Annotated in this window: 103 protein-coding genes, 1 tRNA gene and 2 pseudogenes (1 of these 106 running past the window's edge); 36 read left to right on the forward strand and 70 right to left on the reverse strand. The window is 70.6% G+C overall.

Annotated elements, in window-relative coordinates:
• From BLQ73_RS09980 to BLQ73_RS09990, 3 genes are all read right to left on the reverse strand, one after another.
• On the reverse strand, positions 1-1,116 hold a 1,116-nt coding region (locus BLQ73_RS09980), incomplete at its 3' end, for a serine hydrolase domain-containing protein (RefSeq protein ID WP_093170318.1).
• Positions 1,117-1,161: 45 nt separating this feature from the next.
• Positions 1,162-1,539, reverse strand: coding sequence for a hypothetical protein (locus BLQ73_RS09985; protein WP_093170120.1), 378 nt, complete (start codon positions 1,537-1,539; stop codon positions 1,162-1,164).
• 577 nt (positions 1,540-2,116) lie between these two features.
• A complete protein-coding gene (locus BLQ73_RS09990) occupies positions 2,117-2,956 on the reverse strand; it encodes an SDR family NAD(P)-dependent oxidoreductase (RefSeq protein WP_093170121.1) in 840 nt (279 codons plus the stop codon).
• 194 nt (positions 2,957-3,150) lie between these two features.
• Between BLQ73_RS09990 and BLQ73_RS09995 the strand changes: the two genes are divergently transcribed.
• Positions 3,151-4,092 (forward strand): helix-turn-helix transcriptional regulator, encoded by a 942-nt coding sequence (locus tag BLQ73_RS09995; protein ID WP_093170122.1) that lies wholly within the window; start codon positions 3,151-3,153, stop codon positions 4,090-4,092.
• Positions 4,093-4,281: 189 nt separating this feature from the next.
• On the opposite strand, the gene prcB (BLQ73_RS10000) is transcribed toward BLQ73_RS09995, so the two are convergent.
• The 5 genes and pseudogenes from prcB (BLQ73_RS10000) to BLQ73_RS33955 form a co-directional block, all read right to left on the reverse strand.
• Positions 4,282-5,031, reverse strand: a complete 750-nt coding sequence (prcB, locus tag BLQ73_RS10000) for a proteasome subunit beta (protein ID WP_093170319.1) — start codon at positions 5,029-5,031, stop codon at positions 4,282-4,284.
• A 302-nt stretch (positions 5,032-5,333) separates the two neighbouring features.
• Positions 5,334-5,750 (reverse strand): nuclear transport factor 2 family protein, encoded by a 417-nt coding sequence (locus BLQ73_RS10005; protein WP_093170123.1) that lies wholly within the window; start codon positions 5,748-5,750, stop codon positions 5,334-5,336.
• Positions 5,751-5,847: 97 nt separating this feature from the next.
• Positions 5,848-6,684 carry a proteasome subunit beta gene (prcB, locus tag BLQ73_RS10010; RefSeq protein WP_093170124.1) on the reverse strand — a complete coding sequence of 279 codons (837 nt, stop codon included), beginning with the start codon at positions 6,682-6,684 and terminating at the stop codon, positions 5,848-5,850.
• A 306-nt stretch (positions 6,685-6,990) separates the two neighbouring features.
• On the reverse strand, positions 6,991-7,119 hold the full coding sequence (locus BLQ73_RS34555) for a hypothetical protein (protein WP_275936284.1): 129 nt from the start codon (positions 7,117-7,119) through the stop codon (positions 6,991-6,993).
• A gap of 119 nt (positions 7,120-7,238) precedes the next feature.
• Positions 7,239-7,374 (reverse strand): annotated as a pseudogene (locus BLQ73_RS33955) (IS607 family transposase); the annotation flags it as partial.
• Between the two features lie 236 nt (positions 7,375-7,610).
• Between BLQ73_RS33955 and BLQ73_RS10025 the strand changes: the two are divergent.
• The 3 genes from BLQ73_RS10025 to BLQ73_RS10035 all read left to right on the forward strand — a co-directional run bounded on the left by BLQ73_RS10025 (position 7,611) and on the right by BLQ73_RS10035 (position 10,134).
• Positions 7,611-8,060: a DNA-binding protein gene (locus BLQ73_RS10025; protein ID WP_093170125.1), complete on the forward strand. Its 450-nt coding sequence runs from the start codon at positions 7,611-7,613 to the stop codon at positions 8,058-8,060.
• 226 nt (positions 8,061-8,286) lie between these two features.
• Positions 8,287-8,592 carry a hypothetical protein gene (locus BLQ73_RS10030; RefSeq protein WP_245690960.1) on the forward strand — a complete coding sequence of 102 codons (306 nt, stop codon included), beginning with the start codon at positions 8,287-8,289 and terminating at the stop codon, positions 8,590-8,592.
• 408 nt (positions 8,593-9,000) lie between these two features.
• Complete coding sequence (locus tag BLQ73_RS10035) at positions 9,001-10,134, forward strand: DUF6745 domain-containing protein (RefSeq protein ID WP_093170127.1); 1,134 nt, start codon at positions 9,001-9,003, stop codon at positions 10,132-10,134.
• Between the two features lie 349 nt (positions 10,135-10,483).
• Here the strand turns inward: BLQ73_RS10035 and BLQ73_RS10040 are convergent, their stop codons facing one another.
• The 9 genes from BLQ73_RS10040 to BLQ73_RS10080 all read right to left on the reverse strand — a co-directional run bounded on the left by BLQ73_RS10040 (position 10,484) and on the right by BLQ73_RS10080 (position 20,920).
• Positions 10,484-11,377 (reverse strand): STM4011 family radical SAM protein, encoded by an 894-nt coding sequence (locus BLQ73_RS10040; protein ID WP_093170128.1) that lies wholly within the window; start codon positions 11,375-11,377, stop codon positions 10,484-10,486.
• A gap of 39 nt (positions 11,378-11,416) precedes the next feature.
• Positions 11,417-12,730 carry an STM4012 family radical SAM protein gene (locus BLQ73_RS10045; RefSeq protein ID WP_093170129.1) on the reverse strand — a complete coding sequence of 438 codons (1,314 nt, stop codon included), beginning with the start codon at positions 12,728-12,730 and terminating at the stop codon, positions 11,417-11,419.
• Positions 12,727-13,554 (reverse strand): STM4013/SEN3800 family hydrolase, encoded by an 828-nt coding sequence (locus BLQ73_RS10050; RefSeq protein WP_245690961.1) that lies wholly within the window; start codon positions 13,552-13,554, stop codon positions 12,727-12,729. Before BLQ73_RS10050 ends, BLQ73_RS10045 begins: the two co-directional genes overlap by 4 nt.
• A gap of 73 nt (positions 13,555-13,627) precedes the next feature.
• Positions 13,628-14,590 (reverse strand): STM4015 family protein, encoded by a 963-nt coding sequence (locus tag BLQ73_RS10055; protein WP_093170130.1) that lies wholly within the window; start codon positions 14,588-14,590, stop codon positions 13,628-13,630.
• Positions 14,591-14,766: 176 nt separating this feature from the next.
• Entirely contained in the window at positions 14,767-15,324 is a 558-nt protein-coding gene (locus BLQ73_RS10060; protein WP_093170131.1) for a hypothetical protein, read from the reverse strand.
• A gap of 3 nt (positions 15,325-15,327) precedes the next feature.
• A complete protein-coding gene (locus tag BLQ73_RS34560; RefSeq protein WP_093170132.1) occupies positions 15,328-16,587 on the reverse strand; it encodes a hypothetical protein in 1,260 nt (419 codons plus the stop codon).
• Positions 16,588-16,603: 16 nt separating this feature from the next.
• Positions 16,604-18,712, reverse strand: a complete 2,109-nt coding sequence (locus BLQ73_RS10070) for a hypothetical protein (protein ID WP_093170133.1) — start codon at positions 18,710-18,712, stop codon at positions 16,604-16,606.
• Position 18,713: 1 nt separating this feature from the next.
• Complete coding sequence (locus BLQ73_RS10075; RefSeq protein ID WP_093170134.1) at positions 18,714-19,784, reverse strand: hypothetical protein; 1,071 nt, start codon at positions 19,782-19,784, stop codon at positions 18,714-18,716.
• Positions 19,781-20,920, reverse strand: a complete 1,140-nt coding sequence (locus BLQ73_RS10080; protein ID WP_143020198.1) for a protein kinase domain-containing protein — start codon at positions 20,918-20,920, stop codon at positions 19,781-19,783. The genes BLQ73_RS10075 and BLQ73_RS10080 overlap by 4 nt, the downstream gene beginning before the upstream one ends.
• Positions 20,921-21,159: 239 nt before the next feature.
• Between BLQ73_RS10080 and BLQ73_RS10085 the strand changes: the two genes are divergently transcribed.
• The 13 genes from BLQ73_RS10085 to BLQ73_RS10140 all read left to right on the forward strand — a co-directional run bounded on the left by BLQ73_RS10085 (position 21,160) and on the right by BLQ73_RS10140 (position 36,731).
• Positions 21,160-22,041 carry an effector-associated domain EAD1-containing protein gene (locus tag BLQ73_RS10085; RefSeq protein ID WP_176955354.1) on the forward strand — a complete coding sequence of 294 codons (882 nt, stop codon included), beginning with the start codon at positions 21,160-21,162 and terminating at the stop codon, positions 22,039-22,041.
• Between the two features lie 67 nt (positions 22,042-22,108).
• Positions 22,109-22,732: a hypothetical protein gene (locus BLQ73_RS32200; protein ID WP_176955355.1), complete on the forward strand. Its 624-nt coding sequence runs from the start codon at positions 22,109-22,111 to the stop codon at positions 22,730-22,732.
• Positions 22,732-23,733 carry a HesA/MoeB/ThiF family protein gene (locus BLQ73_RS10090; RefSeq protein ID WP_176955356.1) on the forward strand — a complete coding sequence of 334 codons (1,002 nt, stop codon included), beginning with the start codon at positions 22,732-22,734 and terminating at the stop codon, positions 23,731-23,733. Before BLQ73_RS32200 ends, BLQ73_RS10090 begins: the two co-directional genes overlap by 1 nt.
• Positions 23,730-25,292, forward strand: coding sequence for an effector-associated domain EAD1-containing protein (locus BLQ73_RS10095; protein WP_093170138.1), 1,563 nt, complete (start codon positions 23,730-23,732; stop codon positions 25,290-25,292). The genes BLQ73_RS10090 and BLQ73_RS10095 overlap by 4 nt, the downstream gene beginning before the upstream one ends.
• A gap of 4 nt (positions 25,293-25,296) precedes the next feature.
• A complete protein-coding gene (locus BLQ73_RS10100) occupies positions 25,297-26,409 on the forward strand; it encodes a JAB N-terminal domain-containing protein (protein WP_093170139.1) in 1,113 nt (370 codons plus the stop codon).
• Positions 26,324-27,226 carry a hypothetical protein gene (locus tag BLQ73_RS10105; protein WP_143020199.1) on the forward strand — a complete coding sequence of 301 codons (903 nt, stop codon included), beginning with the start codon at positions 26,324-26,326 and terminating at the stop codon, positions 27,224-27,226. Before BLQ73_RS10100 ends, BLQ73_RS10105 begins: the two co-directional genes overlap by 86 nt.
• Positions 27,223-29,073 (forward strand): ATP-binding protein, encoded by a 1,851-nt coding sequence (locus tag BLQ73_RS10110; protein WP_093170141.1) that lies wholly within the window; start codon positions 27,223-27,225, stop codon positions 29,071-29,073. Before BLQ73_RS10105 ends, BLQ73_RS10110 begins: the two co-directional genes overlap by 4 nt.
• On the forward strand, positions 29,073-30,236 hold the full coding sequence (locus BLQ73_RS10115; protein ID WP_093170142.1) for an AAA family ATPase: 1,164 nt from the start codon (positions 29,073-29,075) through the stop codon (positions 30,234-30,236). The genes BLQ73_RS10110 and BLQ73_RS10115 overlap by 1 nt, the downstream gene beginning before the upstream one ends.
• Before the next feature lie 19 nt (positions 30,237-30,255).
• Positions 30,256-31,047: a hypothetical protein gene (locus tag BLQ73_RS10120; protein ID WP_093170143.1), complete on the forward strand. Its 792-nt coding sequence runs from the start codon at positions 30,256-30,258 to the stop codon at positions 31,045-31,047.
• 5 nt (positions 31,048-31,052) lie between these two features.
• Entirely contained in the window at positions 31,053-31,316 is a 264-nt protein-coding gene (locus tag BLQ73_RS10125; protein ID WP_143020200.1) for a hypothetical protein, read from the forward strand.
• Between the two features lie 137 nt (positions 31,317-31,453).
• A complete protein-coding gene (locus BLQ73_RS10130) occupies positions 31,454-31,954 on the forward strand; it encodes a hypothetical protein (protein ID WP_093170145.1) in 501 nt (166 codons plus the stop codon).
• Positions 31,954-33,582, forward strand: a complete 1,629-nt coding sequence (locus BLQ73_RS10135) for a hypothetical protein (protein ID WP_093170146.1) — start codon at positions 31,954-31,956, stop codon at positions 33,580-33,582. The genes BLQ73_RS10130 and BLQ73_RS10135 overlap by 1 nt, the downstream gene beginning before the upstream one ends.
• Entirely contained in the window at positions 33,579-36,731 is a 3,153-nt protein-coding gene (locus BLQ73_RS10140; protein ID WP_093170147.1) for a WD40 repeat domain-containing protein, read from the forward strand. The genes BLQ73_RS10135 and BLQ73_RS10140 overlap by 4 nt, the downstream gene beginning before the upstream one ends.
• 95 nt (positions 36,732-36,826) lie before the next feature.
• On the opposite strand, the gene BLQ73_RS10145 is transcribed toward BLQ73_RS10140, so the two are convergent.
• Positions 36,827-37,078 carry a radical SAM-modified peptide, FtsH ternary system-associated gene (locus tag BLQ73_RS10145; protein ID WP_093170148.1) on the reverse strand — a complete coding sequence of 84 codons (252 nt, stop codon included), beginning with the start codon at positions 37,076-37,078 and terminating at the stop codon, positions 36,827-36,829.
• Here BLQ73_RS10145 and BLQ73_RS10150 point away from each other — a divergent pair.
• Entirely contained in the window at positions 37,077-38,192 is a 1,116-nt protein-coding gene (locus tag BLQ73_RS10150; protein WP_093170149.1) for a macro domain-containing protein, read from the forward strand. The genes BLQ73_RS10145 and BLQ73_RS10150 overlap by 2 nt on opposite strands.
• On the opposite strand, the gene BLQ73_RS10155 is transcribed toward BLQ73_RS10150, so the two are convergent.
• Both BLQ73_RS10155 and BLQ73_RS10160 read right to left on the reverse strand, forming a co-directional pair.
• Positions 38,184-39,449 (reverse strand): hypothetical protein, encoded by a 1,266-nt coding sequence (locus BLQ73_RS10155; RefSeq protein WP_143020201.1) that lies wholly within the window; start codon positions 39,447-39,449, stop codon positions 38,184-38,186. The two genes, BLQ73_RS10150 and BLQ73_RS10155, sit on opposite strands and share 9 nt — an antisense overlap.
• Positions 39,446-40,189, reverse strand: a complete 744-nt coding sequence (locus BLQ73_RS10160; protein ID WP_093170151.1) for a TauD/TfdA family dioxygenase — start codon at positions 40,187-40,189, stop codon at positions 39,446-39,448. Before BLQ73_RS10160 ends, BLQ73_RS10155 begins: the two co-directional genes overlap by 4 nt.
• Before the next feature lie 219 nt (positions 40,190-40,408).
• Between BLQ73_RS10160 and BLQ73_RS10165 the strand changes: the two genes are divergently transcribed.
• The 3 genes from BLQ73_RS10165 (at position 40,409) to BLQ73_RS32205 (ending at position 43,868) form a co-directional block, all read left to right on the forward strand.
• Positions 40,409-42,565: a hypothetical protein gene (locus tag BLQ73_RS10165; protein WP_093170152.1), complete on the forward strand. Its 2,157-nt coding sequence runs from the start codon at positions 40,409-40,411 to the stop codon at positions 42,563-42,565.
• A gap of 62 nt (positions 42,566-42,627) precedes the next feature.
• Positions 42,628-43,131: a hypothetical protein gene (locus BLQ73_RS10170; RefSeq protein WP_093170153.1), complete on the forward strand. Its 504-nt coding sequence runs from the start codon at positions 42,628-42,630 to the stop codon at positions 43,129-43,131.
• Positions 43,132-43,214: 83 nt separating this feature from the next.
• Positions 43,215-43,868, forward strand: coding sequence for a hypothetical protein (locus BLQ73_RS32205; protein WP_176955357.1), 654 nt, complete (start codon positions 43,215-43,217; stop codon positions 43,866-43,868).
• Positions 43,869-44,061: 193 nt separating this feature from the next.
• Here BLQ73_RS32205 and BLQ73_RS10180 read toward each other — a convergent pair whose 3' ends face one another.
• The 14 genes from BLQ73_RS10180 to polA form a co-directional block, all read right to left on the reverse strand.
• The gene (locus BLQ73_RS10180; protein ID WP_093170154.1) at positions 44,062-44,751 is read right to left on the reverse strand and encodes an ABC transporter ATP-binding protein; all 690 of its coding nucleotides are present in this window, start codon (positions 44,749-44,751) and stop codon (positions 44,062-44,064) included.
• On the reverse strand, positions 44,748-46,601 hold the full coding sequence (locus BLQ73_RS10185; RefSeq protein ID WP_093170155.1) for a dipeptide/oligopeptide/nickel ABC transporter permease/ATP-binding protein: 1,854 nt from the start codon (positions 46,599-46,601) through the stop codon (positions 44,748-44,750). Before BLQ73_RS10185 ends, BLQ73_RS10180 begins: the two co-directional genes overlap by 4 nt.
• Positions 46,601-47,524 (reverse strand): ABC transporter permease, encoded by a 924-nt coding sequence (locus BLQ73_RS10190; RefSeq protein ID WP_245690962.1) that lies wholly within the window; start codon positions 47,522-47,524, stop codon positions 46,601-46,603. Before BLQ73_RS10190 ends, BLQ73_RS10185 begins: the two co-directional genes overlap by 1 nt.
• Before the next feature lie 9 nt (positions 47,525-47,533).
• Positions 47,534-49,120, reverse strand: a complete 1,587-nt coding sequence (locus tag BLQ73_RS10195; RefSeq protein WP_093170156.1) for an ABC transporter substrate-binding protein — start codon at positions 49,118-49,120, stop codon at positions 47,534-47,536.
• Between the two features lie 154 nt (positions 49,121-49,274).
• Complete coding sequence (locus BLQ73_RS10200; protein WP_093170157.1) at positions 49,275-50,867, reverse strand: ABC transporter substrate-binding protein; 1,593 nt, start codon at positions 50,865-50,867, stop codon at positions 49,275-49,277.
• A 92-nt stretch (positions 50,868-50,959) separates the two neighbouring features.
• Positions 50,960-52,549, reverse strand: coding sequence for a PucR family transcriptional regulator (locus BLQ73_RS10205; RefSeq protein WP_093170158.1), 1,590 nt, complete (start codon positions 52,547-52,549; stop codon positions 50,960-50,962).
• Positions 52,550-52,584: 35 nt separating this feature from the next.
• Positions 52,585-53,463 (reverse strand): serine hydrolase, encoded by an 879-nt coding sequence (locus tag BLQ73_RS10210; RefSeq protein WP_093170159.1) that lies wholly within the window; start codon positions 53,461-53,463, stop codon positions 52,585-52,587.
• An 80-nt stretch (positions 53,464-53,543) separates the two neighbouring features.
• The gene (locus BLQ73_RS33370; RefSeq protein WP_245690963.1) at positions 53,544-54,872 is read right to left on the reverse strand and encodes a serine hydrolase domain-containing protein; all 1,329 of its coding nucleotides are present in this window, start codon (positions 54,870-54,872) and stop codon (positions 53,544-53,546) included.
• Entirely contained in the window at positions 54,821-55,159 is a 339-nt protein-coding gene (locus BLQ73_RS33375) for an alpha/beta hydrolase family protein (protein WP_218125724.1), read from the reverse strand. The genes BLQ73_RS33370 and BLQ73_RS33375 overlap by 52 nt, the downstream gene beginning before the upstream one ends.
• Positions 55,081-55,758: a TolB family protein gene (locus tag BLQ73_RS33380; protein ID WP_218125727.1), complete on the reverse strand. Its 678-nt coding sequence runs from the start codon at positions 55,756-55,758 to the stop codon at positions 55,081-55,083. The genes BLQ73_RS33375 and BLQ73_RS33380 overlap by 79 nt, the downstream gene beginning before the upstream one ends.
• Before the next feature lie 90 nt (positions 55,759-55,848).
• Complete coding sequence (locus BLQ73_RS10220; protein WP_093170322.1) at positions 55,849-56,352, reverse strand: GNAT family N-acetyltransferase; 504 nt, start codon at positions 56,350-56,352, stop codon at positions 55,849-55,851.
• Positions 56,353-56,607: 255 nt separating this feature from the next.
• Positions 56,608-58,089, reverse strand: coding sequence for a 30S ribosomal protein S1 (gene rpsA / locus BLQ73_RS10225; protein WP_093170160.1), 1,482 nt, complete (start codon positions 58,087-58,089; stop codon positions 56,608-56,610).
• Positions 58,090-58,309: 220 nt separating this feature from the next.
• Positions 58,310-59,386 carry a polysaccharide deacetylase family protein gene (locus BLQ73_RS10230; protein WP_245690964.1) on the reverse strand — a complete coding sequence of 359 codons (1,077 nt, stop codon included), beginning with the start codon at positions 59,384-59,386 and terminating at the stop codon, positions 58,310-58,312.
• A gap of 1,345 nt (positions 59,387-60,731) precedes the next feature.
• A complete protein-coding gene (gene polA, locus BLQ73_RS10235; protein ID WP_093170161.1) occupies positions 60,732-63,446 on the reverse strand; it encodes a DNA polymerase I in 2,715 nt (904 codons plus the stop codon).
• 68 nt (positions 63,447-63,514) lie between these two features.
• Between polA and BLQ73_RS10240 the strand changes: the two genes are divergently transcribed.
• Positions 63,515-63,931 carry a PaaI family thioesterase gene (locus BLQ73_RS10240; protein WP_093170162.1) on the forward strand — a complete coding sequence of 139 codons (417 nt, stop codon included), beginning with the start codon at positions 63,515-63,517 and terminating at the stop codon, positions 63,929-63,931.
• A 258-nt stretch (positions 63,932-64,189) separates the two neighbouring features.
• Here BLQ73_RS10240 and BLQ73_RS32210 read toward each other — a convergent pair whose 3' ends face one another.
• Positions 64,190-64,525 (reverse strand): hypothetical protein, encoded by a 336-nt coding sequence (locus BLQ73_RS32210; protein WP_176955358.1) that lies wholly within the window; start codon positions 64,523-64,525, stop codon positions 64,190-64,192.
• On the opposite strand from BLQ73_RS32210, the gene BLQ73_RS10250 reads away from it, so the two are divergent.
• The 5 genes from BLQ73_RS10250 to BLQ73_RS10270 all read left to right on the forward strand — a co-directional run bounded on the left by BLQ73_RS10250 (position 64,512) and on the right by BLQ73_RS10270 (position 69,054).
• Complete coding sequence (locus BLQ73_RS10250) at positions 64,512-64,658, forward strand: hypothetical protein (protein ID WP_176955359.1); 147 nt, start codon at positions 64,512-64,514, stop codon at positions 64,656-64,658. The two genes, BLQ73_RS32210 and BLQ73_RS10250, sit on opposite strands and share 14 nt — an antisense overlap.
• Before the next feature lie 599 nt (positions 64,659-65,257).
• A complete protein-coding gene (locus BLQ73_RS10255; protein WP_245690965.1) occupies positions 65,258-66,223 on the forward strand; it encodes a branched-chain amino acid ABC transporter permease in 966 nt (321 codons plus the stop codon).
• Positions 66,224-66,235: 12 nt separating this feature from the next.
• Positions 66,236-67,228: a branched-chain amino acid ABC transporter permease gene (locus tag BLQ73_RS10260; protein ID WP_093170165.1), complete on the forward strand. Its 993-nt coding sequence runs from the start codon at positions 66,236-66,238 to the stop codon at positions 67,226-67,228.
• The gene (locus BLQ73_RS10265; protein WP_093170166.1) at positions 67,218-68,192 is read left to right on the forward strand and encodes an ABC transporter ATP-binding protein; all 975 of its coding nucleotides are present in this window, start codon (positions 67,218-67,220) and stop codon (positions 68,190-68,192) included. Before BLQ73_RS10260 ends, BLQ73_RS10265 begins: the two co-directional genes overlap by 11 nt.
• Complete coding sequence (locus BLQ73_RS10270; RefSeq protein ID WP_093170167.1) at positions 68,179-69,054, forward strand: ABC transporter ATP-binding protein; 876 nt, start codon at positions 68,179-68,181, stop codon at positions 69,052-69,054. Before BLQ73_RS10265 ends, BLQ73_RS10270 begins: the two co-directional genes overlap by 14 nt.
• A gap of 267 nt (positions 69,055-69,321) precedes the next feature.
• Here the strand turns inward: BLQ73_RS10270 and BLQ73_RS10275 are convergent, their stop codons facing one another.
• A complete protein-coding gene (locus BLQ73_RS10275; RefSeq protein WP_093170168.1) occupies positions 69,322-70,608 on the reverse strand; it encodes an ABC transporter substrate-binding protein in 1,287 nt (428 codons plus the stop codon).
• Positions 70,609-71,149: 541 nt separating this feature from the next.
• Positions 71,150-71,692: pseudogene (locus BLQ73_RS10280) on the reverse strand (ANTAR domain-containing response regulator); the annotation flags it as partial.
• Positions 71,693-71,821: 129 nt separating this feature from the next.
• Here BLQ73_RS10280 and BLQ73_RS10285 point away from each other — a divergent pair.
• Positions 71,822-71,899: transfer RNA gene (locus BLQ73_RS10285), tRNA-Leu, on the forward strand.
• A gap of 194 nt (positions 71,900-72,093) precedes the next feature.
• Here BLQ73_RS10285 and BLQ73_RS10290 read toward each other — a convergent pair.
• Positions 72,094-72,861, reverse strand: a complete 768-nt coding sequence (locus BLQ73_RS10290) for an SDR family NAD(P)-dependent oxidoreductase (RefSeq protein WP_093170169.1) — start codon at positions 72,859-72,861, stop codon at positions 72,094-72,096.
• Between the two features lie 192 nt (positions 72,862-73,053).
• Here BLQ73_RS10290 and BLQ73_RS10295 point away from each other — a divergent pair, with 192 nt between their 5' ends.
• Entirely contained in the window at positions 73,054-74,262 is a 1,209-nt protein-coding gene (locus tag BLQ73_RS10295; RefSeq protein ID WP_176955360.1) for a GNAT family N-acetyltransferase, read from the forward strand.
• Between the two features lie 50 nt (positions 74,263-74,312).
• Here the strand turns inward: BLQ73_RS10295 and BLQ73_RS10300 are convergent, their stop codons facing one another.
• The 7 genes from BLQ73_RS10300 to gltB all read right to left on the reverse strand — a co-directional run bounded on the left by BLQ73_RS10300 (position 74,313) and on the right by gltB (position 85,131).
• Positions 74,313-74,717 (reverse strand): type II toxin-antitoxin system VapC family toxin, encoded by a 405-nt coding sequence (locus tag BLQ73_RS10300; protein ID WP_093170170.1) that lies wholly within the window; start codon positions 74,715-74,717, stop codon positions 74,313-74,315.
• Entirely contained in the window at positions 74,714-75,001 is a 288-nt protein-coding gene (locus BLQ73_RS10305) for a type II toxin-antitoxin system Phd/YefM family antitoxin (protein ID WP_093170171.1), read from the reverse strand. Before BLQ73_RS10305 ends, BLQ73_RS10300 begins: the two co-directional genes overlap by 4 nt.
• A gap of 77 nt (positions 75,002-75,078) precedes the next feature.
• The gene (gene pyk / locus BLQ73_RS10310; protein ID WP_093170172.1) at positions 75,079-76,509 is read right to left on the reverse strand and encodes a pyruvate kinase; all 1,431 of its coding nucleotides are present in this window, start codon (positions 76,507-76,509) and stop codon (positions 75,079-75,081) included.
• 93 nt (positions 76,510-76,602) lie between these two features.
• Entirely contained in the window at positions 76,603-77,046 is a 444-nt protein-coding gene (locus tag BLQ73_RS10315; RefSeq protein WP_093170173.1) for a DUF2784 domain-containing protein, read from the reverse strand.
• Between the two features lie 31 nt (positions 77,047-77,077).
• Positions 77,078-78,784 (reverse strand): S8 family peptidase, encoded by a 1,707-nt coding sequence (locus BLQ73_RS10320; RefSeq protein ID WP_093170174.1) that lies wholly within the window; start codon positions 78,782-78,784, stop codon positions 77,078-77,080.
• Positions 78,785-79,118: 334 nt separating this feature from the next.
• Positions 79,119-80,603, reverse strand: a complete 1,485-nt coding sequence (locus BLQ73_RS10325) for a glutamate synthase subunit beta (RefSeq protein ID WP_093170175.1) — start codon at positions 80,601-80,603, stop codon at positions 79,119-79,121.
• Between the two features lie 13 nt (positions 80,604-80,616).
• The gene (gene gltB, locus BLQ73_RS10330) at positions 80,617-85,131 is read right to left on the reverse strand and encodes a glutamate synthase large subunit (RefSeq protein WP_093170176.1); all 4,515 of its coding nucleotides are present in this window, start codon (positions 85,129-85,131) and stop codon (positions 80,617-80,619) included.
• A gap of 403 nt (positions 85,132-85,534) precedes the next feature.
• On the opposite strand from gltB, the gene BLQ73_RS34565 reads away from it, so the two are divergent.
• Positions 85,535-87,241, forward strand: a complete 1,707-nt coding sequence (locus BLQ73_RS34565) for a bis-aminopropyl spermidine synthase family protein (RefSeq protein WP_093170177.1) — start codon at positions 85,535-85,537, stop codon at positions 87,239-87,241.
• Between the two features lie 28 nt (positions 87,242-87,269).
• Here the strand turns inward: BLQ73_RS34565 and BLQ73_RS10340 are convergent, their stop codons facing one another.
• The 15 genes from BLQ73_RS10340 to BLQ73_RS10410 all read right to left on the reverse strand — a co-directional run bounded on the left by BLQ73_RS10340 (position 87,270) and on the right by BLQ73_RS10410 (position 101,298).
• Positions 87,270-87,923: a hypothetical protein gene (locus BLQ73_RS10340; protein ID WP_093170178.1), complete on the reverse strand. Its 654-nt coding sequence runs from the start codon at positions 87,921-87,923 to the stop codon at positions 87,270-87,272.
• A 209-nt stretch (positions 87,924-88,132) separates the two neighbouring features.
• The gene (locus BLQ73_RS10345) at positions 88,133-88,987 is read right to left on the reverse strand and encodes a hypothetical protein (RefSeq protein ID WP_093170179.1); all 855 of its coding nucleotides are present in this window, start codon (positions 88,985-88,987) and stop codon (positions 88,133-88,135) included.
• Entirely contained in the window at positions 88,984-89,694 is a 711-nt protein-coding gene (locus BLQ73_RS10350) for a VIT1/CCC1 transporter family protein (RefSeq protein WP_245690966.1), read from the reverse strand. Before BLQ73_RS10350 ends, BLQ73_RS10345 begins: the two co-directional genes overlap by 4 nt.
• 94 nt (positions 89,695-89,788) lie before the next feature.
• Positions 89,789-90,955: a prolipoprotein diacylglyceryl transferase gene (gene lgt / locus BLQ73_RS10355; RefSeq protein ID WP_093170180.1), complete on the reverse strand. Its 1,167-nt coding sequence runs from the start codon at positions 90,953-90,955 to the stop codon at positions 89,789-89,791.
• Between the two features lie 314 nt (positions 90,956-91,269).
• Entirely contained in the window at positions 91,270-92,022 is a 753-nt protein-coding gene (locus BLQ73_RS10360) for a DsbA family protein (RefSeq protein ID WP_093170181.1), read from the reverse strand.
• Complete coding sequence (locus BLQ73_RS10365; RefSeq protein ID WP_245690967.1) at positions 92,022-92,573, reverse strand: DoxX family protein; 552 nt, start codon at positions 92,571-92,573, stop codon at positions 92,022-92,024. The genes BLQ73_RS10360 and BLQ73_RS10365 overlap by 1 nt, the downstream gene beginning before the upstream one ends.
• A 363-nt stretch (positions 92,574-92,936) precedes the next feature.
• Positions 92,937-93,734 (reverse strand): tryptophan synthase subunit alpha, encoded by a 798-nt coding sequence (gene trpA, locus BLQ73_RS10370; protein WP_093170183.1) that lies wholly within the window; start codon positions 93,732-93,734, stop codon positions 92,937-92,939.
• 14 nt (positions 93,735-93,748) lie between these two features.
• Positions 93,749-94,951 (reverse strand): tryptophan synthase subunit beta, encoded by a 1,203-nt coding sequence (gene trpB, locus BLQ73_RS10375; protein ID WP_245690994.1) that lies wholly within the window; start codon positions 94,949-94,951, stop codon positions 93,749-93,751.
• A gap of 35 nt (positions 94,952-94,986) precedes the next feature.
• Positions 94,987-95,811, reverse strand: coding sequence for an indole-3-glycerol phosphate synthase TrpC (trpC, locus tag BLQ73_RS10380; protein WP_093170185.1), 825 nt, complete (start codon positions 95,809-95,811; stop codon positions 94,987-94,989).
• Positions 95,812-95,923: 112 nt separating this feature from the next.
• On the reverse strand, positions 95,924-96,346 hold the full coding sequence (locus tag BLQ73_RS10385) for a DUF2752 domain-containing protein (RefSeq protein WP_245690968.1): 423 nt from the start codon (positions 96,344-96,346) through the stop codon (positions 95,924-95,926).
• Positions 96,347-96,418: 72 nt separating this feature from the next.
• Complete coding sequence (locus BLQ73_RS10390; RefSeq protein WP_176955361.1) at positions 96,419-97,192, reverse strand: Trp biosynthesis-associated membrane protein; 774 nt, start codon at positions 97,190-97,192, stop codon at positions 96,419-96,421.
• Positions 97,189-97,545 (reverse strand): phosphoribosyl-AMP cyclohydrolase, encoded by a 357-nt coding sequence (hisI, locus tag BLQ73_RS10395; protein ID WP_093170188.1) that lies wholly within the window; start codon positions 97,543-97,545, stop codon positions 97,189-97,191. The genes BLQ73_RS10390 and hisI overlap by 4 nt, the downstream gene beginning before the upstream one ends.
• Positions 97,546-97,559: 14 nt before the next feature.
• Entirely contained in the window at positions 97,560-97,748 is a 189-nt protein-coding gene (locus BLQ73_RS34570) for a hypothetical protein (protein WP_093170189.1), read from the reverse strand.
• On the reverse strand, positions 97,745-99,523 hold the full coding sequence (locus tag BLQ73_RS10405; protein ID WP_093170190.1) for an ABC transporter ATP-binding protein: 1,779 nt from the start codon (positions 99,521-99,523) through the stop codon (positions 97,745-97,747). The genes BLQ73_RS34570 and BLQ73_RS10405 overlap by 4 nt, the downstream gene beginning before the upstream one ends.
• Entirely contained in the window at positions 99,520-101,298 is a 1,779-nt protein-coding gene (locus BLQ73_RS10410) for an ABC transporter ATP-binding protein (protein WP_093170326.1), read from the reverse strand. Before BLQ73_RS10410 ends, BLQ73_RS10405 begins: the two co-directional genes overlap by 4 nt.
• A gap of 159 nt (positions 101,299-101,457) precedes the next feature.
• On the opposite strand from BLQ73_RS10410, the gene BLQ73_RS10415 reads away from it, so the two are divergent.
• Together BLQ73_RS10415 and BLQ73_RS32215 are read left to right on the forward strand one after the other, a co-directional pair.
• Positions 101,458-102,105: a TIGR03085 family metal-binding protein gene (locus BLQ73_RS10415; protein ID WP_093170327.1), complete on the forward strand. Its 648-nt coding sequence runs from the start codon at positions 101,458-101,460 to the stop codon at positions 102,103-102,105.
• Between the two features lie 386 nt (positions 102,106-102,491).
• A complete protein-coding gene (locus BLQ73_RS32215) occupies positions 102,492-102,653 on the forward strand; it encodes a hypothetical protein (protein WP_176955362.1) in 162 nt (53 codons plus the stop codon).
• A gap of 320 nt (positions 102,654-102,973) precedes the next feature.
• Here BLQ73_RS32215 and hisF read toward each other — a convergent pair whose 3' ends face one another.
• The 9 genes from hisF to hisD are packed head-to-tail and all read right to left on the reverse strand — an operon-like array spanning position 102,974 to position 109,085.
• On the reverse strand, positions 102,974-103,744 hold the full coding sequence (gene hisF, locus BLQ73_RS10425; RefSeq protein ID WP_093170192.1) for an imidazole glycerol phosphate synthase subunit HisF: 771 nt from the start codon (positions 103,742-103,744) through the stop codon (positions 102,974-102,976).
• Positions 103,741-104,154 carry a RidA family protein gene (locus tag BLQ73_RS10430; RefSeq protein ID WP_093170193.1) on the reverse strand — a complete coding sequence of 138 codons (414 nt, stop codon included), beginning with the start codon at positions 104,152-104,154 and terminating at the stop codon, positions 103,741-103,743. The genes hisF and BLQ73_RS10430 overlap by 4 nt, the downstream gene beginning before the upstream one ends.
• 46 nt (positions 104,155-104,200) lie before the next feature.
• Positions 104,201-104,923, reverse strand: a complete 723-nt coding sequence (gene priA, locus BLQ73_RS10435; protein ID WP_093170194.1) for a bifunctional 1-(5-phosphoribosyl)-5-((5-phosphoribosylamino)methylideneamino)imidazole-4-carboxamide isomerase/phosphoribosylanthranilate isomerase PriA — start codon at positions 104,921-104,923, stop codon at positions 104,201-104,203.
• Positions 104,924-104,927: 4 nt separating this feature from the next.
• A complete protein-coding gene (locus BLQ73_RS10440; RefSeq protein WP_093170195.1) occupies positions 104,928-105,266 on the reverse strand; it encodes a hypothetical protein in 339 nt (112 codons plus the stop codon).
• Positions 105,267-105,315: 49 nt separating this feature from the next.
• Positions 105,316-105,951, reverse strand: coding sequence for an imidazole glycerol phosphate synthase subunit HisH (hisH, locus tag BLQ73_RS10445; RefSeq protein WP_176955374.1), 636 nt, complete (start codon positions 105,949-105,951; stop codon positions 105,316-105,318).
• Positions 105,942-106,100, reverse strand: coding sequence for a hypothetical protein (locus tag BLQ73_RS32220; RefSeq protein WP_176955375.1), 159 nt, complete (start codon positions 106,098-106,100; stop codon positions 105,942-105,944). Before BLQ73_RS32220 ends, hisH begins: the two co-directional genes overlap by 10 nt.
• Before the next feature lie 2 nt (positions 106,101-106,102).
• Positions 106,103-106,696 carry an imidazoleglycerol-phosphate dehydratase HisB gene (hisB, locus tag BLQ73_RS10450; protein ID WP_093170197.1) on the reverse strand — a complete coding sequence of 198 codons (594 nt, stop codon included), beginning with the start codon at positions 106,694-106,696 and terminating at the stop codon, positions 106,103-106,105.
• Entirely contained in the window at positions 106,693-107,778 is a 1,086-nt protein-coding gene (locus BLQ73_RS10455; protein WP_093170198.1) for a histidinol-phosphate transaminase, read from the reverse strand. Before BLQ73_RS10455 ends, hisB begins: the two co-directional genes overlap by 4 nt.
• On the reverse strand, positions 107,775-109,085 hold the full coding sequence (gene hisD / locus BLQ73_RS10460) for a histidinol dehydrogenase (RefSeq protein WP_093170199.1): 1,311 nt from the start codon (positions 109,083-109,085) through the stop codon (positions 107,775-107,777). Before hisD ends, BLQ73_RS10455 begins: the two co-directional genes overlap by 4 nt.
• A 373-nt stretch (positions 109,086-109,458) precedes the next feature.
• On the opposite strand from hisD, the gene ybaK reads away from it, so the two are divergent.
• Complete coding sequence (ybaK, locus tag BLQ73_RS10465) at positions 109,459-109,956, forward strand: Cys-tRNA(Pro) deacylase (protein ID WP_245690969.1); 498 nt, start codon at positions 109,459-109,461, stop codon at positions 109,954-109,956.
• Positions 109,957-110,029: 73 nt separating this feature from the next.
• Positions 110,030-111,433, forward strand: coding sequence for an amidase (locus BLQ73_RS10470; RefSeq protein WP_093170201.1), 1,404 nt, complete (start codon positions 110,030-110,032; stop codon positions 111,431-111,433).
• On the opposite strand, the gene BLQ73_RS10475 is transcribed toward BLQ73_RS10470, so the two are convergent.
• The gene (locus tag BLQ73_RS10475; protein WP_093170202.1) at positions 111,430-111,972 is read right to left on the reverse strand and encodes a hypothetical protein; all 543 of its coding nucleotides are present in this window, start codon (positions 111,970-111,972) and stop codon (positions 111,430-111,432) included. The genes BLQ73_RS10470 and BLQ73_RS10475 overlap by 4 nt on opposite strands.
• A gap of 74 nt (positions 111,973-112,046) precedes the next feature.
• Here BLQ73_RS10475 and murA point away from each other — a divergent pair, with 74 nt between their 5' ends.
• Positions 112,047-113,366 carry a UDP-N-acetylglucosamine 1-carboxyvinyltransferase gene (gene murA / locus BLQ73_RS10480; protein ID WP_245690970.1) on the forward strand — a complete coding sequence of 440 codons (1,320 nt, stop codon included), beginning with the start codon at positions 112,047-112,049 and terminating at the stop codon, positions 113,364-113,366.
• 75 nt (positions 113,367-113,441) lie between these two features.
• A protein-coding gene (locus BLQ73_RS10485) for a transglycosylase domain-containing protein (RefSeq protein ID WP_245690971.1) crosses the window boundary here: on the forward strand, positions 113,442-115,343 show its 5' portion. 366 nt of this gene lie beyond the right edge of the window; only the first 1,902 of its 2,268 coding nucleotides appear in the window; its start codon is at positions 113,442-113,444; the stop codon falls past the right edge of the window.

Genomic DNA, 115,343 nt, shown 5'->3' on the forward strand with positions numbered 1-115,343 from the left:
GCCTTCCTCGACGCGGTTCATGACGTAGCCGAACGCGAGGCCGGTCGCCGGGTCGGCGAAGCCGAGCGATCCGCCGCGGCCGGGGAAGCCGAAGGCGGTCGGTGAGTACCAGAAGGCGTCCGGCGTCGGGAGACCGAAACCGGTGCCTATGCGGACGGGCACGCGCAGGATGCGGTCCATGCCGCGGGCCTGTTCCGCGGTCGCGGCGGCCAAGGTCTCGGCAGTGAGAATGCGGTGCCCGTCCACCTCGCCGATGAGCGCGGCGTAGAAGCGCGCCAGGGCGCGAGCCGTACAGATGCCGTTGGTCGCGGGCATCTCCGCAGCCTGCTCCTGCGGCCTGTTGTGGTCCAGCGGGGGCGTGACGACGGCGAGCGAGCGTCTGGTCAACGACCCCGGATCGGCATAGGCCGCCATGACCTCACGCATGGGTTCAGGGAGGGCGTTCAGGTCGATTCCGGCCATGGCCTGAAAGTCGGGCGGGGGCGCGATGATCCGGCTGACCCGGTGCTGTTCGGTCTTCGGCAGCCCGATCCACAGATCGAGTCCGAGCGGTCCGGCGATCTCCTCCGCGAGGAACGTGCCGATGCTGCGGCCGGACACCCGGCGGACGACCTCGCCGACGAGCCAGCCGTAGGTGAGACCGTGGTAGCCGTGGCCCGCGCCCGGCTCCCAGTACGGACGCTGGGCCGCCAGCGCGGCCACCATGGGCTCCCAGGCGATCGCCTCCTCGGGCGTGACCGGGTTGTCGATCGCGGGCAGTCCGGCCTGGTGGGTGAGTAGCCAGCGGACCGGGATGCGGTCCTTGCCGTTGGCCGCGAACTCCGGCCAGTATTCGGCCACAGGCGCGTCGAGGTCCAGTTCCCCCCGCTGGGCCAGCAGGAGGGCGCAGGTGGCGGTGACGGCCTTGGTGGTGGAGTAGACGAGCTGCAGGGTGTCGCGTCGCCACGGGCGGCCGCTCTCGGGGTCGGCGATCCCACCCCACAGATCGACGACCTTCCGGCCGTGCAGGTGGACGCTGACCGCGGCCCCTATCTCCTGGCCGCCGGCCAGGTTGGCGGCGAACGCCTCACGTACTGCTTCGAATCCCGGTGCGGTGTCCCCGCCGATTTCGGGCATGCGTCATCGCCTTCTGTGTGCTGTTGGAGAGCTGGCCCGCCTGGGCTAGTCGCGCCATTTCCCGACGAGCCAGGCGCAGATCTCCGGCTCGGTCATCTCAGGAAACTCTTGGGTGAACGTTGCGAGCGCGCGCATCGCCTCGTCGCGGGTCAGGCCGCGCGCTGCTGCTTCCTTGAGGTATTCCTGATGCGCGAGGGATGGACGCCCTCCGCCTGCGCCGCGGCCGGGCAGCCCCTCGCGCCACTGCGCGATCTCCGTCAGCCGATCCGGCCGCCAGCCGGGAGCCCCGTCGATCTCGACGTCCGGCGCTGGAAACGGGTGATCGGAGTCGTCTGAGTAGCGGCTGCGCCACTTGTGCACCGCATGACGGGTCACGCCCAGGGCTTCGGCGATGCCGAGGACACCGAGGTAGCGCTCGGTCATGGGGTGCACCTGCTTGTCCGGTCGTCCTCCTTCGCGGATCCCAAGTAGTACCACGCGGGACGCATGGACCATCCCAAACGTCGTCTCTGTCGGAGACAACGTTAGCAGGTAAACATCGTCTACAGAAGAGACGAACTTCTATCGGGCGTCTGTCGGGCGACGAGAAGGGATCCTGGCGGAGCAGACGCCTCCCGGTCGAGCCATGGGCCAGGGAGCGTTGACGGCCCGCCGACCGGCCTCCCGTCGGGCGTCATCCCTGACGGCTTGTCCACGAGCATCGCCACCCGGTTGTGGACACGGTCTCCCGCGGGTGACGGCCGATGAGGAGACCCGCCGACCGGAGTAAGTGGTTCCGGAATGTCATCGCTTTGGTGAGGCGCCGGAACAAGACAGCCCGGTTCATCGGCGGAAGACCGACAGCAGGCACGCACTGCGAACGTGAATCTGTACGGTCGGCCCGAGGCATCGACGCGCGAGCCACGGGCCTCGGGACCCGAAAATGCACCTTTCGAGCCGATCCCGGTCCCCCGGGCGGGCGTGGGGAACCGGGCGAGCGTGGGGAACCGGGCGCTGAGACTCAGTCGGTGCCGTCGTATGCGGTGGCGAGGGACTTCTCCTGCCAGGCCATCAAGTCGTGCTGAAGCTTTTGGATCTTGATCTGCTGGCGTACGATCGCGTCTCGGCCCAGCGCCAAGTGCTCGGGGAGCTTGTCCTGGCAGGTCACCTCGTAGATCAGCGCGGCGCCCTTGACCGGGTCGCCGAACTGGTTGTGGTTGGTGGCATCGGCCCAGTCGAGCATGTCTCGGGCGGGAGTGCCGTCATAGGCGTCGATCCGCCGAGCGGCGACGGATACGGAACTGCTGTCGAGGAAGTCCGTACGGAAGATGCCAGGCTCGACGACCATGCTCTGAATCCCGAACGGCTCCAGCTCCTCGGACAGGGATTCGCTGATGCCGGCGACGGCGAACTTCGAGGAGCAGTACATGCTCGCCCCCGCTCCCCCCTCGAAGCCGCCGCGGGACCCGATGTTGACGATCTTGCCTCCTCCCCCTGCACGCATTCCCGGTAGGACGGCACGAGTGACGTTGATCAGCCCGAAGAAGTTGAGGTCGAACAGGGACCGCGCCTCGGCGTCGGTGACCTCCTCCAGGGCGCCGAACAGGCCCCGGCCCGCGTTGTTGACCAGCACGTCGATGCGGCCGAAGCGCTCGATCGCCGTTTGGACGGCGGTTTCGATGTCCTCCGGACGGGTGACGTCGAGGGTGACGCCGAGCACACGGTCGGACCGCTTCAGGTCATCCGGCAGACCGTCCAGGTTGCGGACCGCCGCCACTACGGTGTCACCGCCCGCTACGGCGGCGCGGGCGATCTGCAGGCCGAATCCCCGGGAAGCACCGGTGATGAACCACGTGGACATGCGAGAACTCCTCTTTCGCCTGTTGAGTGAGGACCGGACCTCCGGCCGGGAGCGTGTCCCGGTAGCCGGCCCGGTTTCCACTGAACCAGCCCTGAGCAGCGAAAACAGGTACCAAACGGGGCCAAGTAATCGGGGGACAAACTGGGCCACCCTGACGAGGTACCGCCCGGCGAAAAAGCGCGACACTCGATGGTATGGACGGTGACCACACCAGCACCCCGCTGGCCCAGTTCTTGCGCTCGGCCCGCGCCCGGCTCAGCCCGTACGAGGCCGGACTCGACGAACCGCTCATGGGCCGACGCCGCGTGTCGGGACTGCGGCGCGAGGAACTGGCCCGGCTGGCCGGGGTGAGCGTGGACTACTACACGCGCCTGGAGCAGGGCCGCAGCCGCAGCGCCTCACCGGAGGTCATCGACGCGCTGGCCACGGCGCTGCGCCTCGACGAGGCCGAACACGACCACCTGCACACCCTCGCCCGCCCGACGCCCGCCCGGCGCAGGCGCCGCCCGCGTCCGCAACGTGTCCACCCCGCCACCTGGCGGCTGCTGGACGTTCTGGAAGCGGCGTGCCGGCCCTGCTTCGTCCTCGGCCGCCGCCTCGACATTCTCGCCCACAACCGGCTCGCCGGGCGCATGATCGGCGACTTCCGCGCGCTGCCCGCGGCCGAACGCAACCTGGCACGCTTCGTCTTCCTCGACTGCCACGCCCGCGAGCTGTTCAAGAACTGGGCCGCGGTCGCCGCCGACACCGCCGCCATGCTCCGCCTCGACGCGGGCCGCCACCCCGACGACCCCGCCCTCAGCGCCCTGGTCGGAGACCTGTCCATCCGCAGCGAGGAATTCCGCCGCCACTGGTCCGACAACAAGGTCCACCGGCGCACCACCGGCAGCAAGGCCTACCGCCATCCCCTCGTCGGCGACCTCACCGTCACCTACCAGGCCCTCACCCCCGCCGACGACCCCGATCAGACCCTGTTCATCTACGACGCCGAACCCGGCAGCCCCTCAGACACCTCGCTGCGCCTGCTCGCCCAGTGGAACGAGCAGGCGACCGGCGACAGCGCCTCCCCGCAGACCAAGGCCGCAGACCAAGGCCGTAGACCAAGAAGGATGCCCCCCTCGTGGAGGCAGGGTTGACGCTCCAGAACAACCCGACTCTCATCTACCGGGGCGATGAGGACTGGATGCTCGTTGACTTGACAGCCATCGAGTGAGTGACAGGTCGTCCTGATCTCCATAGGAAAGGGGATCAGGGCGACCTGCACCCGTAATGGGGTCACCGAGCCGTCCATGCGGCTCGGTGACGCCCCGGTGGGTGTTCGCGTGCTACGGGCGCAGCGGCGCCTTGGGGCCGAGAGGGCTGGTCATGCGGGCGTCGACGACGGTGCGGGCGATGGCGGCGGCCTCATCGTCGCTATAGCGTCTGGCGCCGTCGGCGGTGGCGACGGCGAGGACGGGGTAGATGCCCCGGGTCAGGTCGGGGCCGCCGGTCGCCGCGTCGTCGTCGGCGGCGTCGTAGAGCGCCTCGACGCACGCTCGGGCGAGTTCGTCAACGGTGAGGTCGTCGCGGTAGAGCTTCTTCATGGCGCCGCGGGCGTAGGGCGACCCGGAGCCGAGCGCGTAGAAGCCGCGTTCCTCGTAGGGGCCGCCGCCGATGTCGTAGCTGAAGATGTGTCCGGTGCCCTTGGCCTCGTCGTATCCGGCGTAGAGCGGGAGGGCGACCATGCCCTGGGCGGCAAGGCCGAGATTGGCGCGGACCATGGCGGCGAGCCGGTTGGCCTTGCCCGCCGTGGACAGGGATCTGCCTTGGACCTTCTCGTAGTGCTGGAGTTCGAACTGGAAGAGCCGGATGAGCTCCAGGGACATGCTGACGGCGCCGGCGTAGGCGATGATGGAGTAGTCGTCGGCGAGCGCGACCTTTTCCAGCTCGCGGTTGACGATCATGTTGCCTGCGGTGGCGCGGCGGTCGCCGGCCACCATGACGCCTCCGGGGAAGGTGGCGGCGAGCACGGTGGTGCCGTGCGGGATGGCCGTGGTGTCGGCCGTGTTCTCGTCCACACGGTTCCACGGCAGCATGTCGGGCTGCCGTGCCTCGACCAGGTCGAGGAAGGACGACGTGTGGTGAGCGAAGAGGGGGAGTTCCTCTCCTCCGGGACCCGCCTTCAAAGGGCACTCCTCTTCCGTCTGGGACTCGTCCGTTTTCTGATGCCAGCCTGCCGTACCCGCTGGAAGATGTCGATGAATTCACCTCCCTCGACATGACACGAGCGGAAATGCGCCCTCACCTCCCACAGCAGTTCGGGCAGGTCAAAGCGTCGTCACCGACCACCCTGGCCCGTCCGAGGGAGCGAAGTCATGTCGTTCATCGCCCCGACAGCTCAGTCGGTATGTTGGTCGCGGTCCGGAATCGGCTCAGCCAGTGCAGCGCGCCCGGGAGATGCGGGAAAGGGGTCGGCGAAGTACTGGGTCTCGTGCGTTACGAGACCATGGGTGAACTCCATGACGCTGACCGAGTACGTGGGCATGCCGTCATAGGTGATCACGCACTCGCTCACCCAAAGGTCGCCGCCGCCCAGGATCCGGCGGATGGTGAAGTGGCGTTCGGCCGGGTGCCCGCCGCGTTGCGCTTGGATCATTGACCGGCCTCTGAAGCGCTCGCCCGACTGCGGGTAATCCAGGATCGCGTCCGCAGCGTAGATCGCGTGCTCAGCATCGACGTCTCCCCGTTCGGAGGCCTCCCAGTGCTGCTGGAGCCGAGCCCGGGTCTCGGCTCCAGGATCACTTGCGTTGTTCACCCGTTAGCCTCTCGCGACCGGAAACAGCGGTGAAGCAGCCAGCCTGGCGGGTTCACCGCCGGAGGTCAATCACCGCCCGAGGCCAGGTGACGGGTCGCTAGCTCAGCGGCGCGGTCGGGCCGTCCGGAGCGCTCATGCGGCCGTCCAGCATCCTGCGGACGTGCGTGTCGACCTCGTCGTCGGACAGCAGGCGGAAGCCCTCCGAGGTGATCACCGCCACGCGCGGATAGATCTTCCGCGTCACATCGGGCCCACCGGTCGCCGAGTCGTCGTCGGCGGCGTCGTAAAGCGCCTGAACGCAGGCGAACACGGCTTCGTCGGACGAGGCGCCTTCACGGTAGAGCTTCTTCATGGCGCCTCTGGCGAAGACCGACCCCGATCCGATCGCATGGAAATGATCGGTCTCGTAGGGGCCGCCGCCGACGTCATAGGTGAAGATCCGCCCAGCGTCGCGCGTCTCGTCGTATGCCGCCAGGATCGGGATCACCACCATGCCCTGCATCGCCAGCGGCAGATTGCTCCGGATCATCGTCGCGAGCCGGTTGGCCTTGCCCTCCACCGACAGCGAGCGGCCCTGCAGCTTCTCATAGTGCTCAAGCTCGACCGCGTAGAGCCTGGTCAGCTCCTTGCCGAAACTGCCCGCGCCGGCCGCGCCCACACACGAGAACTCGTCCACACGGTTGATCTTCTCCGCGTCCCGCTGGACGATCATGTTCCCGCTGGTGCCTCGGCGGTCGGCCGCCATCACCACCCCGCCCGCGCAGGTCGCCACGATGATCGTGGTGGCGTGGGGGATCTCGTCGGCCGGCGACGCCGAGGGAAGGCTGCGCCCCCATGGCAGCACGCCGGGCGAATAGGACGCGGCGAACTCCGTGAACGAAGTCGTCCAGGCGGAGGACAGCACATCGAAGGAAGGCTGTGAGTCGTCGCGCATAAGGCCGTACCGGTCCTTCCGTATCGATCGATCCTGGATCAAGACCCTACCGTTGCTCAGAGCCTCAGCGGCTCTCAACATCCCGGGCGTTTCCGCCTGGAAGGTCCGTCACATCACCAAAGTGGGAGGGCTTCGGCTTAAGGACGGTCTCTCGCTTCTTCCCACCGCTGGAGCGGCAGGGTCGCGCCTCCTGCCCGCCGCGCCTCCACCTTGCGACGGGGGCGGGCGGCGCGGGTCTTACGGTCGGCTCCACAAGGCTTCGATACCCGCTCGGGGCGTCCCGGTCTCTGGCCACTCCAGTACCGGTCACCGCAGCCGCTGCGAGAGGGAAGGCCGCTGCCCGGTCCGGCGGTCGGGGCCCCGGCGGCGGGAGACGGTGCGGGAGGCCCGGCCCAGCTCCTTGAGGGCCCGGTCGTAGTGCCCGGAGTCGGCCACAGTGCGAATCCCGCCCGAACCGAAACGTGTGCACCGCGAACCCGGGCCGCGGCTCGAACCTCTTCACTCGGCGGCCTCGCCGGACACCACGGCCGCCGCGCGAGTGGCCCGGTTCGTCCCGCCGCCCGCCGCCCGTACAGGATGCACGCACATCGACGTCAGTACCTCGGTGATGTCATGCACCGGGTCGTCGGCGGTCTCGGCGGGGTCGAGCACGACCAGGCGCCGCCCGGATGCGGACAGGGCGGCTTCGAGGTCCCACTACGCCCCTTCCGCTTCCGCAGGCGCCGCCGTCTCCAACGGGACTTGGGCTATTGAGTCCGACATGCCTTGCAGCGTCTCGGCGAGACGGGCAGCACCGCGTGACGCCTCGCAGGCGTCGGGAGCCGGGTGCGCGAGGCGTGCGGTGGGAGATGAGCGCGGGTGAATCTTAAACAGATTGTTTAAATCGATGTGTTGACATCAACTCACACGCCGCCCATTCTTGTTTCATGTCGTCGACTCCTGATGCGCACACCGACCCCTTCACACCTCCCCAGCCGGAGCAGGCGCGGGCACACCGCGTCTACGCGTCCCTGCTTCGCATCGCCGAGCGACACGCGGCTACCGACGAGCAACGCCACCGACAGGTCCATGCCTCCCTCATAGGGCCGCACGAAGCCATCAGACTCGTAGCATTCCTACTCAGCGGGGCCGCACAGCCGGATGACGGTGAACCCGATGTCGACCATGCCGACATCACCGCCGCGTTGAGCCTCGTCCCGCTGGTCCGCGCGGAAATCGACGAACTGGAAACCGGGCTCCTCCAGATGGCACGGGGCCGCGGCATGACCTGGCAAGAGATCGCCTTCGGACTCGGGCTTGGCACCCCGCAAGCAGCCAGGCAGCGATACGAACGACTGGCCAGCCGGGCCGCAGCCGACGCAGGAGATCCGAAATAGACGGAAGACCTTCGATCCGGCTCCAACCCCTGCTCAACGAGCTCCACGGCCTTCGAGGCGCGACCGCGGCTCTCCGGGACGGCACCCCTCCCCTCAGACCGACACGCCTCACGGACTCCGAGCCCGCGCAGCGGCCGGGAAATGTCAGTCGGCCCCGCTAACTTTCGGGGGCAGGTCATCCGAATCGCTGATCACGGAGGCAAGGATGTTTCGGCAGGGCGACGTTTTGATCATTCCTGTGGCCGAGGAGTCGGTGCCCGCCCGGGTGCACACGCTCCCGGCCGCGCCACGCGACGCACGCGGTCGGTTGGTCCTCGCGCTGGGCGAGGCCACCGGCCACGCCCACGCGGTCGTCGGCCAGGGCACGCTGCTGCGCGACGCCGACCCTCTGCGGCCCCAGCACCTGCAGCTGACCTCGGCCGCGCGGGTCGTGCATGAGGAACACGACGCCATTTCACTGCCCCCGGGGTGGTATCGCGTGGTGAGGCAGCGCGAATACGTGCCTGGTTCCGTCCGCGTGGTCGCCGACTGACCTGCCCGCCGCAAACCGAGCCCCCAGGCGGTCCCTCACTGAGACCGCGTACGGCTACCGCCCCTCCCGCAGGGCCCGTGCCGTACATAGTGTGAAACGCGCCCATGCGCCGACAGTGTGAACAAGTCGCCGGTCTGAGAGCAGGCTCGGTCCTTGAGGTAGCCGATCGACTCCACCAGGCAAGTTCCGCCGGAAGGCGGTTGGCGCATGGTCTCGGCGCCATTCGACTCCGGGTCACTTTCGCGCTCTAAGGCCGATTCCGAGACTTCTGTCCGGGCCCCGCGCGCCCATGCCCATTTTCGTGCCATTTCACTTTCTGAGGCTTTCATGACTGCATCAGCCACCAGCACCTCGTCAGCTCAATCAGCGGCGGCAAGGAGTGCCACGGGCGCACAGCTTTCCTTTGACATGGCCGCTGCCCTGGTCGCGGCGTCCGACCGATGGTCGGACGCATGCTTCGCCACGGGACCTGCCGAACGTGAGGCAGCCGAGGCAGGCATTCTGGGCTGTTACGCGGCAGCGGGCCTGCCCGGACCCGGCCGCATCATCTGGATGCCCTCCCCCGCGCACGGCACGATCGCGGCGCTCCTGGGCTCACAGCAGTCGCTGGTCAGTCTGGAAAACGGAGATGCTTCCCACCTTGTGGCCGAAACCCGCGAACTACTCGGCGATGCGACAGTGGGCAAGAGCGTCCGAAGCTCCCTGCGCGACAAGCCGTGGGAGGCCGCCCGCGCCGCCGCGGTCTCCGCTCTCGGCCCTCAAAGGTGGGCGCACGCCTGGTCGCTGACCGGAGGCCGGCTCTGGCAGCCCGTCTCCAATCTCGTGTCCCAGATCCGCCGCGCCATCGGCGAACTGGTCCCCGAAGAAGACGAGACCACCCGCCGCCTGCTTCGCGAGGCGACCCTCGACGCTGTGCTCGGCCACCAGGAAGCCGCATGGCTCGCGGTGTTCGACGGCCTCACCTCGGCCGCCGCCGACACCCACTCCACCACATGGCCCGACGGACTGGCCTCCCTCGCCACCGTCGCCCGATCCGCCGGCTGGTGGTGGCCCTTCGACAACCTCGCCATCGTCTGCGAACGCCCCACCGAGCTTCACCGCGACGAGCTCTCCCGCCTCCACCGAGGCGACGGCCCCGCCCTCGCCTACCCCGGCGGCTTCGGCCTCCACGCCTGGAGCGGCATGCCCGTGCCCAAGGATTTCATCACGACCCTCGTCAACGTGACCCCGGAGCGGATCCGCCACGAGGACAACGCCGAACTGCGCCGGGTCATGCTTGAGCACTACGGATTCGACCGCTACCTCGCCGATACCGGAGCCAAGCCAGTCCAACGCGACGAAACCGGAGTCCTTTGGCGCGTCCACATGGACGGGGACGAGCCCATCGTCATGGTCGAAGTCATCAACTCCACCCCCGAGCCCGACGGCACCTCCCGCCGCTACTGGCTCCGCGTCCCTCCCGGCACGACAACCGCCCGCGAAGGCGTAGCCTGGACCTTCGGCGTCGACCCTGACGACTACACCCCCCTCAAGCAGACCTGACCCCTCCGAACGGCGCTGGAGGCTCCAGCCGACCGCCGACCCGACCCCACCCGCCCCGCCCAAACGGCGGACGCGCTCCCGGGTGCTCAACGAGCGGACATCACCGGATCAAAGCCGACCCCGTATGGCAAGATCGGGCTCCCAGCCATCGGAGAAAGCCCCTCAACCCAATGCCCGAAATGTCCGAACCTTGGAAAGTGCTCAGAAACCGCCCTCTCACGGGATAGACACGCAGGTCAGCGAGGGTGCTCCCCGCGCACGCGGGGATGGTCCCCCTGTGAGCTGGTCAGTGGCTGGACCGATCGACGTGCTCCCCGCGCATGCGGGGGTGGCTTGGGCAGGGTGTTGGTCAGTCGGGTGCCGCCGTGGGGAGGGCTGGGGGCCAGGTGTGGGGGATGCGTTCGAGGATGCCGCCGGCGAAGAGGTCGTAGAGGCCGAGGGGTTCGAGGTGGACGTAGCCGATGTGGCAGTCGCAGGTGGCGAGAGGGCAGGGGCGGGGGCGGAGGGCTTGGCGGAAGGAGTCGTCGTAGAGGTTGCCCAGGGGTTGGGGGATGAAGTGGCAGCGTTTGACGTCGCCGTCGCCTGAGACGGAGATGGCTGTGTGGCCGGTGCGGCAGGGGAGGCCGAGGCTGGTGTGGGGGTTTCGGCTGTAGCCGAAGTGGGGGTCGATGGCGTGCCAGGGGGCTGCCTGTGCGTCGGTGTAGAGGTGGCCTTCGGCGGCGTTGATCCAGAGGTAGATGTCGGAGGGGAGTTCGTCACGTAGGCGTCGGGCTTCGTCGAGGTGTTCGGGGAGGCCGACCATGCCGACGCTGAAGCGGACGCCCATGGCGACGAGGTCGCGGCAGCGGGCGAGGAACCGGTCACGGGCCACCTGGGTGGGGTGGTAGGTGACCCAGAGGGCGAGGGTCGACAGGTCGGCGTCGGGCAGCCAGGTGAGGCGGCAACTCAGGTTGGTCTGGATGGCGACGCGTTCGACGTGGGGCAGGTGGCTGAAGGTGACCATGGCTTGCCGGTACCAGGAGCGTACGAGGCCCTCCCCCCACGGGGTGAAGAGGATGGAGAGCAGGTCGGGGGCTTCGGCGACCCAGCGGGTGAAGCGTTCGAGGGCGGCGCGGTCGGCGCGGAGTTGCTCGGGGGTGTCGCGCCGTTTGGCGAACGGGCAGTAGGCGCAGTCGTAGTCGCAGCTCGACAGGGGGCCGCGATAGAGGATCGTCAGTTCCTCCCGGTCGGCGAGGTGCGTCAACTCGTTGGCCTTTCTTGTGCCACACGCTGTCTCCGCATGTCAGCGGGCCTGGTGGGTGGACATGAGAGCTTGTACGGCGGGCGAGAACAGGCCGGGGCCGATCTCGTCGGAGTGGGCGAGGCCATCGTCGGTGAGGGTGAGCCGGTCGCCGGTGTGGGCGAGCCAGCCTCGATCGGCGAGGGTTTCCAGGGTGGGGAAGTCGTCGAGGGCGTCGGAGCCGAAACGGGTGCGATATGTGGAGCGCTCCAGCCCTTCGGTTTGGAGGAGCGCTTGGATGAGGTGGCGGCGCCGGCGTTCGTCGCTGTCGAGGGTGAATCCGGCTTCGGCGTGGGCGAAGTCGGCGGCGGGCCGCTGGACGAAGTCGTCGATGATGGTGCGCACGTGGCGTGCGCCGACGGCGTAGTCGAAGGAGTAGTGGAGTCGGCCGGTGTAGGAGCGTGCGCCGCAGCCCAGCCCGATCATGCCGTCGCTCTGGCAGCAGTAGGTCGGTGAGTCGACGTTCATCTGGGGTGTTCCAACCGGTTCGGCCAAGCGGAACATGCGCATCGACACCTGTTCGTAGCCGGAGGCGCGTAAGTGGTCGCGTCCTTGGCGGTAGAGGGTGATGCGCTGGTCGTCCCAGTCTTGCGCGCGGCGTCCGAGACCGGTGAGGGGACGCACGTAGAGGGGGTAGAGGTAGATCTCCTCGGGTTTCCAGGAGAGTGCCGCGTCGAGGGAGTAACGCCAGGAGTCTGCGGTCTGGCCGTCGATGCCGTAGATGAGGTCGATGTTGAGCTTGTCGAAGCCGGTGTCGCGGATGTTGGCCAGTGCGGTGTCGACTTCCGCCCGCTTCTGCGGGCGTACGGCGGCGCGGGCTTCGGCGTCGATGAAGCTCTGCACGCCGATGGAGACGCGGTTGGTGCCTCCGGCGTGGAGTACGGCGAGGCGGTCGGGTGTGGCGGTCGCCGGGGAGGTCTCCACCGATAGAGGGATCAGAGAGAGGTCGGCCCCCATGTCATCGCGGGCGATGCCGAACAGGCGCTCGAGTTCGGCCGCGGTGAGGTAGGTGGGTGTGCCGCCGCCGAAGGCGGCGACGGCGAAGCGGGCGTCGCTGACGGCATGCCGTACGGCACGGGCCTGGCGTTGGAGGGCGTCAAGGTAGGCGTGGGTGAGCTCTTCGGATGCGCCGGTCCGCGTGAACAGGTTGCAGAAGCCGCAGCGCATCTCGCAGAACGGGATGTGCATGTAGAGGAAAAGGGCGTCGCGCCGTTCGCCCGCCCAGATGTCGCTGAGCAGCGGACGCGGATCGAGCGGGCGATAGGCGGTCTTATGGGGGTAGGCATAGACATAGCCCTGGTAGGGGCCACTCGTCATTTCCACGAATTGTGCTCCAGAACGAACTCGCCGTAAGGCACGGTCCACACGACTTCATGACCGACCCGGTGGCCGGTTTGCCCGCTTTCGCCGTATGCGGTGCCGTGGTCTGAGGAGATGATCGTCAGGCAGGGCCCACGAGAGCTCATGAGGTCGAACAGCCGTGGAATATGACGGTCGACGTATTCCAGGGCCGCGGCGTGCGTGTCCCGCGTGTCGACCCGGTCGGCGCCGGGGAGGTGGAACCAGTTCGGCTGGTGCAGGGCGGACACGTTGAGGAAGAGGAACAGCCGTCGATCCGGGGTCAGCTTCGCCGCAACACGCTCGGCGCAGCCGATCTGGGCTTCGAGGGACGTGGGCGAGGTGACGCCGAAGGAGGGATCCCAGTGGCTTTCCCGGAAGAGGTTCGGCAGAGCCGAGCCGAGCGGGGTCTGCTTGTTGAAGAAGCCGACTCCGCCGATGCAGACGGTGTGATAGCCGGCGTCGGCGAGCCCGGTGGGTAGGTCGGCGGCGTCGAACACCCACGTGCCGGGGCCCGTGGTCTCGCTCCCGGGGAAGGCCGCGGCGAACAGGCGGGGGTGCGGGCCCGGGGCGACGGGCGTCGGTAGAAAACCGGCGAACATCGCGGCATGCGCGGCGTAGGTGAAACTTCCGGGGGTGTGGCGTTTCTCCCAACGACCGTCGGGCAGGGCTCGCCGCAGATGCGGCGTGCGTCCCTGGACCATGAGCTCCTCGGCCACGTCGAATCGCAAGGTGTCGAGCGTGACCAGCAGGACATCGTGTGTGCCGATCAACGCTCCCATGTCCAGCTTCAGCCGACCCATCCGTCACCCTCCACACACGTGCGATGCGCCACCGGTCAAAACGACGAGCCTACGACGCGGCCACGCACTGCCCTCACTCCGCGACCGTGACATAGCGCGCTCTCCCCCACGTGCTGAGGTCGCGCCGGTGGCCGAGCTCGACCGCGACTCCCGAGGGAGCGAGGGCGTCGGTGAGGCGGCTCATCATGGAGTCGCTCATGAAGTGATGACGCAGGTCGAGCCGTTTGAGGTGGGTGAGGGGCTGGCCGGCGAGGAGGGCTTCGGCGCCCTCATCGCCGAACGTGCCGAGGGCGAGGCTCAGACACGCCAGCCTCGCGACGAGCGGCGAGGCTGCCACCAGGGCGGCGATCTCGTCTTGCTGGTCGCTGTTCTCCACGCCGAGGTGGGTGAGGGCGGGCAGGCGCTCACCGGACAGGAGCGGGGAGAGGTCTCCGAGACTCACGGTGCACCCGTAGTTGGGCACTCCGAGCCACAGGTCGAGGCGTTCGAGACGGGGAAGGTCGCTGTCGAGGACCCCGCGGAGGACCTCTACGGGCAGCCCGCCGGTCTCGAAGCGCAACGTCCGCAGCGCTTCGTGCCGAACGGGCCGCAGGGTGAGACCGTCGCTGCCGCGCACATCGAGCCGCGTGAGCCGGGGGAATGCCTCCAGGATCGGTGTGACGTCGGTCTGCTGGATCCAGGACATCTCGTTCTCCTCGGAGGTGATGGCTCCCAGGAAGATCGAGCGGAGGGCGGGGAAGCGGTCGGCGGCCTTGATGAGAGGCTCCACGATGAGCGCGGCGCTGTCATCGCTGTCGCCGAACGCACCCACGACCAGCGCCTGGACCTCGGTGGTGTCGACGGTGTCGATGAACTCGGCGAACGACTCGGCGATGTCATCGGCTTCGTCCCACCCGGCCGACAGCGTCCATGCCGCCTCCCCCGCCGGCGGCAGCGGGTCGCTGTCGAGGCCTGCCACCGGCAGCCCGGCGTAGACCGTGTCGATCGGACCGACGTCTCCGAAGTAGAAGTCCTCGCAACAGGTCTCGTCGGCCATCACGCACTCCTTTTCCACCTGGTTCCATCTGGCACCATCTGGCGCAGATCGGGCACCGCCCAGCGACGCGGGGCGCCCACCGGAGGTATGCCGGTGGCGCCGCAGCGACGGCATCAGTGATACCAGCCACCACCGACAGAACCGTCTTCACCGCATGGCCGCGACCGGGGAGCAGGCTAGTCCGAGTAGAAGAGCACCACGAACTCGACCGACGTCGCCGGTCCTTCCGTCCAATAGCCGCGGCCGATGTCGGCGGCGTTCTTGAACATCGGGTGGCGGCTCTGCAAGGTGCGGATGGCCTCGTGCGCGCCCGCGATGGACGGCCCCTTGTCCGAGTCCGGCCCGGCGCCGAGGGCGAGGACGAACCCCACCTCGCGCCGTTCGAGCTCGGGCTTGGCCTTCGCCAGCCTGGCCAGCTCACGCGTGACACCGGACAGGAGTCTCCTGGCCGCGGGCGTGTCGGCGCCGGAGCGCAGGGCGAGCGGCGACACCCGCACGGTGAAGGTGTACGGCTTGCGCTCGACGACCCTCGGCCCCGCCTTCGGGGTGGGCTCCGCGGACGGCGCGGGCGGCGGCGCCACCGCGGGCTCTGCCCCGGTGTCGCCCGCGGGGAGGCCGCCGAGGGCGGCGAGGAACAGCACGAGGAGCAGGTCGACGAACAGCCACCCGGCGAGCATGGGCATGCGCATGCGGTCGGCGCGTCCCGCCCGCCCGGCGCGGGCCCTGGTGGCCACGGGTCACACTCCGCCGGGGCGGTAGCCGTACCCGTCGACCTGTTCGAGGGCGTCGCGCATCTGGTGGACGAGCACGCCGAGGCTTTCCATCGACTGGGAGGTCCAGCCGTGGAGTGTCCGGGTGAGGTCGGTCACCTCGCGCGTCATGATCTGCTGTTCGTTGGCGGCGCTTTCGCCGGCTTTGGCGGTGGCTCCGAGTTGGGTGACGAGGGCGGCGAGGCCGCCGTGGAGGCGTTTGCCTTCGGCGGCGATGTCGCGTTGCAGGGCTTCGAGGCGTTGCAGTACTTCCGTGGGGGTGTTGAGGGCTTCGCCGAGTCTGCGCAGGTCGGCGGCGGCGGCGCCGACGGCGTTGAGCGATCCGGCGAGGGCGGACGCGGCGGTGGCCATGCGCTGGGCCTGTTCGCCTTGGAGTGCGGCCGCGATCTGGCTGCCGGTTCCGCGGAGGGTGTCGTTCATGGTGTCGATGCTGTGCCGGAGGGTGCGGCTGAATTCGGCGAGGGAGCGTTCGCTGACAGGTGTGCCGCCGATGCCCTTGCGGGCGATGACGACCGTCGCGTAGGCGAGGTCGCGCGCGACCTGTTCTCGGAGGCGGATGCGTGAGGCGAGGCCGTCGAGGAGGTGGAGGACGAACGTCAACATGATGATCGCCAGGACGAGCAGGGCGACCGCCATGGCGGTCTGGGCGAGGGTCCAGACTCCGCTGAATCCCCGCTGCCAGGCGTACAGAAACGCCTGTTTCCCGTCGGTCGCGCCGTAGGCGTCCAGCGCCTGGTGCAGTTGCCACCAGGCGAGAACGATGGGCGAGAAGATGAGGATGTCGCGGAGGATCTCCATCCATCTGGCGAGGGCGGCCGGGGCCGCGGCCTCCGGCACGAGCACGTCGGGCGGGTAGGCGGTGACCAGATCGACGCCGCCGAGGTTCGCGCCGGATTTGATCTCGCCGGCCAGTTCGCGTAGGGCCCGCCCGGGCGGGGGCCGACGCGGCGCGGCCGGTGGCGCGGGTACGGCGGGAGCCGCCGCCGCGCCTCGGCCCGGTCCCGGGCCGGCCGCTCCATAGCGTGCGGCACCGGGGCGTGCCGCGGGCGGCGCCACAGCGGGGGCCGCCCCGTAAACGGGCGTCGTGGGAGGGGCCGCGCCGAAGGGCGTCGGCAGTGGCGGTGCGGTCGGCGGCGGCGGCCGTCTGCGGCCGTCGATCCGGTCGGCGACCCGTTCGAGCCGGGTCGCCAGTTCCGCGAGAATGGCCGCCGTCAACGGGGTGCTCACGGGATGTCCGTCCTCCTTAAGGCACACCGAACAGCACGACCAGGACAAAGATCGCCACCACGAGCACGACGGCGAGGACCGCCACTCCCCCGAGCAGGAGGCGGGTCAGCGTGTCGCCGTCCCACCACCATCTCTGGAACGGGGTGGCTTGGAGTGGGAGCCGCGGGTCGCTGTCGGACCGTACCGCCGTGATGCTCACGGCCGGTGCGGCGGCCGCGGTGCGCACCGGGTGGTGCCGCAGGCCGTGTTCGCCGAACCAGCGGGTTCCCGCGTGTTCCATGACGATGGCGCCGAGCTTCGGGTCCCCGACCTGCTGGACCAGCGCGTGCAGCAGCACGGGCGCGCCGGACGTCTTCTGGAGGATGCCGCGGATCACCCACTCGTCGGCGAGGGCGTCGCCGTACGAGACCGAGAACATCCACTGGAGGATGCTCGACTGCTTGGCGAGGTCGTCGGGCTCGATGCGTTGGACGGTCGGGACGAGGTAGTCGCATTCCGCCATCACCGCGATGGACCGCTCGCGTTCGCGCGGCGTGTCGCGCCGGACGGAGGCCCGTTCGAGCAGCAGCCAGGCCAGGTCCTGCGAGGTGTCCGCGTACCGGGCCGCGGCGGCCAGCAGTTCGGAGGTCGGCGCCGCGCTGAGCAGGCCTTTCACTTCGACCGCGTCGTAGCGCAGGCCGAGGGTCACGGCCCGTTCCACGTAGTGGAGGCGGACGGCGTGCATGGCCTTCGCGGAGTGCGTGCGCAGTTCGGCGGCGATGACCGCGAGCGGCGGCGGGTTGCGGGTGAGCACTCCGCGCAGGTGCGCGTCGTCGCCGCTCGTGGTCATGAAGCGGCGTACGGCTGCCGCCACGGCCCTGTCGGCCAGCTCGGCGTATTCACCTCCGGCCGAGGCCAGCCCGTCGATCACCTCGGCCAGGGCGGCGGAGTCGAGTTCGTCCCAGTTCTCCCCGATATGCGCGGACCAGACGTGCAGCGCGCCGACCGTCTCGTGGAAGGGCGCGGGCTCGGTGGAGGTGCGCACCAGCAGGCGCACCAGGCTGGTCCAGGAGGGGGCCCAGGCGTGCGCGGTGGCGCCGGTGAGGGGGCCGCGGGGGCGCAGGTCCCGCACGAGGTCGGGGCCGCCGTGGCGGTAGGCGACGGCGAGCGCGGCGGCGAGGTCGAGCGCCTCCGCGGGGACCTCGCCCGCGGTGCCCGCACTACCCACGCTGACCGTACTACCCACGCTGACCGTACTACCCGTGCTGCCGGCACTGCCCGTGCCGCCCGTGCCGAGGAACACGCGGGTGCCGTTCGCGGCTTGGTCGGGACGGGGCCGTTCGGTGACGGCGACGAGGCGGGGCCGGTGGCGGCTGCGTGGTTCGACCGCTTCGCGGGTGGCGAACGTCCATGGCCGGTCGGGGTCGTCGCCGAGCACGTCGACCACGGCGCAGACCAGCTCGGCGGCGTCGCCGTCGGGGACGACCAGCGTGAAGCCGCCCTCGGGTTCGGCGAGGATCGGCGCCAGCAGGTCGGCGAGGTGCTGCGTCGGCCGCGACCGCGCCCCTTCCCGCAATGCGGCGAGGCCGGCCAGCGCGGCGAGCCGCAGCGTGTCGTACGGCACCGCCTCCAGCACGTCGGTTACGCCGCGCGCCGTCGGCCGGGTCTGTTCGGCGGGTCCGGCGCCGCCGTGTCCGCCGCCGCCGTGTCCGCCGGCCTCGGCCGCGGTGTCGGAGTCGGGGCCGGAGTCGCGGCCTGGGTGGGCGCCGGAATCGGGGCCGGTATCGAGGTCGTCGCCGATCCAGCCGGACCAGGAGGCGAGGCCGAGGGCCAGTTCGGCGGTGAGCAGCGCGGCGGGTCCGACGAGGGCGTGGGCGACGGTGGAGCCGCGCCGCCCGCGGGGGTCGCGCACGGACAGCTTGCGGACCACCGCGGCCTCGTGGTCGAAGGTGAGCAGGAGCAGCGCCGTACCGCCCGCGCGCTGGTCGGCCTCGGCCGCCGCCCATTCGGGCGACAGGAGCCGCTGCTCCCATTTGGTCACGTCGCCGATCGGTAGGGACGCGGAGACCGGCCCCAGCCCGCGGTGTCCGGTCAGCGTAGGGTCATCCCAAGAGAACAGAATCTGGTCAATCGCCGTCTCGGTCACGTCAGCACGACTCCTCCCGCCCGAGCATCCCCGGGTCGACCACGCCCTTCATGGCGAGCAGGGAGAGCAGCGGTTTCAGCACACGTCGGGGCTGAAAGCCACGCTCGGGGAAATAGTCGCCTTCGGCGCTGACCCCTGTCGCCGAGGCGAAGTGCAGCGTCGAGTCGGCGAACCGGGAGGCGGCCGAGGCCCACCGCGACGCGCCGTGTGTGGCGAGGAAGGTGTAGGCGTCGGCGCTTTCCCGCTCGACCGTGCCGAGGTGGAAGTCCTCGCCGTCGCGCGACATCCACCGGTCGACCGCGGCGAAGCCTCGGTGGCGGAGCAGGTCGGCCTTGTTCACGACGAAGGCGGCCGGCAGCGGGAGCAGCGGCCGTTTCTCGGGGTTGAGCGTGTGTTCCAGGGTGCGGAGGGCGTTGCCGAACGTGGGGTCGCCCGCGGCGCGCTCTTTCTCGGGGGCGCCGAGCCCTCCGACGCGCATCGGGTCGACGATGAAGATGAGCGCGTTGACCGCGCCGAGGAAGCGTACGGCTTCGCCGCTGCGCTCCTGCACCTCGCCGGCGACGTCGAAGAAGGTCACGGCGTAGCGCGCGGGGCGCGGGCGGTCGACGTTGGTGACCTTGAGGGTGTCGACGTAGCCGATGGCGTCGTGGGAGGTGCGGGTGAGCTGCTCGCGTCTGGCGAGGAACGGTTCGACCACGGTCTTCATGTAGTCGCGGTGCAGGAAGGGGTGGAACTCCTCGACGCGCAGTCCGACCTCGGGCAGGTGGGCGGTCCGTGCGAATTCGCCGATCATCGCCGCGAGCAGGTGGGTTTTGCCGGCGACGGCCGTACCGATCATGCCGATGACGACGCGGCCCTCGTATTCGCCGTATTCGTGGGGAAGGTGGTGGGGTGGTCTCTCCCCTGGGCACTCGCGGTAGGCGAAGGTCAGGCGGTGTCTCCACCGCGTGTCGGACTCGCCGTCTTCACGGACCAGCTCGCGGGCCGCGCCGGTGTTCTCGTCGAGGCTGACGAGGCGGGCGCGCTTCCATGGGAACTCGTGGAGGCAGATGGGGCACCGGACCGTGGTCACCGCACCACCCCGATCAGCGTGACCGCGCCGACGGCGACGAGCACCAGGGCCAGTCCGGCGGTGAGGACGACCGCGATGGCCGTCGCGGGCGCCCGCCGCGCGGCGCGTAACGCCGAGGCGAGCGATCCGCGCGGCTCGCGGCCCGAGACGGCCCGGCTCCCCGCGGACCAGAGCCCCGCCCCCGGCGTGTCGGCGGCGCGGCGGCGCGCGGTCTCGGCGCGGAAGGCGTGCTGGGCCGCACGCATCGCCTCGAACTCGGCGCGGACCGCGCGCTCGCCGTCGAGCCGCCGCCAGAGTACGGCCGGAGCCTGCGCGTCGGCGCCCTCTGCCCTGCCGACTCCCCTGCCGGTTCCGGCGTCGAGGCGGCGCAGGAGTTGCCTGGCGTAGGGCCGGTCGGCGGCGCGGGGGGCGCGGGTGCCTTCCAGCAGCCGCTGGAAGGAGAAGTCGAGCCGCGCGAGGACGTCGGCGACCTCGGCGGAGGTGGTGGTCGGTTCCCGGGAGGCGAGCCTGGCGATGAGTACGGCCGCGGCGTGGATGTCGTCGCGGCTGTCGGCGGCGCCGACGCCCTCAAGCTGCTCGGGGGAATCCCACGGCACCTCGCCGAGGGGGCGGCCCCGGGGGCGTCCCGCCTCGGCCGCGTGGCCGAAGTCGGCGATCATCAGCGGGCCGCCTTCCCAGCGCAGGTGCTCGGGCCGGAGCCGGCGGTGGACGACGCGGGCGTGGTCGAGCCAGGCGAGCCCGGTCAGGAGGTCTTTGAGCAGCGCGGTCAGCTCGTCGCTGCGGAGTTCGGGGTTGTCGGCGACGGGGGCGAGGTCGTCGCGCCGGTAGGTCACGAGCACCCGGCGGGGGCCGGCCAGCGGCGAGTAGCCGATGAGGCGGCTGAGCTGGACGGGGTATTCGCCTTCCGGGATGCGGCCGAGGAGCCGCTCTCCTATCTCGACCTCGCGTCTGAGCAGGGCGGCGCCGCCGTCGCCGACGGCCTCTTTGAGGGCGACCGGGCCTTCGACGGCGTGCCTGCCGTAGCGCACCGAGTGGTTGCCGCGCAGCACGGGCGGCCCCGCGAAGTCCACATGGAACGGTTGCGGCCCCCTACCCGGGACGAAGGGCACGTAGAGCATCAAAGGATCGGTAGCCACAGATCACCCCGCCTCTACCCCGAACTCACAAGAAACTCAAGCGGCTCGGAAAAGCCCGCCGTGTTCATTATCCGACGAAGGAGACCTAGTCTTAGGACACAAGCCAGAATACTCTCTACTGACCGTTACACCTGTGAGAGTAATCGGATGATCACCGGAAATCAAAATCGGAGATCAAGCGCCAGATTCACCCATATGCACTGATGCACGGTGTCCCACCAGCCCCAGGCGGTTGCCCGATGATCACATATGACGAAGCCCGGAGGAACGGTGTCATCACCGCCCTGGCCCAGGTTTTCGATTCCGAGGCCAAGAGTTACGCGCTTCTGGAGGACATGGGCGTCGACCGCACCCGACTTCCCCACTTCGGCTCCCTCGCCGCGGAGTTCTTCTGGCGGCAGGTGGTGCGGGAACTCGCCCACGGCATGGCCGAGCCCGGCCTGACCGAGCTGGTCGACACCGCATACCGCCTCTATCCGGGCAATGAGGTCTTCCGGCGCTACTCCGGCGCGGCCCCCTCCCCCGCGGCGCCCCCGGCTGCGCCCGGGGCGACCCGGCCGCTGCGGGTGCTCTGCCTGCAGTCCGCCCCCGGCAACACGGCCGAGCTGCGGCTCGACCGCGAATACCGGGAGATGCTGCGCGTGGCCGAGACCCGCACCGCCCGCGGGCTTGAGGTGGTCGTCTCCCCCGCGACCCGCGCCGACGACATCCAGCGCCGCCTGCTGTCGGGCTCGTGGGACGTGGTGCACTTCTCCGGCCACGGCACAAGCGATGGGCGGCTGCTGTTCGAGGACCGCTGGGGGGACGACTACCCGGTGTCGGTCGAGGTCCTCGCCGAGGTCTTCGAGGCCGCCGCGGGCACGCTGGAGTGCGTGGTGCTGGCGAGCTGCTACAGCGGGGCCTACGCCGCCGAGCTGCTGCGTTGCGCCCGTGCCGTCGCGGGGTCGAGCACGCCGATCTCCGACGACTGCGCGATCGCGTTCGTCGAGGGGTTCTACGAGGCACTGGCGGAGGGCCGCGACGCGCGGAAGGCGTTCGACAACGGCAAGAGCCGTATGAGGCTGCTCGGGTGCGGTTCCGGCGACATGCACTTCGAGGCGAGGGAGGGCCATGAGCGGTGACCGCGCCCGCCTCCCCGGAGGTGTGCCTTCGGGGGCCGAGGCCGCCGGCCCGCCAGCGAGGAGCACGGTGAAGAGCACGGCGGAGAGCACGGCGGAGAGCACGGCGGAGAGCCTGGTGAGGAGCTTCGAGGCGGGGCTGCGGCTCGGGCGCGACCCGGCCAACCTCCTGCCCGAGGGGCGGGCCCGCACCACGTCGGGGTCGCCGTGGTGGCCGAGCGAGCGCTGCCCCGTATGCCGCCACAGCTATCGCATCGGCGACGACGTGTGGGTGTCCATCGAGAACGGCCGTCTGGTCGTCAGACATGACATGCCCACGTTGAGCTGCCAGTTCCCGGAAAACGCCACGCCTGTGGAGGGGACTCCGGTTCTTGAGGCTTTCTACGCCGCACTCGACGCGGCGAATCCGCCTCCAAGAAACTTTGTTGTAGAGCGTTTAAACCCGAGAGATATGCTCTTCGATGCTCGAAGGCCCTACCGTGTCCAATGCGTAGGTTGTCCGCGTACCTTCCGCCCATATGAAGTCGTGGCATTCTGCCCCTGCAATCCGGAAGAGCCGAAATGCAGATTACGGGCACACCGCGATCCCGGTGCGGGCCTGACCTGTTTCGACGCGCTCATCAGCGACAAACGGCGGCGGCACTGCATGCTGAGTTTCAAGAAACTCTCATCTCAGCGGTCCGAGGGCTGGTGATGCGGCGCTACACCCGCCACAGCGGCATTCCCGGCTGGAACCAGGAACGCCTGGCCTCCTCGTCCGCGGTCGTCATCGGGATGGGTGCGCTCGGCAGCGAGGTCGCCCGCATGCTCGCCCAGAGCGGGGTGGGCCACCTCGTCCTCTGCGACGGCGACACGGTGAGCGAGTCCAATCTCAACCGCGGCTCGCTGTACGGCGCCACCGACGTGGGCATGGCCAAGGTCGATGCGGCGGCGGCCCACCTGTCCGCGATCAACCCCGGTGTCCACGTCGACCCCCGGCCCACCTGGTCGTCGTGCGGGGTGGGGCTGAGCGAACTGCGCGACGCCGACGCCGTGCTGAGCTGCCTGGACAGCCGCGCCGCGCGGGTGGAGCTGGCGCGGCGCTGCAACCTGGCGGGGGCGGCCATGCTGGACGGCGGCACCTGGCCGTGGGGCGGCGAGGTGCGGCTCTACACGCCCGACGGGGCGTGCTACGGCTGCGCCCTCGACGACGCGGGGCGGGCGGAGTCCGACGAGGCCGTGCGGTGCGGGGCGCCGCAGAACGGCGCCGCCTCCGCGGCGTCGGCGCCGGTGTCCGCGCTCATCGGCTCGCTCATGTCGGCGACGGCGATCCGGATGCTCCTCGACCTTCCGGTGCGTCCCGGTGTGGTCAGCGTGGACGCGACGCTCCTGTCGAGCCACCGGGTGCGGGCGGAGCGCGACCCGGCCTGCCCGCTGCACCTCACGATCCCCGCCAAGGCCGTGGAGCGGTCGCCGTACAGCAGCGACGCGCTCGTCAGGCTGCTGCTCGCCCGGCTTGAGCCCGGCGAGACGGTGCTCACCTGGGCCGACTTCCCCTCACCCGACGACGCCGCGGCCAGGCTGATCCAGTTGCGCGACGCCGCGCCGGACCAGCGGCTGCGGGACCTCGGGGTCGCTCCCGGGGAGATCCTCACGGTGGTGCGTGAGGGCCGTCCCGACCGCTACATCGAACTCGCCCGAGGAGGCCGCCGATGAAGCCGGAATACCTCACCGCGCTCTCCGTGGTGTTCGACAACCCCGCCAAGGCCACGGCGCTTCTGGAGGACATGAACTACCCGCGCGACCGGGTGCCGCCCTGGGACACGACGTCGCGCGCGTGGTGGTCGCGGGTCGTGCGGGAGATCGACGACGGCATCACCGAGGGCGGTTTCGCCGTGCTGTTCTCCTATGCGAGCCGGCAGTATCCGGGCAACAGGCCGTTCCGTGAGGCGATGCTCGACTATCCGCAGAGCCCGGCGCCCGCGGCTGAGGCCGTACCGGGGCCGGGGTTCCCCCCTCCGCCTCCCCTGGGCTCCTCGGGGGCGGCGGCGCAGCAGCCTTCCCCTCCCCCCAAGGCCGACCTCGGCGGGCCCCAGGTCGCCCCGCACTCCGACGAGTGGCCCACGATCACGCTCATCGGCAGCGACCGCAGCGACGACTTCATCCGCGAGGTCCGCAGACACGACCCCTCGGCGCAGCTCTGCTACGCCACGCAGGGGCAGGCGTGTGTCGCGCTCTCCTTTACCGGGGTTCGTGCCCAGGAGGTCGCCGACCAGGTCGGCGCGGAGGTGAACCGGTGGAACGAGGACACCGAGGGGGACCGGGGGAACGAGCGCGCGGACGTGGAGTACGCGGTCTACCCGTTCCGCCCCTACGCGCTGCGCGAGATCACGGTCTACGGGCCCGACGGGGAGGGCTTCCTGCTCCACGGCGTGCCGTCGACGACGCCGGTGCGCGACATCCCGTGGGCGGTGCTGCAGCGCTACGCCGACGACGCGGTGCGCGACCGGCGGGGGCGCTTCCTGCGCACCACGGTGGACCTGATCGAGCCCGACGGGACCGCGCGGCGGCTCAACCCCGACGAGACCCTGCACGCCGCCAGGGTGCCGGACGGGGCGCACCTGCGGATCCACCCCGAGGCGACGGCCGGGGCGCACCCGTCGTCCTACCGGGAGATGGTGCTGGGGGCGCAGCGGCAGATCGAACGCTACGCCGAGCGGAACAAGGACTGGTTCCGCATCGTCGAGATCCGGCACCGGGAGCTGCCCACCAGGTATCTCATCGAGTTCGACGCGGCGGGTTTCGCCCCGCCGGAAAGGATCGACGACACTCCCGCGGAGCTGCTGAAGCCGCACCCGGTCGACGTGCACCGCGTGTCCATCGAGCTGCTGCGGGAGTTCCCGGTGCGCCCGCCGTGGGTGGTGTGGCGGACACCGATCTTCCACCCCAACATCCTGCGCCTGCCGCCCGGCGACGCGCGGGCCGGAGCGGTGTGCCTCGGGGCGCTCATGGACGCCTACCGGCCCGACCTGGACCTCGGGGACCTGTGCCAGATGCTCGTCAACATCGCCGCCTACCGGAATTACGAGGTGCTGCGGCCGGACGAGCTGGGCGGCGAAGGCTACCTCGACAAGGTGGCCGCGCAGTGGGCCCGCTCGCCCGAGGGGCAGCGGCAGATCGAGGAGCGCGGCGGCACTCCGCGCACCGACCTGACCGGAAGCGATCAACCCGATATCCGCCGCCGACCCTTGGAGATCAGTACATGGGACACGTGAACCAATGATCGCGGAGATCGAGCTGTACAAGGGGAGGCGCCGGACCTACTACGGACGCCTCGTGCTGCAGCAGGTGCTGTTCGAAGCGCTCAACGACGCCCATCCGGGGCTTCTGCCCCGGGCCGAGGACGTGGAGAAATCGGAGCGGTCGGAGCGCCCGAGATTCGTCCTGCATTTCCACGACGCCGAGGACACCGGCCGCATCCCCGGTGAACCCGAGGTGACCAACGTCCGGGCGGACTTCGGCCACCTGGACCTGCGCGTGCTGGTGGGAGGCGCGGTCGTGCACGAGCGGCACTACTCGGTGAGCGAGCTACTGGGAGACGTCCTGGCGAAGCTGCTTTCGCGCATCGACCCGGACGAACGGGTGTGGGGGTTCGCGATCCGGCATCCCGCCCTCGGCGCGATGGCCCGCTCGCGCCGGGCCCCGGAGGTGGAGGGCGCGGTCGACATCGACCTGAAGGAGACGAGGAACCTGCCGTTCACGGTCCAGCGGATCGAGGAGCGCCAGGACGCCGTCGATCCGGCGAGCCTGGGCATCTCCCCCGGCAGGCTCGGCCCGATCAACGTGATCATGTCGGAGGAGGTCTGCGATCTGCTGGCCGAAGGGCTGCCACTGTCGACGTCGATCGAAGAGGGCGGGTTCCTGCTGGGCAGGCTGAGCCCCGCCGCGGGCGCGCCCGACCGGCTCATGGTGGAGGTCACGCACGTCACGCCCGCCGAGCGGTCCGGCGCCTCGGCCACGCATTTCACCTTCACCGGCGACTCGTTCACCGCGGTCAACAGGCTGATCGTGGAGCGCGGCCAGGGCGAGGACCTGGTGGGGTGGTACCACACGCACCTGTTCTCCGCGGCCGTCGCGATGAGCACCGGAACGGGACTGTCGGGCACCGACGTGGACCTGCATTTCGCGACCTTCAGGCGGCCCGGACAGGTGGCGGGCCTCATCAACCTTCACGAAGACACCCGGCTGGTCAGGTTCTACGGGCGGGTAGGCGACCGGATGGCGGAATGCGGGGTGTGGAGCCGCGATGAGCGCGGTCGATACAGCATGCGACGTGATGCTCTGGGCCGTCACCGAGGCGGCGACCCGCCGCGACGCGCCGGGACACGGTGACCTGTCCGGGGCCGCCGACCTGGCCGACCCGCCCGAGGAGCTACGCGTGTCGCTCGGCCGGCTGGCCGCCGTCACCGCGGCGCGGCTGCGCCTCGGCCCGCCTCCGCTGGGCGACGGGCCGGGCGGCGCGGTCGGGCCCGGCGCGGCGCTGCTGGCCGCGGCCGTCGGCGCGCGCCACCACTTGGCGGCCTCTGTCGACGTGCTGAACGCGGCCCGGCTGCCGACGGCCGCCGACGGCGCGGCGGAGGCCGGTGGCTGGGAGCTGGCCGTACGGCACGGCGTCGCCGAGGCGGCTCTCGCCGTACCCGACCTGGACCCCGACCTCGCGGACCTGCTGCGCGACTGCTCTCCGCTGACGGCCCTGCTGGACCATCCGACGCCCGAGGGGGAACGGGAGGCGGAGCTGCTGCTCACCCGCAGGCTGCTGCACCATCCGGACGGGTGGCGGCTGGCGGCGCTGGCGTTGGCCGAGCCGCCCGCCGGGGCCGCTCAGGCCGTGTGGCGGTCGGGCCTGCTGTCGCGGTGCCGCCGGGTCAACCTGGCGTTCGTGCTGGACGTCTATGAGATGGGACTGTCGCTGTTCGCCGCCGAGCACCGGCGGCGGCTGCGGGCCGCGCGGCGGCTTCTGTCCGGCGCAGGCCGGGGTCGCGCGGTGGACCCCGACGCCGTAGCGGGGACGGCGCTGTGGTGGCGGGCCCTGGCGGAGATCGGGAAGACCAACCCCCGCGCGATCGGGCGCAGGCGGTGGATCACCGCCGAGCACGCCCAGGGGATCGAGCTGTACCGCGCACTTCGACGCTGGGAGGCGGCCTCGTGATTCCACTCCGCGTGGTCTATACGGCCGAACGGAACCGCCGGGACCTGGCCGCGAGCTCGCGTGAGACCATGCTCGCGGCGGCGCTGCACGTGTCGGGATGCGTCCTGCTGGAGCCGCTGCGCTCCGGCTGGCGCCAGTTGCCGATGTCGGCGTTCCGCCTGACGTTCATTCCGGTCGACCAGGTGGGCCCCGGCACTCCGCTGTATGCCGCCGACGGGTCTCCGGCGTCGGTGGGGGCCGGGTTCGGGCAGGTGGGCGACCTGACCGAGCCGGACCCGTCGCAGCGGCCGGTCGGCATCACCGACGAGGCGGCCACCCGCCTGGCCTACGAGCCGGAGATCGCCGAGGTGGCCTCGCTGCTGCGCGCGGACCTGTCGGTGCTGGTGGTGTCGGACAAGATCGTCGTGCCGTACCTCGCCGAGCACATCGTGCGGCGCGCGGGCCGCGAGGCGCTGATCGTGGACGCCTCCGGCGATGACGACGACGAGGAGGACGGCGGGCCGCTGTCGGGCCTGCCGGCGGCCGGTTCGACGCGGCAGCGGCAGATGGCGCGGCTGCGCACACTCATCCGGGCCGCCAAGCCCGGACATGTCATCGTCATTCCGCATCTGGACCTGCTGGCGGGCGGAGCGGATTCGGGGCTGTCCGCGGAGGCCCGCGAGGTGACCGAGCTGCTGTACGCCTCGGCCGACCGGGTGGTGCTGGCGTTCGCCGACCTGTCGCTGCGGGTGCCCGAGGTGCTGGCGGCCCGGTTGAGCCGGAGGCTGGCGCTGGAGGGCAGCCCGCGCACGGTGTGCTTCCCCGGCGGCGGCGAGGCCCCGCTGGAGCGGGCGCTGGTCACCGAACAGGAGGCCATGCGGTTCGCCGGGCTGGAGTCCGCCGACTTCTACAAGCACGTGGCGGGCCTGAACCCGGTACGGCTGCGCCAGGCGATGCGCTACGCGATGCAGGTCCACGAGGGCAACCCGAACCCGCGCGTGGAGGACCTGCGGGACACGATCCGCTCGTTCAAGACCCACCTGGTCACCAACTTCGAGATCCCCAAGATCACGTTCGCCGACATCGGCGGCTACGACCAGGTGAAGGCGGAGCTGCAGGAGGCGCTGCACGTGATGGAGGCGTCGCAGTTCCTGCCCGAGGCCGACCGGCAGCTCAAGGGCGAGATCGTGCCGCGGGGGTTCATCTTCCACGGCCCGGCGGGCACCGGGAAGACCCTGCTCGCCAAGGCCATCGCCAACGAGATGAATGGCACGATCCAGGTCGTGTCCGGCCCCGAGGTCACCAGCAAGTGGGTGGGGGAAGGCGAGGGCAAGGTGCGCGAACTGTTCGCCGAGGCCCGCAGGAACGCCCCCTCGGTGATCGTGTTCGACGAGTTCGACTCCATCGCCGCCCGCAGGTCGAGCTGGGAGGACGGCGGAAGCCGGGCCGCCAACGCGATGGTCGCGCAGATCCTCACCGAGATGGACGGCTTCCGGCCCGACGTGCCGATGCTCGTCATCGGCACGACCAACCGCATCGACATCATCGACCCGGCGCTGCTGCGCCCCAGCCGGTTCCGCAGCTTCCACATCGACCTGCCCGACGTCGAGGGGCGGCGGGCCATCGTCCACGTGCATGCCCGCCGCTACCACATCGAGGTGGGCGAACTCCTCGAACCCATTGCGAAAGCGACAGAAGGCTGGAACGGCGACCAGATCGCCTCCATCTTCCGCGGGGTGTACATCGCCAAGTGGCTCCGCCGCGAAAGCCTGGACGCCCCCGAAGAGCTGGCCACGCGCATCGGCGCGATCATCGGCGGCATCCAGAAGGCTGCCCAGGACATGCGCGTCAGCCAGGAAGGACAGTAATGGCCTGGGAACAGCACACGCTGCAGATCATCCGGCGGCTGCGGACGGTCCACCAGGAGATCAGCGCGGACTACGTCGAGCGCGACCTGGTCGTCGAACTCCTGCAGCTCGCCGCGGTCACCCGCGAGCACCTGCTGCTGCTGGGCCCGCCCGGCACGGCCAAGACCGACCTCGTGGAGCGGTTCTGCCTCGGCCTCGGGGCGCGGCGGTACCGCTACCTGCTGACCCGCTTCACCGAGCCGTCGGAGATCTTCGGGCCGCTCGACTTCGCGAGATTCCAGCAGGGCGAGTACCACATCCAGACCTCCGGCATGCTGCCGGAAGCCGAGATCGCCTTCCTCGACGAGGTGTTCCAGGGCAGCAGCGCGATCCTCAACACGCTGCTCACGCTGCTCAACGAGCGCCGCTTCCACAACGGCCCCCACACCCAGCACGCGCCCCTGATCAGCGTGTTCGGCGCGAGCGCCGAACTGCCGGAGGACCCCGCCCTGAGCGCCTTCGCCGACCGCTTCCTGATCCGCGCCAGAGTCGAGCCCGTCGGCGAGAGCCACCTGCCCGACCTGCTGGAGGCGGGCTGGGGCCGGGAGCGCGACCGGCTGTCCTCCCGGAACGGCGCCGCCCCCACCCCGCTGGTCGACACCGCCGAACTGGCCCAGCTGACCGGCAGGCTCGGCCGCGTGGACCTCGACGTCATCCGGCCGCTGTACGAGGAGCTGATCCGCGAGCTGCGCGGCCAGGGGGTGGCGCTGTCGGACCGCCGCCTGGTGCGGGGGCTCAAACTGGTCGCCGGAGCGGCCCTGCTGAGCGAAAGGGACGTGGCGGCGGCCGAGGACCTGTGGCCGATCGCCCACGCGTGGGCCGACCCCGCCGACGCCGACCTGGTCGCCGACATCGTGGCGGAACGCTCCTCCTCCGGGGAGGCGGCCCGCGAGCGGAGCAGGCCGACCAGCGAGATCGTGGCCGAGGCGCGTTTCGAGGCCGAACGGGTCAGCGCGCCCTCCTACGACGTGACCCGGGGGTCGATCGACGCCACGCTGCGGACCTTGAGCAGGCTCCGGCGCGAACTGCTCACCGGCCCCCAGGACCCCCCGCGCCGGGCAGGGACCGACGAGGTCGACCAGTTGATCGACTACGTGATGAGCCACTACCAGAACATCAGCTAGTCCCGCAGAGGGAGAGGCCATGTGCAATCCACGTCGCATCCGGATCCGGGCGACACGCACCATCGCCGAGCGGTGGAGCGCGGAGATCCGGCGTACGGCACGCGTGCGCGGCAGCGTCACCGGAACGGCGCGCATGTCGCAGCCGCTCGCCTCGATGCTGCCCGACGCGCCGAGACGTGCCTTCGAGCTGGTCGTGGCGCGCCACCCCGAGTGGCGGCAGGTGGGCGACTGCCACCTCGCCGACGTACCGGGCGGGCGGATCGCCTACTGGCCGGACACGGGAGAGCTGGAGATCAGCGTGGAGCTGTCCACCGAGATCGAGGCGGAAGGGGAAGGTGTCGTCACCATCGGCGGCGAGGTGCGGGAGGACGCCACGGCCGAAGCCGAGGCGTTCTACTACTCCGACGGCTACAGCGGGCGGACCCGGTCGGCGGCCAGGCGCCAGGCGCGGCAGGCCGCCGAGGCCGAGGCCGACCAACGGGCGGCCGAGCTGGCCGCGACCCGGGCCGCCGTGGCCGGGGAGCTGGCGCGGGCCGCGGGCGAGGGGGGCGAGGAAGCGGTCGAGGCCGCCCGGGCCGACGCCGAACGCCGCCTCGACCGGCAGCGCGCCCGCGTGGCCGACGACCTGAACCGGCAGGCCGAGGAACAGCTCGACGATCTGCACCGCCGTACGCTGCGGGTCGTCTTCGCCACGGTCGCCGAAGGCTACCGGGCCGCCACGATCGCCTACGCCCGCGCCAACGGCGCGGAGAACATCAGGGAGAGCGACGAGGGCGGCGTCATCGAGATCCAGTTCGAGATGGAGGCGTGAAGGCCATGCGGTTCCGAGTCACCCTCCGCGTCGACCCCGAGACCGGGGAGACGCAGGTGCAGGTGGACGACATCAGCGTGGGGCGGCGGCTCGCCGACCACGACGCCAGGCACGAGGAACTCGCCCAGGAGTTCCTCGACGTCCTCGACCCGCAGGCCGACCTCGACGAGATCAGGAGGGCGGCCCCGCTGCTGCCCGCCGCCGCGCCGGGGCCGGAGGAGGAGGCCGCGCGGACGCGCCGCGCCGAAGAGCTCGGAGGTGCCTCGTAGCCGGGTCGATCGAGCTGTACAACCGGGCCGCGGACTGCTTCGAGCGGTCGGGGTTCCCCCTTGACGCCGCCCGGTGCCGCGCCGCCGCCGGCCTGCCGCTGGCCGCGGCCGAACTCTACTTTCGCGGAGGAGATGTCATGGAGGCCGCGCGCTGCTACCGGCTCGCGGGCCGACCCGCCGAGGCCGAGTCCTGCTATCTGCGGGCAGGCCGCGTCGGGGAGGCCGCCGCCTGCTGGGAGGAGCGCGGCGACCTGCTGCGGGCCGCGCTGGTGCTCGCGGTGCACGGAGAGCAGGAGCATGTACGGCAGGCCGCGGTGCTGGCGACCGCGGCCCGCACCAGGGACGACAACCAGCGCCTACGACGCGACATCGTGCTCGCCCTGTGCGGGGACCGGCTGGGCACGGGCGGGCGGCGCCTGCCCGCACTCCTCACCGACCTCGAACGGGACCTGCCCGACACGCACGGCAGAGCCGTACTCGTCGAGTGGGCGGTGCTGGCGGCGGACACGCTCGGCAGGCACGACCTGTCGGCCGCGCTGCACGCGGCGGCCCACCGCGGCGGCGACCGGGGGGCGGCGACCCGGTGGCGCGCCTGGGCCGAGCGCACGCTCGGCGGCTCGGCGGGGATCCCGCACTGATGGCCCTGTTCCGCCGCCGAGGCCGCGACCGGGGCGGCACGGACCCGGCCGGGGCGAAGCCCCGGTTCACGGTCACGCGGCTGCCGAAGTCCCCCGCCGATCCCCCGCAGCCCGCCCATGCCGAACCTCCGCCGCCCGCTCCCCCGTGGCCGGCCCCCACCGTCGAGCCGCCCCCGGTGTGGCAGGGGACGCCGGCGCCGGCGCGGGCGCGCACGGCCGGATGGTTCTCCGGGCCCGGCGCGGCGCTGGCGTTCGCCGGATCGACCGGCGAACCCGACGGCTGCTACACGCACCCGGAGCTCTCCGGCGTCTGGGTGCTCTCGCCGCTGCCGCCCGACGAGGGGATCGCCCTGGTCGAGGCGCTCGGGGGTTTCGCCTACACCGAACGCGGCGGGCGGTTCGCCCCCGCGGGACGGCCCGGCGGCAGGCCGCCTCCGCGCGACGTCGCCGACCTGCGCCCGATCACGCCGGTCGAGCTCGCCGCGGCGCTCCCCCCCGCGCCTGCGCCGCTGGGACGGCACCGGGAGATCATCGTCGTCACCGAGACCCCGCTGATGCGCTCGGTCGTCGAACGCTGCCTGCGCGTCGACGCGACCGTGGCGATGGCCGCGCTGTGGCGGCGCCCGCTGTACGGCGACGCCCCGCAGACCGGCGCCGCCCTCGTGTACGCCCACGCCGAGGGAAGCGGGCCGCTGCCCGACGCGCTGCTGCGCGGCCTCGCCGGGCTGCCGCGCACGCTCGTGTGCCGCGAGTCGGGCCCGCGCCTGCTGACCGACGTGCGGCTGGCCCTGCCGCTGGACGACGAGTGGCTCGCCGCGACGGTGCCCGACGGGCAGCAGTGGATGCTCGGCGCCGCCGACGCGGGGGCGTTCGCCATCGTGATCGGCACCGCCGTACAGGCGCCCGTGGAGACCGTGTTCGCCGTCGCCGCCCCGCCGCGCGCGGGCGAGCTGCCCACCGTGGCCCACCCGGTGAAGGTACGGCTGACGCCGACCCGCAGGCCGGGTCCGGTCGACGCGGTGCTCGTCCACGACGACGAGCTGGACCGGCTCCGGGAGTTCCTCGCGGGCAGGCCGCTGACGGAGACCGGGGTGATGGTGCTCGGCGACGGCGCCCACCTGCTGACCGAACCCTCCGGTCTGCTGACCGACCTTCCCCTCGGCACGCCCCTGTCCAGGCTGGCCGGCGAGGCGCTCTATGTGGAGGCCGGATTCGAGCTCTACCCGCCGATCGGTCCGACGGCGCGCGCGCGGGCGTTCGGGCTCGCCCCGGGGCTGGTCGCGGTGGCGACCCGGCTCGGCTCCTACCTGCTGTCGCCCCGCGAGCACGCGGTGCCGGTGTGGTCGCTGTGGCTCGCCGAGCCGCCCGCCGTACGCGCCGGGCTCTCCGCGCGGGCACGCGCCCTGCTCGACCTGCACGCCGGACCGGCGGCGCACACGGAGGGGCCGCGCGACGAGCCCGCCGCGGCGAGACCCGACCGGGGGCGGCTGCTGACCGAGGCGCTCCGGCTGGAACTCGACGGCGACATCGCCGAGGCCGCCCAGCGGCTTGAACAGGCGGGCGAGCTCTACCGCGCGGCGCGGCTGTTCGAGCGGGCGGCGGGCACCCGGAGGGGTGAGCGGGCGTGATACAGCAGACGGTCTTCTCTGTTCCGCACGCCCGGTGCCTGGCCCTGGCGCCCGACTCCTCGGCGCTGGTCAGCCTGGCGGGCGACGGGCTGACGCTGCGCGAGGCGGGCGACCACGCGGTGTGGTCGGCGGCGCTGCCGGAAAGCGCGGGCGAGCGGATCGTCTGGTCGGCCGACGGCGACCATCTGTACGTCGTGTCGGGCGGCGGCGTCGCCCGCCGCGATCCGGCGAGCGGCCGGCCGGTGCCGCTGTCCGGCCCCCTCGACGATCGGGACGTCACCGCCTTCGCCCTGTCCTGCGACGGGCGGCTCGTCGCGGTCGGCGGCGCGGCCGGGGCGCTGCGTGTGCTGTCGGCGCGGACCGGCGAGGTGCTGACGCTGCCAGGCGGCCCCGACCCGGTGACGGCGCTGGCGTTCCGGCCGGGCACCGACGACCTGTGCGCGGCCAGGCCCGGGGTGCTGCAGTTCTGGAACGCGGCGAGCCGCATGATGTACACCTCGGCGCCGACGGCCGCGCCGCTCCGCCACCTGGCCTGGTCGCCCGACGGCACCCGGCTCGTGGGGGCCGGACCCGCCGAGGTCGTCGCGTTCGACCCGCGCGACGGCACACCGCTCGCCCGGCTTCCCGTGGGAGAGGTCCGGGCCCTGGCCTTCAGCAGGACCGGTGACACGCTGCTGGTCGCCGTCGAGGGCGCGGTGCGCCTTCTCGACCGGAACCTGGCGAGCATGGGCGAGGCGGAGGCCGACGTCGTAACGCCCGGTGGTCTGCACGTCTCGCAGGGCGGGCTTGTCGCCGTACGCACCGGCGACGACACGGTGAGCCTGTGGACCCTGCCCGACACCCTGCCTCCCGGCGGCGGCTCCTCCTCTTCGGCGCTGCGCCGGTGGGCGATACGGCACGGCCTCACCCTCGGCCGCGCCCCCGCCTCCCTGGCCGAGGCCGGTTCGCCCCCCGTCGTCCCCACGCTCATGCCCGAAGGCGGCGCGGCGTTCACGTGGTGGCCCGACGGCCGTACGGCGTGCCGCGAGATCGGCGGCGCGGTCGTACGGCTCTCGCCTCCCGGCGTCCACCCCGCCTGGCGCGCCGCGATGAGCAGCCCGGTGCGCGAGCTGGCCGTGTCGCCCGACGGCCGCTTCGTGGCCGCGGTCTGCGAGGAGCGGAACGGCCACACGCTGCACCTGCTCGACGGCGCCACCGGAGCCCTCACGGCGTCGACGCCCGCCGCACCCGCCCTGGCCTGGACCCGGTCCCCCGGCGGCGAACCGCTTCTGGCCATGCCCGAGGACGGCCCCGGCGCCCCGCGCGAGATCGTGGTCATGTCTCCGGCCGAGGGCTACCAGCCGAGGCGGCTGCCCATGCACGACGGCCTGGCGCGGCTCGCCTGGTCGCCCGACGGCAGGCGGCTGGCCGCGACCGGCCCCGGCCGGGTCGTCCTGTGGGATGCCGGCCGCTGGGTCCGCAGCCGCGCCCCCCTCACCGCGGGCCCGCACGGGCGGCTCCTCGGCGACGTGGCCTGGTCGCCCGACGGGCGGTGGCTGGCCGCGGTCGCCCTGTCGGGACAGCCTCCGGCGGCGCAGGTCCCGGCGCAGGTCCCGGCGCAGGTCGCCGCGTGGGTCGTGGTGTGGGACACCGCCACCTGGGAGACGGCCGCGACACTGGGGCCGTGCGCGCCGCCGGGCCGCACGGCCGTCCTCGCCTGGTCGCCGGGCTCGGAGATGATCGCGTTCCCCTCGCCGGACGGCGGCGGCGTCGAGCTGTGGAGCATCCGGTCGCACAACAGGCTCCGCCTGCTCGCCCCTCCGCAGCCGTCCACCGCGCCGGTCCGCGGCGTGCACTGGTCGGCCCTCGGCGACCTGCTCGTCGTCGCCCACGACGACGGCGCCGCCGTCCAGTGGGACTTGTTCGCCGACCACATCCCCGCAGGCGGGCCCGGGGCGGCCCTCCCCCACCCTCACGACACCTTGGTACACATGTCGGCCGCCGCGGCGTCGATCGGCTCCTGCGCCCCGCTGTCCCTCCTGTCCGACCTGCTGTGCCTGGTGGCGGGGAAACCACCGGCCGACGAACGGCTCCGCCCGTTCGCACGCCACCCGAGGCTCGCGGAGCTGCGCGCGCTGCGCTGGCCGCCGGCCGCTCAGATCGGCCTCGCCGTACTGCTGGCCGCCGACGTGCCCGGAGATCCGCGCTACGAACCGCCGCCGCACACCCACCGGGAGGAGCTCGCCGCGGCCATGGCCCGTGTGCTGTCGGGGTCGCCGCGGCCCGTCGCGGCGCCCGAGCTGAAGGCGGGACCGGGCGGCCTGTTCGACGGCGTCGACGACCACGTGCTGGGCCTGCTGTCGATGCTCGGGCCCGAGGCCGTGGCCGAGGACCCGGCGCTTCCCGCCCGGCTGCGGCACCAGCGGCACGCGCTGCCCGCGCTGTCCCCGGCGCACCGCAGACTGCTCGACCTGCGGATCGCGGTGTCCCGCAGCGGCCGGGCGCAGGGCCGCGGCGGAGGGGGCGAGGGGCGCGCGGGCCTCGCCCGGCACGGCCACGTCAACGCCCTGCTGCCCACGCAACTCGCGCTGCCGCCCGCCGCCCTCGCCGCCCGGCACATCCGCGACGAGCTGCTCTACCGCACGCAGCGCGGCTCGGTGCCGCCGCAGCCGCGCGCCATGGTGCTCGTGCTGGACGACACGCCGGCCGCGCACGGCCCGGCGGGGGTCACGCTGCGGGTCTGCGCCCATCTGCTCGCCAGGTCGCTGCTGCGCCGGGGCCTGCCCGGGACGCTGGTGACGCTGGGCGAACCGGCGCGGGCGCACCCCCTCGGCCACCCCGCCGACCTCACCGCCCTGTGGCTCGCGTCGAGTGTGGCACGGCCCGACCTCGCGGGGGCGTTCCGGCAGATCGCCGCGCTCGCCCCCCGGCTGTCGGATCCGGTGGCGGGGCCGCCGCGCGTCGTGGTGCTGACGCACGCGTTCCTCGATCTCGGCTCGCACGAGACGGACGGCCACGAGGTGTTCGCCGTACGGGTGCGGTATCGCGACGCGGGCGGGGCGAGGCGGAAGGCCAGGCCGCTCACCGGACCGCGCACGCTGACGCTCCCGTGCGACCCGCGCCCCGACGAGATCGGCCGCGTGCTCGCGGCGCTGCTCAGCGCCGCATGAGTCGGCACCTCAGGAATCGGCACCTCAGGAATCGACACCTCAGGAATCGACACCTCAGGAATCGGGGCCTCAGGAATCGGCGGGCCGAGCGGGGGTCAGCCGCACAGCATCTGCTCGATCTCCTCGGGACCGAGGGATTCGAGCAGCCGCTCCAACAGCTCGGGTCTGAACGCGTCGCCGAGGATCTCGACACCCTCGTCGGTGACGGAGATGCGCAGCTTCACCAGCCGCCCTTCGGGCTGCTCAGCGTAGTGGCGGGCGTCGATGAGGTCCGGAAGGTGCTCCACAAACCGGTACACGTCTCGCAGCCTAGTCGCGCACTGCCCAGAGTGGAACGATGACCGCATGCCAGAGTCCTCAGAGCTGCCCCACGCCGACCTGATCGCCGAACTGAGGATCGTCAGGGAGCGCGGCCTGCTCAGACTCCGCCAGGCACCACTTCCCTCCCTGACAGCGTGCGCCGAGCGCCTCGGGCTGCCGACCGCCGGCGGGCTGCTGCCCACGTCGATCACGACGATGCTCCACCGCGTGGTGGCCGAACTGGGCGAAGGCACCCTCGCCGGCGCGACGGCCCTGACCCTCGGGGTGGCCCCCGGCACCCGCGACATGGCCGCGCAGGACCGGCGGCGCAAGGCCGCCGACGTGTACGGCGTGAGCGTCGAAAGGTTCCGCAAGCACCACGAGCGGCTGATCCTGGAACACGTCGCCGACAAGATCTTGGACCTGTGCCAGCGGACCGTGCCCCCGCCGCCGCGCGATGCGGAACCGGTCCCGCCGTCCGTCCCCGCGGTGCGGCTCAGGATGCCGCACCGCCGCGGCGACCTGCACCTCACGGTGCACGGCAGGCGCGTCGAGACGCTGAGCGGCATCGACGTCCTCGTCTCGTCGGAGAACGTCTACCTGGAGATGGCCAAGACCTTCAAATCGTCGCTGTCGGGCACCCTGCGCAACGTCGCGGCCAGGCGCAACGCGCTCGGCGAGGTCGTCGACGACGTCCTGCAGCGCGAACTCCACGAGTGGCTGCACAAGCACAGCAGGACCGGCATGCCCGTGGCTCCCGGAACCGTCATCGCCACCTCGCCCGGCGAGCTCGTACGGCAGGGCGTCCGGCGCATCTACCACGCGGCAACGGCCATACCCCGCCCGCACACTGACGACTACGCGATCGAACCCGCCGGAGTGCTGCGCGCCGTCCACGGCGTCTTCGCCCTGGCCCGCGAGGAACGCCCGGATTTCGACCCGCCGCTGCGCTCGGTCTGCCTGCCGCTGTTCGGTTCGGGGCGCGGCGGCCTGCCCCTGGCGACCAGCCTCGCCTACGCCTGGCCCGCGTTGGAGGCGGAGCTGGCCGAGGGCGACTGGGACGTCCATCTGATCACCCGTGACGCGGAGGGCATCCGGGCCGTGCTCGCGGCCCTGGCCGACCTCGGAGCCCGCCGCGCCGACCCGCTGGCGTCACACTGACACCGGGCGCGCTGGTGACGGGCTGGGCCGGGCCCGCCGGGGCGGCGCGAGCCCGCGCACCCGCTCAGTGAGGGCGGCCGCCGCCGGATGGGCCGCGCAGGCCCACGCCCAGCGCCGCCGCAGCGCGTCCGCCAGGCGGCCCGGCAGCAGCTCCTCCGGCACGTCATCCGTCCCCGCCAGCAGGGTCAGCGGCCCGGTCACGTAGGTCTCGGCCAGCAGCGGCAGCGCGTCGAGGCCCTCGGCCGGCGCGGGGGACGCGGCCCGGCCGGCTGTGCCGTACGGCATGGGCCTGGGGAGCCGGTCGTGGCCGGGCAGCCTGGCCATGCGCTCGCGCAGCCCGGCGCGCAGGACCGCGGCGTCGCGCGCCCGGCCGCCGAGCGCGCATTGCACGAGGGCCAGGATCTCCACCGCCATCGCGTACGACTCGGCGACGAGCAGCCCCTCCCCGAACTCGATCCGGCTCGGCGCGAGCCGCTCCCCACCGACGGCGGCGAGGTGGTCGAGGTGGGCGCCGTCGTGGACGCCCCGCCAGATCCGGCGCGCCTCGGGCGTGGCCCGCCGCGGCGCCTCCAGCAGCACGTCGGCCATGCCGGCGCCGCGGGGCACCCGCAGCCAGGTGCGCCACACCGCGCCCCCGCAGTCCGGCCTCACCACGACCGCGTAGCCGCCCACCGGGGAGGGACGCAGCCGCTCCCCCCAGCGCAGGTGCTCCTCGGCCTCCGTCACGGCCCCGGACGGGGTGGACCGTACGGGCCGCACCCCGCGGCCCACCCCGCCCTCTTCCCCCCCTCGGCTTCCGCCCCTTCCAGCGGCCCCACCGGTCGGAGCGGAAGCGGAGATGGTCATCACCTGGTCGCAGAACTCCCCGAGCAGCCCGCACATCCGCCACGCCGGCGGGCTCACCGCCCGGCGCGGCCGGAGCGCCGCGTGTTCGGGATAGAAACCGGGTACGGCCCCGGCCCTGCCGCGCAGCGCTCGCAGCCGTACGGCGTGCCGGTCGCCCCGCCGCACCCCGTGCGCCCGCACCACCTCGTCGAGCCCGGCGAACCCCTCCGCGACCCCCAGTACGGCACAGCCCAGCGCCACCTCCGCCCACCCGCGCACCGTCCACGCCTCGGCCTCCTCCCCATCGGCCGGGACGCGGGTGGCCTCCGTCGCCGCGGCGACGGCCCACGTGTAGGCGGCGTCCGGTTCGATCGCGGCTTCCGCCACGGTTTCCGCCACGGTTTCCATCACGGCTTCGACTACCTCGGTCACGGCCTCCCCCACAGACGCACGCGCAGGAGCAGCCGCCTCGGATCGCGAAAGCCGGTGCGGGCGTGCATCGTCCGGTGGTTGTCGATGACGATGAGGTCACCGGGGCGCTGCTCGATGCGTTCGGGGGCCACGGCGGACTCCAGGCAGTCCAGAAGGACGGCGGCGGCCCGGGACTCGCGGCCCGGCCGCCGCGCCGCGAGGTTGTCGGCCCGCCATCTGACCGTGCCGTCGCCGGGCAGCACCGGTACGGGACGCTGCTGCTCGGCAGTGCCGTACACCTCGGGGGTGCGCCACCGCCAGACGGGGTCGGCGAGGGCGCCGAGCGCCGCCTGCCCGTCGAGGTGCCGGTGCAGGGCGGACACCGTTTCGCGTTCCGTCACGAGCAGCGTGTCGCCGCCGCGGGCCGCGGGCCTGACCACGAACAGGCAGACGATGTCCTCGGGCCGGGCGTGATACTGGGAGTCGGTGTGGAAGCCGGCGCCTCCCGCACGTATCGAGAACGTGCCTGTCCGGTGACCGGCGCGTGGGCTCACCGGCCACACGGCCCTGCCGCCGTCGCGGTCCGAGGGGGTGCCGAAGCGCTCGGCGAGGGTGAGCACGGCCTCCTCGTCGGCCGTGCCGGCCGTGCCGTACGTGCCGTACGTGGCGAACGGCAGGCCGCGGAGCAGCGCCCATCCCTGCGCCGCCAGGTCGGCTCGGGCGTGCGCCAGGGACGCCTCACTGAGCTCCGCCGACGCCATACGCGGCCCTCTCTTTCGTGGATCGCGGTGTCCTTCCAGTGGAGTCCACGAGGGGGCGCGGGAAGCGGGCGCGAACCGGGCGTCATCCGGGCGAATATGGGGTACGGCGGGGGCCGGGGCGCCGGGTCGAGGTGGGAGCCGAAGGGGGTGAAGATAGCGATACCCGGATGAGCTTTGGATGGATATAGTCACCTAAATCAATCTGGGGAAGAGGCAGGATTGTCGGGTCAGGAGAAGCGGCTGGAGGCCATCGGAGCCGCGGCCGCGACCGTGCTCCGCAGGTCGGAATACCACCTGGTGCGGGCCGAAGACGTGGCCGCGGAAGTGCCTCCCGGCGGGCGCAGCGCCGTGTGGCTCTACAACGAGGTGAAGAGCCGACGCGTGCTCGTGGCACTCGCGCTCCACCACGCCTTCACCACGTTCCCCGCGCCCGCCCCCTGGGGGCGCGCCCGCACCGTGACCGACCTGCGCGCCCTGGCCACGCACTCCCTTCTCCACGTCGCCCGCTTCCACCTCGCCGAACGCGCCCTGGTCACCCAGGTGGGCCTCGGAATCGGCGACATCGCCAACTCTGAGAAGCGCTCCCGCACCTCCACCGCAGCGCGCCCCGCGAAGCCGGCGTGGTCCGACGGCCCGTGGGGACGCGTCGCGGCCGCCGCGTGGAACGGCAGGATCAACGCCTACGCGGCCCACCTCGCGCCCACGCTGCACGCCGCCGCCTCCACCGTCTCGCCCGCGCCGGCCGCCTGGGCCGAGCAGTGCGCCGACCGTCTGTCGGACCTGGCCTTCCGCGCCTTCACCGGCGACCCCGACGGCCCGGCCGAACGGCAGGCCGCCGCACTCGCCTCCCACTGGTTCGAGCGCGACCTGGTGCCTCTGGCCGGTGACTGGGTCGACGACCTCGCCGCCGCCGAACGCGTGGTCGCGCTCGCCGACGGCGACGACCCTCGCAGGAAGGCCGCCGCGGTCGGGATCACGGCCCGGCTGCTGCTGGGCCGCACCCCTCTCGCCGCGCGCGCCGCGCGGGCGGGCGGCCTGCTCGTCGACCTGCTCGTCGACCTGCTCGAACAGGCGCCCCAGGACGCCGCCACCGTGCGCGACCTCGTCGACGCGGCCAGTCGGCACGGCCTCGCCCTGCTGCGGGTCGGCGACCTCGCCGAGGCCGGCGACGCGTTCCGCCTATCGGCCGACCTGGCGGGGGAACCATTCACTGACCACGACAAAGCCGCCTATCTCGCCAGGGCGAGACACAACCTCGGCGAGACGCTGCTGGAGGCGGGACGCCCCTGCGCCGCCGCGGGCGACCTCGAACGCGCCTACCTGGAGCGCGCCTACCGCGAGCGCGATGAGGACGGCCACGATAAGGACGACCGCGGCGGGGACGACGCCGCCTGGCGCCGCCGTACGCTGACCGCGCAGGCCCACGCTCGCGCCGTGTCCGCCTGCGGGCGGGTCGTGGAGGGCGTGCGGCTCGCCGAGGAGGTGCTTCACGACCGACGAGCGAAGCTCGGCGGCCTCGATAACGCCAACAGCGCGTCAGCCCGCGTCACCCTCGCCGAGACACTCCTCGCCGCGGGCCATCCCAGCGAGGCCCGCTACCACCTGTCCGAGGCCCACCTCCACCGCCTCGAACTGCTCCCGCGACACGGCTACCAGACGCAGTACGACGTGGTGAAACTCGCCGAGATCGAACTCGAACTGGAGGCCCCAGAGGCGGCCCTGCGCCATCTCGACGAGTCCTGCGTCACCTCCGAGTGGTTCGAAGTCCACGGGTCCCACCGCCTCGCCGAAGACGCCCGGCGCGTCCACGCCCTCGCCCTCGCCGGCACCGGCGACCTCGCGGCGGCCGAACACGCCCTGCGCGCCCTTCTCGCCTCCCCGCACCGCACCTCCGGCGACGACCCCGTCGCCCTCGCGGCGGGCCGCGCGCTCGCGCGCGTCCTGCTGCTCGGCGGCGACGCGCAGGCAGCCGCCGAGCAGCTCCACCGCGTACGCGACGCGGAACGCGCCATCGCCGACGACCTGCCGGGCCAGGCGGAGACCCTCCTGCTCCTCGCCCGGGCCGCCTGCTCCCTCGACGGCGCCCCGGCCCCCCACGCCGACGCGGTCGCGGCCCTCGCCCGGGCGGGCCTCGACCCGTGTCACCCCCGCGCGCTGGCAGCCCAGTACGACCACGCGGTCCGGCTCATCGGCCACGGCGACCTCGACACCGCGGCCCGGCTCGTCCGCACCCTCACCCGGCGGGAGCACCTCGCCCACGACCGGCCCGCCCTCGGCGACGGACACCCCCTCCTCTCCAAGGCACTCACCCTGGCCGCCCGCCTGGGCACCACATCAGGAAACGACCGGAACGACCAACCTTGGGACGAGGCATAACCGAATCACGCCCCACTTTCTTTAGCTGTGTCTAGCATTATTGGAGAGATACGGATTGAGTCATGTTCAGAGGCGTAGTGTTGCCGACCGAGGAGGTGGCCGTGGCGTTCAGTGACGTGGTGACGGCCCTGACCGAACACTGGGCCGACGTGCGCGCCCTCCTCGGCACCGGAACCGCCGACCGCCTCGCCGCGCTCGCAGGCGAGCTCGGCACGACCCCGCCGCACGACCCCCGCCGGCGCCGACTCGGCGACGCCATCGTCAGCATCATCGCCACCCTTCCCGCCGACCACCCCGTGCTCGTCCTCCTCCTCGCCTCGGCCAAGCCCGTCGCCCCCGCCGCCGACACCACACGCGGCGACGCCGAACCGACCGCCGCCGACAGCACCCCCGCCGCGCCGCCCCCGACACCCCGTCCCTGCCCGAGCCCTCCCCGGCCGTCCCGCCGCTGCCGCGCCGCCTGCCGTTCGGCCTACCGCGGGATGTATCTGCCGACCAGGCTTACCTGCGTCAACGGCGGCGGTCGCCGGTGGAGCGCACCCCCGCCCGCGCGCCGCTGCGGCTGACCGCCCACAGCCCGAGAAGCCGTCGGTAGATCTATTGGCTAACAGCGTTCGCCTCACTGGCCCCACGCTCTATCCTCAGTCCCATGCCGTACATCGAGGACCGGGTGTCCGTCGTCGAGCATGACATCTCCCACATCAAAGGAGACATGCACCAGCTCAAGATCGACATGATCGAGGTCAAGAGCGACACGGGTCAGCTCAAGACCGACGTGGCCGAGCTCAAAACCGACGTCGCCCAGCTCAAAACCGACATGGTCGAAGTCAAGGCCGACGTGGCCGAGCTCAAAACCGACGTCGCCCAGCTCAAAACCGACATGGTCGAAGTCAAGGCCGACGTGGCCGAGCTCAAAACCGACGTCGCCCAGCTCAAAACCGACGTCGCCCAACTCAAAACCGACATGGCCGAACTCAAGAGCGACATCGCCGAGCTCAAGAGCGACGTCGCCCAGCTCAAAACCGACATGGTTCAGGTCAAGGCCGACGTGGCCGAGCTCAAGAGCGACGTGGCTACTCTCAAGATCGAGATGGCCGAGGTCAAGAAAGACGTCGCCGAACTCAAGGCCGACATGGTCGAAGTCAAGGGCGACATCGTCGTCCTGAAGCGCTCCGTCGGCAATCTGGAACGGTCCTTCGGCATCATGCGCGACGATGTCTCCGACATCAAGGCGTGCCTCCTGCAGATGGGCCACACGCTCGCCCGCCTGGTCGCAATCCAGGACGGCGTCCAACCCGCCTAGCGGCATCCGAAGAGGGGTCCCGGCCCGCCGGGACCCCTCTTCGCGCCCTACGCGTTGGTCGCTCCACCTGTCGTCGCGGTGGGGGCCGAGGTCGCCGGCGGCGGAGTCGAGGAGGCGGCGCAGGGAGGAGGTGTACTCGTCGAAGGCGAAACCGACGCGCGGCGCGGTGGAGCTGATGTGGGCGGCCGGGGGGTCAGCCACCCAGCCTCGGCACCGCCTCAAGCAGTTCGCGCGTGTAGTCGTGTTTGGGCGACCCGACGACCTCCTCGGCGGGCCCCACCTCGACCAGCCTGCCCTTGCGCATCACCGCCACGACGTCCGAGACGTACCGCACGACGGCCAGGTTGTGCGAGATGAACAGCATGGAGAGGTTGAGTTCGGCGCGCAGCGAGCGGATGAGGTTGAGTACGGCGCCCTGCACCGACACATCGAGCGCCGAGGTGATCTCGTCGGCCACCAGCAGCGACGGCTCGGCCCCGAGCGCGCGGGCGATGGCGACGCGCTGCCGCTGCCCTCCGGACAGTTCCCTCGGGTAGCGTCCCGCCAGCCCCGTCGGCAGCGACACCAGCGAGAGCAGCCGCTCGATCTCCGCGGCGCGCCGCGCCTTCGGCACGGACAGCCCTTCGGCCACCGAGGCGCCGACCGTCATGCGGGGGTTGAGCGAGGCGTAGGGGTCCTGGAACACCATCTGGATCCGCCTGGGGTCCAGACCTTCGACCCTGCCGGTGTACGGCACGAGCCCGCAGACGGCCTTCGCCACCGTGGACTTGCCCGACCCCGACTCCCCCACGAGCCCGACGATGGACCCGGGGGGCACTTCCAGCGTCACGTCGTCGACCGCGGTGAAGGTCCCGAACCGCACGGTCATACCCTCGATGATCATCCGATCGCCACCTCGGCTTTCCTGGTCTCGGCGTGCCAGCAGGCGACGGCGTGCGCTGCGTCGTACCTCGTGAGGGGCGGGCGTTCGACGCAGCGGTCGGTCGCCAGGGCGCACCGGGAGGCGAACGCGCAGCCTTCGCCCACGTCGGCGGGTGAGGGCTGGTGGCCGGGGATGCTGGCCAGCGGCTTGTCCCGGTCGGTCTCCATGTCGGGCAGGGAGGCAAGCAGCGCCTTGGTGTAGGGGTGCGACGCCCCGTCGACCAGGTCGGCCACGGGCAGCTCTTCGACGACCCGCCCGGCGTACATCACCACGACCCGGTCGCACAGTTCACTGACGACCGCGATGTCATGCGAGATGAACAGCGCCCCTGCTCCGGCCTCGGCGGACACCTCGCGCAGCAGTTTGAGGATCTGGCGCTGCACGGTGACGTCGAGCGCCGTGGTCGGCTCGTCGGCGATGAGCAGCCGGGGCGTGCCCATCAGGCCCATGGCGATGACGGCGCGCTGGCGCATGCCGCCGGAGAACTCGTGCGGGTGCTGCCGCGCCCGTTTCTCGGGGTCGGGGATGTGGACCTGCCGGAGCCGGTCGATCGCCCTGGCCCAGGCGGCGGGGCGCTTGGCGCCCTGGTGGACGAGCGAGACCTCGGCGAGCTGCCCGCCGACCTTGAGTGCGGGGTTCAGCGACGCCATGGGGTCCTGGAACACCATCGCCATCGACGTGCCGAGCAGTTTGCGGCGTTTGGCCTCGCTCAGTGTGCTGAGTTCCTCGCCGCACAGGCTCATGTGCCCGGCGGTCACTACGCCCGGGTATGCCACCAGCCCGCCAACGGCGTTCGCGGTCATGCTCTTGCCGCTGCCCGACTCGCCCACCAGGCCGACGATCTCGCCCGGCATGATGGTGAGCGACAGCCCGCGCACCGGGGTGACACCGTCGGGGAAGGTGACGGTGAGGTCCTTGACCGAAAGGACCGCGCCCTCGACGGGCTCCTCGCCGGAGGACGGCATCGCCGCCCCCTTGCCCACAGCCTGCTTTCCCCCCACGGGAGCGCGGGCGACCGACCGGGCCAGTGCCTCTCCGAGCAGGTTGAAGCCGATGCCGGCCGCCACGATGGCGATGGCGGGCCCGATGGCCACCATCGGGTCGACGTAGATCCGGGAGAAGCCGTCGAACAGCAGCCGCCCCCAGTCGTACGACGGCGGCTGGACACCGAGCCCGAGGAACGACATGCCCGACATCGCCACAAGGCTGCTGCCGAGCGCCGCGGTGAGGTTGAGGATGATCGGTTCGCCGATGTTCGGGAGCACGTGCCGCGTGGCGATCCGCCATCGCGGCACCCGCAGCAGCCGCGCCGCGGCGACGTAGTCGGCGGAGGCGACGGAGGCGGACAGCGTCTGGGTGAGCCGGGCGATACTGGGGGCGAAGGCGATGCCGATGCCGAGCACCGCCCCCTTGGCGCCGAGGCCGCTGATGACGGCGGTGAACATCGCCAGCAGCAGGGCTGGGAAGGCCACCAGCGCGTTGACGGCGCCGGTGACCAGCCGTCCCGCACGCCGGGGCAGTACGGCGGGCAGCACGCCGAGCAGCGTGCCGAGGCCCGCGCCGATCGCCGTGGCGAGGAAGGCGAGGGCGACGGTGAACTGCCCGCCAGCGAGGACCCGGGCCAGGATGTCGCGGCCGAGGTGGTCGGTGCCGAGCGGATGCTCGGCCGAGGAACCCTGGAGGGCGGCGGCCGCGTTGACGGTCTCGGCCTCCTGGCCCCAGATGGCCGGGCCGACGGCGGCGATCACCAGTGTGACCGCGACGAGGGCGAGCCCGATCACGCCGCTGGGTGTGCGCAGCAGGTGCCTCATCACGCCTCCTTGATCGTCGACTTGGGGTCCAGCTTGGCCAGGAGCAGGTCCACCACCAGGTTCACCACGAGCACGATCCCGCCGTACACGAGGATGATCGCCTGAGCCACCGGATAGTCCTTCATCGTGATCGACTCGACCATCCGCATGCCGAGCCCCGGCCAGGCGAAGACGTACTCGACGAGGAGGCTTCCGGCGATGAGGCCGGTGAGCAGGAGTCCGCCGATGGTGAGGGTCGCGGTCAGTGTGTTCGGCAGCAGGTGGCGGAAGTAGAGCCGGGAGGCCGGGAGGCGTTTGGCGCGCGCCAGCCGTATGTAGTCGGTGCTCAGTTCCCGCAGTGTCTCCACGCGTGCGACCCGGGCCACCATGGCGATGGGCCCGATGGCGAGGGAGAGAATGGGCAGGACGTAGGAGATGACTCCATCGCGACCCGCCGGCGGGAACCAGCCCAGGGTGACGGCGAAGACGACGACGAGGCCGATCGAATAGAGGAACTCGGGCACGGCGACCGCTGCGCCGGTGGTCGAGGTGAAGCCGATCTCCGTGCCCCGGTTGCGGCCGTTCTCGGTGCGGATGCCCGCCCACATCCCCAGCGGGACCGCGACGAGCAGCGCGAACACGGTGGCCAGGGCGGCCAGGGCGAGGGTGTTCGGCAGCCGGTCGACGATGATCTGGCCGACCGGTTCCCTGCTGATGAACGAGGTGCCGAACTCCCCGCTCAGTAACTGCTTGATATAGGCGAGCAACTGCGTGGGAATCGGATCGTCGAGGCCGAGGTCCGCGCGCCGCTGAGCGACCAGCTCCGGCGGCGCGTTCATTCCCAGAGCGGCTCTGATGGGGTCGCCTGGAATGAGGTGGATCATCGCGAAGGAGGCCACGACGAGCACCGCCAGCGACACCAGGAAGCGAATCAGGCGGCGCACTGCGAACACCTAGCGGCCCTCCTTCATCCGGATGGTGCTCGTCATGACCAGGGTCCCGAACATGCGCGCGGTCGCGTCCTTGGAGGCGATGAGCATGGTGGCCTCCACTACGGGAAGCACGTCGAGGTTCTTGATCAGGGAACTTTCCGCCTGGTTCCACAGGGCGCAGGCCGGCTCACCCGTGAGCCGCATGGCCTTCTCGGTGAGTTCGACGTACTCCTTGTTGTCGATGCGGGCGAAGTTGGCGCCCTTCGGCGCGGGGGGTCCGGCGTAGAAGCCGGTGAACTGCGAGGGCAGGGCCAGGCCGATGGTGCTCCACGCCACGTCCCAGTCGCCGGTGGTGTCGACCACCTCAAGGTACTTGGTGGCGGTGTAGCCGTTGAGCTTGGTCTCGACGCCGACCTTCTTCCACGCGTCGGCGATGTATTCCGCCGCCGACTGCGCGCCCGGGCCCAGGGCATTGGAGTACACGTAGGTCATGGTGAGCTTCTTGCCGTCCTTGACCCTGATCCCGTCGGGCCCCGGCTTCCAGCCGGCGGCGGTGAGCGCCGCGTCGGCCGCCGCCGCGTCGAAGGCCGGGCGGTTGCCCGCGACGGTGTCGCCGGTGCACGGGCTCGGCTTCATCACGAGGGTGGTGGGAATGTTCCCGGTGTTGCTGGAGCCGACCTTGGCCAGCTCGTCGAGGTTCAGCGCCTGCACGAGCGCCTTGCGCAGGGCGAAGTCCTTCGTCAGCCGCCCGTCCGCCTGGTTGAAAACCAGGTCGGAGTTGACGAACGGGCTCACGTATTTGCTGATCGCGGGACCGGCCTCCAGCCGGGCCCGGTCCGTCCCGCTGAACTGCCCGAGGTTCAACGAACCTGACATGAGCATGTTCGCCGCTGTCTGCTCGTTGGGCACCACCTTCACCACGACCTTGGCGGGCTGGCCGGGCTCCTTGTTGGTCGCTCCGTTCGCACCCCAGGCGTAGCCCTCGCGCCTGGTGAAGGTGTAGCTGTCGCCCGCCATCATCTCCGACAGGACGTACGGCCCGGTCCCGGAGGTCTGCTTGGCGAGGATCGATCGGTCCTTCATCCCCGTGCCGCAGACGATGAACACGTCGCGGGCGTTCTCCAGGATGAAGCTGTACGGCTTCGGCATGGTCAGCGTGACGGTCCCCGCGGCGGCGTCGGCCTTCGCCTTCATCCCGGTCGGCACGAGGACGCCGTAGAGCGGCGACTTGGAGGCGGGGTCGGCGATGTGGTTGTAGTTCGCCGCGACGTCGGAGGCGGTGAGCTTCGTCCCGTCCGAACAGGTGATGTCCTTGCGCAGGGTGAAGGTGACCGCCTCGGGCTCGACCTCCCACTTCTCGGCCAGCCCGGAGACGGTCTTCCCCTCGGGGGTTGCGTTCACCAGCGTGTCGTAGGCCATGTTCACTGTGGCGCGTGTGGCTCCGTTGACCGCCATCGCGGGGTCGAGCGACCCCGGGTCCCCGGAGATCGCATAGGTGAAAGTGGCGCTTTCCCCGGCTGCGCCCCCGCCGCCGCCCGCGGACGATCCGCAGGCGGCGGCCAGGAGGCCCAGGACACCGAGTGTCGCGACGGCTCCCGTCTTGTTCATGATGTGGTGCTCCTAGGGCTGTGCAGGGTGGCAAGGTGGTGCAAGCCTCCCCGGCGACACCGAATGGGGTCTTCGTCCCACCCCACGAAAGTGGCGGTGTGAATTGTGCTTCCATCACAACTTTGTCTGATTCCGGGGGACGCAGCACAGGGGTTCAGCCTGCCGACTTCATCCGAACCGAGGTGGCGATGGGGATGTCGCCGTACGTGTCGACCGTGGCGCCCTTCATAGCGAGCAGGAGGGTGTCCTCGACCACGGGCACCAGGTCGTGGTTGGTGAAGAGTGCCCGTTCGGCCTCGGCCCAGAGCTTGCAACCCTCCGGTCCCGGCTTCTGGATGGCCTCCGCCACCAGCTCGGTGTAGCGCTTGTTGTCGAGATGGGCGAAGTTGGCGCCCTTCGGAGCCGATGGGCCCGACAGGAAGGCCGTGAGCTGCGAGGGGAGCCCCACCCCGATGGGCAGCCAGATCACGTCCCAGTCACCGGAGACGTTCATCACCTCGGCGAGCTTGGTGTCGATGACGCCGTTCAGCTTGAGCTCGACGCCGATCTTCTTCCACTCGCCGGCGAGGTATTCCGCGGCGGCCTGGAACCCCGGTCCGCGGGTGGTGACGTAGACGTAGCGCAGGCTCAGCTTCTTGCCGTCCTTCTCGCGGATCCCGTCGGCTCCCGGCTTCCAGCCCGCCGCGTCGAGGGCCGCGGTCGCGGCTGCGGTGTCGTACGGGGGAAGTGAGCCCGTCACGCTGTCGTCCTTGCACGGCTCCATGGACTCCCAGACGAGGCCGGTGGCCTTCCCGCCCTTGCCGCTCGTGGAGATGCCGCCGAGCTCCTGGAGGTTCACCGCCTGCGTGAGAGCCTTGCGCACGGCCGGGTCGGCGCCCGGCAGCCCCTTCTTCTGGTTGTAGAAGTACTGCCCGTTGCCGGCGGCGATCACGCGATTGTTGAAACCGGACATCTTCTCCAGTCGATCCCGGTCCGGCCCCTGGATGACCGCGAAGTTGATCCCGCCGGAGGTCAGGAGGTTGGCCGCGGTCTGCTCGTTGGGCACGACCTTCAGCACGATCTTGGCGGGCGAGCCGGGCTCGTTGTTGGTCGTGCCACCACGCCCCCAGGCATAGCCCTCGCGCCGGGTGAACGTGTAGTGGTCGCCGGAGACCGACTCGCTGAGGACGTACGGCCCCGAGCCCGAGGTCTGCTTAGTGAGAATGGAACGGTCCTTCAACCCTTTGCCGCACACGATCCAGACGTCGCGCGCGTTCTCCAGGATGAAGCTGTACGGCTGGGGCGTGCTCAGCGTGACGGTGCCCGCCGCGTCGTCGGCCTTGGCGGTGAGCCCGGCCGGCACCAGCACCCCGTAGATGGGCGACTTGGTCTCCGGGTTCGCGAGGTGGGCGAAGTTCTCGGCGATGACCGAAGGCGTCACCGTCGACCCGTCGGAACAGGTGACGTCCTTGCGGATGGTGAACGTGACCGAGTCCGGCTTGACCTCCCACTTCTCGGCCAACCCGGACACCACGCCGTTCGGGCCTTGGTGGACCAGCGCGTCATAGGCCTGAGCCAAAGTCCCGTTCGTGACCGAGAGCACGGCGGTGGCCGGGTCGAGGGCACCGGGGTCCGTGGGGATGGCCGCGGTGAAGGTGGCGTCCTTAGCGCCCGCGTCCTTGCCGCCGTCCGCGGAGCCGCCGCCTCCGCAGGCAGCCGCCAGCAGCCCGAGTGCACCGATCGCGGCAACCGCTCCAGACTTTCTCAATGAGAGCTCCAGGGGGTGGGGTGGTGGTGATTCACCCTCTCTTTGGAGCGCGATACGGGTCTTCGTGTGCCTCAACGAAAACCCGGCCGTGGCTAGTGCCGCCGTTCAAAGATCCTCAGCTGGAGCATGACGGCGAGCCTGGCGTCGGAGTCGGCGAGGTCGAGGCCGCCGATCTCGGTGAGTCTGCGCAGCCGGTAGCGGAACGTGTTGGGATGCACGTGAACCGTGGCCGATGCCGCGTTGACGTCCCCGAACGCGTCGAGATACGCCTTCAGCGTCGCGACGAGGCCGGTGCCGTGCTCGGCATCGTGCTTGAGCAGCCGCTGATACGGTCCGGTGGGGGCCTGCTCCTCGGCGCTGACCAGATCGGCGAGTTGCAGCAGCAGCGACTCGAAGTGCACCCCCGTATATCCCGCGACCTGCCCTGCCGCGCCGTGCGAACGCAGCACCCGCAGGGCCCGGTCGGCGTCGGTGCGCGACCTCGCCACCTCTGAGAGGTTCGCCGCGAGCCGGCCCACCCCGATGTTGCCCAGGTGCCTGGGCCCGACCCGCGTCAGGAAGCTCTGCGCCACCCGGACGGCCCGTGCCTCCTCCTCTCCGCTGGCGTGCAGCGGGAGTACGGCATAGGCCACCGAACCGACAAGCGCCGCCGCGGCCTTGGGGTGGATCGCTCCAACGTGAAGCGCCAAGGCATCGCAGAACCGCTGCCTGTCGCCCTCCCGGTGCGCCGCGTCGATGCCGGCGTCCTCGTTGAGCTGCGCGGCCAGCACGCACAACCGCTCACTCGCCACGCCGAGCCTGCCCGCGGCCTCGGCGGCGTCCTTGCCGCCTTCCAGCACCGTCGACAGCAGGTCGGCCTTGAGCCTGCGCTGGGTGTCGGCCCCCGCCCGCTGGCGCAGAAGCTGAAGCGCGACGATCTTGGCCGCGTCGATCAGCGCGGCCTGGCGCTGCTCCGACAGGGGCTCGTGCACGGCGGCCCATATCGACCCGAGGATCTCGTCTCCCGACCGCACCGCGATGGCCACTCTCAGCAGCTGGTCTTCGCCCGGACGGATCAGGATCGGCTCGCGGGTCTGGTAGAGGCGGCGGAAGTAGCCGCCCTCCTCCAGCAGGCGGCGGTACTTCTCCGGCACCTGCCGGCCGAGCACCGTGGCGACCCGGCCCTCGTCCGCCTCGTCCTGCCGCCCTGAGAAGGCCAGCACGCGCGAGGACCGGTCCTCGATCGTGACGGGGGCGTCCAGCAGCGCGCACACCGCGTTGGCCAGGGCGAACAGGTCGTCGGCCGCGGGCTCGCCGGGGTCGGCGATGCCGCCTTCGGCGAGCAGCGACCGCAGCAGCGCCGCCACCTGGGCCCAGGAGGCGGCGCGGGTGAGGCCGAGGACCGCGACGCCGGTCTCCAGCACCTTGGCGCGCACGCGCTCGTCGATGTCGACGGGCTGCTTGACCACCACCCCGGAGGCCGTGGGCGCCTGGTCGATCAGGGCGCAGATGCGCTCGGCCCCCTCGACACCCACCGCCAGCAGCAACCCGCCGTCGGCGATCAGCAGTTCGTCGAGGGGGTCGTAGATGTGGACTCCGGTGACCTCGGCGTCGAGCTCGCCCGGAGACGCGGCCACGTCCAGCACGGTGTTGCCCAGGTCATCCAAAATTCGACGGAGGCTGGCACGCGGACGAGTCGTCATCTCCTCACGATAGTGGGAATAGACGACATTTGACTTCAGGGCTGTCCCCCGGAACGAAGATGGTCGATCGCCGCCTTCGCCGCCTCGCCGATGGCGGCATCGGCCTTGGGAAGCCGCACCCCGAGCCCCCGAGGGCGCAGGAAGACCGCGGCCGCGTATCTCGCCCCGTCGGGGAACTCCAGAACCCCTGCCTCGTTGCGGATGCCCATAATGGTGCCGGTCTTGGCCCCGATGCGCACCTCGTCGCCGAAGGCCGACGACAGCCGGTGCGGCCAGACCTGGTTGTACATGATCCGCCGCACTTCCGCGCACGCCTCCGCAGGGCCCGCCTCCTCGCGCCAGATCGCGGCGAGAAGGCTGGTCGTCTCCCGGGAGGTGCTGGACGTGGTCTGCTCGGGGTCGCGCACGGGCAGAGCCCGGATCCGCTCCTCGTCGACGTCCCCGAACTCCTCCCACGACGCGATGCCGAGGTCGTCGAGCAGGGTGGCCATCAGCTCCTGGCACCCGCCGATCAGCCTCGTGCGGTCCAGCCCGAGCCCGCGCAGGGTCGCGTGGACGTTGTCCAGCCCGACCCTGCGCAGTAGCACGTCGGTCGCGGCGTTGTCGCTCTGGGTGATCATGAAGTGGGCCAGGTCGCGCACGGTCAGCGACACGTCGTCCAGGCAGCCCGCAGTGCCGATGCCACCGTCCCTGTACTCCGCGGTCACGGTCAGCCGCTCGGTCGCCTCCAGGGTGCCCTTCGCCACCTGGCGGGCGTACTCCAGCAGGATAGGGATCTTGAACACCGAGGCCAGCACGACGGGCGCGTCGGGAAGCACCCCGACCTCGCCGTCGCCGTCCACCTCGCGGACGTGGACGAACCCCTCGGCATCCGCCTCGGTGAAAATGTCCCTGATTTCCTGCTCGACGCTCACAACTCTCCTTGAACCTCGGGGTACGGCGGGGCCCGCTGGTCCTGGCCCCGCCGCTCACAGCCTGTACGGCGCCGCCGTACTCACGCGACCTTGGGTGTGGCCCGCACGCCGAAGTGGCAGTACGGCGAGCCGTCCTCCAGCTCGTAGAACACCACCGACGCCCAGGCCGAGTCACCGCGGAACTTGCAGACGAACGTCCGCTCGTCCACCGCGATCAGCGTGGACTCCTCGGGCTGCTGTTCGAAGCGGGCGAGTGCTCCGGTCACCTCCATCCGCATATGCAGCGCTCCGTCCACGGCCGTGAAGGTGATGCGCGCGCCCACGCGCTCGTAGACGCCCGCATAGCGCTCCACGTCCACGGCCACCGGCTCCGCCGGCGGACCCAGGAGCGGAGGTACGGCGATGTCGAGCAGGTCGCGGAACAGCTCCGTGGCCACCGCCTGCTCGATCGCGTTGCTCTGGCCGCCGTTGACCAGCAGACACGCCACCGTGCCCGTGCCCGGCAGCACCCACAGCATGGCCGACTGGCCGATCGTGTTGCCGCCGTGCGCAACGACCTTGTGCCCGTCCCATTCGCTGAGGATCCAGCCGATACCCCAGTGGCTGCCCAGCGTGTACGGGTTCGGGACCGCGACCTGGGGCTCCCACATGGCCTCCGGCTGCTTCAGCAGGTCGTGGCCGAGGTGCGCGGCACCGAACTTGACCACGTCCGAGGCCCGCGAGCAGATCAAGCCCGCCGACGCCACCGAACGCGGCAGCATCCACACCGGCGCGACCTTGCCGTTCTCGTGGCCGACCGCCGCACGGAAACGCAGCACGTCTTCGGGCAGCGTATGCGTGTGGGTCAGGCCGAGGGGCTCGACGATCTGCTCGCGCAGGGCGGCGTCCCAGTTCTTGCCGGTGAGTTTCTCAACGACCCGCCCCGCCACCACGAACCCGGAGTTGCAGTACGACTGCGTCGCCCCGACCGGGTGGTTCTGCTGAAGGTCCGCGCAGAGCGCCACATACTTCTCGATGCAGTCGTCGCCGCGCCCGGTGTCGTCGAACAGGTCGCCGTCGACGCCGGAGGTGTGCGACAGCAGGTGCCGCACCGTGATCCGCCGGGTGGTCTCCGGGTCCGGCAGGGTGAACTCCGGCAGCACCTCCACGACAGGCGTGTCCAGGGTCAACCGGCCCTGCTCGATCAGAAGCATGATCTGCGTCGAGGTCCACACCTTGGTGATCGAGCCGATCTGGAACAGCGAGTCGGGCGTCGCCTCGACTCCGGTGTCCACGTTGAGCACACCTGCGGCGAACTCATGGATCTCCCCCTCGTGGAGGAAGGCGAGCGTCGCGCCGGGAACGTCGTACTCGGCGATCAGCTCTGCGAGCCGGGTGCTCCAGCGCCCGGGATCCACTGCTCCAGCCACGCGATAATCCTTTCGTTGTAGTCACGCCTATGTGACGGACGGCCATTGACGATGAAGAGGTGGGAACCACCGGGGTAACGCACGAGACGGACGGGCACCCGCCGTTCTCGCAGCGCCGTGAACCACTGCTCCGCCTGCCCCATGGGGCACCGGTCGTCGTCCTGGCCCTGGAGGATCAGGGTCGGCGTGGTGACGCGCTCCACGAACGTCATCGGCGACTGCGCCGCGATGTCGTCGACGCACTCGTACTTCTTGAGGAAGAGCCCCGCGTCCGACGTGCCCGACATGCTGACCAGGTCGGTGACCACACCGCCGGGTACGGCTGCCGCGTGCCGTCCGGGGACCAGGCGGGCGAGCCGGCGTGGAAGTCGCCCGAGGTGACCTGCGTGACGTCGCCGCCGTCCACCGCCGCCACGAACAGGTGGGCGGTGACGCCGCGCAGCAGCCCGGCGCCGTCGGCCTTGTGGTCGAGGTGATCGTCCGCGATCGGCGCGTGGGGGTCCAGGTCCCCGTACGGCCCGCTGAAGGCGATGGCGGTGCCGTCGGGAGACCAGACCGGCGCACCGGCCCCCAGTTTCGCGTCGGTGAGCCGCCGCGCCTCGCCGCCGTCCATCGGCAGCAACCAGATCTGCGGCGGCCCCTCCGAGGCTCGGAGAAAGGCCAGTGTGCGCCCGTCGGGCGACCAGCGCGGGGAGGAGTCGCGCCGGCCGCCCGTGAGCCGCCGGGGCGGAGAACCCGGCGCGGCAAGCCATATCTCGGAAGTGTTCTCGTCTGTTTCGCGGTCGGACCGGGTCAGCGTGTACGCGACCGCGCCGCCGTCCGGGCGTAGCTGCGGATCACCAGGTACGGCGAGTCGATACAGATCTTCGATAGTGAGGCGAGCCATGTCCTGACCGTAGGCATCACCCCTCTATCCGTGCTTCAGCCGCGCGCACGAACAGGATCCGGCTTCTTGTGCGAACCACCCAATGAGCGGCTAAACCCATCGATTAAGGTCGGCCGGACCGGGGGCGCCGGGGCCCGCCCGGAGCTCGCGGCGCATATGCACCAGCGCCAGGTGGTCGTGGACGCGCTCGCGCCCCACCTCGCGATAGCCGTGCCTCCGGTAGAGGCGCAGGTTGCCCTCCGAAAGGTGCCCGGTGAACAGCGTGAACACCGGCGTGTCCGGAAACGCCTCATGCAGTGCGGCCAGCAGGCCGCCTCCGACACCTCTCCCCTGCCGGTCGGGAACCACCGCGAGCCGCGCCACCAGGCACGTGCCGTCCTCCACGCGCCCGCGCACGGACCCGACGACACGGCCGCCGTCCCGCGCCACCAGCACGAACCCCGACGCGACCACATCGCGGATCTGCCCGACCGACTCCACCAGCGGCGGGATGAACGGATCACCGTAGAGCTGGGCCTCACTCACATAGGCCGCCCGCTGCACCGTGAGGATCTCGCCGGCGTCTTCCACCCGAGCCCGCTCAATGCGCGTCACCCGCACACCCTAACGGCCCGCGCGCCTCCGGGAGGGCCGTGCCGGGAACCGCCCCGGGAAGCGCCCTGTCGCCCCGTGGTCACCCTGTGGTCGGCCCGCGGCGTGGTCGGCCCGCGGCGTGGTCGGCCCGCGGTCACGCCATGGTCGCACCATAAGGAAAGGGCCCTGTCTCCAGATGGAGACAGGGCCCTTCACGGGTCTTCAGTCACTCACGGCCGGGGAACCGGCGTGAGCGCCCATCGACAGTCCGCCAGGTCAGCTCTGACCGCCCGCGAGCTTCTCGCGCAGGGCCGCGAGAGCCTCGTCGGAGGCGAGGGCGCCACCGGAACCGGTGTTGCCGCCGCCGCTGCTCTGCGAGGGGGTCTCGCCGGAGTAGGACGAGCCTGCCGCCTCGCCCGCCTCGGCCTCGGCGCGACGGGCCTCCTCGATCTGGCGCTTGTGCGCCTCGAAGCGGCCCTGGGCCTCGGCGTACTGCCGCTCCCACTCCTCGCGCTGCTTGTCGAAGCCCTCAAGCCACTCGCCGGTCTCGGAGTCGAAGCCCTCGGGGTAGATGTAGTTGCCCTGGTCGTCGTAGGTCGCCGCCATGCCGTAGAGCGTGGGGTCGAACTCGACCTCGGCACCCACACCCTCGTTGGCCTGCTTGAGCGACAGCGAGATCCGGCGGCGGTCGAGGTCGATGTCGATGATCTTCACGAAGATCTCGTCGCCGACCTGGACGACCTGCTCGGGGATCTCGACGTGGCGCTCAGCCAGCTCGGAGATGTGGACGAGGCCCTCGATGCCCTCCTCGACCCGGACGAACGCACCGAACGGCACCAGCTTGGTGACGCGGCCCGGAACGACCTGGCCGATCTGGTGCGTGCGGGCGAACTGCTGCCACGGGTCCTCCTGCGTCGCCTTGAGCGACAGCGAGACCCGCTCGCGCTCCATGTCGACGTCGAGCACCTCGACGGTGACCTCCTGGCCGACCTCGACGACCTCGGAGGGGTGGTCGATGTGCTTCCAGGAGAGCTCGGAGACGTGGACCAGACCGTCGACGCCGCCGAGGTCGACGAAGGCGCCGAAGTTGACGATCGAGGACACGACGCCCTTGCGGACCTGGCCCTTCTGCAGCGTGTTGAGGAAGGTCTGGCGGACCTCCGACTGCGTCTGCTCCAGCCAGGCGCGGCGGGACAGGACCACGTTGTTGCGGTTCTTGTCCAGCTCGATGATCTTGGCCTCGAGCTCGCGGCCGACGTAGGGCTGGAGGTCGCGGACACGGCGCATCTCGACGAGGGACGCCGGCAGGAAGCCCCGCAGGCCGATGTCGAGGATGAGACCACCCTTGACGACCTCGATGACGGTGCCGGTGACGATGCCGTCCTCGTCCTTGATCTTCTCGATCGTGCCCCAGGCCCGCTCGTACTGAGCGCGCTTCTTGGAGAGGATCAGACGGCCTTCCTTGTCCTCCTTCTGGAGGACCAGGGCCTCGACGTGCTCGCCGACCTCGACCACCTCGGCCGGGTCGACATCATGCTTGATCGAGAGCTCACGCGAGGGGATGACACCCTCGGTCTTGTAGCCGATGTCGAGCAAGACCTCGTCTCGATCGACCTTGACGACGGTGCCCTCGACGATGTCGCCGTCGTTGAAATACTTGATGGTCTCGTCGATCGCGGCGAGGAAGGCCTCCTCGGAGCCGATGTCGTTGACCGCTACCTGCGGGGTGTTCGAGGTGGCCTCGGTGCTGCTCGTCATGTGTGGAATTGCTCCGAACGCGGACAGAAGTCGATGTGGCGGGACACGCGGCAGGCCTTTTCGCTTCCAGCCGGGAGGTCAGTCACCGACGGGAGACGAGGGCGAGCCCACTCCGTCCGAGACACGCAAGAGCCCACAGCGCAGCGATCAGGATATGAGACATAGCGAGCGCGGTCAATCCGGTTACGCTGCGGATCAGGACGGAAATCCTTGGCACGCGCTAGTAGGCGATCAACTTCTCCGCCTGTTTGGAAGTGATATTACCCCGAAGCTTGACCGGTACTGAGATGCGCCTTGGGTCCCCGTCCGACGTGAACCGCATGTGGGGATGCTTGTCCAGCCATTCCAGCCAGTAGGTCGAACACCAGCGACGGCACTCGCCCTTCTTCCCGTTGCTCTGGATGCGTTGGATGGCAAGACTGTCAAAATCCTTAGCAAACGGTGACCTTGACGGTTCCGCGCCGGCCAGAAAGACGCCCTTGAAGGCGTACGAGTCGCCGTCCCATGTGCCGCTGCGAGCGGTCTTCCGCGGCCTCGCGCTGTTGCCGTACGGCAACGCGAAGGTGGCCGACGGACCCGCCCCGAGCTTTTCCAGCATCCGCTCGGCCCGCACGATCTGCTCACGGACCGCCTTCTTGCCCAGAACCCCGAGGTTGGCGTGCCCGATCGTGTGGTTGGCCACCTCGAAGCCCCGCTCGACGAGCCAGCGCACGTGCCTGGCCTGCTCAGCGCGCTCCTCGTGCCCGAACGGCTGGTCGTTCACCCAGAACGTGGCGACCGGCCGGAATCCCGGATAGCGCTTGGCGACGTCGTAAATGATCCCCACCGCCGTGTCCGGCCGCGGCATTCCTTGATCGTCAAGTGCGAAATGGGTTTCATGCCCATCGTCGAACGTCAGCACCACGGGATATGAGCCCGGAGGGACCGCGATATTCCCCGTCGCAAACTCCTTAGCGGTGATCGGCACATATCCCGCCTTCGCCAGGCGCTCCAGCTCCTTGCGCATCTGCTTCGGTGTGCGATCGATCGACGCCACGCGCTTTTTCACGATCCGGTGATACATGATCACCGGCACGAGCCCCGCCTCGTTGGCCTTCGCCTTCCGGGCCGACTCCTCCGTCGCCGCCACCGGCGGCGGCAGAGCCGCCGACGGCAATTCCGGGGCCTTCGGCGCCGCCGCCTGCGTGGGCGACGCCCGCACCGGCGTCCTCTCAGCCGACGTCGGCGCCTCCTCACCCCCAGGAACCATTACAAAAAGGGCAACCAACGCAATAACCGCCACCACAACATTGGCCACCGCCACGCTCCGAGGCACCCGGGGCGGAAACCCCGGCCACCCCTCCGCCCCGCCGGCCCCGGCCGCGCCCGCCCCCACGGGCCCGCTCCCTGGTCCGTCGGCCCCCTCGGCACGCTCCCGATCCGCTCCCGACAATCCCCCACCCGCGGCGGCCCCAGGCACACCCCGCTGCCCGGCCCCCTCGGACAGGCCCCCAGCGGCCCCGCCTTCCACGGGCGACGCGGCCGACGCGGGCGAGCCCTCCCCCGAGACGGCAGGCGTGGCGGCACCGGCAGCGGCCTCGTCCCCGGCCTCAGCGCCCTCACCCAACGCGCGTCCGTCTTGCCTTAGGCCCGAACCGCCCCTCCCCGCCCCGTACGGCGCAGGCCCCGCCCGCCCGGCGGAACCCTCCCTGAACCTCCCGGGAATCCGCCCGGCCGGCACCGTGGCGTCCGGGTCCACGGCCTCGGTGCCCCGAGGCCCGGCATCGCCCGTGTCCCCGCCCTCGCCGGTGTCCTCACCCGTGTCCTCACCCGTGTCCTCGCCCCGCCCGGAGTCCCCCTCCGCACGCTGCTCCTGGGCCGAGCGCGCGACGCCGCCGGCCGGGCGCTCCTCCCCGCCACGGGAACCCTCCGTCGACAGGACGGCGGACACCCCTCCGCGACCACTTCCGGCACCGGCCTCGGACGACGGCTCATCGACCTCCGCGGCAGACGGACCGCCCCCCGCGGCCTCCTCGCCAGAACCCCGCCCGTCACCGCCCAGCCCGGCCCCTGCGGACCACTGCACCACACCGGAGGAGGATTTCCCGCCCCCGGAACCGGCCTCGGCGGGCGCCGGGTCGCCTCCAGAGGGCCGGTCCACGCCACTCAGACCAATCCGGTCGGTCCCCGCGTCGTCCGCCTCGGTGGGCGATGGGCCGCCGGTCTCCGACCCGGGCCTGTCCGACCCGCGACCGTCAGGCCACCGCTCCCGAGGGTCACGCCTCATCGGACGATCGCCACCATGCGGATGCGCGGACCTTTCCTCATCGAGCGGTTCACGTTCCTCCCGATCCTCGCCAGCCAAGCCACCCTCATCCCAACGGACCTAGACAAATCCCCACCAGCTTGAAGAACCCGCCTTGGCTCAGGTCTCTCTGTGCAGCCCACGGCCAAGCGGCGGAACACCGCCCCCACGGCAGACCTCGACCCGGCCGACCACCCACAGGCGACCAGGCCACCGCCCGGCGGCAAGCCGACCTGCCTGCCCCGACGCCCGAGCGGCCGACCGGCCGGCCACGCCACAAGCGACCGGCCCGCCGCCGGCCACCGGAAGGGGTGTCCACACGCCGAACCGTCCAGGCGCGGAGCGATTCCGGGGCCGCTCAGTGGCCGGCGTCCTCCCATGTGCGGCCCACTCCGATGGAGACGGACAGCGGCACGCGCAGCGAATACGCATTGGCCATCTGGGCCGTCACCACGTCACGGAGGTCGTCGAGTTCGCCCGGCGCGACCTCGAACACGAGCTCGTCGTGCACTTGGAGCAGCATGCGGGAGAGCATGCCGGCCTCGCGCAGGGCGCTGCGGACTTCGAGCATGGCGAGTTTGATGATGTCGGCGGCCGACCCCTGGATCGGGGCGTTGAGGGCCATGCGCTCGGCCATCTCCCGGCGCTGGCGGTTGTCGCTGGTCAGATCGGGCAGGTAGCGGCGGCGGCCCAGGATGGTCTCGGTGTAGCCGTCGTGGCGGGCCTGCTGGACGATGGCCTGGAGATAGTCGCGGACGCCGCCGAACTCCTGGAAGTATTCCTCTTTGAGCGCTTTCGCCTCCGCCACGGGAATATTGAGCTGCCCGGAGAGGCCGAAGTCGGACAGGCCGTAGGCCAGGCCGTAGTTCATAGCCTTGATGCGCGCCCGCAGTTCGCCGCTCACCTGCTCGGCGGGCAGGTCGAAGACCCGCGCCGCGGTCGCCTGGTGGAAGTCGTGCCCCGACTCGAAGGCCCCGATGAGCGACTCGTCGCTGGACAGGTGGGCCATGATGCGCAGCTCGATCTGGCTGTAGTCGGCGGTCATCAGGGTCTCGTAGCCCGGCCCGACGGTGAAGCCCTGCCGGATGCGGCGGCCTTCGGAGGTGCGGATCGGGATGTTCTGCAGGTTGGGCTTCTCCGAGGAGAGGCGGCCGGTGGCGGCGACGATCTGGTTGAACGTGGTGTGGATGCGCTCGTCGTCGCCGATCTCCTTGATGAGCCCCTCGACGGTGGTGCGCAGCCGCGTCTGGTCGCGGTGGCGCAGCAGGATCACCGGCAGCTCGTGCTCGGCCTGCCCGGCGAGGTGCTCGGTCTGCCCGGCGAGCCACGCGAGGGCGTCGGCGTCGGTGGTGTAGCCGGTCTTGATCTTCTTGGTCTTGGGCAGCCCGAGCCTGACGAACAGGATCTCCTGCAGTTGCTTGGTCGACCCCGGGTTGAACGGCTCGCCGACGACCCGGTGGGCCTCCTCCACCGCCTGCTTCACCGCCGCGCCGAACTCGGCCTCAAGCTCGGCGAAGTAGTGGCGGTCGGCCGCGATGCCGGCCCGCTCCAACTCGGCGATGACCGAGACCAGCGGAAGCTCCAGGTCCTGCAGCAGGTGCGTGCCGCCCCGCGGCTCCAGGTGGGCCTCAAGGGCCCCCGCGAGCTCGAGTACGGCGTGAGCCCGGATGGCGAGCTCCTCCCCCACCCGCTCGACCGGGTCGTCGAACAGCGCCGTCTGGCCGTTGTCACCGGTCTCGGCCCGCAGCTCGCGGTGGAGGTAGCGCATCACCAGGTCGTCGAGGGGGAACGACCGCTGGCCCGGCATGGCGAGGTAGGCGGCGAGCGCGGTGTCGCAGCCCAGCCCCCGCAGGTCGAGGCCGCGCGCCCACAGGGCGAGCATCGGCCCCTTGGCATCGTGGACGGCCTTCTCCTTGGTCTCGTCGGCGAGCCAGGCGGCGAGGGCGGTCTCGTCGGCCTCCGTCAGCGCGCTCGGGTCGAGGTGGGCCGCCACGCCGCCGGGGCCGGCGATGGCGATCGCGTCGATGGAACCGGTGCCGCTGCCGTACGAACCGCGGAAGGCGAGGCCGGCCCGCCCCTCCGGTAGGGCGCCGAGCCACGCGGCGACCTCACCGGGGCCGAGCGCGCGGGCCTCGACCTCGAAGCCCTCGGACTCGGCCTCCGCCTCGGTCGCGCCGAGCACCTTGAACAGGCGCTCGCGCAGCTCCCCGCGGAACTGGAGGGAGTCCAGGAGCTTGTGCACCTCGTCGCGCTCCCAGGGGCGCATGGTGAGCTCGCCCACCTCGACGTCGAGGGCGACGTCGCGCCGCAGCTCGGTGAGCCGCCGGTTGAGGAGCACCTGGTCGAGGTGGTCGCGGAGCTTGTCGCCGACCTTGCCCTTGACCTGGTCGACGCGGTTGACGAGCTCCTCCAGCGAGCCGAACTCCCGCACCCATTTGGCGGCGGTCTTCTCGCCGACGCCCGGGATGCTCAGCAGGTTGTCGCTCGGGTCGCCGCGCAGCGCGGCGAAGTCGGGGTATTGCCTCGGAGTGAGGCCGTATTTCTCCTCGACCGCCTCCGGCGTGAACCTGGTCATGTCGCTGATGCCGCGCCGCGTCATGAGCACCGTGATGCGCTCGTCGACGAGCTGGAGGGCGTCGCGGTCGCCGGTGACGACCAGCACGTCCATGTCGCGCTCGGAGGCGCGGGTGGCCAGCGTGGCGATCAGGTCGTCGGCCTCGAAGCCGGGCAGGGACAGGTGGTTGACGCCGATGGTGTCGAGCACCTCGAAGATGAGGCTGATCTGCCCGCGGAAGTCTTCCGGGGTCTCGGCCCGGTTGGCCTTGTATTCCGCGTATTCCTCGTGGCGGAACGTCGGCTCGGACCGGTCGAAGGCCACGACGACGTGAGTGGGCCGCTCGTCGCGCAGGACGTTGGTCAGCATCGAGGTGAATCCGTAGACGGCCTCGGTGTGCTGCCCGTCGGTCGTGACGAGCTGGGCATCCTTCAGCGCGTAGAACGCCCGGTAGGCCAGGGAGTGCCCGTCCAACAGGAGCAGGCGCGGACGGCTGGGGGTCGTTTCGGTCTTCGGCACACTCGAAGCCTAGTCTCCATGTACGACGGAAAACTCATGCACGATAGACAGGAGGCGCCTCCTTGACGATGGCAAACCCCGACGATCTCCAGCGGCTCACCTCGGCGAACGGCGACAGCGCCGGCTCGCTCGCCTCACGCCTCGGCATCGAGATCCTCGAACTGACCGCCGAGCGCGTGGTCGGCCGCATGCCGGTCGAGGGCAACACCCAGCCGTACGGCCTGCTGCACGGGGGCGCCTCGGTCGCACTGGCCGAGACCCTCGGCTCGGTGGGCGCGGCGCTGCACGCGGGTGGCGGGCGGATCGCCGTGGGCATCGAGATCAACGCCACCCACCACCGGTCGGCCGGCTCCGGTCATGTGACGGGTGTCGCGACTCGGGTCCACGGGGGCCGCAGCCTGGCGACATACGAGATCGAGATCACCGACGACCAGGGGCGCAGGCTGTGCACCTCCCGCCTCACCTGCATGTTGCGCGACGCGTGAACGCGGGCGCCTGACGGACGCGTTCCCTCGGGCATCAGGGTTCTCGAATTCGTCTCGTGTCTTCCTTTGCGCAAGCGCCCCTCTGGTCGCTAGCGTGGTGTGCGCATCGAAGCCCGGCGGGCTGGCTGAGTAGACAACGTGCAGGGCCGGGGAAGCCCTACACGGCACCAAAGGCCAACCCCCCGGGCTCGTTGCCGTACGCGCGGCACCCTTTCACCGGGGGCGGTGCCATGGTCCTTGAGGCGGCGCCCTCCACTCTCAGTGGGTCGCGGGCAGCACTCCGGAGAGTTCGTTCGGCACGCCGGGCAGGGTCGCCGAGGTCAGCTTCCGCCGGGTGGCGATGTCCACCGCGTGCAGTTCCTTCTTCGCCGGGTCGGTCACGTAGGCCGTGCCGCCGCGCACGAAGATCGCCGGGCGGGGCTGCTGCCACTCCATCGGCTCCTTCCACTCGTCCATGACCTCGACGGTGTCCGCGACCTTCGCCTTGTCGACGTCGATCACGTGCATCCGGCCGTCGGGGCCGAGCACGAGGGCTTCGCCTTGGGGGCCGCGGGCGAGGGACGCCGCCCAGGGCACCACTGTGGTCCAGGCCACCCACGACCTCGCCGCCGCGCGGGAGGCGGACCATTGCCTGCTCCTGAAGGACGGACGACTCGCCTTGGAGGGCCCGCCGAGCGCGGTGCTCACCGAGCGGATCCTGGCCAAGGTCTGGGGACTCGCCGATTGACGGGCACCCGCCGTACGGACCGACCGGTATGACAGTGACCTGCGGTAAAGGAGTCGGACTCGCGTTCTTGCCGGCGCCTTGACCGGCCCGGCCTTTTTCCTCACGCCCACGACACACCCTGGTCACCGTTCTGTGACAAACAGTCCAGAACCGGGCGCTGCGGTTTAAGCTCCCGCCCAAGCATTGCCAATTTGCAGTACCTGCGTGTGGAGACGAGGGGGGATAACCCCCTCCACGGCGTTTATGAGGGAGCACCATTGCGCAGAGCCGTGATCGCCTTCACGGCCTTCCTGGGTGGACTGATCTTCCTGCTCGCATCCGGCCCGGCTACAGCGTGGGCCGACGGCGAAAGCGTGAAGGGGACACTCAAAAGCCAAGGCCAGCCGGTAACCGGTGTCAAGATCAGCGTCACTGACGAGGGCGGCAAACCTGTAGGAGACGCTACCAGCAACGCCCAAGGCACATGGGAGGTCCCCGTACCATCGGCAGGTGCTTACAAAATCACCATCGATCAATCAACACTTCCTGCCGGTGTATCCCTGAGGTTCAAGGATCGCTCCACCCTCACCGTTCAGGTTTTTGAGGGAAATGCACGCAATGTGCTATTTGCTCTTGATGCGGCGACCAATCAATCCGGCGAGAAAACCCCTGACGGCACCGCGGCCGACGACGAGAGCGACGCCTATTGGGGCAGGGTGGCCCAGCTCGCCTTCGAAGGGCTCAGCCTCGGCCTGATCATCGCGCTGGGCGCGGTGGGCCTGTCGCTCATCTTCGGCACCACGGGCCTGACGAACTTCGCGCACGGTGAACTCCTCGCCATCGGCGCTTTCATCGCGTTCTTCCTCAACACCACCCTGGGCCTGCACCTCCTCATCGCCGCACCGCTCGCCGTACTGATCGCGGCGGCGTTCGGCTACGGGCAGGACTGGCTCTTCTGGGGGCAGCTGCGCAAGCGCAAGACCGGGCTGGTCTCCATGATGATCATCTCGATCGGCGTCGCGCTCTTCCTGCGCTATCTGCTGCTCTTCCTGTTCGGCGGGAGCAGTCAGAGCTACGCGCAGTACACCGCGCAGGAAGGCATCCAGATCGGCCCGATCTCGGCCACACCCAAGAGCCTGGTCATCATCGCCATCGACGTGGTGGTCCTGGTCGCGGTGGGCCTGGCCCTCGTCTACACCCGCATCGGCAAGGCCACCCGCGCCGTCGCCGACAACCCGGCGCTCGCCGCCTCCTCCGGCATCAACGTCGACCGGGTCATCCGCATCGTCTGGGCAGGCGGTACGGCCATCGCCGCGCTCGCCGGCATCCTCCTCGGCCTGTCGCAGACGGTCAACTACCAAATGGGACTCCAGGTCCTGCTCCTCATGTTCGCCGGAGTCACGCTCGGCGGGCTCGGCACCGCGTTCGGCGCACTGGTCGGGTCCCTGGTGGTGGGGGTCTTCATCCAGGTCTCGACGCTGTGGATCCCACCGGAGACCAAGAACGTCGGCGCGTTGGCGGTGCTCATCATCGTGCTGCTGTTCCGGCCGCAGGGCATCCTCGGCCGCCGCGAGCGGATCGGCTAAGGGGAGGCGGACATGGACTGGTTTCTCATCTTCAGCCGGGCCTTCGAAGCCGGCATCGGCTCCGAGGCCATCATCTACTGCCTCGCCGCGATCGGCCTCAACGTGCAGTTCGGCTACACCGGCCTGCTCAACTTCGGCCAGGCCGCCTTCCTCGCCGTCGGCGCCTACTCGATCGCCACGACGGTGGCCACCTTCGGCCTGCCGTTCTTCCTCGGCGTCGGGATCGGCCTGGTGCTCTCGGTGCTGCTGGCGCTGCTGCTCGGCATCCCCACCCTGCGCCTGCGGGCCGACTACCTCGCGATCGTGACGATCGCGGCGGCCGAGATCGTGCGCATCATCGTGCGCTCGGTCGCGCTGAAGGACACCTTCGGCGGCACCGACGGCCTCCAGGAGTTCGCCCACTCCTTCTACGCGCTCAACGTGTTCCCCGCGGGGCAGTACAGCATCCTCGGCGGTTTCATCGGCTTCGACCACCGGGGCATGTGGGTGCTCCTGGTCGGCTGGGTGCTCGTGGCCCTGGTGTCGGTGATCCTCCTGTTCGCGATGAAAAGCCCCTGGGGACGGGTGCTCAAGGCCATCCGCGAGGACGAGGACGCCGTACGTGCCCTCGGCAAGAACGTCTTTTCGTACAAGATGCAGGCGCTCGTCATCGGCGGCGTGATCGGCGCGGTCGCCGGATTCATCTTCGCGCTCAGCCGCTCCTCCGCGCAGCCCGACCTCTACAGCACCGAGTTGACCTTCTTCGCCTACACCGTGCTGATCCTCGGCGGCGCCGCCCGCATCCTCGGCCCCATCGTGGGAGCGGCCCTCTTCTGGTTCCTCATGATCTTCGTGAAGACGGGCCTGGAGGAGGCGATCAACAAGCAGGTGATCACCTTCCTCAACGTCAACCAGGTCGGAGCGATCCAGTACATGATCATCGGCCTCGGGCTGATCCTCCTGCTCATCTTCCGCCCGCAGGGCATCTTCGGCGACAAGAGAGAGATCGCGCTCGATGCACGCTGACACCGGTTTCCAGAGCCGCAAGGCCGCCGCGCTCGCCGCGTTCGAGGGCCTCGCCTCCGAACCCGGGGTACCCAAGCCGGACCCCATCCTCGTCGTGGACAACGTCGTGCGCCGCTTCGGCGGCCTCACCGCCGTCGACGTCGCGCACTTGGAAGTGCAGCGCGGCTCGATCACCGCGCTGATCGGCCCGAACGGCGCCGGCAAGACGACGTTCTTCAACCAGCTCACCGGGTTCGACACCGCCGACGCCGGCGAATGGACCTTCAACGGCAGGAAGATGAGCGGAGTCCCCGCCTACAAGGTCGCACGCCAGGGCATGGTGCGCACCTTCCAGCTCACCAAGGCGCTCTCCAAGCTGACGGTCGTCGAGAACATGCGGCTCGGAGCCCAGAGGCAGCGCGGTGAGAACTTCTTCGCCGGTCTCATCCCCCAACTGTGGCGGGGCCAGGAGAGCCTCATCACCTCGGAGGCGGAGGAACTGCTCACCCGCTTCAAGCTCATCGCCAAACGCGATGACTTCGCCGGAAGCCTCTCCGGCGGGCAGCGCAAACTCCTGGAAATGGCACGGGCCCTCATGGGCAACCCCGAACTGGTCATGCTCGACGAGCCCATGGCGGGCGTCAACCCGGCGCTCACCCAATCACTCCTCGGCCATGTGAAGAACCTCCGTGAGGAGGGCATGACCGTGCTCTTCGTCGAGCACGACATGGACATGGTCCGCGACATCAGCGACTGGGTCATCGTCATGGCGCAGGGCGCCGTCATCGCCGAAGGACCGCCGCACACCATCATGTCCGACCCCCGCGTCATCGACGCCTACCTGGGCGCGCACCACGACGCCCCCCTGTCCGCCGAAGAGGCCGAACAGCAGCTCCACGAGGCCGAGGCCGAACTCACGGCCGAGGCCGACCAGACCGGCATGGACGGCAACAGCAGGAAGGAGTCCGGCGATGAGCGCGGCTGACGACACCCCGAAGGCGAACTCCGGCGGCCCGGCTCCCGCCGTACCGGCCGGCTCGGTCGCGGCGACGGCCGCCGACGACCTCACCCGCGCCGACCAGGCCGGCGCCCCCGCCGACCGCACCGCCCACCTCGCCGGCGCGAAGGACGCGGTGCTGCGCTGCGACGACCTCATCGCCGGTTATCTGCCGGGGGTGAACATCCTCAACGGCACCGACCTCTACGTCAAAGAAGGCGAACTGATCGGCATCATCGGCCCGAACGGCGCCGGCAAATCCACCCTGCTCAAATCCATGTTCGGCCTGGTGAACATCCGCAGCGGTACGGTGACCCTCAAGGGCAAGGACATCACCAACCTCAAGGCGCACGCCCTCGTCGCCCGCGGAGTCGGCTATGTGCCGCAGACCAACAACGTCTTCCCCAGCCTCAGCGTCGAGGAGAACCTGGAGATGGGCGCCTACCATTCACCCAAGAAATTCAAAGAACGGTTTGAATTCGTCTGCGATATCTTCCCCGCCCTCAAGGAGCGACGCCGGCAGCGCGCCGGATCGCTCTCCGGCGGTGAACGCCAGATGGTCGCCATGGGCCGTGCGCTCATGACCGAGCCGTCCGTACTCCTCCTCGACGAACCCTCCGCCGGCCTGTCCCCCAAATTGCAGGACCTGGTCTTCATCCAGGCCCAGCAGATCAACCGGGCCGGCGTCACCATCGTCATGGTCGAGCAGAACGCCCGGCGGTGCCTCCAGATCTGCCACCGGGGCTACGTGCTCGACCAGGGCCGCAACGCCTACACCGCCACCGGCCGCGAACTCATGAACGACCCCAAGGTCATCGAGCTCTACCTCGGCACCCTCGCCCGCACCTGACAGCACCCCTCCGCGCACGCCACGGGCCCCGGCCGTTTTCCACGCCGGGGCCCTTCCGCGGTCAAGACTGATATGCGCCTCGTGGACACCCGCCCATTGAACGCGTGCGAGGAATGTTGGAAACCCTCGTCGGTGAACGAGCCGAAGAAATCCCTCACCATCTCCGCCACGCCTATCAGCATTGACGGACACGCAGGGCACGCGCGGGAGGGCCCGGCCGTAGGGGGGAGTACGGCCGGGCCCTCTCGCCTGAGGAGAGGTCCTGGGTCAGCCGGAGACCTTGCCCGCGAGGTGGTTCACGACCTTGGCCTTGTTGTCCTGGCCGTACTCGTAGACGCCGATGGTGGCCTCGGAGGGGTCACCCTTGTCGTCGAACTCGACGGGGCCGGACACGCCGTCGAAGTCGATGTCCTTGCCGGCCTTGAGCAGTTCGGCGCACTGCTTGAAGTCGGTGCACTTCTCACCGCCCTTGCTGACCTCGGCGAGCTTGCTCGCGATGCCGGCGCCGGAGTCGTCCTTGGCCGCCTCCGCGGCGAGGGCGATCAGGATGGCCGCGTCGTAGGATTCGGGTGCGTAGTTGAAGTCCTTGAGCTTGGAGTCGATCTTGAGGAGCTTCTCCTTGAACTCGTCCTTGGTGGCGGCGCCGGGCTGAGTGCCCTTGACACCGACCAGGGTGCCCTTCGGGAAGTCCTTGGAGTAGTCGGCGAGGTTGCCGTCCACAAAGTAGATCTTGACCTTGTCGGGGCCGACGCCCTGCTTCCGGAGCTCAGGAATGATCTTCTTGGTCTCTTCGAAGCCGATGAGGGAGATGGCCTTGGGCTTGGCCGCCTTGATCTTGCTGACCTCGCTGGCGAAGTCGGGGGCGCTCGGGTCGTAGGCCACCTCGGCGACGACCTCGCCGCCGCCGCCCTCGACGGACTTCTTGACCTCGGCTGCCAGGCCGGTGCCGTACGAGTCCTGGCGGTTGAGGATGGCGACGGACTCGCTGCCGTCCTGGATGATCAGGTCTCCGTGCACGCGGCCCTGCAGCACGTCCGACGGAGCGGTACGGAAGTACAGCCCGTTGTCGTTGTACGTGGTGAACTCCGGCGAGGTGTTGGCCGGGGAGAACTGGACCACACCGGCACCGACGATCTTGTCGATGACGTTCTTGGAGACGCCTGAGGCGGCGGCGCCGATGATGGCGTCGGCCTTCTGCTGGATCAGGGTGTCCACGGACTGGGAGGCGATGTCCGTCTTGGTGTCACCGGAGTCGCTATGGATCTTGGTCACGGGCTTGCCGAGGACGCCACCCGCAGCGTTGATCTCCTCGATGGCCACGTCCACTCCGGCGAACTCGGGCGGGCCGAGGTAGGCGAGGTCGCCTGTGCGGGGAAGGAGCGTGCCGATGGTCAGGGTGCCGTCGCCCTTGGCAGCGGTCGCCGGCTGGGTGGCCGGCTGCGACGCTGTGGGTGTGGCGGCCGTATCCTCGTTGGTTCCACTGCAGGCCGTCAGGGCGAGGCTCGCAGCCGCCGCTGCGGCCAGCGCCCGCCCAAGGGGGGCTATGCGGATCATGAAGCGTCTCCTTCATCCAGGCCGGTACACCGTCGGCACGGCCGACCGCGTCCCGATCGAATGGTCGAAACGTATAAAACGAGGACCCAAGCATCTAGATATGCGTCAGAACTGAGGACACTTGGATGCGGAGTCGTAATCAGTCCTCTACTTCCGGGCGTTTCGGACGGTCGAACAATCTCCGGCAGACATCCCGATGGGGAGCACAGCTGGTACTGCTGTTACTCTCCATATGAAAATCACCTCAAAAGCCACTTTCATACCCAGAAGCCACGCGAATAATGCCCAGAAATCTGGTCTTTCATGGGCGTGCGACTCCACGGGCCGCGAGGTGCCGCCATGCGGGAGGCTTCCGCATGACGCGGCCCGGCCGCCCACGCGGCCGGGCCGAGAACACTCAGCCGCCCTGGCCCTCCTAAGGCCGGCCCTCCTTGGCGGGGCCGTTCTGCTCAGAGCCGTCCTTGGCGGGGCCGTTCGCGCCGGACGGTTCCGAACCGGTCGGGCCCGGGGGCCGCGTGCCGCCGGAGGCCCCGGCCTCCCCCACGACGATCTGGGCCACCTGCCGCATGCTCATGCGGCGATCCATCGACGCCTTCTGAATCCAACGGAACGCCTGCGGCTCACTCCAGCCGTGCTGCGCCATGAGCAGCCCCTTGGCCCGCTCGACCAGCTTCCTGGTCTCCAGGCGCTCCGAGAGGGTCGTGACCTCCTTCTCCAGCGCCGCGATCTCCTCATGCCGGCTGACCGCCATCTCGATCGCCGGGACGAGGTCGGACTTGGTGAAGGGTTTCACCAGGTAGGCCATCGCACCGGCGTCTCTGGCGCGTTCGACGAGATCGCGCTGCGAGAACGCGGTCAAGATCAAACATGGGGCGATCCGTTCGGACACGATGCGCTCGGCAGCCGAGATCCCGTCGAGCACGGGCATCTTCACATCGAGGATCACCAGGTCGGGGAGCAACTCGAAAGCGAGTCTGACGGCGCTCTCGCCGTCACCCGCCTCCCCGACGACGACATAGCCGTCCTCCTCAAGCATCTCCTTGAGGTCGAGGCGGATGAGAGCCTCGTCTTCCGCGATCACCACTCGCCGCTGCGTACTCACGAGCAAGAGGGTACCGATGTCCGCTACATTGGGACCATGCTGGTGCGGGGGGCCGGTCGGCTTCCACCTCCGGCACCCCCGCGTGCGATCTTTTCCTCACACGCAACACTGGCCCCGGTACCCCAATTGGCATGAGGGAGCGGATTCAAAACCCGTACAGTGTGGGTTCGAGTCCCACCCGGGGCACCAGCACACAAGGTTCGAGCCTTGACCGGTAGGTCTCGGTTCGGGCCTTGTTCGCATTTTCGGCCCAGATCTCAGCCCAGATCAGGGCAGCCTCACCCGGGGCCTCACGGATACGTTGCCGTGCCGCGTTCCCTTCGCCTGCACGACCCGCACCCGGGCAGGCCCGGGTGCGGGCCCGGGAAGGGCCGGCGGGGCGATCACAGGCCGCCCGCCACGTTGAGGACGGTGCCGGTCACGTAGGAGGCCTCGGGAGAGAGCAGCCAGGCGACGGCGGCGGCGATCTCGGCCGGGTCCGCCGGGCGGCGTAGAGGGATCGCGGCCGACAGGCGGTGGGCTCGGCCCGGTTCGCCGGCGCGGGCGTGGATAGTGGTGTCGGTGAACCCCGGCGAGACCGCGTTGACGTAGATGCCCGCCGAGGCGAACTCCTTGGCGAGGCCCACACTGAGGGTTTCGACGGCCGCCTTGGTCGCCGCGTAGGCGACGTACTCGTGGGGCGACCCGGTGCGGGCCGCGCCCGACGAGATGTTCACGATGGCGCGGGGCGTCACGGCCGCGCCGTGCGCCCAGCGCCGGGCGGCTTCGCGGCACAGGCGGATCGGCGCCGTCAGATTGACCTCCACGACGCGTCGCAGGTCGCCGTCGCTCAACTCCGTGAACGGCCCGAGGGGTCCGGTGACGCCGGCGTTGTTCACCAGGGCCGTCACCCGGCCGCGCGCCTCGGCGAGGTCGAACAGGCGCTGCGGCGCGTCGGCATCGGTGACGTCGAGACGCTCCGCCCACAGGTGGTGGCCCTCGGCGCGGCCGTCGCGCTCGACCTGCGCCGCCTCGGCGTCGGACGCGGAATGGGTGAACAGGACGGCGTAGCCGTCGCGGCACAGCCGTTCGACGATGCTGCGTCCGATGCCCCGGCTGCCGCCTGTGACGATCGCCACCGGGCGGCCGGGCGGCGGGGGTGCTGTACTCATGATTCGCCTCCCTTGGAATGCGGACAGGGTAGTGGCCGCGGCCCCCGGGAACGTACGGCGACCGCCCGGGGGGCGCGCCTCGCCGCACGGCCCGCCTGTCGCCGTCGTCTCGGCCAGAGGTCTCCTTAGCGCTGGTCGACGGCGGGAAAAGCGTTGGTCGCGTCGACTTAGGTCTGGCTAACGTGAGGGCCCATGTTCATCGTGCGCGACGTACCAGAATCAGACTTCGACCAGGTCTACGAGCTCAACGACATCGCCTTCCATGAGCGCACCAAGGAGGACGACCGTGACTCGACCGACTGGTTGTTCCGTCGCGCTCACCGCATCGGGGCCTACGAGGACGGCAGGCTCATCGGCTTTCTGGCCGCGCTGCCGATGCACATCTCCATACCAGGTGGGGCGACCCTGCCGTGCCTGGGCGTGACCTACGTCTGCGTCCTGCCCACGCACACCCGGCGCGGGGTGTTGACGGCGATACTCGACCGCATGTGGGCCGACCGCGCCGAGCCGCTGGCGGCGCTCTACGTGTCGAAGGCCAGGATCTACGGGCGGCACGGCTTCGCCGCGGCGACCCACGCGCTCCACGTCGACCTGGACGGCGACAGGCCGCTTGAGCTCCGCGTCGAGCCGGCCGAGGTGCCGCTGCGGCTGGTGCCGCCGGACGGGGCGCACAAGGTGCTGGCGCCGCTCTACGAGCGCGCGATGGCCCGCAGGGCGGGGCAGTTCGCCCGCGACACCGAATGGTGGGAGAGAGCCGTCCTGCCCGACGAGGATCCCAACGACGACGGCCTCGGGGCGCCGCGTGTCGTGGTGGCGGGCGACTCCGGCTACGCGGTCTACCGCACGAAGGGCGAGGATACCGCGTCGGACGCCCCGGCCCTGGTCTACGTCGTCGAACTGGAGGCCGACTCGGCGCAGGTCGAGGCGGCGCTGTGGCGCTACCTGGCGTCCATCGGCCTCACGTGGCGCGTCGGGAGCCTCGCCAGGCCCGTCGACGACCTGCTGCCGCTGCTCGTCGCCGACGGCGACGTCGTGACGGTCAAGAAGCGCTGGCCCGCCCTGTGGCTGCGCCTGTCCGACGTGCCCGCCGCCCTGTCGGGGCGCGGCTACGCCGCGCCGGTCGACCTCGTGCTCGACATCGCCGACGAGCGGCTGCCCGCCAACCACGGCCGCTTCCGCCTCACCGTCGCCGCCGGCGGCCACGCAGGCTGCGGCCGTACGGACGACCGCGCCGACCTGTCGCTCCACGTGCGCGACCTCGCCGCCGCGTACCTCGGCGACACCCCCGTGTCCACCCTGGTCCGAGCCGGCCTCGTCACCGAGCACACCCCCGGCGCCGCCCGCCGCCTCGACGCCGCCCTCCACACCCCCCTCGCCCCCTTCACCGCCGACGAGTTCTGACCCCGAAAACGGCCACCGCCCACGGGGGCGGTGGCCTGCGGCGGGGCGGTCTAGTTGGGGTGGGAGACGGTGAGGCCGGCCTCTGTGGCCACGTCGATGAGACGTTTGTCGTAGGTAACCACGGCGATCAGTTCGCTGCGCAGTTCCTCAGCGGTCGCCAAGTGCATGGCGTCGAGTGTCCGCAAATGGGGGTGGGGATAGGCCGCTGCTCGATCGAGGATCTCCTCTGTGATGTCGTAGACGTCGACAGCCGCGAACAATCGATTGACGGCAGCCCGCGTGAGGGCATCGACGTGCGGCAGATGCCGGTGCAACGTCCTCAGCACCTCGACCCGGGAGAGCGCACTGGTGACCAGTCCGGCCTCCGATCGCTCCGCCAGCCACAGGCGCAACGCTCGCGTCTCAGGCTCGACTCGTAGCAGCTTGATCAACGCACACGAGTCAAGGTAAATCACCAACGCTCCTCGTCGTCGCGCGACGCGATCAACTCGTCGGCGAGACTAACCTCGGCCGGAATGCCCTCGATCTCTATGGGATCGGGCAGACGACCGGGAGTCGCCGCAGGGGTGAGTCTTCCCGATGCGATGAGTTCCGCCCGCAAACCCGCGGGTTGGGCGTGAGGAACAAGCGTGAGAACCGGAGTGCCCCGATCGGTGACTTCGATAGTCTCCCCGGCCCGAACCCTGGCGATGACGCGGGAGGTGTGATGAGTGAGTTCTCGGATCCCGATGACAGCCATATTGGAAAGTTACCACAATAGGTGTCCATATGAGCGCGGCCACCGCCCACGGGGGCGGTGGCCTGCGGCGGGGCGGTCTAGTTGGGGTGGGAGACGGCGGAGCCGATGGTGTGGATGCGCAGGGCGTTGGTGGAGCCGGGGCTGCCGGGGGGCGAGCCGGCGACGATGACGACCTTGTCGCCCTTCTCGCAGCGGCCGATGGCGAGCAGGGCGGACTCGACCTGGCGGACCATGTCATCGGTGTGGTGGACGAACGGCACCTTGAAGGTCTCAACGCCCCACGTGAGGGAGAGCTGGCCGCGGACGTGGGGGGCGGAGGTGAAGGCGAGCAGCGGGATCGACGAGCGGTAGCGCGCGAGGCGGCGGGCGGTCTCACCGGACATGGTGAAGGCGACGAGGGCCTTGGCTCCGACGATGGCGCCGACCTCGGCGGCGGCCCTGGCGATGGCGCCGCCGGTGGTCTCCGGCATGCGTTCGAGGGTGTGGGTGGCGGTGAGGGAGGCGCGTTCGGCGGCGCAGGCGATGCGGTCCATGGTGGCGACGGACTCGATCGGGTAGTTCCCGACCGAGGTCTCGCCGGAGAGCATCACGGCGTCGGCGCCGTCCATGACGGCGTTGGCGACGTCGGAGGCCTCGGCGCGGGTGGGCCGCGGCGCGCTCATCATCGAGTCGAGCATCTGCGTGGCGACGATGACCGGGCGGGCCTTCTCCCGGCACAGCTCGATGGCGCGCTTCTGCACGATCGGCACCTCTTCGAGCGGCAGCTCGACGCCGAGGTCGCCGCGGGCCACCATGATGCCGTCGAACGCCTCGACGATCTCGGGGAGGCGCTCGACCGCCTGCGGCTTCTCGATCTTGGCGAGCAGCGGGAGGCGCACGGCCTCCTGCTCCATGATGTTGCGCACCACGTCGGCGTCGGACGGCCGCCGCACGAACGACAGCGCGATCATGTCGAATCCGGTGCGCAGCGCCCAGCGCAGGTCGGCCTCGTCCTTGTCGGTGAGGGCGGGGGCGGTGACGTTGACACCGGGCAGGTTGAGCCCCTTGTTGTCGGAGATCATGCCGCCGATCACGACGCGGGTGGTGACGCGCGGGCCGTCGATGCGGGTCACTTCAAGCACGACGCGGCCGTCGTCGACAAGGATCGTGTCGCCGGGGCGCACATCCTTGGCGAGGCCCTTGTATGTCGTGGACACCTGTTCGCGGTCGCCCGGGACCTCTTCGGTGGTGACGCTGAACACGTCTCCGAAGGCGAGCCTGACCGGCCCCTCCGCGAACTTGCCGACCCGGATCTTGGGCCCTTGCAGGTCGGCGAGCACGCCTACACCGCGGCCGAGTTCGGCCGCCGCCTCCCTCACACGCTCGTATACCTCAAGGTGCAGCTCGTGGCTGCCATGGCTGAGGTTGAAGCGGGCCACGTCCATGCCGGCCGAGATGAGCTCCCGGATGCGCTCGGGGGATGAGGTGGCTGGGCCAAGGGTACAGACGATCTTCGCACGACGAGTCACGGTCCCACCTTAATTGGTACAGACCACTTGGTCGGGGTGATGACCAGAGTTGGTCATGAAATCTCGGTGAAGTCCGCCTTAAGAGGGACCGGCTTACCTTTGACCAGAACCCGACCCAACGGGACGGACACCGGCCGGACGTGTCCCCTTACGTCCTGCTGCGGCGGACCTTGCTTTGCGAAGTCGCGCCCGGCGGCGCACCGCGAACCCCCACCATGAGGCCGCGACCAGGGCCGCGACGGCCAGCTGCGCCAGGGACTCGTACTGCTCAGGATAGAGGACGCCCCGGATGTAATGGTCGATGAACCCGCTGGGCGGCAGCGGCGCCTCCCCCGCGCCGCGCCTCCCCCAGTTCTCCACGAGCGTGAGCGGGCACTCCATCCCGATCGCGAGCGAGAGAAGTCCCCACGAGACGACGGCGCCATGGGCCCAGATGGTCCTCGGCCACCGCCAGGCGAGGAAGCCGCCGAGGGCGAGGTAGCCCAGGAACAGGAAGTGGGCCACCATCGCCGACTCGGCCACGAGGCGGTATCCCATGGTTCGACGATAAACCCCGCCGGGAGCGATGTCAGGGGTCGATGACCGCGGCCCGCTGCGCGTTCACGATGCCCCTGCCGTAGAAGCCGTTCTTGCTCTTGCCGCCCTCGCAGACCTGCGCCACCTTCTCACCCGCCGACGAGTAAACGTGGCGGCGCGGCGAGGGGCAGGGGCGCGGCGTCGAGCTGGCGTTGAGCAGGCGCTCGGTCTTCGCCGGGTCCAAGGTGACGCCGTCACCGCTCGCCTCGCCGAAGCGGTCGATCAGGATGGCGGCGACCCCGGTGGCGTGGGGGGCCGCCATGGACGTGCCCTGGAGGTACTGGTAGTAGGAGCAGGTGCCGCCGGTGCAGTCCCGCACGACGCTGCCGTCCTTGGGCTTGCCCTTGGCGTCGATCAGCTTGCGCGCCCTGAGCACGTGCTCGGGGGCCGCGGCGAGGATCATGCCGCGCTCGCCCCTCAAGCGCCCCTTGACGTCGGCGTCGCCGCCGGGGGCCGCCAGGTCGGTCTGTTCGGTCCCGTAGTCGGAGTACTGCGCCTTCTCCTTGGTGGCCCCGACGGCGGCGACCGAGATGACGCCCTTGGACTCGACCGGCACGTTGAGGCAGGAGTTGTCGATCTTCCGGGCCCGCTCGGTGTTGAGCGGATAGTCCGGGCTCGTGAGGTCCGTCTTGGGCTTGCCGAGGTCGGTCGCGCCGTTGCCGAGCGCCGCGATCAAGGTCACGCCCTTGGAGCGGGCGTAGTCCAAGGCCCGCTGCATACCGGTCACGATCGCCCGCTGCTCAAGCTGCTCGGCCTTGGAGTCGGCCGGGTTCGCGGTGCAGTTGAACAGCCACGGGTCGACGTAGTAGCTCATGTTGACCACGTCGATGCCGTTGTCGGCCGCGTAGGCGAGGGCGTCGAGGCTGGGCTTGAGGAAGAACAGTCCGGAGTCCTGCCCGGCGCGCAGGTTGACGAGCTGCGCTCCCGGCGCGACCCCGGCGACGCCGATGCCGTTGCGCGGTGAGGCGATGGTGCTGGCGACGTGCGTGCCGTGCCCGTCGTCGTCCACATCGGCGGGGTCCTTGCAGCCCTTGTACTCGCACGGCCCGTCGAGGACCTCCCCGTTCGGGTCCTTCGGCCGGTCGGTGACGAAGTTGCGGCTCAGTTCGCGGTTGAAGTTGGGGGCGATGTCGGGGTGCTTGCCGTCGATCCCGGTGTCGATCACGCCGACGAGGACCTTGCCGCTGCCGGGCGCGGCGGCATACGACCCCTTCGGGGTCGCGCCGATCATCTTCATGTCCCATTGCCTGCCCGCCAGCGGCTCGTCGCCCGCCCGCGCCGCCTTCGCGGGTGCCGCCTCCCGGGGTACGGCGGGAGCCGCCCCGGCCCGTACGGCACCGGCACGCGCGGCCGTCGCGTACCCGATGGCGCGGTCGCCGGACACGCCCACCACGGCGGGTTCGCGGCCGAGCCTCTCGGCGAAGGCCGCCTGGCCCCCGGAGCTTCGCGCGATGACGTAGCCGAGCCTCGCGTCCGCGGACACCACCGCGGCCCCCTGCGCCTCGATGGCCCTGGTGGCAGCGTCGCGCCCGTTCGGCGTGTGGAAGACCAGGTAGTCCTTGGCCGCTCCGGCTCCGGCTCCCGCTGCCGCCGGCCCGCCGGGGGTTTGGGCCGTGACGGTGACAACGCCCGCCGTCAGCGCCCCCGCGACCACCACCGCCACGGCAGTGCCCAGCGCTGCCCTCGTCCCACGCCGCATCGAACCTCCAGATGACCTTGGAGTCAGCATCCTTCAGTCATGCAACGTCAAACACAAGTCATTCCATCTTTAGTGTGATTTTTCCGATCACATAGTGACGTATCCCGAGCTCGCCAGCGGCTCCCCCAGAAACCCGCCCAGCACGGCGAATCCACACGTCAACCCGCATGCGTATCAGGCCACTAAATCCCAACAAGATCTACCAAAACCCGGGAAGCCCCTCCCGCGCCCCGCCCGACGCCCGACCTCCCCGCCGCGGCCCCACGCGGACACGCCTGTACGGCGGAGCCGCCGGATGGGCGGCTCCGCCGTACAGGGTGGGTGGTTCAGGCCGTCAGACCAGGGGCCTGGCCGTGGGCGGGATGGCCACCGGCAGGGCGGTGGCGCCGGTGAGGTAGCGGTCGATCGCGGCGGCGGCGGACCGGCCCTCGGCGATCGCCCAGACGATGAGCGACTGCCCTCGGCCGATGTCACCGGCGACGAAGACGCCGTCGACGGAGGACATATACGACTTGTCCCGGACGACGTTGCCCCGGGCGTCGAAGAACGCCTCCGCGTCGGGGGCAAAGGCCGCCAGCGAGGTGAGCAGCCCTGGCTTTTCCGGGCCGACGAAGCCCAACGACAGCGTCACCAGGTCGGCCGGGATCTCCCGCTCGGTGCCGGGGATCGGCCTGAACCCCGCCTTGGGGCCCTCCACCTCGACCAGCTTCAGCGCACGCACGCTACCGTCGGCGTCGCCGACGAACTCGACGGTGGACACCGCGTAGACGCGGTCTCCGCCACCGTCGGTGAGCTCCTCGTGGGCGCTCTCCATCTTGAACAGGATGGGGAACGTCGGCCACGGCTGGGCGCCCGGTCTGGTGGCCGGCGGCTGCGGCATGATCTCCAGCTGGGTGACCGAGGCCGCGCCCTGCCGGATGGCGGTGCCGATGCAGTCGGCGCCGGTGTCGCCGCCGCCGATGACGACGACGTGCTTGCCCGCCGCGTCGATCGGCGAGACGGCGTAGTCGCCCTCCTGCACCTTGTTGGCGGCCGGAAGGTATTCCATCGCCTGGTGGACGCCCTTGAGCTCCCGCCCCGGGACGTTGAGCTCGCGCCAGGCCGTCGCTCCCCCGGCCAGGACGACCGCGTCGTAGTCGGCCCGCAGGCGCTCGGCCGTGATGTCGACGCCGACCTCGACACCGGCGCGGAACTCGGTGCCCTCGGCCCGCATCTGGTCGAGACGCCGCTCGATGTGGCGCTTCTCCATCTTGAACTCGGGGATGCCGTAGCGCAGCAGCCCGCCGATGCGGTCGGCCCGCTCGAAGACGACCACGTCGTGCCCGGCCCGGGTGAGCTGCTGGGCCGCGGCGAGACCCGCCGGCCCCGAGCCCACGACCGCGACCTTCTTGCCGGTCTTCACCCGAGCGGGCTGAGGCACGACCCAGCCCTCGTCGAAGGCCCGGTCGATGATCTCGACCTCGACCCGCTTGATCGCGACCGGGTCGGCGTTGATGCCGAGCACGCAGGCCGCCTCGCACGGCGCGGGGCACAGCCGGCCGGTGAACTCGGGGAAGTTGTTGGTCGCGTGGAGACGTTCGATCGCCGCGCGCCAGTCCTCCTTGTAGACGAGGTCGTTCCACTCGGGGATGAGGTTGCCGAGCGGGCAGCCGTTGTGGCAGAACGGGATGCCGCAGTCCATGCAGCGGGACGCCTGCTTGGTCAGCGACTGCTCGGGAAAGTCGGTGTAGACCTCACGCCAGTCGCGGATGCGCACGTCGACGGGACGGCGGGCCGGCAGCTCGCGCTCGTGAGTCAGGAAACCCTTCGGGTCGGCCATCGTGTGAAACCCCCTATCCCTGTGCGGCGGCCATGACGGCCTCGTCGATGTCGCGGCCCTCGGCCTCGGCGGCGGCCCGCGCGGCCAGCACCCGCTTGAAGTCCCTGGGCATGATCTTTGCGAAGCGCGTAAGCGCGGCGTCCCAGTCGGCCAGCAGCGCCGACGCGACGGCCGAGCCGGTCTCGGTGAAGTGGGCCTCCACGACCTCCCGCAGGAAGTCCGCGTCCTCCCCGGTCGGCTCCTCCAGCTCGACCATCTCCCGGTTGACCCGCTCGGGCACCAGGTCGAGCACGTAGGCGACCCCACCCGACATGCCCGCGGCGAAGTTGCGGCCCGTCGGTCCCAGGACGACGGCCCTGCCACCGGTCATGTACTCGCAGCCGTGGTCGCCGACGCCTTCGACGACGGCGGTCGCGCCGGAGTTGCGCACGCAGAAGCGCTCTCCGACGATGCCCCGGAGGAACACCTCGCCGGAGGTCGCGCCGTACAGGCCGACGTTGCCGGCGATCACCTGAGTCTCGGCGGCGAAGGCCGCGTCGGCGGGCGGGCGGACGGTGATCCGCCCGCCGGACAGGCCCTTGCCGAGGTAGTCGTTGGCGTCGCCGGTCAGGCGCAGCGTGACGCCCTTCGGCACGAAGGCGCCGAAGGAGTTGCCGGCCGAGCCGGTGAAGGCCACGTCGATGGTGTTGGCGGGCAGGCCGGCTCCGCCGTACCGCTTGGTCACCTCGTGGCCGAGCATGGTGCCGACCGTGCGGTTGACGTTGCGGATGGGCAGCTCCAGCTTGACCGGGGAGCCGTACTCCAGCGCGCCTTCGGCGAGCTGGATCAGCGTGTTGTCGAGAGCGTGGGCCAGGCCGTGGTCCTGGGTGACGACCTGGTGCAGCGGGGTGCCCGCCGGCAGCTCCGGCATGTGCAGGATCGGCGACAGGTCGAGCCCGGCGGCCTTCCAGTGGCCTTCGGCCCGCTCGGTGTCGAGCAGTTCGGCGTGGCCGACGGCCTCGTCGAGGCTGCGGAAGCCGAGCGCCGCGAGGTACTCGCGCACCTCCTCGGCGATGAACTCGAAGAAGTTGACCACGAATTCGGGCTTGCCGGAGAACCGCTTGCGCAGCTCGGGGTTCTGCGTCGCCACGCCCACCGGGCAGGTGTCGAGGTGGCAGACGCGCATGAGCACGCAGCCGGACACGACCAGGGGCGCGGTGGCGAAGCCGTACTCCTCGGCGCCGAGGAGCGCGGCGATGACCACGTCGCGGCCGGTCTTGAGCTGGCCGTCGACCTGCACGACGATGCGGTCGCGCAGGCCGTTGAGCAGCAGCGTCTGCTGGGTTTCGGCCAGGCCGAGCTCCCAGGGCGCTCCCGCGTGCTTGACCGAGGTCAGCGGCGAGGCCCCGGTGCCGCCGTCGTGGCCGGAGATCAGCACCACGTCGGCGTGCGCCTTGGACACGCCCGCGGCGACGGTGCCCACGCCCACTTCGGCGACCAGCTTGACGTGCACCCGGGCGGCCGGGTTCGCGTTCTTGAGGTCGTGGATGAGCTGGGCCAGGTCCTCGATGGAGTAGATGTCGTGGTGCGGCGGCGGCGAGATGAGGCCGACGCCGGGCGTGGAGTGCCGGGTCTTGGCGATCCACGGGTAGACCTTGTTGCCGGGGAGCTGCCCGCCTTCGCCGGGCTTGGCCCCCTGGGCCATCTTGATCTGCACGTCGTCTGCGTTGACCAGGTATTCGCTGGTCACGCCGAACCGGCCGCTCGCCACCTGCTTGATGGCGCTGCGGCGCACCGGGTCGTACAGCCGGTCGGGGTCCTCGCCGCCCTCGCCCGTGTTGGACTTGGCGCCGAGCCGGTTCATCGCGATCGCGAGGGTCTCGTGGGCCTCCCTCGAAATGGAGCCGTAGGACATGGCTCCGGTGGAGAACCGCTTCACGATCTCCGAGACCGGCTCCACCTCCTCGATCGGGACCGGCGGGCGGGCGCCCTCCCGGAACTTGAACAGGCCGCGCAGCGTCATCAGCTTCTCGGCCTGGGAGTCCACCAGGGTGGTGTACTCCTTGAAGATCTCGTAGCGGCCGGTCCGGGTCGAGTGCTGGAGGCGGAACACCGTCTCGGGGTTGAACAGGTGCGGCTCGCCCTCGCGCCGCCACTGGTACTCCCCGCCCACTTCCAGGCGGCGGTGGGCGTTCTCGGCCCTGGGATAGGCGCGGCGGTGCCGTTCGGCGGTCTCGCGGGAGAGCACGTCGAAGCCGACGCCGCCCAGGCGCGAGGTGGTGCCGGTGAAGCAGGCGTCCACGACCTCCTGGCCGAGGCCGAGGGCCTCGAAGATCTGCGCGCCGGTGTAGGACGCGACGGTCGACACGCCGATCTTGGACATGACCTTGAGCACGCCCTTGCCGTACGCCTTGATGAGGTTGCGTACGGCCTTGCGCGGGTCGAGGCTCAGCTCGCCGGTGGCGATCATGTCCTCGACCGTCTCGATCGCGAGGTAGGGGTTGACGGCCGAGGCCCCGTAGCCGATGAGCAGCGCCATGTGGTGGCACTCGCGCGCCTCGCCGGTCTCGACGACCAGGCCCACGCGCGTGCGGGACTTCTCGCGGATGAGGTGGTGGTGCACCGCGCCGGTCAGCATGAGCGACGGGATCGGCGCGCTCTCGGCCGAGGAGCCGCGGTCCGACAGCACGATGGTGCGGGCGCCACCCTTGATGGCCTCGCTCACTTCCGTGCAGATCGCCTCAAGGCGGGCGGTCAGGGCCTCGCCACCGCCGGCGATGTCGTACAGGCCCGAGACGACGTACGGCTGGAAGCCCGGCAGCGCGCCCTCGTCGTTGATGTGGATGATCTTCGCGAGCTCGTCGTTGTCGATCACCGGGTAGGGCAGGACCAGCCTGCGGCAGGACGCGGCCCCCGGGTCGAGCAGGTTGCGCTCGGGCCCGATCGTGGACTGGAGCGAGGTGACGAGCTCCTCGCGGATCGCGTCCAGCGGCGGGTTCGTGACCTGCGCGAAGAGCTGGCTGAAGTAGTCGAACAGCAGGCGCGGGCGCTCACTCAGCACCGCCACGGGCGTGTCGGTGCCCATCGAACCGATCGGCTCATAGCCGGTCTTGGCCATCGGCGCCAGGATGACCCGCAGCTCCTCCTCGGTGTAGCCGAAGGTCTGCTGCCGCCTGACCAGCGCCTCGTGCGTCGGGATCTCGCGCGAGCGGGAGGGCAGCTCCTCGAAGCGCACCAGGCCCGCGTGCAGCCATCCCGCGTACGGCTGCGCCGCCGCGAGCTCGGCCTTGATCTCGCCATCCTCGATGATCTTGCCCTGGGCGGTGTCCACCAGGAACATCCGGCCCGGCTGGAGGCGGCCCTTGCGGACGACCTTGTGCTGCGGGATGTCCAGCACACCGGCCTCGGACGCCAGCACCACCAGGCCGTCGTCGGTGACGTAGAAGCGGCCCGGACGCAGGCCGTTGCGGTCGAGCAGCGCCCCGACCAGCGTTCCGTCGGAGAAAGTGATCGAGGCGGGGCCGTCCCACGCCTCCATCAGCGTCGAGTGGAACTCGTAGAAGGCCCGGCGGGCGGGGTCCATCTCGGTGTGGTTCTCCCACGCCTCCGGGACCATCATCAGCACCGCGTGCGGCAGGCTGCGCCCGCCGAGGTGCAGCAGCTCCAGCGTCTCGTCCAGCGACGCGGTGTCGGAGCCGTCGGGGTCGCAGATCGGGAAAAGCCTCCGCAGATCACCCGGGATCAGGTCGGAAGCCAGCATCGCCTCGCGGGCCCGCATCCAGTTGCGGTTGCCCTTGACGGTGTTGATCTCGCCGTTGTGCGCGACATAGCGGTACGGGTGCGCGAGCGGCCAGCTCGGGAAGGTGTTGGTCGAGAAACGCGAGTGCACCAGGGAGATGGCAGTGGCGTAACGCTCGTCGGAAAGGTCCGGGAAGAACGGCTCCAGCTGCGGAGTCGTCAGCATGCCCTTGTAGACCACGGTCCGCGACGACAGCGAAGGGAAGTAGACGTCCACCTCGTGCTCGGCGCGCTTGCGCAGGCAGAAGGCCGGCCGGTCGAGCGCGAGGCCGGTCTCGCCGTTCGGCGACGACACGAAGATCTGCGCGAAGAACGGCATGACCGCGCGGGCGCTGGGTCCGGCGTAGGCGGGGTCGATCGGCACGTCACGCCACCCGAGGACGGTCAGCCCCTCCTCGGCGGCGATCTCCTCGATCATGCGCACCGCGATCTCGCGGGCCTGCCCGTCGGCGGGCAGGAAAGCGGTCCCCGCGGCATAGGCGCCGGGGCCGGGCAGTGCGAAGTCCACGACCTCGCGGAAGAGGGCATCGGGGATCTGCGTAAGGATTCCGGCTCCGTCGCCAGTGTCCGGCTCGCTACCCTTGGCACCCCGGTGATCGAGATTGGTCAGCGCGGTCAGGGCCTTGCGCACGATGTCATGACTGCGTCGGCCGTGGACATCGGCCACCATGGCCACGCCGCATGCGTCATGTTCATGTGAAGGGTGGTAAAGGCCCTGCGGCTCGGGGATCCCTGAGCGGGCAGCAGGCATTGAATCCCTCCCGTCGTCTTCGTCAGCTTCTGATGGAGGCATGAGGGACGACGTTGGCCCTGCTGCAGGTGTGTAGAGGTTACCTCACCTCGCCGGAATAGTGCCCGCGCGGGCCCTATCACGAACATCGGGGCATCTCAACGCCTCAATTGTGATCGGCGCTCGATGTCCCTTCCCCGAATACAACCTCATCACCCATCGAGATCTTCCCGCATCCGTCCGGCCGCCAGGCCGGCGCCGCGGGGCGCCCCGCCGCCGGTCCCACGGCGAGCACGCGCGCCGCGGGTCACACGCACGACGCCGTGGATTCGCCCGCCGCGCAGTACGTTAAGCGTACGGCGGCGCGCCGTACTTCCTCCCGGGACCCAAAACGCCGGGGGTTTTCCACTTTCAAGGGGATTTCATGACCACGCACCCGACCACGGGCGGCGCTTCGAGCGACCACAACAGCGGTGTGGACGCACTGATCGCGCAGGTCGGTGTCGACGGGCGCCGACTGGTTCAGGCGCTCGCGCTGCTGCGCGAAGGGGGCTGGTGGACCTTGGCCGACCTGGTGCGCGAGACGGCGACGTCACGCCGCACGATCGAGGCTCTGCTGCGCGAGCTGGAACTCGAACGCGACCGCGCCCGTGACCGCTTCCGCCTGCGCGCCCCCGACAGCGTGAAATCGCAGGACATCGATGCCGTGGCGGCCTTCGACCCGGCCGACCCCGTCGGACACCTGCTGCCCCGCCACCACGGCGTCGTGGCCGAACTGGCCGACCTGATCGCGCGAGCCCCCCGGGGCCGCCACGTCCTCGACCACGTCGCGGCCACCGCCGACACGGTCGTACGGCGTGCGCTGCTGCTCGGCGCGCGCTTCCGGCTGGCCGGCACCCGCGTGCTCTGCGTCGGCGACCACGACCTGACCTCACTGGCCGTCGCGTTGATCCACCCCGGCGTCGAGGTGAGCGTCGCCGACATCGACGAGCGCATCCTCGCCTACATCGCCGCCGAGGCCGACCGCCTCGGAGTGGCGGTGCGCACCCGCTGGGCCGACCTGCGGCTGGGCCTGCCCGCATCGCTGCGCGAGCACGCCGACCTGGCCGTCACCGACCCTCCGTACACCCCCGAGGGCGTCGGGCTGTTCGTCGCCCGCGCCCTGTCGGGGCTGCGGGACAGGGAGCAGGGCCGGGTGCTGCTCGCGTACGGCGCCAGCGAGCGCACCCCGGCGCTCGCCCTCAAGGTGCAGACCTCACTGGCCAACCTCAACCTCGCCTACGAGGCGATGTATCCCGACTTCAACCGCTACCACGGCGCGGAGGCCATCGGTTCGGCCGCCGATCTCTACGTCCTGCGGCCCACCACCAAGACCTGGCCCGCCGTCGCCGCCCGCGCCGACAAGTACGGCACCGCCATCTACACCCAGGGCCCCCAGTCCGTCGAGGCCGCCGCCCCCACCCTCCCCGCCGACGCCGGCCCGCTCCTCACCTCGGCCGACCCGCAGCTCCTCGTGGGCGACTGGCCGCGCGCCGCCCTCCCCGGCGTCCCACGCGTCAAACTCCCCACCTGGCTCGCCAAACCCCACGCGACCGACCCCGAACGGGTGGCGATAGCCGTACCCCTCGGGCTTGAAGGCGCGCTTCCCCGGATGCTGCTCGCCACACGGGCCCACCGCGTCGACGCCCTCCTCCACGAGCCGGTGCGCGATCTCGACGCGCTCCAGGCGGTGCTGGCGCCCGTCTACGAGCTGGCCGCCGACGGCCGCCACCTGACGGCGACACGGGTCCCGGCCCCGACCGGCGACGCCGCCCGCCTCGTGAGGCGGGTGCTGGACAGCGCCCACAGCCGCCTGGCCAACACGTGGCGCGAGTCCCTGATCAAGGCGCGGGGCTCGCTCACCAAGAACCAGGCCCGCGGCCTCATCGCCGCGGCGGCCCCCTGGTCGGCGGAGGCCACGGTGCTGGAGCTCCCCCTGCACCGGCTGCGCGAGCTGCCCGGCGCGATCACGGCGACGCTGGCGGCCAACGCCCCGGCCCCCTCCACGGACCCCGCCCCGGCCCCTGCCATGGACGCTGCCATGGACGCTGCCATGGACGCTGCCATGGACGCTGCCATGGACCCCGCCTGAGCGGAGCCGTACGGCGGCCCGAGCTCCCTCAGCCCGCGGAGACGACCCTCTCCCGCACCACCGCGCCGAGCCCGTCGAGAGCCACGAGCTCCCCGGTGAGGTCGACGCGGCCGGTCCCCTCCCCCACGGGACCGATCCAGCTCACGGTGACGTAATGGCCGAGCGCGCGGGCCTGAGCCCAGCTCCGGGAGGCGTCGAACGCCGCCTCCCGGAGGACGAACCCCTGGTCGCGCAGCGCCTTCACCAAGGTGTCCGCCCCCGCGGACGACGCCATGTTGAAGATCAGGAACTGGCCCGCGCTCCTGCCGTCCTCACCGGCGTAGAGCGCCTTGACCACTTGCGAGCATGACTCCAGGGCGTCGCCCACCGCGGACCCCCAGACGACGTCGGCGCAGTCGTCGACAACCGCGGTCTCGCCCCTCACCAGCGCCGTGCGGGCGAGGCCCGCCTCCCCCGCCACGGACAGCCGATCGGTCCCCTGACCGAACACCTCGATCAACGACAGCGGCTCGGCGTCCGCGGCACGCGTCTCGATCGGCTTGTAAAGCCCCGTCGAGGACTCCGCCCGGTAATGCGCCGGGCGGGGGCCGTCACCGCCCCACAGCCACCAGAGCGTCACTCCCCCGATCGCTACAAGTGCCGCGACTGCGGCAAGGACGATGATCGACGTACGGCTGAGCATGGCACCTTACGGTAGCCCCTGCCCACACGCCCCGGCACCGAGCAACCCCACCACACCACCCGGACCAGACATCGTGCCACCCCACCCGACCAGTGCTGATCCACCCGAATCTGCACCACCCGGACACGTGCCACGTGCCAAAGACCGACGGCAAGCGGATCTGTGCCGGTAAGCCGACATCGGTGCCGATCAGTCCGCGTCGGCGCCGGTCAGCCGGCGTCCGTGCCGGTCACGGCCACGACACGACGGTAGACCGGCTTCTCCACCGTTCTCACGGCGAGGGAGAGACCGACGAAGTCGTCCTTCGGCGTGGACTCGGCGCCGTCGGTGCGCGCCAGCCAGAGGAGCCCCACGTAGTGGCCCATGGCGTGGCCGCTGCCCTCGGTCTGGCCGCCGGTGGGGAACACGGCCCTCGTGGAGGGCAGCGCCAGCATCCACCCGGCCCGGTGGTGCACCTTCATCGCGTCGGCGAACGCGTCGGCCGACTGCTGATCCTTCACGTTGAGCAGCGTGTACTGCGCGATGTAGCGCCGGTCGGCGCTCAGGTAGAGGCCGCGCACGGCCTGGGTGCATCCGGCCTCGGCCAACTGCTCCAGTACGGTTCCGCCCCACATGGCCGAGGCGCAGTCGCCGTCCAGCCGCGTGCTGACGAGCCGGAGGTCCTGCTTGCCGTGCTTGATGACCTTGGCGGGGAACACTTCCTTGACGGTGAGGGGGGCGCTGTCGGCGTTGCGGTCGGCGATCGGAGCGAACAGCTTCGGCGACGCCCACCCCTGGTAGCGGTCGGGTCTCGGCTGCCCTACCACGACCTCGGCCGAACTCCGCGTCGGCACGAACCCCGATCCCAGCGCCGCGACCGCCCCTGTGAGGGCCACCGCGGCGGCCAGCACCCCGAGGGTCACCACCACGATGGCGACCAGCTTCTGCCGGCCTGGGGTGAGCCCCCAGTCCGCCAGGAACTGGATGTTGAACTCCGTGGTCTGGGTGCGGCGGCGCTTCGATGACGTGGGAGGCCGCGTGGGCCCGGCCGACGGCGCCGCCGAGCGGCGCTTCCGGGTCGTCACAGCGATCCGATCACATGGCCGAGGCCGAAGGTCAGCACCGCCGCCGCGACCCCGACCATGAGCTGGCGCAGTCCGGAGTAGAGCCAGCCCCGCGCCGTCACCCGCGACACCAGGACACCGGCGCCGAACAACGCCAGGCACGAGACCACCGCGGACCCCCGTAGATCGTGCATCCCCAAAAGGTAGGGCAAAAGCGGAAGCAGCGCCCCGAGGCTGAAGGACAGGAACGAGGAGACGGCGGCCGTCAGCGGGCTCGGCAGATCGCGTTGGCTCACTCCGAGCTCCGCCCTGGAGTGCACTTCAAGGGCCTTCTCCGGGTCTTGCGAGATCTGCCGCGCGACCTCCGCCGCGACCTTCGGGTCGACCCCGCTGCGTTCGATGAGCTGCGTCAACTCGGCGAGTTCGATCTCGGGGTTGTGCTTCAGCTCGCGGCGCTCGACGGCGATCTCCGCCAGGGCGAGCTCCCGCTGGCTGGCGACCGACACGTATTCCCCTCCGGCCATCGAGAACGCGCCGGCAGCCAGGCCGGCCGCCCCCGCCAGGAGGACGATCCTGGTGTTGGACGTGCCGCCCGCCACACCGGCGATCAGCGCGAAGTTCGACACCAGGCCGTCCATCGCGCCGAACACCGCAGGCCGCAGCCACCCCCCCGTCACATCCCGGTGGCGGTGCGTGGGCGCATGCCCATCCGGTCCGATCTGGATCAACGCCCCTCCCCTCCGGTCCGGAAGGCCCCGGACACCCTCATCCGCGAGGGGAGACGCACCTGACCGACCGCCACCATGGTGTCACGGTCGCCGTTCAGCGCCCTTCGGCGGTGTCCTTGACCCCGCCCTTGGCGCTCTCGCCCCCGGCCACCGCATCGGCATCCGATCGCGTGCGGGTGTCGTCGGCGGCTCCGGCCTCGCCGTCTTCCTCGTGCTTGGTGACCGCGTCACCGGACGCCACATCACCGGACGCCACATCACCGGACGCCACATCGCCCGAGGGCGCAGCGGTGGAAGACGTGACGGTGGAGGACGCAGCGGCGGAGGACGTGACGGCCGCAGGCGACTGCCCCTGGCGCTCGGCCGCGTCCGCGAGCTCCGGCTCATCGACCTGCTCGGCCCCGTGACCGTCGACCTCGCCGTCGCCACCCGAACCGGGAAGCTCCACGCCCAGGGCCTCCTCGCCCGTCTTGTTGCGCATGAACCAGAAGTAGGCCAGCGCGCCGACGAACAGCACGATCGACGTCCACTGGTTGAGCCGCAGCCCGAGGATCTCACTCGTCGGGTCGGACCTCATGCCCTCGATCCAGAACCGGCCCAGCGTGTAGCCCGCGACGTAGAGCGAGAACAGACGCCCGTGGCGCAGGCTGAACCGGCCGCCGACCCACAGGAGCACGCCGGCGAGGGCGAGGTTCCAGAGGGACTCATAGAGGAAGGTCGGGTGGTAGACGTCGAAGCCCGGGATCGTGCCCGCCTGACCCGGCCGGATCTCGATGCCCCACGGCAGGTCGGTGGGGCCGCCGAACAGCTCCTGGTTGAAGTAGTTGCCCCAGCGGCCGATCGCCTGGCCGATCGCGAGCCCGGGGGCCACCGTGTCGGCCATGGCCGACAGCGCGATGCCCCTCCGGCGGCACGCGATCCACACACCGACGCCGCCGAGCGCGATCGCGCCCCAGATGCCGAGGCCGCCGTTCCAGATCTTCAGCGCGTCGATCGGCTCATTGCGAGCCTCGGAGCCGAAATAGAGGTGCCAGTCGGTGATCACATGGTAGAGACGGCCGCCGATCAGACCGAACGCCACGGCCCAGACGGCGATGTCGACCACGGTGCCGGGGTCGCCCCCGCGCGCACGCCAACGCCGCATGCTGATCCACACGGCGACGACGACGCCGAGAACGATGCACAACGCGTAGGCCCGCAGGGTGAGTGGTCCGAGACTCCACTCCGAAACCGAGGGGCTGGGAATCGAGGCGAGCAGCATGTCAGGTGAGAGTACAGGCTCGGGGGCCCGATGACCGCATCGCGCGAACACCGGAACCAGTCTGAGACCTCAGAACAGGGCGACAACCCCATCCTGAAGTCGATTTCCCGCTCACGGCTGGTCCCACCTGGACAAACACCTCATCCACTCACGAGTTCACACGAGTTCAATCGATACACCGCTCCCACCGCCCCGCGGGCGCAGCCCCCGTCCAGGCCGGGGAGCCCGGGCCGCCGCCATGCCGCGTCTCACCGGGAGACCCCGCGGGACGAGGGCCTCCCGGCCGCGCCGCGGCGCGGCCGGGACGGACGGGACTACTTGCCGGCGTTGGTCACGAGCTCGCGCAAGGCCGCGGGGTCGAAGGCCACCGGGTTGTCGACCTCCTTGCCGTCCAGCTTGAGCGTGGGGGTGGCGCCGATCTTGACCTTGGCGCCGTAGTCGAGGTGGGCCTGCAGGTGCTTCTGCGAGGTCACGCAGCTCTCGAAGTCGGGAGAGGTCACGCCGACGTCCTTGCCCCACGCCACGATGTCGGGGAGCTTGAAGCCCTCGGTCCCCTCGGAGGGCTGCTCCTTGAAGAGCTTGTCGTGGAGGGCGAGCCACTGGCCGCCGTCCGAGACGCAGCGCAGCGCCGCTCCGGCGCGCACCGAGTTGCCCCTCGTGATGCCGTTGTTGAGCTGCTCGGGGAAGATCGTGATGGGGTGGAAGACCACCTTGACCTTGCCCTCGGCCGCGAGGTTCTTCAGCGTGGACCCCGTGGTGAGCTCAAGCTGCCGGCAGGCCGGACACTGGAAGTCCTCATAGACGTCGACCACGGGCTTGGTGACGCCCGGCTTGGCCATCACGGCCGTGCCGTCGGCCTGCACGGTGACCGGGGCGAGCGACTGGGCGATCGTCTCTGGAGCGCTCCTTGACGCGGCATACCACCATCCGGCGCCGATCGCCGCCAAGGCGACCACTCCCACAGTGGCGATCGTCGCCACGCGTCGTCGCTGCTCCTGCTTGCGCTCGGCCTCTCTTTGCGCCTTGATGCGCTCCCGGGCTGTGTGATCGCGCGCACCCTTGCCCATCAGACCTTCTCCTCATCCTCTTCGTTCTCTTCCTCGACGCCGTCGGCGCGCGAGGGGGTCAGCCCAAGCGCCGAGTCCAGCGCGAACCTGCCCGGGGGGAACCAAGCGATCCAGACACCGAGGATGACGAGCCCGATGTCTCGCAAGATAGTTCCAAGATAGTCGGGCTCTTCCCATGCCTCGAGTGCCCCACCTGTGCCGAAGCATCCGCAATCGATGCGCAGACCCCTGGCCCATGCGGAGGCGATGCCCACGACGAAGGCCAGCATGAGAAGCGCCGAAATGATCCCGGAAATGCGGGTGAGAAGACCGACAACCAGCAGCACCCCGATAACGATCTCCAGGATGGGGAGACCGTAGCCGACGGCCGTCGCGAGCGACTCAGGCAGCAGCTCATACGCCCTCACCGCCTCCACGGACAACGCAGGTGTTTCGATTTTCAGCCAACCGGCCACGATCATCACTCCTGCGAGCCCCAGGCGCGCGGCGACCGTGACCCACGGTATCGCAGATCTCACTCTCAGCGACGGTGGTGACACCGACACCTCCACATGTCCTCATGATGTTGTTCCGCTCGGGACCGTGCCGCGCACCCCGCCGTCTTCCAGTGCGCCCCGCCCAACGGAACAGCCACACTAGCCCGGTAACACCTCACCATGAGTGCGATAAGCCGTGAATAAGCAGGCACGACGCTCGGCTCCGACCTGGAAGATCACCATATATCCGCACCGGTGCGGGTCCTCTGGCGGGCAGGCTTCAGCCGTACGGCACCGCCGACCGACCCCATCCCCTCGCGCACGGCGCCACGCCCGCGCGACCGACACCACCTTGCGCGCCGTCACGCACAGCCACCGGGAAACGCCGAACGCGCGGCCCCGCAGAGAGCCGCGCGTAGAAACGTGAACGAACGCGGGTCAGCGGCCCCGCGCGCCGGCCGCCAGCTCGGCGCCGAGCTCACGCACGCCCGCCAGGCCCGCGGCCTCGTCGGGGGCGTCGAGCAGGCGCCGGATGAAGGCCGAACCGACGATGACGCCGTCGGCATAACCCGCCACCTCGGCCGCCTGCGTGCCCGTGCCGACGCCCAAGCCGACGCAGACGGGCAGCGAGGTGTGCTCACGGGTGCGCTTGACCAGTGTCTCCGCCGCGGAACCGATGGATTCCCGCGCCCCGGTGATGCCCATGAACGACGCCGCGTAGACGAAGCCGGTGCAGCACTCGGCGACGGCCGCGATGCGCTCGTCGGGCGAGCTGGGCGCCACGAGGAAGACCGTGTCGAGCCCGGCCGCCGCGGAGGCCTCACGCCACGGGCCCGCCTCCTCGGGAATGAGGTCGGGCGTGATCGTGCCGACCCCTCCCGCGCTCGCGAGCTCACGGGCGAAGCGGTCCGCGCCGTAGACGTAGATCGGATTCCAGTAGGTCATGACCAGCGTCGCGGCACCGGTGGCGGCGACGCCCTCGACGGTGCGCATCACATCTGCGATGCGCGTGCCGTTGACCAGCGAGCGGTGGACCGCGGCCTGGATCGTGGGGCCGTCCATGAGCGGATCGGAGTAGGGCAGGCCGATCTCGATCACGTCGCAGCCCGCCTCGACCATGGCGGTGGCGGCCGCGACAGCGCCGTCCTTGGTGGGAAACCCGGCCGGGAGATATCCGACCAGGGCGGCGCGGTTCTCCGCGCGGGCCTTGGCGAACACCGTGGCAAGTGTCGTCATCGCAGGTCCTGGAATCAAAGGTTGAAGTATTTCATCGCGGTGCCCATGTCCTTGTCACCGCGACCGGAGAGATTGACGAGGATCGTCGCCTCGGAGCCGAGCTCACGGCCGAGCTTCAGCGCGCCCGCGAGGGCATGAGACGACTCGATCGCCGGGATGATGCCCTCTGCCCTCGACAGGAGGGAGAACGCCTCCATCGCCTCGGTGTCGGTGATGCCGTGGTAGCTCGCCCGGCCGGTGTCCTTCAGCCAGGCGTGCTCCGGGCCCACGCCCGGATAGTCGAGGCCCGCCGAGATGGAGTGCGACTCGATCGTCTGGCCCTCGTCGTCCTGCAGCACGTAGGTGCGGGAGCCGTGCAGCACGCCGACCGACCCCTGGGTCAGGGTCAGCGCGTGCCGACCGCTCTCCAGGCCGTGGCCCCCGGCCTCGTAACCGTGGAGCGCGACGCCCTCGTCGCCGATGAACGCGTGGAAGATGCCGATCGCGTTGGACCCTCCGCCGACGGCGGCGGCCACCGCGTCGGGCAGGCGGCCGGTGAGGTCGAGGATCTGGCGGCGGGCCTCGACCCCGATGATGCGCGCGAAATCGCGCACGATCTCGGGGAACGGGTGCGGGCCCGCGACGGTGCCGAACAGGTAGTACGTGCTGTCGACGCTCGCCACCCAGTCGCGGAACGCCTCGTTGATCGCGTCCTTGAGCGTGCGGCTGCCGGTGGCGACGGGCACGACGCTCGCGCCGAGCAGCTTCATGCGCGCCACGTTGAGCGCTTGGCGGTCGCAGTCGACCTCGCCCATGTAGATCACGCATTCGAGGCCGAGCAGCGCGCAGGCCGTGGCGGTGGCCACGCCGTGCTGCCCCGCCCCGGTCTCGGCGATGACCCTGGTCTTGCCCATGCGCTTGGTGAGCAGGGCCTGCCCCAGCACGTTATTGATCTTGTGCGCGCCGGTGTGGGTGAGGTCCTCACGCTTGAGGATGATGCGGGCGCCGCCCGCGTGCTCCGAGAAGCGCGGCACATCGGTCAGGGTCGTCGGCCGACCGGCGTACGTGCGCAGCAGGTGGTCGAACTCGCGCAGGAACTCCGGGTCGCTCTTGGCCTTCTCATAGGCGACGGCGACCTCGTCCAGCACGGGCACGAGGGCCTCGGGGACGAATCGCCCGCCGAACGCCCCGAAGCGGCCGGAACTGTCGGGGTCGTCGCCAGCGCGGTTGCCCACCAGGTCGGCGGCGCTGAGCAGGGCGCCTTCTTTCTCGGTCACTGCTGCCTCTCGGATCCGTTGTCCGGTCGCGTCGCGGGGTGGGCCCCCGCGGTCACCAGGTCGACGACCGCCGCTCGCGGGTCCCTGCCGGTGACGAGGCTCTCACCGACCAGTACGGCGTCAGCCCCGGCACGAGCATATGCCAGAAGATCATGAGGACCGCGCACGCCGGACTCGGCGATTCTGATCACGCCCTCGGGAATCTTCGGGGCGACCCTCGCGAAGACCTCGCGGTCGACCTTGAGCGTCTTCAGGTCACGCGCGTTCACACCGACGATCCGCGCCCCGGCGTCGAGCGCCCGGTCGAGCTCCTCGGCGGTGTGCACCTCGACCAGCGGCGCGAGGCCGATCGACTCGGCCCGCTCGATCAGCGACACCAGCGCGTTCTGCTCCAGCGCGGCGACGATCAGCAGCACGAGGTCGGCGCCGTAAGCACGGGCCTCCCACAGCTGGTAGGACGTCACGACGAAATCCTTGCGCAGCACCGGGATGTCGACCACGGCGCGCACCGAGGCGAGGTCGGCCAGGCTGCCGCCGAAACGGCGCCGCTCGGTCAGCACGCTGATGACGTGGGCGCCGCCGGACTCGTAGTCCCTGGCCAGAGCCGCGGGATCGGCGATGGCGGCGAGCGCGCCCTTGGACGGGCTTGAGCGCTTCACCTCCGCGATGACCGACACCTTGTCGCCGCCCAGAGCGGCGTAGGCGTCACGGGGCGAGGGAGCCTTCGCCGCACGCTCCTTCAGCTCATCGAGCGTCACGGCTCTCTGCCTGTCGGCGAGGTCCGCTCGCACCCCGTCCAGGATCTCGTCGAGCACGGTCACGCGATCAGGGTCCCTCCGGTCGACGGCTTGAAGTCGGCCTCTCGGCCTCGTTCTGCCGATCGTATCGGCCTCCCCGACGGCGTTCGGCCATCGGGGCGGCCCCTGGCCCCCGCTACGGTGCCAGGAGCTGCCCAAAAGGCATATTTCGCACGATCCAAAAGACCACCCCGGCGGCCAGAAAGCCGTACAACCAGCGGGGACCCGGCGCGACGGGCCGCATCGGCCTCCCCCGCCACGCCTGCGCGAACCACCGCACCCACAGAAAACCCGCGACCGGCACCAGCAACACCACCAGGGCGTTCAGCCCGAGCGCCGCCGCCACATCCCCGTGCCCCAAAGCGTGAACCGCCCGCAACCCCCCGCACCCCGGACACAGCAGGCCCGTCAACGCGAGGAAAGGACACCCCGGGTAGTGGCCCGGCTCGTTCGGATCCACCGCCCGCACATACAGCGCCGCCCCCGACACCACCGCCGCCACCCCAAGCGGCGCCAACACCGACACCAGCCGGCGCCGCCCAGAAACGATCGACGTCACCACCCCAGTATGCGGGGTCGGCCGTGCCCGCCGCGGCGGACCTGCCGATCGATCGCGTGGCTTGGGCGCTTGTCAGCGGCGGTCGTCCTGGTCGTCGGCCGTTCCGGTGGGGTCTTCGCCGCTGTCGATGGCGTCCCACAGGGCGCGCTCGCTGCGCTCGGCGGGGCGGCCGGCGCCCTGGCGGCGTGCGGCCTGCGGCGCCGTGCCGCTGGCTCCGCTCGCGGCCGGACCGGGCGACACGCTGGAACCGGACGGCACGGCGGAACCGGTGGCCTCGCCGCCCGAAGAACCGCTTGACGAACCGACCGACGCCCCGACCGGCGAGCCGCCCTTCGCCGCGCGGGGGCGGCGCGAGTAGCGGTCCGACATGCCCGGCCAGCGAGGCCCGAGGACGGCGGCGGTCAATCCCCCGGCGACGAGGACGAGCCCACCGGCGGCTGCGGCCGTCGGCCAGACGGTCGTCGTGAAGGACCAGTCCGTGGCCGCGGACGCCAGCGGGCTGCGTTCTGTGACGAGGTCCGTCAAATCCCGGGCGCCGGCCCCCGAGAAGCCGATCAGAGCGATGCCCGCGCCGCAGGCGGCGGTGACGAGTGCGACGAGACGCCGCCACACCCCGCCGACGGCGAGAACGGCGAGGATCGAGGCGAGAGCCGCCATGGCGAGCGGCCCCAGCCCCGCGGCGAGCTCGGCGCCGGTGACGACGGCGTGGCTGCGGGCACCTCCCGAGGCGCCCGCGTAGGACACCTCCGCCCAGTCACGGCCGGACGCGGCCCATGCGAGACCGGCCCCTGCGGCGGTGACGAGCACCCAGGTCCACAGGGACCGCTTCGAAGCAGGTGAACTCAAGTGCCCTCCGAGACCACGGTGTCCAGCGCGCCGGCGTCGAAGCAGGTGCGGTCGCCCGTGTGGCAGGCGGCGCCGTGCTGGTCGACCTTGAGAAGGACCGTGTCGCCGTCGCAGTCGAGCGCCACCGACACCACACGCTGGGTGTTGCCGGAAGTCGCCCCTTTGACCCAGTATGCCCGCCGACTGCGCGACCAGTACGTCGCCCTCCCCGTGGTGAGGGTGCGGTGCAGTGCCTCGTCGTCCATCCAGGCGAGCATCAGCACCTCGCCGGTGTCGTGCTGCTGCACGATGGCGGGCACGAGCCCGTCGGCGGCGCGCTTGAGGCGGTCTGCGATCTTCGGGTCCAGGGACATGCCGTCATTCTGCCTTACGCGGGGGTGACGTCCTGCCTCCTGGCCAGGGGGTTCCCCGCCGGACCGCAGGACGCGACCCCGGCACCGGCCCCGGTCCGGACCCCGTGCCGACCCCGTGCCGACCCCGTGCCGACCCGCTCCAGCTCCAGGCCCCGCTCCAGGCCCCGCTCCAGCTCCAGAGCCCGCCCCCGGTCCAGGCTCACGAGCGGGCGGCCGTCACCCAGGAGGCGTGGAGGTCGGCGTAGACGCCGGGCCGGACGACGAGGTCCTCGTGGCTGCCGCGCTGCACGAGCACCCCCTTGTCGAAGACCAGCACCTCGTCGGCCGCCTCCGCCGTCGACAGGCGGTGGGCGATGGAGACGGCGGTGCGGCCGCGGGTGACGCCTTCCAGGGCGCGCGCCAGCCGTACCTCGGTGGCCGGGTCCACGGCGGAGGTGGCCTCGTCGAGCAGGAGCAGGTCGGGGTCGGCGAGGTAGGCGCGGGCGAGGGCGACGAGCTGGCGCTCACCCGCGGAGAGGGATTCGCCGCGCTGGCCGACCGGGGTGGCGAGGCCGGCGGGAAGCCCTTCGAGCCAGTCGGCCAGGCCGAGCTCGGTCAAGGCGAGGGTGATCTCCTCGTCGCCGGCCTCGGGACAGCCGAAGCGGATGTTCTCGGCCAGGGTGGCGTCGAAGAGGAAGCCGTCCTGGGGCACCATGACGATGCGTTCCCGCAGCGAGGAGAAACGGACGTCCCGCAGGTCCGTGCCATCGACGGTGACGCGGCCCGATACGGGGTCCATGAGCCGGGTGAGCAGTTTGGCGAACGTGGTCTTGCCGGATCCGGTTTCGCCGACGATGGCGACGCGGCTGCGCGGCGCGATCTCCACGGTCACGTCGCGCAGGACGGGTTCCCCGCCCGGGTAGGCGAAGTGCACGTTCTCGAAGGCGACGGAGATGGGGCCGCGCTCGAGGACGCGCCCGTCGTCCCGGGGGTCGGCGACGTCGGCGGGGGTGTCGAGGACGCCGAGCACGCGCCGCCAGCCCGCGAGGGCGTTCTGAGCTTCGTTGAGCACCTCGGTGGCGGTCTGGAGGGGCGCGACGAACAGGGTGATGAGGAAGAGGAACGCGAGCAGTTCGCCCATGGTGATGCTGTCGTCCAGCCCCATCCGCGCGCCGATGAGGACCACCGCGGCGACGGCGACGGAAGCGACCAGCTCGGTCAGCGGGAAGGTGAACCCGACGATCGTCTGGGCTCTGGTCTGCGCGTCGCGCTGGCGCGTGATGGCGGTGTCGACGCGTTCGGCGGTGCGCTGCTCGGCGCCGTAGGCGCGGACGACGGCGCTGCCGACGACGGATTCGCTGATCGCCGACAGGGTGTCGCCGCTGAGTTCCCGCACGCGGGTGAAGGCGGCGGCGATCCAGCGTTGAAAGCGGGGAAGCATGAAGACCATCGGGAGCATGCAGGCCCACACGACGAGGGCGAGCTGCCAGGAGTAGATCACCATCAGGACGGTCGCGACGACCACCTGCCCGAACATCACGATGAACATCAGCCCGCCCCACTGCATGAACGCGCTGATCTGGTCGATGTCGCTGGTGACGCGGGACACCATCGCCCCGCGCCGCTCCCTGTTCTGTGTCAGTACGGACAGGTCGTGGATGTGCCGGAAGCTCTTGGCGCGCAGGGTGGCCAGGCCCGACTCGGAGGAGCGGTAGAGCCGCACGTTCATGAGGTAGCCGCTGAGCGCGGTGAGCAGCACCGCCACGGTGCACCACAGCACCACGGTCCTGATCATCGGCAGGTCGGGGGTCCCGCCCTTCAGCCCGTCGTCCATGACCCGCTGGATCGCGATCGGGATGATGGCCTTGCCGGCGGTGGCCGCCAAGGCGAGCAGCAGCGTCACCGGCAGTCCGACGCGGAACTCCGGCGACAGCGACAGCCCGTGCCTGAGGGTTTGCAGGGAGGTGCGCCGGCGGGCTTGAAGGGTCTGCTGGGTCACGCCATCACCTCGTCGTCGGCGTCGATCGAGGCGCGCTCGGCCTCTTCTCGTTCGTAGGCGGTGACGAGGTTGCGGTAGCCCTCGCACCGGCCGATCAGGTCTTCGTGCCGGCCGTGGTCGGCGACCTCGCCGTGTTCGAGGTAGACGACCTCGTCGGCCAGGGCGATCGTGGCCATGCGGTAGGCGACCACGACCACGGTGGAGCCTTCCGCCCGTTCCCGCAGTCCGGTGAGGATGCGCCGTTCCACCTGCGGGTCCACGCTGGAGGTGGCGTCGTCGAGGATGAGTAGCCGCGGCGAGCGCACCAGGGCCCGGGCCAGGGCGAGGCGCTGGCGCTGGCCGCCGGACAGGGACGCGCCGCGCTCGCCGACCTTGGTGTCGAGGCCCTGCGGCAGGGCGCTGACGAAGCCGTCGGCCTGGGCGAGCCGCAGGGCGGCCCAGACGTCTTCGTCCTCTGTGGATAGGCCGAGCGCGATGTTGCCGCGCACCGTGTCGTCGAACAGGAAGGTCTGCTGCAGCACCAGGGCCGCATGGTCGCTCACCGTGCCGTGCCGCAGGTCGCGCAGGTCGGCGCCGTCGAGCCGCACGGCACCCGCATCGGGGTCGATGAGGCGGATCATGAGCTGGGTGAGGGTGGATTTGCCGGATCCGGTGGGGCCGACGATCGCCAGGGTGCGGCCCGGCTCGGCGGTGAAGGTCACGCCGTTGAGTACGGCCAGGCCGGGGGCGTAGCCGAAGCTCACCTCCTCGACCGACAGGCGGGCGGGCCCGGCGCGGTCGAGCTCGGCGGTGCCGTACTCCATGGAGCCGACGGCGTCCAGCACCTCTTGGACGCGCGTCCAGCCGACGACGCTGCGCGGGAGTTCGGCGAGCACCCAGCCGAGCGCGCGGACCGGGAAGGCGAGCAGCAGGAACAGGTAGGACACCTGGACGAGCTCGTCGGCGGTGATCGCGGAGTTCGACAGCCGGACGGAGCCGACGAACAGGACGGCGAGCACGCCCAGCGTCGGGAGCGCTTCCAGGAGGGGGTCGAACATACCGCGGACGCGGCCGACGGCGACGTTGGCGTCGCGCAGGGCCTCGGTCTTCCGCCGGAACCGCTCGGCCTCGGAGTCCTCGCGGCCCAGCGTCTTGACCACGAGGGCGCCCTCGAAGCTCTCGTGCGCGACCTCGCTGACCTCGCCGCGGAGCTCCTGCGCCCGTGTCGCGAGGGGGGACAGCCTGCGCTGGTAGATCAGGTTGAGTACGGCGAGAGCCGGGAAGATCAGGAATCCCACGAGCGCCAGCACCGGGTCGGTGATCAGGATTCCGCCCGCCGCGGTGAGCAGCATCACGACCACCCCGACCGCCATCGGTAGCGGGGCGAGGGGCGCCCAGGCGGCCTCGACGTCGGAGGCGGCGTGGGACAGCAGTTGCCCGGTGGGGTGGCGGTGGTGCCAGGAAAGCGGGAGTTTGAGGAACTGCTTGGACAGGGCGCCGCGGGAGCGGGCCTGCATGCGGTACTGCAGGATGCCGGCGAGGACGCGTCGGCCGACGACCCCCAGCGCCTTGAGCATCGCGACGCCGAGGATGAACGCCACCGTGGCGACGGCCGCGCCCGTCTCGAACTCTCCGCGCTCGAAGGCGGGGATCACGACGCTCTCGGTCGCCCAGCCGAGCGCCCAGGAGGTTGCGACGGTCATAACGCCGTAGACCGCGCTGGCCACGACGGCTCCGGTGAAGACGGCGGGTTCGGACCGGACAGCCACCCCGATAACGCGGAGCCCCCGGCGCATGACAGCTGAGGAGACCTTGGTCGCCACTCGCCAAGCATCCTTTCTAAGGAAATATCTTCCTAAGTCACTATCACGGAGGGTCAAGTCGTTATTCCCGCTTCGTGGTTACAGTTCGCATCCGACCGGTCACAATGCGGCCGTTTGTGTAGCATCGCGAAGGTGACCGCCTCGTACGCCCGTGCTGAACGCGCCGCCCTCTGCGACCTCTTCGACCAGGTCGGCCCGGATGCCCCCACGCTCTGCGCCGGCTGGACGACCTTTGACCTCGCAGCCCACCTCGTGCTGCGCGAAACCCGGTTCGACGCCCTGCCCGGCGTGGGCCTGAAGCTCCTGTCGGGCTACACCGCCAAGGTCCAGCGTTCGCTGAAGGCGGAACACGGATACGACGGCCTGGTGCGCATGGTGCGCTCCGGACCCGCGGGGGTCTACCGGGTGGTGCCGGGCCTGGACGAGGCGGTCAACGCCCTGGAGTACTTCGTCCACCACGAGGACGTACGGCGGGCACAGCCCGACTGGGAGCCGCGCGAGCTGTCCCCGGGCCTGGAGAAGGTGATCTGGTCGCGGCTGCGCTCACTGTCGCGCCTCATGCTGCGCAAGGCGCCCGTGGGCGTGGCCCTGCACCGTATCGGCGGCGGAGGCCACGCGGTCGCGCTCGGCGGCGCGAGGAACGCGGCCCGCGTCGAGGTGACCGGCCGCGCGGGCGAGCTGCTGATGTTCTGCTTCGGCCGCCAGGACCACGCGAGGGTGGACCTGGCCGGCGAGGAACGCGCGGCCAAGGCCCTCATGGGGGCGCGTCTCGGCGTCTGACGCGCGGCCGTTGTGGCACTGGTCACGTGGCAGGCCCTGCGCGGCCGGCCTCTCGTCCGCCCGGACGGGCTCACCATCGCCGCGCTGGCCTTGATAATCGCGGGCTGGGCGGGGGTCTCCGCCCTGGCCCTACGCGGGGGTGGAACGCCGGTCCACCTGCCGAAAGGATCCGACACGCGCGACGAAACGGCGGTTTGACCGACCAACGACGCCCAGTGACGGCACAATGGTCACTGGACAGATGCAGGTGACGATCAGACGATGAGCAGGGTGTGAGGTAGCTGGAGCCCCCCAACAGCTATGATCAATAACATCTCTAAAGAAGATGCCAGGGATCGCCCAGAACCGGGTATATACGGCTGGGATTGGACTGCAGGAGGCCCCCCATGCAGGTCAAGAAAGTCGCCACGTACGTAGCCGTGGCATTTGTAGCCTTCTACTTGTTTTCCCGACCCACCCAGGCGGCGGACGCAGTCAACGGTGTTTTCGATGGGATTATCAACGGAGCAAACCAGTTGGCTACATTCTTCTCACGGGTGCTGAACTGACACCTTACTCTGGGGATACCCAGCACCTTTGATCACTTGTCGTCACCGACGCGAGCGCCTTTCGCGTCCCCGGCGACTGGAATGAAGAGCAGGACCGCCCGCCTGCCCTTCATTAGCGCATTTCAACACGTGTCGGTCCCGCCGTCGCCGAAACCGCGACCGGCCCTCCTCCGAGACCGGCGATCCCCACCACCCCCACCAAGGCCGCGAGGCGGTGCGCTACGCGCCGTAAGCGAAAGCCCCGCGAACCGCGCCGCGGGGCTTTGCCGTACTGATCGTCTTCCGATCCCCTGCCGATTCCCTACAGATCCCGCCGGGACTCAGCGCACCGGATGGCCCGCCGCCCGCAACGTCTCCTTCACCTGCGGGATCGTCAGCTCCCGATAGTGGAACACCGACGCGGCCAGCACCGCGTCCGCCCCCGCGGCGACCGCCGGCGGGAAATCCGCCAGATCCCCGGCACCGCCGCTGGCGATCAACGGCACACCGACCACCGCGCGCACCGCGCCGATCATCTCCAAGTCGTATCCGGCCTTCGTGCCGTCGCCGTCCATGGAGTTGAGCAGGATCTCCCCCACCCCGAGCTCCTCGCCCCGCCGAGCCCACTCGACGGCGTCGATGCCCGTGCCCCTGCGCCCGCCGTGCGTGGTGACCTCGAAGCCCGACGCGGTCGTGGTGTCGCCCTTGACCCTGCGGGCGTCCACCGACAGCACGATGCACTGCGCGCCGTAGCGCCGCGACGCCTCGGTGAGCAGCTCCGGCCGGTCGATGGCCGCCGTGTTGAGCGACACCTTGTCGGCCCCCGCGCGCAGCAGCCGGTCGATGTCCTCGACCGAACGCACGCCCCCGCCGACCGTCAACGGGATGAAGACCTGCTCGGCCGTACGGCGGACCACATCGAACATCGTCTCCCGCTCGCCCGACGAGGCGGTGATGTCGAGGAAGGTGAGCTCGTCGGCCCCCTCCCTGTCATAGCGCGCGGCGAGCTCCACGGGGTCTCCCGCGTCGCGGATGTTCTCGAAGTTGACGCCCTTGACCACCCGTCCGGCGTCGACGTCCAGACAGGGAATGATGCGGACAGCGACGCTCACCAGCGATCTCCTCGGTATGCCTCGACCTCGATCTCGACCAGCATGCGCGGGTCGACCAACCCGGCGACCCGCACCCCGGTGCACGCCGGGCGCACATCGCCGAACCTCTCGCCGAGGGCCGTGCCGACCGCGTCGAAGTCGTGCTGGTCCACCACGTAGAACCGTACCCGGACCACGTCCTCTCGGCCCGCCCCCGCCTCCTCGACGGCCGCCAGCGCGATGTCGAGCGCCGTCAGCGCCTGCCCCCGCGCATCGCCGACGTGGACGACCTCGCCGTCCACCGCGGCCGTGCTGCCCGAGACCAGCACCCACGGGCCGGCGACGACCGCGCGCGCATAGCCGTAACGCTCCTCCCAGATTCCGCCTGAGAACACTCTGGTGCCCTGCCGGCCCGCTTCGACGCTGCTCACTGTGCCTCCCCGCACCGCTCCGGAAACCCGCCCTCCTGGAATCGCGTCAAGCCCGTACGGCGGCGAGCGCCTCCTCCAGCGTGAACGCGTTCGCGTACAGCGCCTTGCCCACGATCGCGCCCTCGACCCCGTCGGGGACCAGGCCCGCGATCGCGCGCAGGTCGTCCAGCGAGGACACGCCGCCGCTCGCGACGACCGGCTTGTCGGTGCGGGCGCACACCTGCCGCAGCAGGTCGAGGTTGGGACCGCGCAGCGTGCCGTCCTTGGTGACGTCGGTCACCACGTAGCGCGAGCACCCGTCGGACTCCAGCCGGTCGAGCACCTCCCACAGGTCACCGCCGTCCTGCGTCCACCCCCGGGCCGCCAGGGTCGTGCCCCGGACGTCCAGGCCGATCGCCACGCGCTCGCCGTACGCCGCCAGGATCTTGGAGCACCAGGCGGGGTTCTCCAGCGCGGCGGTGCCGATGTTGACCCGCTCGCAGCCGGTGGCGAGCGCCGCCTCCAGCGAGGCGTCGTCCCGGATCCCGCCCGACATCTCGACCTTCACGTCGAGCGCGCCCACCACCGAGGCCAGCAGCTCCCGGTTGGAGCCCCGCCCGAAGGCCGCGTCGAGGTCGACCAGGTGGATCCATTCGGCACCCGCCTCCTGCCAGGCCAGCGCGGCCGAGAGCGGGTCGCCGTAGGACGTCTCGGTCCCCGCCTCGCCCTGGACCAGGCGTACGGCCTGGCCGTCGGCGACGTCCACGGCGGGCAGCAGCACGAGCGACATGTGATCAAGTCCTCCGGTCGAAAACAAGGGTGACAAGCACCGGAACCAGCAACAACGACAATACGAACACGCCGACCCTGGCGGTCCACGACGACAAGGTCAGCCACGCGATCACCTGGACGATCACGAACACCACGGCCACGACACCGTTCTGGACGCGCTGCCTTCGCGCCAGGATCCCGCCCTGGCGCGCCACCCGCACCGGCCGCGGCACCAGCGCCGCGAGCCTGGCATTCCGCGCACGGCGGCGAGCCAGCCGGGCCTCGCGCTCGGCGCGGATCGCGGCCTGGCGCTCCCGCTCGGCCTCGCGCTCGGCGCGGCGGCGGGCCCGCTCCTTGCTCATGTCGGCGTGCTCATCTCTCGCGGGAGACCGGGACGGCGGAGGAGTCCACCTATTTCAGGGTGGTGAGCCAGTTGGCGAGCAGCGTCGCCCCGGCGTCGCCCGACTTCTCCGGGTGGAACTGCGTGGCCGACAGCGGCCCGTTCTCCACCGCGGCCACGAACGGCACACCGTGTTCGGCCCACGTCACGAGCGGCGCGGTGAACCCGGGGCCGGGCTGGAGGTCGAACGTGCGCACGCCGTACGAATGCACGAAGTAGAAGCGGGTGTCGGCGTCGAGGCCGTCGAACAGCACGCTGCCCTCCGGCACCGTGACGGTGTTCCACCCCATGTGCGGGAGGACGGGGGCGTCGAGGCGCTCGACGGTGCCGGGCCACTCGCCGCAGCCCTCCGTGCGGACGCCGTGCTCGACGCCCTCCGCGAAGAGGATCTGCATGCCGACGCAGATGCCGAGCACCGGGCGCCCGGCGGCCAGCCTGCGGTCGATGATGCGGTCACCGATGACGCTCTTGAGGCCCGCCATGCACGCGGCGAACGCGCCGACGCCGGGCACCACCAGGCCGTCGGCCGCCATCGCCGCCTCGTAGTCGCTCGTGACCGTCACGTCGGCGCCGACCCTGGCCAGGGCGCGTTCGGCCGAGCGCAGATTGCCCGAGCCGTAGTCCAGAACGACGACTTTCACCACCAGAGCACCCCCGCTGTGATCGCCAAGGCCGCCAGCACGCCCAAGATGACCGGGACGAGCTTGCCGTGCCCCTGCCGGAGGGCCGAGACGACCCCGCCGACGAAGAAGAGGCCGACGAACATCATGCCGACCGCCAGGTAGTTGGACGGCATCCCTAGAGCACGCCCTTGGTGCTCGGGATGCCGGTCGCGCGCGGGTCGGGCTCGCACGCTTCGCGCAGGGCCCGGGCCAGCGCCTTGAACTGCGACTCCACGATGTGGTGGGCGTTGCGCCCGTACGGCACATGCACGTGAAGGCAGATCCTCGCCTGGGCCACGAACGACTCCAGGATGTGCCTGGTCATCGTCGTGTCGTACATCGGGCCGATCATCGTGGCCATGCCCTCGGGCTCGGAGTGGACGAGGTAGGGCCGACCGGACAGGTCCACGGTGACCTGGGCCAGCGCCTCGTCCAGCGGGCACGACGCACTGCCGAACCTCCGGATGCCGGACTTGTCGCCCAGGGCCTCGCGGAAGGCGGCACCGAGCGCCAGAGCCGTGTCCTCGATGGTGTGGTGGGAGTCGATGTGCAGATCGCCCTCGGTCTTCACGGTCAGGTCGAACAGACCGTGCTTGCCGAGCTGCGCGAGCATGTGGTCGTAGAAGCCGACCCCCGTCGAGACCTCGACCCGGCCTGTGCCGTCGAGATCCACCTCGACCAGCACCGAGGTCTCCTTGGTCGTGCGCTCGACTCGCCCGGTCCGGTTCACAGCAATTCCTCCATCACCGCTCGCATCGCGGCGCGGAACGCCGCCATCTCCTCGCCCGTGCCGACCGACACGCGCAACCACTCAGGCGGCCCCACCTCACGCACCAGCACGCCCTCGGCCAGCAGAGCCTCCCAGACCATCCGGCGATCGGCGAACCGGCCGTACAGCACGAAGTTCGCGTCGGAGTCGGCGGCCTCAAGCCCCCGCCCGCGCAGCCAGTCGACCGTGGCGTCGCGCTCCGCGCGCAGCCTGTCGACCGCGCCGAGCAGCTCGGCCCGGTGGGCCACAGCCACCCGCGCCGCGGCCTGCGTCAACGTGGACAGGTGGTACGGCAACCGCACCAGCAGCAGCGCCTCCACCACGGCGGGCGCGGCGGCGAGATAACCCACCCGCGTGCCCGCCATCGCGAACGCCTTCGACATCGTGCGCGTCACGATCAGACGCGGATGATCCGGCAGCAGCGTCAACGCCGACGGCGTGCCGGAGCGGGCGAACTCATGATAAGCCTCGTCCACCACCACGATCCCCGGCGCGGCCCGCAGCACCCGCGCCACCGCCGAAAGAGGCAGAGCCGTGCCCGTCGGGTTGTTGGGGGAGGTGAGGAACACCACATCCGGGCGGTGCTCCTCGATCGCCGCGACCGCCTTCTCGGCGTCGAGGCCGAAGTCCTCCTCACGCGCCCCGGAGATCCACTCGGTCGAGGCGCCCCGCGCGATGATCGGGTGCATCGAATACGACGGTTCGAAGCCCATCGCCGTACGGCCCGGCCCGCCGAACGCCTGCAGAATCTGCTGAAGCACCTCGTTGGAGCCGTTGGCCGCCCACACCCGGTCGGCGGTCAGGCCATGCCCCAGGTAGTCCGCGAGATCGGTGCGCAAAGCCACGGCGTCGCGATCGGGGTAGCGGTTGAGGTCGGCGGCGGCGGACGCGACGGCGGACGCGAGGTCGGCGACCAGCTCGGCCGAGGGCCCGTAGGGGTTCTCGTTGGTGTTGAGGCGGACCGGCACGTCGATCTGCGGCGCGCCGTACGGCGTCAGCCCGCGGAGATCGTCGCGGATGGGCAGGTCGGAAAGGCTGGTCACGGGTTCGGAATCTCCCAGTCGAACCTGGCGCGGACGGCCGCGCCGTGTGCGGGCAGGTCCTCGGCGTCGGCGAGCGCGCACACGTGGCGCGCGGCGCCGGCGAGGGCGCCGCGATCGTAGTCGACCACGTGGATGCCGCGCAGGAAGGTCTGCACCGACAGACCGCTGGAGTGGCAGGCGCAGCCGCCCGTGGGCAGCACATGGTTGGAACCCGCCATGTAGTCGCCGAGCGACACCGGCGCGTAGGCGCCGACGAAGATCGCCCCGGCGTTGCGGACGCGGGCGGCCAAGGCGCGCGCGTCGCGCGTCTGGACTTCCAGGTGCTCGGCGGCGTAGGCGTCGACGACGGCCAAGCCGTCGTCCATGTCCCTCACCAGCACGATGCCCGACTGGCGGCCCGCCAATGCCTGCGTCACCCGCTCGACATGCCTGGTCCGGGCCACCTGCGACTTGAGCTCGCGCTCGACCGCGTCGGCGAGCTCCACGGAGTCGGTGACCAGCACCGACGCCGCGATCACGTCGTGCTCGGCCTGGCTGATCAGGTCCGCGGCGACATGGACCGGGTCGGCGGAGTCGTCGGCGAGGATCGCGATCTCGGTGGGGCCGGCCTCGGCGTCGATGCCGATGCGGCCCTTCAACAGGCGCTTGGCCGCGGCCACCCAGATGTTGCCCGGGCCGGTGACCATGGCGGCCGGGCGGCACTCCTCCGTGCCGTAGGCGAACATCGCCACAGCCTGCGCGCCGCCCACCGAATAGACCTCGTCCACGCCGAGCAGGGCGCACGCCGCCAGAATGGCCGGATGCGGCAACCCGCCGAAGTCGGCCTGCGCGGGCGACGAGACGGCCAAGGAGGGCACCCCGGCCTCCTGCGCGGGCACGACGTTCATCACGACGCTGGAAGGGTAGACCGCGACACCGCCCGGGACGTAGAGGCCCACCCGCTCGACCGGAACCCACCGCTCCGTCACAGTGCCGCCCGGCACCACCTCGGTGGTGACATCGGTGCGGCGCTGATCGCGGTGAACCAGCCTCGCGCGCCGGATCGACTCCTCCAACGCGGCGCGGACCCTCGGGTCGAGCTCGGCGAGCGCCCGACCGAGCTCCCCGACCGGCACCCGCGTGCTCGCGATCTCCACCCCGTCGAACCTGGCGGTCAGCTCCTTGATCGCGGCCACGCCGCGATGGCGCACGTCCTCGCAGATGGGCCGCACCTTCGCAAGGGCGGCCTCGACGTCGAGCTCGGCGCGGGGCAACACGTCGCGCAGGTCCTCGGGAAGCGAGCCGCGCAGGTCCATACGGGAAATCACCCGCCCAGTCTACGGAGCCCAGGTTCCGAGTCCGCTTCTGTCCACCATTCGGACGGAGCAAATCTTGCGTTTGCATCTGGGGTGGCCGACTCCCGGCACCTCGGTCCACCACGACGGCCGACTCCCGGCATGTTGGCCAAGCAGTATTTGATTGCGCGCCTGCGGCGCGCGGCGAGGGGGCTCTTGACCCGGTGCTTTCCCTCCTCTCTCCGGTCGCTGCGCTCCCTGCGTTCGTCAGTCCAAGCACCGGCGCCCCCTCGCACTCCCAGGCCACCGACTCCTGAACGGGGACAGGGCAACATCGCCGACCTCCCGAGCGGGAATGGGAGGCCTTTACATTGTAGATTTTTTGCGATGGTCTAGTCTGCCGGGCGTGAGCAGGACGAAGAGTAAGGGCGGGCAGGGCACGCCGGCGACGACGGTGCTGGTGAAGGCGGGTGCGGTGTTCATGCTGCACGCGTATGAGCACGATGCCGGGGCCGAGGGCTACGGTGAGGAGGCGGCCGACGCCCTCGGGGTGCCGCACGACCAGATCTTCAAGACGCTTGTCGCGGAGACCGAGGCCGGGCTCGCGGTGGCTGTGGTGCCGGTGGCGGGCAAGCTCGATCTGAAGGCGTTCGCGGCGGCGTTGAACGGCAAGCGTGCGGCGATGGCGGATGCGGCGAAGGTCGAGCGGGTCACGGGCTACGTGGTGGGCGGCATCAGTCCGCTCGGCCAGCGCAAGCGACTCCCCACGGTGGTGGACGAGTCGGCGCTGGGGTTTGAAACGATCTTCTTCTCCGCCGGGCGGCGAGGGCTCCAGATCGAGGCCGCGCCGGCGGATCTCATCGGCCTCACCCAGGCCGTCGCCGCTCCGATCAGCAAGATGTGACAGCGTGTGACCCCCCGGCGGGGTCACACGGACTCGGCGGAGCCGTACGTTGAAAGTTAGGGGGGCCGCCCATATGACGGAACTGTTCTACCTCACCGCGCTTGAGCAGCTCGCGCTGCTGCGTTCACGCGAGATCAGCGCGGTCGAGCTGCTTGAGGCGCACCTGCGCAGGATCGAGGACGTCAATGGAGATGTCAACGCCATTGTGACGCTCGACCCGGAGCGCGCCGGGGCGCAGGCCCGCCGGGCCGATGAGGAGTGGGCGCGGGGGCGGTGGCTCGGGCCGCTGCACGGGCTGCCGGTGGCGCACAAGGATCTCTCCGATACCGCGGGTATGCGCACGACGTACGGCTCGCGCCTGTTCGCGAACCATGTGCCGACCGCGGACGCGCTGCCGGTGCGGCGGATACGGGAGGCGGGGGCGGTGACGCTGGGCAAGACCAACACACCCGAGTTCGGCACCGGCTCGCACACGGTGAACGAGGTCTTCGGCGCGACGCGCAACCCCTACGATCTGTCCCGCAGTTCGGGCGGGAGCAGCGGCGGGGCCGCCGCGGCGCTGGCGAGCGGGATGGTGGCGCTGGCCGACGGCTCGGACATGGGGGGGTCGCTGCGCAACCCCGCGTCGTTCTGCAACATCGTGGGGCTGCGGCCGACGCCGGGCCGGGTGCCGGTGCCGAGTCCGGGGTCGGCGTGGTTCACGCTGCCGGTGAGCGGGCCGATGGCGCGCACTGTGGACGATCTGGCGCTGCTGATGAGCGTGATGGCGGGGTTCGACGCCCGGACCCCGGTGACCCTCCCGGGGGACGGCTCGGAGTTCTCCGTGCTGGAGGACCTCGATCTGGCGGGGCTGCGGGTCGCGTGGAGCCCCGACCTTGGCGGGCTGCCGGTGGATCCGGCCACGGCGGAGGTGACGGCGGGGGCGACGAAGGTGTTCGAGAAGCTCGGGGCGCGGGTGGAGCGGGTCGGTCTCGACCTGTCGGACGCCGATGAGGCGTTCCGCGCCTACCGGGGCTGGTGGTATGTCCTGTCGTTCGGGGAGCTCCCGGAGGAGGAGCTCGGCGCCAACGTCCGCTGGAACCTCGCGCGGGGCCGCGAGGTCACCGCGACCGACCTGGCCCGGGCGGAGCGGCTCCGCAGCGGGCTCTACGCGCGGATGGCGGAGCTCTTCGACTCCTATGACGTGCTGCTCGCCCCGGTCAGCCAGGTGCCGCCGTTCCCCGTGGAGAATCCGTACGTGGACGAGATCGACGGGGTCGCGATGCCGGACTATCTGGCGTGGATGCGCTCGGCGTACTGGGTGAGCGTGCTGCACTCCCCCGCCATGTCGGTGCCGGCCGGGTTCACCCCGAGCGGGCTGCCGGTGGGCGTGCAGTTGGTCGGGCGGCCCTTCGCCGACCTCGATCTGATGCGGATCGGCCGGGCCTTCGAGCGCGCCACCGGGCACGGCTCACACCGTCCGCCGCTGCCGGCCTAGCGGTCGCCTCCGCCGTACGGCAGGTGCCCGAACACCGGTTCGCGCCCGCCGTACGGCTTGCGCAGCGGCGACTCGCGGTAGGCGAGCACGCCTTCGATGGCGAAGAACACGCCGACGGCCAGCAGCGGCCAGGCCAGCAGGACGCCTTGGGCGGTGACGGTGAGGCTCTGGCTGACGACGGAGCCCGCGTGGGTGGCCTCGTCGATGCTTTCGCCGAGGTTGACGAGCCTGCCGACGGCAAGGGTGAGGTAGGAGGCCGCGACTCCGCCGGCGGTGAGCCCCGCGATCATCGCGATGGGCCGTTCCCTTCCAAGGATGTGGCCCGCGATGCCGCAGATCAGCCCGAGTAGGCCGGTCACCACGGCGAACCACCCGTCGGCCGCGATCAGGGCCTGGGTCGAGGGGTCGGCCAGTACGGCCCCTTCGGGGCGGGCGAGGTAGGCGGTGCGCGGCGCCGCGTAGGACCAGACGAATCCCGCGGCCACCCCGAGCAGGGCCAGAACCAGCACTGCCGCCACAAAGTCCCGCAGATCCCGCAAGTGCTCACTCCCCTTACCGAGGCGGGCGGACCCGCCTGATGCTACCGACCAGCGGACGGCCCTACGCTTTCTACGTGAACGATGAAGAGGTGTGGCTGATCGAACCCTCCGGACCGCTCCGGGGCGACGTGGTCGTACGGGGGTCCAAAAACGGCGTGTCCAAGCATATGGTCGCTGCGATGCTCGGCAGCGGAGAGAGCATCCTTCACAATGCCCCCGAGGTCGGGGAGGTGGGCATCACCGCGGCGATGCTCGAAGCGCTGGGCATCCATGTCGAGATCAGGGACAGCGAGGTCACGGTGGCCAGGGGCCCGGAGATCCGGCCCCGCGTGCCCGAGGCGTTCACCGGGCTCAACCGCATCCCGATCCTCATGCTGGGCCCGCTGCTGCATCTGGCGGGTGAAGCGTTCGTGCCGCTCGTCGGCGGCGACCCGATCGGCCGCAGGCCGGTCAACTTCCACGTCGAGGCGCTGCGGTCCATGGGGGCTGAGGTCGAGGTCGGGGACAACGGCATCTCGGCGAAGGCCAAGCGGCTGCACGGCACCCGCCTCGAACTGCCCTATCCGAGCGTGGGGGCGACCGAGACGATCCTGATGAGCGCGGTGCTGGCCGAGGGCAAGACCGTCATCAAGGGCGCCGCGATGGAGCCCGAGGTGGTGGAGCTCGCGCTGTTCCTCCAGCGCATGGGGGCCCGCATCGAGCTGAGCCCCGACCGGCGCATCGTGATCGAGGGCGTGGAGACGCTGCGCGGCGCGTCGACCTGGCTCGCGGGCGACCGCATCGAGGCGTTCTCCTACCTGGTCGCCGGGCTGATCACCGGCGGTTCGGTGCGGGTGCACGGCTGCCCGCAGGACCGGCTGGTCACGGCCATCACGACGCTCGCCCGGATGGGGGCGCAGTTCGAGATCACCGACGACTGGCTGACGGCGGTGGCGCCCGACGGGTTGCGGGCGGCGGCCGTACAGACCGACACGCACCCGGGGTTCATGACCGACTGGCAGACGCCGCTCATGGTGCTGTTCACGCAGAGCCAGGGCATGTCCGTGCTGCACGAGACGGTGTTCGAGAACCGGCTGGTCTACGTTCCGGCGTTGCAGAAGCTGGGGTGTGAGATCGAGGTGTTCGACGTCTGCCTGGGCGGCCCGGCGTGCCGCTACCACGACACCAACGCCAAGCACTCGGCCGTGGTCAGGGGTGTCTCCAAGCTGCACGGCGCGGATGTGACGCTGCCCGACATCCGGGCCGGCTTTTCGGCCGTGCTCGCCGCGGCGGCGGCCGAGGGCACCTCGACGCTGCGCGGGGTCCACCACATCGAGCGGGGTTACCATCGCCCGTTTGAGCAGTTCGCCTCGCTTGGCCTGAACATCCGTAGAGAGGAACCCAAAAAGCAGTAAGTCCACCGCCATGGGCGGGGAAATCCCATAACAGCTCACGTTTGGGAAGGATCGCCCAGTCGCACCTTCTTCACCGTGACCACTGCCGACAACGCCAGCGAGCATCCCGACGGGCCGGACGGCGAGCCGAACGGCGCTCGCAGGCCACGGCGGACCCTGCCCATCGCCGGGAGTCTCGGCCTCACGGGACTGCTCGGCGGGGTCCTCGCCGCCGCACTCGCCCTGCCCGTGGTCGGCGGGGCGGGCATCACCGCCAAGCGGGTCGCGAACACGTTCACCGACCTGCCGCCGCCGCCCCGCGAGGACCCGCTCTCCCAGCGGACCGTCCTGCTCGACAGGAACGGCGCGGAGTTCGCGACGTTCTACGAGAAGAACCGCACCGTCGTCCCCCTCGACCAGGTCGCCCCCGTCATGCGGCAGGCCATCATCGCGATCGAGGACGCGCGGTTCTACGAGCACGCGGGACTCGACATCAAAGGCACACTCCGGGCGCTGATCACCAACACCCAGGCGGGCGGCATCCGCCAGGGCGGATCCTCCCTCACCCAGCAGCTGGTGAAGAACATCCTGGTGGAGAGCGCGGAATCGGAGGCCGAGCGGGAACGCGCCCGCGCGCAGAGCATCCAGCGCAAGGTCAACGAGCTGCGGCTCGCGCTCGCGATGGAGAAGAAGTACAGCAAGGCCGAGATCCTGGAGCGCTACCTCAACATCTCCTACTACGGCGCCGGGGCGTTCGGCGTCGAAGCGGCGGCCCGCCGGTTCTTCTCCACCAGCGCGGCCCGGCTCACCCTGCCGCAGGCGGCCACGCTGGCGGGAGCCGTACGCGCCCCCTACACCACCGACCCGGCCCTCGGCAGGCAGCGGCAGCGCAAGCTCAAGGAGCGGCGCGACCTCGTGCTCGACCGCATGGCCGGACTCAAGATGATCAGTACGGCGCAGGCCGAGGAGGCCAAGCGCGCAAAGCTCGGGATCAAGCTCCAGGCCGCGCCTGGTGGATGCTTCGAGAGCAAATACCCGTATTTCTGCATCTACGTCTACAAGGAGCTGCAGAACAACCCCGTCTTCGGCCACACCAAGGCCGAACGGCTCCGCAGGCTCGCCCAAGGCGGCCTCACCCTGACCACCACGCTCGACCCGCGCGCCCAGCGCGCCGCGCAGAGCGCCATCGCCTCCCGCGTCGACCCCAAGGACACCGAGGTCGCCGCCGAGGCCATGGTCGAACCCGGCACCGGCCGCGTGCGCGCCCTCGCCGCCAGCAAGGAGTACGGCGCGAACCCGCGCGGCCGCTCCCAAGGCCCGGCCACCACCTACAACCTGCCCGCCGACGTCGCCCACGGCGGCGGCCAGGGCTTCCAAGCCGGATCGACGTTCAAGGTCTACACCCTGGCCACCGCGCTCAAGCAGGGATGGCGCTTCAACCAGGGCTTCGACACACCCGGCAGCTTCTCGCCGAGCAGCGGCTACCGCAACTGCAAGGGCCGCGCCGTCAACGACCCGAACTCCGTCGTCTACAACGCCAGCGGCGAAGGCAAGGGCGGCCCGCACAGCCTGTCCACCGGCACCTGGAAGTCGGTCAACATCTTCTACATGATGCTCGAACGCCGTGTCGGCCTGTGCGAGGTCGTCAAGACCGCCAAGGCGCTCGGGATCACGCGCGCCGACGGCACCGCCGTACGGGAGGTCCCCACCTTCACCCTCGGCGTGAACGAGATGGACCCCCTGACCGTCGCCTCGTCGTTCGCCGCCTTCGGCGCCCGCGGCCGGTACTGCCGCCCGGTCACCATCGTCGAGATCGCGGACCGCGACGGCAACCGTACGGCCGTCGGCCCGAGCTGCTCCCAGGCGATCGACCGCGAGGTCGCCGACGCGGTGAACCACGTGCTGTCCGGTGTCTTCACCCAGGGCACCATGCGGGGGCAGGGCATCGGCCGTCCCGCCGCCGGGAAGACCGGCACCAACAACGGCTACACGTCGGCG

The sequence above is a fragment of the Sinosporangium album genome (assembly GCF_900100605.1).
GTDB lineage: Bacteria > Actinomycetota > Actinomycetes > Streptosporangiales > Streptosporangiaceae > Sinosporangium > Sinosporangium album.

Excerpts from the sequence above, each read along its gene's own strand:
- BLQ73_RS09985 (WP_093170120.1), bottom strand. The coding sequence starts at position 1,539 with ATGACCGAGCGCTACCTCGGTGTCCTCGGCATCGCCGAAGCCCTGGGC.
- BLQ73_RS09990 (WP_093170121.1), bottom strand. The coding sequence starts at position 2,956 with ATGTCCACGTGGTTCATCACCGGTGCTTCCCGGGGATTCGGCCTGCAG.
- BLQ73_RS09995 (WP_093170122.1), top strand. The coding sequence starts at position 3,151 with ATGGACGGTGACCACACCAGCACCCCGCTGGCCCAGTTCTTGCGCTCG.
- prcB (WP_093170319.1), bottom strand. The coding sequence starts at position 5,031 with ATGCTGCCGTGGAACCGTGTGGACGAGAACACGGCCGACACCACGGCC.
- prcB (WP_093170124.1), bottom strand. The coding sequence starts at position 6,684 with ATGCGCGACGACTCACAGCCTTCCTTCGATGTGCTGTCCTCCGCCTGG.
- BLQ73_RS10025 (WP_093170125.1), top strand. The coding sequence starts at position 7,611 with ATGTCGTCGACTCCTGATGCGCACACCGACCCCTTCACACCTCCCCAG.
- BLQ73_RS10035 (WP_093170127.1), top strand. The coding sequence starts at position 9,001 with ATGGCCGCTGCCCTGGTCGCGGCGTCCGACCGATGGTCGGACGCATGC.
- BLQ73_RS10045 (WP_093170129.1), bottom strand. The coding sequence starts at position 12,730 with ATGACGAGTGGCCCCTACCAGGGCTATGTCTATGCCTACCCCCATAAG.
- BLQ73_RS10050 (WP_245690961.1), bottom strand. The coding sequence starts at position 13,554 with ATGGGTCGGCTGAAGCTGGACATGGGAGCGTTGATCGGCACACACGAT.
- BLQ73_RS10055 (WP_093170130.1), bottom strand. The coding sequence starts at position 14,590 with ATGGCCGACGAGACCTGTTGCGAGGACTTCTACTTCGGAGACGTCGGT.
- BLQ73_RS10085 (WP_176955354.1), top strand. The coding sequence starts at position 21,160 with ATGATCACATATGACGAAGCCCGGAGGAACGGTGTCATCACCGCCCTG.
- BLQ73_RS10090 (WP_176955356.1), top strand. The coding sequence starts at position 22,732 with ATGCGGCGCTACACCCGCCACAGCGGCATTCCCGGCTGGAACCAGGAA.
- BLQ73_RS10095 (WP_093170138.1), top strand. The coding sequence starts at position 23,730 with ATGAAGCCGGAATACCTCACCGCGCTCTCCGTGGTGTTCGACAACCCC.
- BLQ73_RS10100 (WP_093170139.1), top strand. The coding sequence starts at position 25,297 with ATGATCGCGGAGATCGAGCTGTACAAGGGGAGGCGCCGGACCTACTAC.
- BLQ73_RS10105 (WP_143020199.1), top strand. The coding sequence starts at position 26,324 with ATGAGCGCGGTCGATACAGCATGCGACGTGATGCTCTGGGCCGTCACC.
- BLQ73_RS10115 (WP_093170142.1), top strand. The coding sequence starts at position 29,073 with ATGGCCTGGGAACAGCACACGCTGCAGATCATCCGGCGGCTGCGGACG.
- BLQ73_RS10120 (WP_093170143.1), top strand. The coding sequence starts at position 30,256 with ATGTGCAATCCACGTCGCATCCGGATCCGGGCGACACGCACCATCGCC.
- BLQ73_RS10125 (WP_143020200.1), top strand. The coding sequence starts at position 31,053 with ATGCGGTTCCGAGTCACCCTCCGCGTCGACCCCGAGACCGGGGAGACG.
- BLQ73_RS10130 (WP_093170145.1), top strand. The coding sequence starts at position 31,454 with ATGGAGGCCGCGCGCTGCTACCGGCTCGCGGGCCGACCCGCCGAGGCC.
- BLQ73_RS10135 (WP_093170146.1), top strand. The coding sequence starts at position 31,954 with ATGGCCCTGTTCCGCCGCCGAGGCCGCGACCGGGGCGGCACGGACCCG.
- BLQ73_RS10150 (WP_093170149.1), top strand. The coding sequence starts at position 37,077 with ATGCCAGAGTCCTCAGAGCTGCCCCACGCCGACCTGATCGCCGAACTG.
- BLQ73_RS10145 (WP_093170148.1), bottom strand. The coding sequence starts at position 37,078 with ATGCGGTCATCGTTCCACTCTGGGCAGTGCGCGACTAGGCTGCGAGAC.
- BLQ73_RS10160 (WP_093170151.1), bottom strand. The coding sequence starts at position 40,189 with ATGGCGTCGGCGGAGCTCAGTGAGGCGTCCCTGGCGCACGCCCGAGCC.
- BLQ73_RS10170 (WP_093170153.1), top strand. The coding sequence starts at position 42,628 with ATGTTCAGAGGCGTAGTGTTGCCGACCGAGGAGGTGGCCGTGGCGTTC.
- BLQ73_RS32205 (WP_176955357.1), top strand. The coding sequence starts at position 43,215 with ATGCCGTACATCGAGGACCGGGTGTCCGTCGTCGAGCATGACATCTCC.
- BLQ73_RS10180 (WP_093170154.1), bottom strand. The coding sequence starts at position 44,751 with ATGATCATCGAGGGTATGACCGTGCGGTTCGGGACCTTCACCGCGGTC.
- BLQ73_RS10185 (WP_093170155.1), bottom strand. The coding sequence starts at position 46,601 with ATGAGGCACCTGCTGCGCACACCCAGCGGCGTGATCGGGCTCGCCCTC.
- BLQ73_RS10195 (WP_093170156.1), bottom strand. The coding sequence starts at position 49,120 with ATGAACAAGACGGGAGCCGTCGCGACACTCGGTGTCCTGGGCCTCCTG.
- BLQ73_RS10205 (WP_093170158.1), bottom strand. The coding sequence starts at position 52,549 with ATGACGACTCGTCCGCGTGCCAGCCTCCGTCGAATTTTGGATGACCTG.
- BLQ73_RS33375 (WP_218125724.1), bottom strand. The coding sequence starts at position 55,159 with ATGTCGGGCACGTCGGACGCGGGGCTCTTCCTCAAGAAGTACGAGTGC.
- BLQ73_RS33380 (WP_218125727.1), bottom strand. The coding sequence starts at position 55,758 with ATGGCTCGCCTCACTATCGAAGATCTGTATCGACTCGCCGTACCTGGT.
- rpsA (WP_093170160.1), bottom strand. The coding sequence starts at position 58,089 with ATGACGAGCAGCACCGAGGCCACCTCGAACACCCCGCAGGTAGCGGTC.
- BLQ73_RS10240 (WP_093170162.1), top strand. The coding sequence starts at position 63,515 with ATGGCAAACCCCGACGATCTCCAGCGGCTCACCTCGGCGAACGGCGAC.
- BLQ73_RS10260 (WP_093170165.1), top strand. The coding sequence starts at position 66,236 with ATGGACTGGTTTCTCATCTTCAGCCGGGCCTTCGAAGCCGGCATCGGC.
- BLQ73_RS10265 (WP_093170166.1), top strand. The coding sequence starts at position 67,218 with ATGCACGCTGACACCGGTTTCCAGAGCCGCAAGGCCGCCGCGCTCGCC.
- BLQ73_RS10270 (WP_093170167.1), top strand. The coding sequence starts at position 68,179 with ATGAGCGCGGCTGACGACACCCCGAAGGCGAACTCCGGCGGCCCGGCT.
- BLQ73_RS10275 (WP_093170168.1), bottom strand. The coding sequence starts at position 70,608 with ATGATCCGCATAGCCCCCCTTGGGCGGGCGCTGGCCGCAGCGGCGGCT.
- BLQ73_RS10290 (WP_093170169.1), bottom strand. The coding sequence starts at position 72,861 with ATGAGTACAGCACCCCCGCCGCCCGGCCGCCCGGTGGCGATCGTCACA.
- BLQ73_RS10295 (WP_176955360.1), top strand. The coding sequence starts at position 73,054 with ATGTTCATCGTGCGCGACGTACCAGAATCAGACTTCGACCAGGTCTAC.
- BLQ73_RS10305 (WP_093170171.1), bottom strand. The coding sequence starts at position 75,001 with ATGGCTGTCATCGGGATCCGAGAACTCACTCATCACACCTCCCGCGTC.
- BLQ73_RS10315 (WP_093170173.1), bottom strand. The coding sequence starts at position 77,046 with ATGGGATACCGCCTCGTGGCCGAGTCGGCGATGGTGGCCCACTTCCTG.
- BLQ73_RS10320 (WP_093170174.1), bottom strand. The coding sequence starts at position 78,784 with ATGCGGCGTGGGACGAGGGCAGCGCTGGGCACTGCCGTGGCGGTGGTG.
- BLQ73_RS10325 (WP_093170175.1), bottom strand. The coding sequence starts at position 80,603 with ATGGCCGACCCGAAGGGTTTCCTGACTCACGAGCGCGAGCTGCCGGCC.
- gltB (WP_093170176.1), bottom strand. The coding sequence starts at position 85,131 with ATGCCTGCTGCCCGCTCAGGGATCCCCGAGCCGCAGGGCCTTTACCAC.
- BLQ73_RS34565 (WP_093170177.1), top strand. The coding sequence starts at position 85,535 with ATGACCACGCACCCGACCACGGGCGGCGCTTCGAGCGACCACAACAGC.
- BLQ73_RS10340 (WP_093170178.1), bottom strand. The coding sequence starts at position 87,923 with ATGCTCAGCCGTACGTCGATCATCGTCCTTGCCGCAGTCGCGGCACTT.
- lgt (WP_093170180.1), bottom strand. The coding sequence starts at position 90,955 with ATGCTGCTCGCCTCGATTCCCAGCCCCTCGGTTTCGGAGTGGAGTCTC.
- BLQ73_RS10360 (WP_093170181.1), bottom strand. The coding sequence starts at position 92,022 with ATGGGCAAGGGTGCGCGCGATCACACAGCCCGGGAGCGCATCAAGGCG.
- trpA (WP_093170183.1), bottom strand. The coding sequence starts at position 93,734 with ATGACGACACTTGCCACGGTGTTCGCCAAGGCCCGCGCGGAGAACCGC.
- hisI (WP_093170188.1), bottom strand. The coding sequence starts at position 97,545 with ATGTCCCTGGACCCGAAGATCGCAGACCGCCTCAAGCGCGCCGCCGAC.
- BLQ73_RS10410 (WP_093170326.1), bottom strand. The coding sequence starts at position 101,298 with ATGCGCCGGGGGCTCCGCGTTATCGGGGTGGCTGTCCGGTCCGAACCC.
- BLQ73_RS32215 (WP_176955362.1), top strand. The coding sequence starts at position 102,492 with ATGCAGGTCAAGAAAGTCGCCACGTACGTAGCCGTGGCATTTGTAGCC.
- priA (WP_093170194.1), bottom strand. The coding sequence starts at position 104,923 with ATGTCGCTCGTGCTGCTGCCCGCCGTGGACGTCGCCGACGGCCAGGCC.
- BLQ73_RS10440 (WP_093170195.1), bottom strand. The coding sequence starts at position 105,266 with ATGAGCAAGGAGCGGGCCCGCCGCCGCGCCGAGCGCGAGGCCGAGCGG.
- BLQ73_RS32220 (WP_176955375.1), bottom strand. The coding sequence starts at position 106,100 with ATGCCGTCCAACTACCTGGCGGTCGGCATGATGTTCGTCGGCCTCTTC.
- BLQ73_RS10470 (WP_093170201.1), top strand. The coding sequence starts at position 110,030 with ATGACGGAACTGTTCTACCTCACCGCGCTTGAGCAGCTCGCGCTGCTG.